Source organism: Exiguobacterium sp. s128 (genome assembly GCF_018618815.1).
In the GTDB taxonomy this organism is placed as follows: domain Bacteria; phylum Bacillota; class Bacilli; order Exiguobacteriales; family Exiguobacteriaceae; genus Exiguobacterium_A; species Exiguobacterium_A antarcticum.
This window is the reverse complement of the sequence record NZ_JACSMT010000001.1, coordinates 56,425-171,767: the sequence shown is the minus strand read 5'-3', so window position 1 is coordinate 171,767 and position 115,343 is coordinate 56,425. Positions and strand designations below refer to the sequence as shown.

Annotated in this window: 108 protein-coding genes, 1 tRNA gene, 1 other RNA gene and 3 other annotated features (1 of these 113 running past the window's edge); of the genes, 99 read left to right on the top strand and 11 right to left on the bottom strand. The window is 47.5% G+C overall.

Annotated elements, in window-relative coordinates; all coding sequences use genetic code 11:
- The 7 genes from KNQ13_RS00855 to trxA all read left to right on the top strand — a co-directional run.
- On the top strand, nt 1-37 hold the final stretch of the coding sequence (locus KNQ13_RS00855; RefSeq protein ID WP_014970957.1) for a DUF350 domain-containing protein. It extends 371 nt beyond the left edge of the window; 37 of the gene's 408 nt are visible here — the last part of the coding sequence; its start codon lies beyond the left edge, outside the window; its stop codon occupies nt 35-37.
- A gap of 185 nt (nt 38-222) precedes the next feature.
- On the top strand, nt 223-1,116 hold the full coding sequence (locus tag KNQ13_RS00850) for a YitT family protein (RefSeq protein WP_014970956.1): 894 nt from the start codon (nt 223-225) through the stop codon (nt 1,114-1,116).
- Nucleotides 1,117-1,291: 175 nt separating this feature from the next.
- On the top strand, nt 1,292-2,965 hold the full coding sequence (locus KNQ13_RS00845) for an AMP-binding protein (protein WP_014970955.1): 1,674 nt from the start codon (nt 1,292-1,294) through the stop codon (nt 2,963-2,965).
- Nucleotides 2,966-3,036: 71 nt separating this feature from the next.
- On the top strand, nt 3,037-3,615 hold the full coding sequence (locus tag KNQ13_RS00840) for a fatty acid metabolism transcriptional regulator FadR (RefSeq protein WP_026829979.1): 579 nt from the start codon (nt 3,037-3,039) through the stop codon (nt 3,613-3,615).
- A gap of 81 nt (nt 3,616-3,696) precedes the next feature.
- Nucleotides 3,697-4,470 (top strand): electron transfer flavoprotein subunit beta/FixA family protein, encoded by a 774-nt coding sequence (locus KNQ13_RS00835; protein WP_014970954.1) that lies wholly within the window; start codon nt 3,697-3,699, stop codon nt 4,468-4,470.
- 14 nt (nt 4,471-4,484) lie between these two features.
- A complete protein-coding gene (locus tag KNQ13_RS00830; RefSeq protein WP_014970953.1) occupies nt 4,485-5,447 on the top strand; it encodes an electron transfer flavoprotein subunit alpha/FixB family protein in 963 nt (320 codons plus the stop codon).
- A 3-nt stretch (nt 5,448-5,450) separates the two neighbouring features.
- Nucleotides 5,451-5,927, top strand: coding sequence for a thioredoxin (trxA, locus tag KNQ13_RS00825; RefSeq protein WP_256439754.1), 477 nt, complete (start codon nt 5,451-5,453; stop codon nt 5,925-5,927).
- 69 nt (nt 5,928-5,996) lie between these two features.
- On the opposite strand, the gene KNQ13_RS00820 is transcribed toward trxA, so the two are convergent.
- Together KNQ13_RS00820 and KNQ13_RS00815 are read right to left on the bottom strand one after the other, a co-directional pair.
- Nucleotides 5,997-6,374: a VOC family protein gene (locus KNQ13_RS00820; protein WP_026829978.1), complete on the bottom strand. Its 378-nt coding sequence runs from the start codon at nt 6,372-6,374 to the stop codon at nt 5,997-5,999.
- Between the two features lie 20 nt (nt 6,375-6,394).
- Nucleotides 6,395-7,717, bottom strand: coding sequence for a dihydrolipoyl dehydrogenase family protein (locus tag KNQ13_RS00815; protein WP_026829977.1), 1,323 nt, complete (start codon nt 7,715-7,717; stop codon nt 6,395-6,397).
- Between the two features lie 82 nt (nt 7,718-7,799).
- On the opposite strand from KNQ13_RS00815, the gene uvrC reads away from it, so the two are divergent.
- Nucleotides 7,800-9,584, top strand: a complete 1,785-nt coding sequence (uvrC, locus tag KNQ13_RS00810; RefSeq protein WP_026829976.1) for an excinuclease ABC subunit UvrC — start codon at nt 7,800-7,802, stop codon at nt 9,582-9,584.
- Nucleotides 9,585-9,717: 133 nt separating this feature from the next.
- On the opposite strand, the gene KNQ13_RS00805 is transcribed toward uvrC, so the two are convergent.
- Entirely contained in the window at nt 9,718-10,332 is a 615-nt protein-coding gene (locus KNQ13_RS00805; RefSeq protein ID WP_014970950.1) for a PH domain-containing protein, read from the bottom strand.
- 108 nt (nt 10,333-10,440) lie between these two features.
- Nucleotides 10,441-10,860 carry a YslB family protein gene (locus KNQ13_RS00800; protein ID WP_026829975.1) on the bottom strand — a complete coding sequence of 140 codons (420 nt, stop codon included), beginning with the start codon at nt 10,858-10,860 and terminating at the stop codon, nt 10,441-10,443.
- 224 nt (nt 10,861-11,084) lie between these two features.
- Between KNQ13_RS00800 and KNQ13_RS00795 the strand changes: the two genes are divergently transcribed.
- The 30 genes from KNQ13_RS00795 (at nt 11,085) to KNQ13_RS00650 (ending at nt 47,309) form a co-directional block, all read left to right on the top strand.
- A complete protein-coding gene (locus KNQ13_RS00795) occupies nt 11,085-11,702 on the top strand; it encodes a succinate dehydrogenase cytochrome b558 subunit (protein ID WP_026829974.1) in 618 nt (205 codons plus the stop codon).
- Nucleotides 11,703-11,721: 19 nt separating this feature from the next.
- Entirely contained in the window at nt 11,722-13,485 is a 1,764-nt protein-coding gene (gene sdhA, locus KNQ13_RS00790; protein ID WP_026829973.1) for a succinate dehydrogenase flavoprotein subunit, read from the top strand.
- On the top strand, nt 13,485-14,291 hold the full coding sequence (gene sdhB / locus KNQ13_RS00785) for a succinate dehydrogenase iron-sulfur subunit (protein ID WP_026829972.1): 807 nt from the start codon (nt 13,485-13,487) through the stop codon (nt 14,289-14,291). Before sdhA ends, sdhB begins: the two co-directional genes overlap by 1 nt.
- Nucleotides 14,292-14,359: 68 nt before the next feature.
- Nucleotides 14,360-14,815 carry an acyl-CoA thioesterase gene (locus tag KNQ13_RS00780; RefSeq protein WP_026829971.1) on the top strand — a complete coding sequence of 152 codons (456 nt, stop codon included), beginning with the start codon at nt 14,360-14,362 and terminating at the stop codon, nt 14,813-14,815.
- A gap of 65 nt (nt 14,816-14,880) precedes the next feature.
- On the top strand, nt 14,881-15,144 hold the full coding sequence (locus KNQ13_RS00775) for a phosphocarrier protein HPr (RefSeq protein ID WP_012371023.1): 264 nt from the start codon (nt 14,881-14,883) through the stop codon (nt 15,142-15,144).
- Nucleotides 15,145-15,228: 84 nt separating this feature from the next.
- On the top strand, nt 15,229-16,044 hold the full coding sequence (racE, locus tag KNQ13_RS00770; RefSeq protein ID WP_026829970.1) for a glutamate racemase: 816 nt from the start codon (nt 15,229-15,231) through the stop codon (nt 16,042-16,044).
- Nucleotides 16,035-16,787 (top strand): ribonuclease PH, encoded by a 753-nt coding sequence (gene rph, locus KNQ13_RS00765; protein WP_026829969.1) that lies wholly within the window; start codon nt 16,035-16,037, stop codon nt 16,785-16,787. Before racE ends, rph begins: the two co-directional genes overlap by 10 nt.
- On the top strand, nt 16,784-17,380 hold the full coding sequence (locus KNQ13_RS00760; RefSeq protein ID WP_026829968.1) for an XTP/dITP diphosphatase: 597 nt from the start codon (nt 16,784-16,786) through the stop codon (nt 17,378-17,380). Before rph ends, KNQ13_RS00760 begins: the two co-directional genes overlap by 4 nt.
- 6 nt (nt 17,381-17,386) lie before the next feature.
- A complete protein-coding gene (locus KNQ13_RS00755) occupies nt 17,387-17,893 on the top strand; it encodes a metallophosphoesterase family protein (protein ID WP_026829967.1) in 507 nt (168 codons plus the stop codon).
- Between the two features lie 67 nt (nt 17,894-17,960).
- Nucleotides 17,961-18,034 (top strand) — tRNA-Arg (locus KNQ13_RS00750).
- Between the two features lie 102 nt (nt 18,035-18,136).
- Nucleotides 18,137-18,661 carry a hypothetical protein gene (locus tag KNQ13_RS00745; protein WP_236630000.1) on the top strand — a complete coding sequence of 175 codons (525 nt, stop codon included), beginning with the start codon at nt 18,137-18,139 and terminating at the stop codon, nt 18,659-18,661.
- Nucleotides 18,662-18,681: 20 nt separating this feature from the next.
- Nucleotides 18,682-19,692: a hypothetical protein gene (locus KNQ13_RS00740; RefSeq protein ID WP_236624277.1), complete on the top strand. Its 1,011-nt coding sequence runs from the start codon at nt 18,682-18,684 to the stop codon at nt 19,690-19,692.
- A 109-nt stretch (nt 19,693-19,801) separates the two neighbouring features.
- Nucleotides 19,802-21,094 carry a trigger factor gene (tig, locus tag KNQ13_RS00735; protein WP_014970938.1) on the top strand — a complete coding sequence of 431 codons (1,293 nt, stop codon included), beginning with the start codon at nt 19,802-19,804 and terminating at the stop codon, nt 21,092-21,094.
- Between the two features lie 233 nt (nt 21,095-21,327).
- Complete coding sequence (gene clpX / locus KNQ13_RS00730; RefSeq protein WP_014970937.1) at nt 21,328-22,593, top strand: ATP-dependent protease ATP-binding subunit ClpX; 1,266 nt, start codon at nt 21,328-21,330, stop codon at nt 22,591-22,593.
- A 71-nt stretch (nt 22,594-22,664) separates the two neighbouring features.
- Nucleotides 22,665-24,974, top strand: coding sequence for an endopeptidase La (gene lon / locus KNQ13_RS00725; RefSeq protein ID WP_209547888.1), 2,310 nt, complete (start codon nt 22,665-22,667; stop codon nt 24,972-24,974).
- A gap of 1 nt (nt 24,975) precedes the next feature.
- The gene (yihA, locus tag KNQ13_RS00720) at nt 24,976-25,557 is read left to right on the top strand and encodes a ribosome biogenesis GTP-binding protein YihA/YsxC (protein WP_012371013.1); all 582 of its coding nucleotides are present in this window, start codon (nt 24,976-24,978) and stop codon (nt 25,555-25,557) included.
- 152 nt (nt 25,558-25,709) lie between these two features.
- Nucleotides 25,710-28,757, top strand: a complete 3,048-nt coding sequence (locus KNQ13_RS00715; RefSeq protein ID WP_236624276.1) for a hypothetical protein — start codon at nt 25,710-25,712, stop codon at nt 28,755-28,757.
- Nucleotides 28,758-29,510, top strand: coding sequence for a response regulator (locus KNQ13_RS00710; protein ID WP_026829962.1), 753 nt, complete (start codon nt 28,758-28,760; stop codon nt 29,508-29,510).
- A complete protein-coding gene (locus KNQ13_RS00705) occupies nt 29,507-30,529 on the top strand; it encodes a HEAT repeat domain-containing protein (protein WP_026829961.1) in 1,023 nt (340 codons plus the stop codon). Before KNQ13_RS00710 ends, KNQ13_RS00705 begins: the two co-directional genes overlap by 4 nt.
- Complete coding sequence (locus tag KNQ13_RS00700; RefSeq protein WP_014970933.1) at nt 30,516-31,964, top strand: glycosyltransferase family 2 protein; 1,449 nt, start codon at nt 30,516-30,518, stop codon at nt 31,962-31,964. The genes KNQ13_RS00705 and KNQ13_RS00700 overlap by 14 nt, the downstream gene beginning before the upstream one ends.
- A gap of 37 nt (nt 31,965-32,001) precedes the next feature.
- On the top strand, nt 32,002-33,150 hold the full coding sequence (locus tag KNQ13_RS00695) for an AI-2E family transporter (protein ID WP_014970932.1): 1,149 nt from the start codon (nt 32,002-32,004) through the stop codon (nt 33,148-33,150).
- A 203-nt stretch (nt 33,151-33,353) separates the two neighbouring features.
- Nucleotides 33,354-34,694 (top strand): glutamyl-tRNA reductase, encoded by a 1,341-nt coding sequence (gene hemA / locus KNQ13_RS00690; protein WP_014970931.1) that lies wholly within the window; start codon nt 33,354-33,356, stop codon nt 34,692-34,694.
- A gap of 82 nt (nt 34,695-34,776) precedes the next feature.
- Entirely contained in the window at nt 34,777-35,703 is a 927-nt protein-coding gene (gene hemC / locus KNQ13_RS00685) for a hydroxymethylbilane synthase (RefSeq protein ID WP_014970930.1), read from the top strand.
- On the top strand, nt 35,669-36,379 hold the full coding sequence (locus KNQ13_RS00680) for a uroporphyrinogen-III synthase (protein ID WP_261974115.1): 711 nt from the start codon (nt 35,669-35,671) through the stop codon (nt 36,377-36,379). Before hemC ends, KNQ13_RS00680 begins: the two co-directional genes overlap by 35 nt.
- Nucleotides 36,376-37,365 carry a porphobilinogen synthase gene (gene hemB, locus KNQ13_RS00675; RefSeq protein WP_014970928.1) on the top strand — a complete coding sequence of 330 codons (990 nt, stop codon included), beginning with the start codon at nt 36,376-36,378 and terminating at the stop codon, nt 37,363-37,365. Before KNQ13_RS00680 ends, hemB begins: the two co-directional genes overlap by 4 nt.
- Entirely contained in the window at nt 37,362-38,672 is a 1,311-nt protein-coding gene (hemL, locus tag KNQ13_RS00670; RefSeq protein WP_026829959.1) for a glutamate-1-semialdehyde 2,1-aminomutase, read from the top strand. The genes hemB and hemL overlap by 4 nt, the downstream gene beginning before the upstream one ends.
- A 334-nt stretch (nt 38,673-39,006) precedes the next feature.
- The gene (locus tag KNQ13_RS00665; protein ID WP_209547890.1) at nt 39,007-41,643 is read left to right on the top strand and encodes a valine--tRNA ligase; all 2,637 of its coding nucleotides are present in this window, start codon (nt 39,007-39,009) and stop codon (nt 41,641-41,643) included.
- Nucleotides 41,644-41,699: 56 nt separating this feature from the next.
- The gene (locus KNQ13_RS00660) at nt 41,700-42,950 is read left to right on the top strand and encodes a bifunctional folylpolyglutamate synthase/dihydrofolate synthase (protein ID WP_026829957.1); all 1,251 of its coding nucleotides are present in this window, start codon (nt 41,700-41,702) and stop codon (nt 42,948-42,950) included.
- 72 nt (nt 42,951-43,022) lie between these two features.
- Nucleotides 43,023-46,604 carry a DUF5057 domain-containing protein gene (locus KNQ13_RS00655; protein ID WP_026829956.1) on the top strand — a complete coding sequence of 1,194 codons (3,582 nt, stop codon included), beginning with the start codon at nt 43,023-43,025 and terminating at the stop codon, nt 46,602-46,604.
- 15 nt (nt 46,605-46,619) lie between these two features.
- Nucleotides 46,620-47,309, top strand: a complete 690-nt coding sequence (locus tag KNQ13_RS00650) for an ankyrin repeat domain-containing protein (RefSeq protein ID WP_014970923.1) — start codon at nt 46,620-46,622, stop codon at nt 47,307-47,309.
- A 47-nt stretch (nt 47,310-47,356) separates the two neighbouring features.
- On the opposite strand, the gene KNQ13_RS00645 is transcribed toward KNQ13_RS00650, so the two are convergent.
- Genes KNQ13_RS00645 through KNQ13_RS00635 form a run of 3 tightly spaced genes read right to left on the bottom strand, consistent with a single transcriptional unit; the run spans nt 47,357 to nt 50,035 of the window.
- On the bottom strand, nt 47,357-48,925 hold the full coding sequence (locus KNQ13_RS00645) for a type II secretion system protein (protein WP_014970922.1): 1,569 nt from the start codon (nt 48,923-48,925) through the stop codon (nt 47,357-47,359).
- Nucleotides 48,926-48,942: 17 nt separating this feature from the next.
- Nucleotides 48,943-49,548 carry a PilW family protein gene (locus KNQ13_RS00640; protein ID WP_026829955.1) on the bottom strand — a complete coding sequence of 202 codons (606 nt, stop codon included), beginning with the start codon at nt 49,546-49,548 and terminating at the stop codon, nt 48,943-48,945.
- Nucleotides 49,511-50,035 carry a prepilin-type N-terminal cleavage/methylation domain-containing protein gene (locus tag KNQ13_RS00635; RefSeq protein ID WP_014970920.1) on the bottom strand — a complete coding sequence of 175 codons (525 nt, stop codon included), beginning with the start codon at nt 50,033-50,035 and terminating at the stop codon, nt 49,511-49,513. The genes KNQ13_RS00640 and KNQ13_RS00635 overlap by 38 nt, the downstream gene beginning before the upstream one ends.
- A gap of 175 nt (nt 50,036-50,210) precedes the next feature.
- On the opposite strand from KNQ13_RS00635, the gene KNQ13_RS00630 reads away from it, so the two are divergent.
- The 23 genes from KNQ13_RS00630 (at nt 50,211) to KNQ13_RS00520 (ending at nt 70,967) form a co-directional block, all read left to right on the top strand.
- Nucleotides 50,211-51,590 (top strand): VanW family protein, encoded by a 1,380-nt coding sequence (locus KNQ13_RS00630; RefSeq protein WP_026829954.1) that lies wholly within the window; start codon nt 50,211-50,213, stop codon nt 51,588-51,590.
- 24 nt (nt 51,591-51,614) lie between these two features.
- The gene (locus KNQ13_RS00625) at nt 51,615-51,929 is read left to right on the top strand and encodes a hypothetical protein (RefSeq protein ID WP_014970918.1); all 315 of its coding nucleotides are present in this window, start codon (nt 51,615-51,617) and stop codon (nt 51,927-51,929) included.
- Between the two features lie 8 nt (nt 51,930-51,937).
- Nucleotides 51,938-53,602 (top strand): GspE/PulE family protein, encoded by a 1,665-nt coding sequence (locus KNQ13_RS00620; RefSeq protein WP_026829953.1) that lies wholly within the window; start codon nt 51,938-51,940, stop codon nt 53,600-53,602.
- Nucleotides 53,599-54,642, top strand: coding sequence for a type IV pilus twitching motility protein PilT (locus KNQ13_RS00615; RefSeq protein ID WP_014970916.1), 1,044 nt, complete (start codon nt 53,599-53,601; stop codon nt 54,640-54,642). Before KNQ13_RS00620 ends, KNQ13_RS00615 begins: the two co-directional genes overlap by 4 nt.
- Nucleotides 54,643-54,646: 4 nt before the next feature.
- Entirely contained in the window at nt 54,647-55,864 is a 1,218-nt protein-coding gene (locus tag KNQ13_RS00610; protein ID WP_209547891.1) for a type II secretion system F family protein, read from the top strand.
- 138 nt (nt 55,865-56,002) lie between these two features.
- A complete protein-coding gene (locus KNQ13_RS00605; protein WP_026829952.1) occupies nt 56,003-56,530 on the top strand; it encodes a type II secretion system protein in 528 nt (175 codons plus the stop codon).
- Nucleotides 56,531-56,586: 56 nt separating this feature from the next.
- Nucleotides 56,587-57,342, top strand: a complete 756-nt coding sequence (locus tag KNQ13_RS00600; RefSeq protein ID WP_026829951.1) for a prepilin peptidase — start codon at nt 56,587-56,589, stop codon at nt 57,340-57,342.
- A gap of 18 nt (nt 57,343-57,360) precedes the next feature.
- Complete coding sequence (locus KNQ13_RS00595; protein ID WP_209547892.1) at nt 57,361-59,103, top strand: fimbrial assembly protein; 1,743 nt, start codon at nt 57,361-57,363, stop codon at nt 59,101-59,103.
- Complete coding sequence (locus KNQ13_RS00590) at nt 59,100-59,825, top strand: hypothetical protein (protein ID WP_026829949.1); 726 nt, start codon at nt 59,100-59,102, stop codon at nt 59,823-59,825. Before KNQ13_RS00595 ends, KNQ13_RS00590 begins: the two co-directional genes overlap by 4 nt.
- Before the next feature lie 107 nt (nt 59,826-59,932).
- Nucleotides 59,933-60,511, top strand: coding sequence for a Maf family protein (locus KNQ13_RS00585; RefSeq protein ID WP_014970910.1), 579 nt, complete (start codon nt 59,933-59,935; stop codon nt 60,509-60,511).
- Between the two features lie 47 nt (nt 60,512-60,558).
- A complete protein-coding gene (gene radC / locus KNQ13_RS00580) occupies nt 60,559-61,191 on the top strand; it encodes a RadC family protein (RefSeq protein ID WP_193363389.1) in 633 nt (210 codons plus the stop codon).
- Nucleotides 61,192-61,352: 161 nt separating this feature from the next.
- Complete coding sequence (locus KNQ13_RS00575) at nt 61,353-62,387, top strand: rod shape-determining protein (protein ID WP_014970908.1); 1,035 nt, start codon at nt 61,353-61,355, stop codon at nt 62,385-62,387.
- A 14-nt stretch (nt 62,388-62,401) separates the two neighbouring features.
- Nucleotides 62,402-63,286 carry a rod shape-determining protein MreC gene (gene mreC, locus KNQ13_RS00570; protein WP_014970907.1) on the top strand — a complete coding sequence of 295 codons (885 nt, stop codon included), beginning with the start codon at nt 62,402-62,404 and terminating at the stop codon, nt 63,284-63,286.
- Nucleotides 63,279-63,782 carry a rod shape-determining protein MreD gene (gene mreD / locus KNQ13_RS00565; protein WP_014970906.1) on the top strand — a complete coding sequence of 168 codons (504 nt, stop codon included), beginning with the start codon at nt 63,279-63,281 and terminating at the stop codon, nt 63,780-63,782. The genes mreC and mreD overlap by 8 nt, the downstream gene beginning before the upstream one ends.
- A gap of 3 nt (nt 63,783-63,785) precedes the next feature.
- Entirely contained in the window at nt 63,786-64,460 is a 675-nt protein-coding gene (locus KNQ13_RS00560; protein ID WP_014970905.1) for a septum site-determining protein MinC, read from the top strand.
- 50 nt (nt 64,461-64,510) lie between these two features.
- A complete protein-coding gene (gene minD, locus KNQ13_RS00555) occupies nt 64,511-65,314 on the top strand; it encodes a septum site-determining protein MinD (RefSeq protein ID WP_026829947.1) in 804 nt (267 codons plus the stop codon).
- A 63-nt stretch (nt 65,315-65,377) separates the two neighbouring features.
- Entirely contained in the window at nt 65,378-66,718 is a 1,341-nt protein-coding gene (locus KNQ13_RS00550; RefSeq protein WP_026829946.1) for a ribonuclease E/G, read from the top strand.
- Between the two features lie 75 nt (nt 66,719-66,793).
- Nucleotides 66,794-66,863: a sequence feature (ribosomal protein L21 leader region), on the top strand.
- Between the two features lie 15 nt (nt 66,864-66,878).
- Complete coding sequence (gene rplU / locus KNQ13_RS00545) at nt 66,879-67,187, top strand: 50S ribosomal protein L21 (protein WP_012370978.1); 309 nt, start codon at nt 66,879-66,881, stop codon at nt 67,185-67,187.
- A gap of 3 nt (nt 67,188-67,190) precedes the next feature.
- Nucleotides 67,191-67,529 (top strand): ribosomal-processing cysteine protease Prp, encoded by a 339-nt coding sequence (locus KNQ13_RS00540; protein ID WP_026829945.1) that lies wholly within the window; start codon nt 67,191-67,193, stop codon nt 67,527-67,529.
- 14 nt (nt 67,530-67,543) lie between these two features.
- The gene (rpmA, locus tag KNQ13_RS00535) at nt 67,544-67,822 is read left to right on the top strand and encodes a 50S ribosomal protein L27 (RefSeq protein ID WP_012370976.1); all 279 of its coding nucleotides are present in this window, start codon (nt 67,544-67,546) and stop codon (nt 67,820-67,822) included.
- 116 nt (nt 67,823-67,938) lie between these two features.
- Nucleotides 67,939-68,322: a hypothetical protein gene (locus tag KNQ13_RS00530; protein WP_251027278.1), complete on the top strand. Its 384-nt coding sequence runs from the start codon at nt 67,939-67,941 to the stop codon at nt 68,320-68,322.
- Nucleotides 68,323-68,337: 15 nt separating this feature from the next.
- Nucleotides 68,338-69,633: a GTPase ObgE gene (obgE, locus tag KNQ13_RS00525; protein ID WP_014970900.1), complete on the top strand. Its 1,296-nt coding sequence runs from the start codon at nt 68,338-68,340 to the stop codon at nt 69,631-69,633.
- Nucleotides 69,634-69,683: 50 nt separating this feature from the next.
- The gene (locus KNQ13_RS00520; protein WP_014970899.1) at nt 69,684-70,967 is read left to right on the top strand and encodes a hemolysin family protein; all 1,284 of its coding nucleotides are present in this window, start codon (nt 69,684-69,686) and stop codon (nt 70,965-70,967) included.
- A gap of 87 nt (nt 70,968-71,054) precedes the next feature.
- Here KNQ13_RS00520 and KNQ13_RS00515 read toward each other — a convergent pair whose 3' ends face one another.
- On the bottom strand, nt 71,055-71,597 hold the full coding sequence (locus KNQ13_RS00515) for a transcription repressor NadR (RefSeq protein WP_209547893.1): 543 nt from the start codon (nt 71,595-71,597) through the stop codon (nt 71,055-71,057).
- A gap of 19 nt (nt 71,598-71,616) precedes the next feature.
- Nucleotides 71,617-72,708 carry a cysteine desulfurase family protein gene (locus KNQ13_RS00510; RefSeq protein ID WP_026829943.1) on the bottom strand — a complete coding sequence of 364 codons (1,092 nt, stop codon included), beginning with the start codon at nt 72,706-72,708 and terminating at the stop codon, nt 71,617-71,619.
- Nucleotides 72,709-72,804: 96 nt separating this feature from the next.
- On the opposite strand from KNQ13_RS00510, the gene KNQ13_RS00505 reads away from it, so the two are divergent.
- The 20 genes from KNQ13_RS00505 to KNQ13_RS00410 all read left to right on the top strand — a co-directional run bounded on the left by KNQ13_RS00505 (nt 72,805) and on the right by KNQ13_RS00410 (nt 95,140).
- A complete protein-coding gene (locus KNQ13_RS00505; RefSeq protein WP_026829942.1) occupies nt 72,805-74,232 on the top strand; it encodes an L-aspartate oxidase in 1,428 nt (475 codons plus the stop codon).
- The gene (gene nadC, locus KNQ13_RS00500) at nt 74,201-75,043 is read left to right on the top strand and encodes a carboxylating nicotinate-nucleotide diphosphorylase (protein ID WP_209547894.1); all 843 of its coding nucleotides are present in this window, start codon (nt 74,201-74,203) and stop codon (nt 75,041-75,043) included. The genes KNQ13_RS00505 and nadC overlap by 32 nt, the downstream gene beginning before the upstream one ends.
- Nucleotides 75,033-76,130: a quinolinate synthase NadA gene (gene nadA / locus KNQ13_RS00495; protein ID WP_026829940.1), complete on the top strand. Its 1,098-nt coding sequence runs from the start codon at nt 75,033-75,035 to the stop codon at nt 76,128-76,130. The genes nadC and nadA overlap by 11 nt, the downstream gene beginning before the upstream one ends.
- A 127-nt stretch (nt 76,131-76,257) precedes the next feature.
- Nucleotides 76,258-76,851 carry a Holliday junction branch migration protein RuvA gene (ruvA, locus tag KNQ13_RS00490; protein WP_012370967.1) on the top strand — a complete coding sequence of 198 codons (594 nt, stop codon included), beginning with the start codon at nt 76,258-76,260 and terminating at the stop codon, nt 76,849-76,851.
- Nucleotides 76,852-76,855: 4 nt separating this feature from the next.
- Nucleotides 76,856-77,851, top strand: coding sequence for a Holliday junction branch migration DNA helicase RuvB (ruvB, locus tag KNQ13_RS00485; RefSeq protein ID WP_014970894.1), 996 nt, complete (start codon nt 76,856-76,858; stop codon nt 77,849-77,851).
- A 2-nt stretch (nt 77,852-77,853) separates the two neighbouring features.
- Nucleotides 77,854-78,897 (top strand): tRNA preQ1(34) S-adenosylmethionine ribosyltransferase-isomerase QueA, encoded by a 1,044-nt coding sequence (gene queA / locus KNQ13_RS00480; RefSeq protein ID WP_209547895.1) that lies wholly within the window; start codon nt 77,854-77,856, stop codon nt 78,895-78,897.
- Nucleotides 78,894-80,039 carry a tRNA guanosine(34) transglycosylase Tgt gene (tgt, locus tag KNQ13_RS00475; protein WP_014970892.1) on the top strand — a complete coding sequence of 382 codons (1,146 nt, stop codon included), beginning with the start codon at nt 78,894-78,896 and terminating at the stop codon, nt 80,037-80,039. Before queA ends, tgt begins: the two co-directional genes overlap by 4 nt.
- A 71-nt stretch (nt 80,040-80,110) precedes the next feature.
- Nucleotides 80,111-80,401 carry a preprotein translocase subunit YajC gene (yajC, locus tag KNQ13_RS00470; protein ID WP_014970891.1) on the top strand — a complete coding sequence of 97 codons (291 nt, stop codon included), beginning with the start codon at nt 80,111-80,113 and terminating at the stop codon, nt 80,399-80,401.
- 153 nt (nt 80,402-80,554) lie between these two features.
- Nucleotides 80,555-81,859 (top strand): protein translocase subunit SecD, encoded by a 1,305-nt coding sequence (gene secD / locus KNQ13_RS16175; RefSeq protein WP_081809563.1) that lies wholly within the window; start codon nt 80,555-80,557, stop codon nt 81,857-81,859.
- Nucleotides 81,849-82,766: a protein translocase subunit SecF gene (gene secF / locus KNQ13_RS16170; RefSeq protein ID WP_014970889.1), complete on the top strand. Its 918-nt coding sequence runs from the start codon at nt 81,849-81,851 to the stop codon at nt 82,764-82,766. Before secD ends, secF begins: the two co-directional genes overlap by 11 nt.
- A gap of 70 nt (nt 82,767-82,836) precedes the next feature.
- Nucleotides 82,837-85,146 carry a single-stranded-DNA-specific exonuclease RecJ gene (gene recJ, locus KNQ13_RS00455; RefSeq protein ID WP_026829938.1) on the top strand — a complete coding sequence of 770 codons (2,310 nt, stop codon included), beginning with the start codon at nt 82,837-82,839 and terminating at the stop codon, nt 85,144-85,146.
- A complete protein-coding gene (locus KNQ13_RS00450) occupies nt 85,125-85,643 on the top strand; it encodes an adenine phosphoribosyltransferase (protein ID WP_014970887.1) in 519 nt (172 codons plus the stop codon). Before recJ ends, KNQ13_RS00450 begins: the two co-directional genes overlap by 22 nt.
- Before the next feature lie 141 nt (nt 85,644-85,784).
- A complete protein-coding gene (locus KNQ13_RS00445) occupies nt 85,785-87,983 on the top strand; it encodes a RelA/SpoT family protein (RefSeq protein ID WP_014970886.1) in 2,199 nt (732 codons plus the stop codon).
- Between the two features lie 13 nt (nt 87,984-87,996).
- The gene (dtd, locus tag KNQ13_RS00440; RefSeq protein WP_014970885.1) at nt 87,997-88,434 is read left to right on the top strand and encodes a D-aminoacyl-tRNA deacylase; all 438 of its coding nucleotides are present in this window, start codon (nt 87,997-87,999) and stop codon (nt 88,432-88,434) included.
- 56 nt (nt 88,435-88,490) lie between these two features.
- Nucleotides 88,491-88,714 (top strand) — a binding site (T-box leader).
- 40 nt (nt 88,715-88,754) lie between these two features.
- Nucleotides 88,755-90,035, top strand: a complete 1,281-nt coding sequence (gene hisS, locus KNQ13_RS00435) for a histidine--tRNA ligase (protein WP_014970884.1) — start codon at nt 88,755-88,757, stop codon at nt 90,033-90,035.
- Nucleotides 90,032-91,798 carry an aspartate--tRNA ligase gene (aspS, locus tag KNQ13_RS00430; RefSeq protein WP_014970883.1) on the top strand — a complete coding sequence of 589 codons (1,767 nt, stop codon included), beginning with the start codon at nt 90,032-90,034 and terminating at the stop codon, nt 91,796-91,798. The genes hisS and aspS overlap by 4 nt, the downstream gene beginning before the upstream one ends.
- Before the next feature lie 57 nt (nt 91,799-91,855).
- Nucleotides 91,856-92,443, top strand: a complete 588-nt coding sequence (locus KNQ13_RS00425) for a DNA-3-methyladenine glycosylase (protein ID WP_034773993.1) — start codon at nt 91,856-91,858, stop codon at nt 92,441-92,443.
- Between the two features lie 373 nt (nt 92,444-92,816).
- A complete protein-coding gene (locus KNQ13_RS00420) occupies nt 92,817-94,019 on the top strand; it encodes a DASH family cryptochrome (RefSeq protein ID WP_026829935.1) in 1,203 nt (400 codons plus the stop codon).
- Between the two features lie 67 nt (nt 94,020-94,086).
- Nucleotides 94,087-94,276, top strand: a non-coding RNA gene (gene ssrS, locus KNQ13_RS00415) — 6S RNA.
- 99 nt (nt 94,277-94,375) lie between these two features.
- Nucleotides 94,376-95,140: a tRNA threonylcarbamoyladenosine dehydratase gene (locus tag KNQ13_RS00410; RefSeq protein ID WP_014970879.1), complete on the top strand. Its 765-nt coding sequence runs from the start codon at nt 94,376-94,378 to the stop codon at nt 95,138-95,140.
- A gap of 40 nt (nt 95,141-95,180) precedes the next feature.
- Here KNQ13_RS00410 and KNQ13_RS00405 read toward each other — a convergent pair whose 3' ends face one another.
- Nucleotides 95,181-96,494 carry a replication-associated recombination protein A gene (locus KNQ13_RS00405; RefSeq protein WP_014970878.1) on the bottom strand — a complete coding sequence of 438 codons (1,314 nt, stop codon included), beginning with the start codon at nt 96,492-96,494 and terminating at the stop codon, nt 95,181-95,183.
- Between the two features lie 63 nt (nt 96,495-96,557).
- On the opposite strand from KNQ13_RS00405, the gene cymR reads away from it, so the two are divergent.
- The 4 genes from cymR to KNQ13_RS00385 are packed head-to-tail and all read left to right on the top strand — an operon-like array spanning nt 96,558 to nt 99,915.
- Nucleotides 96,558-96,965 (top strand): cysteine metabolism transcriptional regulator CymR, encoded by a 408-nt coding sequence (gene cymR / locus KNQ13_RS00400; protein WP_026829934.1) that lies wholly within the window; start codon nt 96,558-96,560, stop codon nt 96,963-96,965.
- A gap of 12 nt (nt 96,966-96,977) precedes the next feature.
- On the top strand, nt 96,978-98,108 hold the full coding sequence (locus tag KNQ13_RS00395) for a cysteine desulfurase family protein (RefSeq protein ID WP_026829933.1): 1,131 nt from the start codon (nt 96,978-96,980) through the stop codon (nt 98,106-98,108).
- Between the two features lie 12 nt (nt 98,109-98,120).
- Entirely contained in the window at nt 98,121-99,245 is a 1,125-nt protein-coding gene (gene mnmA / locus KNQ13_RS00390) for a tRNA 2-thiouridine(34) synthase MnmA (RefSeq protein WP_026829932.1), read from the top strand.
- Nucleotides 99,246-99,258: 13 nt separating this feature from the next.
- Complete coding sequence (locus tag KNQ13_RS00385) at nt 99,259-99,915, top strand: tetratricopeptide repeat protein (RefSeq protein WP_014970874.1); 657 nt, start codon at nt 99,259-99,261, stop codon at nt 99,913-99,915.
- Nucleotides 99,916-99,961: 46 nt separating this feature from the next.
- Here the strand turns inward: KNQ13_RS00385 and KNQ13_RS00380 are convergent, their stop codons facing one another.
- Nucleotides 99,962-100,510, bottom strand: coding sequence for a VOC family protein (locus tag KNQ13_RS00380; protein WP_026829931.1), 549 nt, complete (start codon nt 100,508-100,510; stop codon nt 99,962-99,964).
- 92 nt (nt 100,511-100,602) lie between these two features.
- On the opposite strand from KNQ13_RS00380, the gene recD2 reads away from it, so the two are divergent.
- The 14 genes from recD2 to KNQ13_RS00310 all read left to right on the top strand — a co-directional run bounded on the left by recD2 (nt 100,603) and on the right by KNQ13_RS00310 (nt 115,273).
- Nucleotides 100,603-102,849: an SF1B family DNA helicase RecD2 gene (gene recD2, locus KNQ13_RS00375; RefSeq protein WP_236624274.1), complete on the top strand. Its 2,247-nt coding sequence runs from the start codon at nt 100,603-100,605 to the stop codon at nt 102,847-102,849.
- 42 nt (nt 102,850-102,891) lie between these two features.
- Nucleotides 102,892-103,110 (top strand) — a binding site (T-box leader).
- A 62-nt stretch (nt 103,111-103,172) separates the two neighbouring features.
- Nucleotides 103,173-105,815: an alanine--tRNA ligase gene (gene alaS, locus KNQ13_RS00370; RefSeq protein ID WP_014970871.1), complete on the top strand. Its 2,643-nt coding sequence runs from the start codon at nt 103,173-103,175 to the stop codon at nt 105,813-105,815.
- Nucleotides 105,816-105,849: 34 nt separating this feature from the next.
- Nucleotides 105,850-106,119, top strand: a complete 270-nt coding sequence (locus tag KNQ13_RS00365) for an IreB family regulatory phosphoprotein (RefSeq protein ID WP_026829929.1) — start codon at nt 105,850-105,852, stop codon at nt 106,117-106,119.
- Nucleotides 106,116-106,538, top strand: a complete 423-nt coding sequence (ruvX, locus tag KNQ13_RS00360; protein WP_014970869.1) for a Holliday junction resolvase RuvX — start codon at nt 106,116-106,118, stop codon at nt 106,536-106,538. The genes KNQ13_RS00365 and ruvX overlap by 4 nt, the downstream gene beginning before the upstream one ends.
- Nucleotides 106,539-106,550: 12 nt before the next feature.
- A complete protein-coding gene (locus tag KNQ13_RS00355; protein ID WP_014970868.1) occupies nt 106,551-106,838 on the top strand; it encodes a DUF1292 domain-containing protein in 288 nt (95 codons plus the stop codon).
- Nucleotides 106,822-107,118 (top strand): DUF1292 domain-containing protein, encoded by a 297-nt coding sequence (locus KNQ13_RS00350; protein ID WP_236629918.1) that lies wholly within the window; start codon nt 106,822-106,824, stop codon nt 107,116-107,118. The genes KNQ13_RS00355 and KNQ13_RS00350 overlap by 17 nt, the downstream gene beginning before the upstream one ends.
- 80 nt (nt 107,119-107,198) lie before the next feature.
- A complete protein-coding gene (gene mltG / locus KNQ13_RS00345; RefSeq protein ID WP_014970866.1) occupies nt 107,199-108,347 on the top strand; it encodes an endolytic transglycosylase MltG in 1,149 nt (382 codons plus the stop codon).
- 72 nt (nt 108,348-108,419) lie between these two features.
- Nucleotides 108,420-109,061, top strand: coding sequence for an O-methyltransferase (locus tag KNQ13_RS00340; RefSeq protein WP_014970865.1), 642 nt, complete (start codon nt 108,420-108,422; stop codon nt 109,059-109,061).
- A gap of 20 nt (nt 109,062-109,081) precedes the next feature.
- Nucleotides 109,082-109,729: a uridine kinase gene (udk, locus tag KNQ13_RS00335; RefSeq protein ID WP_014970864.1), complete on the top strand. Its 648-nt coding sequence runs from the start codon at nt 109,082-109,084 to the stop codon at nt 109,727-109,729.
- Nucleotides 109,730-109,785: 56 nt separating this feature from the next.
- On the top strand, nt 109,786-110,259 hold the full coding sequence (gene greA / locus KNQ13_RS00330; RefSeq protein ID WP_014970863.1) for a transcription elongation factor GreA: 474 nt from the start codon (nt 109,786-109,788) through the stop codon (nt 110,257-110,259).
- Nucleotides 110,260-110,316: 57 nt separating this feature from the next.
- On the top strand, nt 110,317-111,024 hold the full coding sequence (mtnN, locus tag KNQ13_RS00325; RefSeq protein ID WP_026829928.1) for a 5'-methylthioadenosine/S-adenosylhomocysteine nucleosidase: 708 nt from the start codon (nt 110,317-110,319) through the stop codon (nt 111,022-111,024).
- 109 nt (nt 111,025-111,133) lie between these two features.
- Nucleotides 111,134-112,078, top strand: coding sequence for a beta-ketoacyl-ACP synthase III (locus KNQ13_RS00320; protein ID WP_026829927.1), 945 nt, complete (start codon nt 111,134-111,136; stop codon nt 112,076-112,078).
- 7 nt (nt 112,079-112,085) lie between these two features.
- Nucleotides 112,086-113,324, top strand: coding sequence for a beta-ketoacyl-ACP synthase II (fabF, locus tag KNQ13_RS00315; protein ID WP_026829926.1), 1,239 nt, complete (start codon nt 112,086-112,088; stop codon nt 113,322-113,324).
- A gap of 302 nt (nt 113,325-113,626) precedes the next feature.
- Entirely contained in the window at nt 113,627-115,273 is a 1,647-nt protein-coding gene (locus KNQ13_RS00310) for a peptide ABC transporter substrate-binding protein (RefSeq protein WP_026829925.1), read from the top strand.
- Nucleotides 115,274-115,343 lie beyond the last annotated feature (70 nt).

Here is a 115,343-nt window from a genome sequence, read left to right as displayed (position 1 = left end):
GATGTCTTATGTGATTGGTTCAGCGTTAGTGGGGTGAGCACGTGTTAGAACGATTAGCAAAAATCATGTTCGGTGTATCGATTGCCTTTTTAGTCGTTGGTATAATCTGGATATTCATGAATTAAAAGAACTGGCTGCGCCAAGTGATTATTCCGTACTGAGAACGATTCAGTGCGGAATTTTTATTGAGAAACAAGAATGGAACACGAAGGAGGAAACGACATGAACGTAAAAAAAACCAATACAAATGAAATACGGCGTCGTGCTTTTGAAGCGATGCAACTCATTTCCTGGAAAGATATTTTTTGGATCATCATCGGTTCGGCTATTTTAGCATTTGGCATCAACTACTTTACGATTCCGAATGACTTATCAGAAGGTGGACTCATCGGGATCACCGTCATCTTTTATTATCTCTATGGATGGAATACAGGTCTCGTCTCTCTGATTTCGAATGCGCTCCTATTCATTATCGGCTATCAGTTCTTAAGCCGGAAAACGATGCTCTATTCCGCCATCTCCGTTGCGACGACATCATTTGTCTTGTCGTCCACCGCGTCACTTGCGACGACGTCAGATAATCGATTGATTGGGACGATCTATGCCGGGATTTTGATTGGTCTTGGCATCGGGCTTGTCATTCGAGCAGGTGGTACGACCGGCGGCGGTGTCATCATCGCACGGTTGATGAACAAGTACTTGAACTTAGGCATTGCCGTATCGATGTTCATCATCGATGTCACAGTCGTCGGTGCTTCCGGATTCTTGTTTGGAGAAGAGACGATGCTTTATACGTTGATTGCGATCATCATCGGCTCTTATCTGATTGATCTTGTGAGCGAAGGACTAAATGTCCGCGAAGCCGTTACGATCATCAGCCACCGTCAAGAAGAGATTGCGACGATCCTGACGGAAACATTAGGGCGAAGTGCGACGGTCATTCATAGCCATGGTCACTTCACGAAACAAAAAAACGATATGTTGTATATGATCGTCGATAAACGCCAGCTGGCTCCGCTCAAACAAATCGTCGAGGCGGCAGATCCACGTGCCTTCGTCGTCATTCATAAAGTACGGGAAGTGATTGGTGAAGGATTCACATATCCATCACGTTAAGTGACCGATCAGGAAAACCATTGTCGTCATCACCGGCAGTGGTTTTTTTGTACTTGAATCAAACGACCTGAACTTGGAAAAAACTGAAAACTTTTTTGAATCAAGACTAGCCGCTACAGGCGGAATGCACGTATAATAAAAATGAATAGTAATTCAGTCACAAGGAGGGAATGGAATGGATTCAGTATGGCTAAAGGATTATCCAGAACAGGTACCTGCATCAATCGACTATCGTGAGGTGCCACTTTATCAAGCGTTAGAGGAGGCAGCTGACGATTTTCCAGAACGTCGTGCCCTTAGTTTTCTCGGTAAACGGATGACTTTTCAGGAAGTGCGACAAGAAGCACGTCGTTTTGCACACGTCTTACAGGAAGCTGGACTCGAAAAAGGAGATCGTGTTGGTTTGATGTTACCGAACTGTCCGCAGTATATGATCAGTTATTATGCTGTGTTGTACGCAGGCGGAACGGTCGTTCAAGTCAATCCGCTCTATACGGACCGGGAACTGGAACAAATTCTTGTCGACTCGGGTGCCAAGATTCTTGTGACACTGGATTTACTGTATCCAAAAGCATCACGCGTCAAAGCGGTGACTGCATTACAAACCGTTGTCACGACCAGTATTGCTGACTATCTTCCTTTCCCCAAAAATAAGCTGTATCCGATCAAATCCCGGAAAGACAACAATATCATCATCGATACGACGGGATCGATTCCTTTTTTATCGCATCGTGGACACGAATCCATCGAGCCGGTAGAAATCAATCCAAAAGAAGACATCGCAGTGTTACAATATACCGGTGGAACGACCGGAGCCCCAAAAGGAGTCATGTTGACACATTTTAATTTGAGTGCGAACGTCGAACAAATCAGCCGCTGGTTTTATAAATATTCGCGTGGTGATGGACGGAAATTATTGGCCGTTGTCCCTTATTTCCATGTCTACGGCATGACGTGTAATCTGAATTTCGGGATGTTTAATGCCTATGAACAAATCATCTTACCGAAATTTGATATTGAACAAGTCTTAAAGGCAATTGATAAAGAAAAACCAAACTTATTCCCAGGGGCACCGACGATGTATGTTGGACTCCTGAATCATCCGAAACTGAAAAAATATGACTTGTCGTCGATTGAAGCCTGTATCTCCGGATCAGCGCCGTTACCAGTCGAAGTGCAAGAAAAGTTTGAACAGGTGACGGGTGGACGAATTGTCGAAGGGTATGGATTATCAGAGACAAGTCCGGTCACACACACGAATTGCATTTGGGACAAACGTGTTCCCGGAACAGTTGGCATTCCTGTTCCGGATACGATTGCGAAAATCGTTCAAGGTGACGGTGAGACCGCGGCAGCACCTGGAGAGATTGGTGAAATTCTCGTTCGAGGTCCGCAAGTCATGAAAGGGTACTGGAAGCGTCCTGAAGATACGCAAGCCGTCTTACGTGACGGGTGGCTGCATACGGGCGATCTTGGTTATGTCGGAGAAGATCATTACTTCCGAATCGTCGACCGGAAAAAAGATTTAATCATCGCCTCTGGTTTCAACATCTATCCACGAGAAGTCGAAGAAATTCTATACGAACATCCAGCCGTCAAAGAAGCTGTTGTGATTGGAGTGCCGGACGCGTATCGAGGAGAGACGGTAAAAGCGTTTATCGTGCTCAAAGATGATGGTACAGTGACGGAAGAAGAACTCGATCAGTTTTGCCGGAAAAGTCTTGCTTCTTTCAAAGTTCCGAAACAGTATGAGTTCAGACAAGAACTCCCGAAAACGTTTGTCGGGAAAATTCTGCGCCGTGTCCTGATTGAAGAAGAACGGGCAAAACAGCTGGAAGAAAGCAGTTGACAGCTCAAAAAGACATGATAGAATAAATATGAATGAACCATCATTCATTTTATGTGTTAGGAGATAGCCTTATGAAAAGAACGATGTCTAAGAGTGATCGCATCATTGATGCTGCGGTGAAAGTCATCGCAAAAAATGGGTACCACGGTGCCAAGGTGACAGCGATTGCGAAAGAAGCAGGGGTAGCGGACGGAACGATTTATCTTTACTTTAAAAACAAGGAACATCTGTTGATATCATTGTTTCAAGCAAAGATGGGCAGTTTCATCGAATATTCGGAAGCGCAAATTGCGCATCACCAGTCGGCGACACAACAGTTAGCCGCACTGATTGAAGCACACCTCGAGCAACTATCGGTCGATTATGACTTAGCGGTCGTCACGCAAATTGAGTTACGGCAATCAAATCAGGAGATGCGCCACAATATCGCAACGGTCCTCAAACCTTACTTGCATTTGATTGATCGTGTCATCCGGAATGGGATGGAGTCGGGCGAATTTTCTCAGACACTCGACTATCGATTAGGGAGACAGATGGTATTTGGAACGATTGACGAAGTCGTGACAAGTTGGATGGCAAGTGGTTTTAAATATGACTTGCTCGAAACGCGTCACGGGATTCATCAGATGTTAATCAAAGGGCTGAGTTAAGCCCTTTTCATGACATTCTTTTTGTAAGCGGATACAAAAAATGATGGTGGTCTATAGAAGTCGATAGAGGGGGAACGAAAGATGGAAATCTATGTCTTATTAAAACGCACATTTGATACGGAAGAAGCAATTCAGCTCGAAAATGGTCAAATCGAAGAGGATGGGGCGGAATTTATCATCAATCCCTATGATGAGTATGCGGTAGAAGAAGCAATCCGTGTGCGCGATGCACATTCCGGAACAGTGACCGTCGTGACGGTCGGACCAGAAGATGCGGACAAAGAACTCCGGACGGCACTTGCGATGGGGGCAGATCAAGCAGTTCGCATCTCGATTGAGGATGACATCGAAGAAGCCGATCATTTTTCGATTTCAGAAGTTTTGGCCGGATATCTTAAAGAACAGACGGTTGACTTAATCATTGCGGGGAATGTAGCGGTTGACGGCGGAAGCGGACAAGTGGCGCCACGTGTCGCGGAGTTGCTTGATATTCCGTATGTCACGACCATCACGAAGCTTGAGTTAACCGGAACGGATGCTGTCGTCACACGGGACGCAGAAGGGGACACGGAAGTCATCAAAACGTCTTTACCGTTACTCGTAACGGCGCAACAAGGATTAAATGAACCACGTTATCCAAGTCTTCCGGGCATCATGAAAGCCAAAAAGAAACCACTCGAAGAACTCGAATTGTCTGATCTTGAGTTAGACGAAGAAGAGTTGGCACCACGTCTCGAAACGATTGAACGTTTTTTACCGCCGAACAAAGCAGCCGGTAAAATTCTTGAAGGCGATCTGTCGACGCAAGTCCAGGAACTCGCTTCACTATTACGTAACGAAGCAAAAGTTGTTTAAGGGGGAAACACGATATGTCAAAAGCACTTGTACTTGCAGAATCACGTGACGGTAATTTACGGAATGTTTCATTTGAAGCGATCGCGGCAGCAAACCTAGTAGCAGATGAAGTCGTTGTTGCTCTAATCGGACAAAACGTAGCGGCAGATGCAACGCAACTCGCGACGCGCGGTGCTCATCAGGTACTGGTCGTTGAAGACGAACGGTTACAGCACTACACGCCAGACGGTTACGGACAGGTTTTCCTGCAACTGATCGAACGGGTTTCACCTGACGTCATCGTCTTCGGACATACGTCGCTCGGAAAAGACCTTTCACCAAAAATCGCGGCGAAACTTCAAGCCGGGTTGATCAGTGATGTGACATCAATCGAAGGAACCGGGACGGACGCACAGTTCATCCGCCCGATTTATTCAGGAAAAGCATTTGAGAAAGTGAAAGTCACAGAAGGAAAAACCCTCTTTACGGTCCGTCCGAACAACATCGAGCCACTTGCTGAAGGAGCTTCGCAAGGGACGGTCGAGGCGGTGACGGTCGAACTGAAGGATTTACGGACAATCGTTTCAGAAGTGGTACGAAAAGCAACGGGTGGCGTCGACTTATCGGAAGCAAAAGTCATCGTTGCCGGTGGGCGAGGCGTCAAAAGTTCAGATGGATTTGCGCCATTACAAGAACTCGCAGACTTACTTGGCGGAGCAGTCGGAGCATCACGTGGTGCCTGTGACGCTGACTACTGTGATTACGCGTTGCAAATCGGTCAAACCGGTAAAGTCGTCACACCGGATCTTTATATTGCCTGTGGTATTTCTGGAGCGATTCAACATTTAGCCGGTATGTCGAATGCAAAAGTCATCGTCGCGATCAACAAGGATCCGGAAGCAAACATCTTCTCCGTTGCAGACTATGGAATCGTCGGTGACTTGTTCGATGTCGTTCCGTTATTGACAGCAGAGTTCAAAAAGATGCTTGTGCATTAAGAGATGAAAAAGGAAGCGAAGAGTAACTTCTTTGCTTCTTTTTTGTCCAATGATTTTGTCTTGAGCAGTTTCGTTTGTTGTCAGGTAGGGCTGTGCTATACTCAAGTCAGTAAAAAGATTGCTTTGACAGACAAGTCAAGACAATCTAAAAATAGGAGGTTATTTTCAATGGCAATCGTACACGCAACTAGCCAATCATTTAAAGAAGATACACAAGAAGGTCTCGTTCTCGTAGATTTCTGGGCAACATGGTGCGGCCCTTGCCGCATGCTCGCTCCAGTTCTCGAAGAGCTTGATGCCGATATGCAGAACGTAAAAATCGTTAAAGTTGATGTTGACGCTAACCCAGAAGTGGCTGGAGCTTTCCAAGTGCAAAGTATCCCAACACTCGTCTTATTCAAAGACGGTCAACCGGTCAACAAAACAATGGGCTTCATGCCAAAAGACGCATTAAAAGAATTCGTTGAAACATCTAGCTAATTCTGAAATCGATAGAACAAAGATGGCATTCCGTCAATTGGCGGAATGCCATCTTTTTGTCTCGTCGTCTTACGAAAGCGGAGAACAAAGTTCGATCAAATGACCATCGGGATCAAGCACATAGGCAACGGTTTGTCCCCACGGTTTTTCCGTCGGCGGCAAAATCGTTTCATGACCGGCAGCTCGGATCGTCTCGTACAAGGAAACGACATCATCGGTCACGAAACCAAGTTCAATCGATTGTTGCCCGGTTTTATCCGGTATCTCATAGGGAACCATGGAGCGAACGTCTTCTTTTGTATTAAAAGCAAGAATTGTCGGACCGGTCTCGAATTCCGTATAACTCCCATGTTCGGCTTTGATCGGAAGACCAAGCAGATCATGATAAAACAAGCGAGTTTTTACCGGATTTGTGATGTAAAGTATCGTATATCCATAATGCACCATATAGCTAGTCTCCTTTTCAATCAGTCTTCGAGTAGCGACGCGATGTCTGAGGCCGGGGTGGGATAAGCGAAACTCGTTTTCTGAAGAGCAGAGCTCGGAATCCGGTGCTGCATGGCAAATGAAAAATAATTAGCGAGTTCTGCCGCGTGGACACCAATGAAATGCGCGCCAAGAATTTGATCGTCTTCCCCGATTAAGACTTTTGCCCGTGCGAAGGGGTCTTTGATCCGCACATTCGTCTGCCAGCTGGATGTATCAATCAGCTTTCCCCGATAGCGAATGTTATGTTGCTGCAAGCTAGCTTCAGTCTGACCTACTTTTGCCAAATTTGGAGTAGTAAAGACGATACTCGGAACAGGGAGCAGTTCAAGTGTACGTGTGTTGCCTTCAAGCATGTTACAGGCAGCGAGACGTCCCTCGGTTCCGGCGAAAGGGGTCAAGGCAGGATTTCCGCTGACAGCGACGTCACCAGCGGCATAGATATGCGGCGCTGACGATTGTAAGTAATCATTGACCCGGATGCCTTTTTCTTCAAAAGTCACACCAGCTCGTTCTAGATGTAAATGATCGATGCTTGCCACACGACCGGTCGCGTTTAAGACGACGTCTGCCTCGATGTGTGTCCCGTTTGATAAGACGAGTGTCGTATCAGAATAAGAGACCACTTCTGTTTCACGAAGGATTTGAATGCCGAGGGCTTTCGTAGCCTCTAACAATACCGTGACGAGCTCCTGCTCAAATTGTTTGAGTGCGCTAGACCGTAACAGAATGGTGACTTCAGCACCCGCGATTCGAGCGAGATGCGCAAATTCAAAGGAAATATAACCACCACCGATACAGACGAGTCGACGTGGAACATCGCGTAATTCTAAAAATTCATTACTGTTTAAAAATCGTTCGCCACCCGGGATGGATAATTCACGGGGACGAAGACCGGTCGCAATCAAAAATTGCTCCGCCTCTAACTCGATATCCTCGACAAGGAGTTTCGTATTCGATAAGAAGCGGGGTTCACCATGGTAATAGTCAATTCCAAGATCGTCATACCGATTTCGCGTTTGTTCCGGAATCGCACGTGTATACTCATTTTTTCGTTCCATCAATTGGCGCCAGTCGATGGAAATCAAACCCTTTAGACCGTATCCGAGTAACCGTTCGACGGCATCTTTTGTTTCGCTGCCCGTCAATAGAATTTTTTTAGCATCGCAACCACGTTGTGAGCATGTGCCCCCAGGTGTGAAATTTTCAATAATCGCGACTCGGAGCCCTTTTTCAGCAAATTTATAAGCGGCCTGGTTTCCGGCTGCTCCTGTTCCTATTACAATGCAATCATATGTACGCATTTTTTATCCCCCATATGTCATAATCAATGTAAGATATTTACCCTATAACGTAAAACTAAAAACGGTGAAAGGAGACATTTTTGTGAGTCATCGAGAACATATTAAGGCGAAACTATCCCTTTTACCTGATGAACCAGGCTGTTATTTGCATAAAAACCAATTTGGCGAAGTCATTTATGTCGGAAAAGCGAAAAATTTAAAGAATCGTGTCCGGTCGTATTTCACGGGAGCGCATGACTTAAAAACAGAACGTCTCGTTGCAGATATCCGTGATTTTGAATACATCATCACCGGAAGCGAACTGGAAGCATTATTGCTTGAGATGACTTTGATTAAGAAACATGACCCGAAATATAACATCATGTTAAAGGATGATAAGTCCTATCCGTATTTAAAGATTACGAATGAGACGTACCCACGACTGATCACAACCCGGAAATTACGAAAAGACGGTGGGCATTACTTTGGTCCATATCCGAATGCGTATGCGGCAAATGAAACAAAACGTCTACTTGATCGGTTGTACCCCCTCCGTAAGTGTCAGCCGATGCCGAAAAAGATCTGTCTCTATTATCATATCGGTCAATGCCTAGGTCCGTGCGAAGTTCCGAATCTAGAAGAGGAACAAAAAGCGATCGTGTCCGAAATTCGCCGTTTCCTGTCTGGTGAAACAAAAGAACTGGTCCAGTCGCTTCAAGAAAAGATGAGTGGGGCAGCGGAAGCGATGGAATTTGAACGTGCCGGCGAATTACGTGACCAAATCCGAGCGATTGAGTCGATCATGAATAAACAGAACATGATTACAGCTGATTTGACGTCTCGAGATGTCTTTGGTATTTATGTCGACAAAGGTTGGATATGTGTCCAAGTCTTCTTCCTGCGTGGCGGAAAAATGATTGAACGTGACGTATCGCTGTTTCCGATTTACGGGACAGCCGCAGAAGAACTTGAAAGTTTCATCGTTCAGTTTTATGAAAAAAACATCAAACCGAGTGAAATCTATGTACCGCCACTCGTCAATCAGATGCTGTTGAAAGAAGCACTTGATTTACGTGTCCATGTTCCGGTGCGTGGTTCAAAACGGAAGCTGCTCGACTTAGCGACGAAAAATGCTGAGAATGCGATTGGAGAACGTTTCGAATTGATTGCCCGTGATGAAAAGAAAACCGTTCAGGCAGTTCAAGAATTAGCAGACGCGATTGATGTACATCCCTTATCACGAATCGAAATCATCGATAACGCTAATATCCAAGGGGCGGACGCTGTATCGGCGCTCGTCGTCTTTGAAGACGGGAAACCGCTCAAGAAAGAGTATCGGAAATTTAAGATCAAGACGGTCAAGGGACCAGACGATTATGAATCGATGCGAGAAATCGTCAGGCGGCGTTATCGTCGTTTGTTACTCGAAGGTGCCCGTCTACCGGATCTCGTCTTAATCGATGGTGGATTAGGTCAACTCAATGCCGCACTTGAAGTGATTCAAGATGAGCTTGGTTTATCCCTGCCCGTCGGTTCGTTGAAAAAAGATGATAAACACCGGACGAGTCAACTGCTGTTTGGGGAGGGAGGGCGGTTGATCGAACTGCATCCGCGTTCGAGTGCGTTTTATTTGCTGCAACGGATGCAAGACGAGGTCCACCGGTTTGCGATCACGTTCCACCGTTCGTTACGCTCGAAGGGAATGACCCGGTCACTGCTGGACGATATTCCCGGCGTCGGACCAAAACGACGCCAACAATTGATTCGTCATTTCGGTTCGATGCGTAGTTTGAAAAAAGCCAACATCGAACAGTTGACGGAAGCGGGATTACCTGTGAAGTTGGCAGAAACCGTTGCCGAGTACCTCAGTCAGACGAATGAAGAATGATGAAGAATAAACGTGGGGTCAGTCGGAAATCATAAATAATAAAAGAAACGTGTTGTTCATTTGCCTGAAGACAGCGAATGAACAACACGTATTTTTGTGAGAACTTCACCGGGTTACCGATTCGTTGACAACGTTAATTATTGATGTATTTTTCATAGTAGGAACCGAAATCTCTTTGATTCCATTGATAATAATGTCCTTGGAGCCAGTTGAACGACTCTTGCGACAGATCCTTAAACGTTTGTGGCACGTTCATGTCGCCTTGACGGAGACCACCAAGAATCGTGACGGAATGATTGAGTGAGCTGTTTGCGAACTCGAGCATCTTTTGTCCCTCGTATTGTTTTTCGGCAATGGCGAGAAGCGCTTTATAGAGATCCTTCACATGCTCGAGCTGTTTTTTATCGACATCGATCGAATAATGTTTTCCGCCAATCTCGAATTTGATTTCAACATCAAGGTCGACGGTCCCAGCCGTTTCGAACATGACATGACGAATCGGATAATGAGCATAGGGGTAACGATAGAGAACACGTTTTGAACTGACTGCACTTTCGCCATCGAGATGAACAAGCGCTAAATTCGTAAAACAGTATTCATCTGTTTTCGATTTGATTAAAAAATAAATTTTTTCACCGTCTTCGTGTAAGACGTAATCATCGGCGGCTGCCTTGTCAAAATCGTCAGGGTGAATCACTTGCCCAATATCACTGAATCCTGTTAAGTCGGCTGCTAGTTTCTTGAACATAAAAATTCCTCCTTTGATGAATGTAATCAATTACTGATACGGCAATCAAACGAAAAAGGTTTCACGTTTCAAGAATTCGCCGTCCGGATTCAAATTCCTGTTTTGATTTTAAAGTGATCCGTCAAGTGGATCTTTTGGATCAATCTCAATCGTGATGTGCACTTGATTCTTAATTGATTCCGCGTATCCTTCAGCTACACATCCGTTTATTTTTGAAAACTGTTCAGCTAAAAACCCGGCTTCTAGCTGAAAATAACCTACCGGACGTTCCGTTCGTATTGATTCAGGTGGTATTAAGATAAAGGTTAATGACGTTCCTTTTTGTTTTTTTAATTCCAACTGTCCCCAACCCGCCTCATGGAAAAACGGGGCAACTTCTTCAGCGCTAAAAACTGGGAATTCACGTGCCAGACGTTTTCCTGCCCAGTAGATGACATGGCGATAATCTGTTCCTAATAAGTCCGTCAACACATAGTCGCGAATCAACTCGATTCCGAATGTGGAAGAGGGGTGTGGTACCAAATCCATCATCAATCACTCCTATCTCTGAAACTATTATAGCGAGGTAATTCTTATGGGTCATTGTTTTCCTGAAAAAATTTGCAGTTATTTGCAGTTAAATGCAACAGCTCGGGTTGTCTTATAAAAAGGACAGGAGTAGAATAAGTGATGAAAAGACGAATTTCCTTATGAAAGCGCTTTTCTACCAAAATGCGCCAACGTTTGATTGGCAAACAAAAGGGGGGATTTGGATGGCGAATCATCGTGATTTCGTGGGGCGTAAAATACACTCACTGCTCGGCGTCATTCCAATCGGGTTATTTTTACTTTCTCATTTTACGACGAACTATTTCATCGTTCGTGGGGAGGAAGACTTTAATAAGGCTGCGGAAATCGTAGGGGGCGTTCCGTATCGGTTGTTCTTGGAAGTGTTTGTCATCTTCATTCCAATCATCCTGCACGGTGTCTACGGTGTTTACATCGCGTTTACGGGTTCCGCGAACACAGGTCGTTATACATACTTCCGGAACTGGATGTATGTGCTACAACGCTTTTCAGGAATCTTCCTCGTCGTGTTCATCACATGGCATGTCTGGGAGACACGGATTGCAGCAGCAATGGGGACGGCAGTCGATGCTAGCATGATGCAAAACATCGTCGATAACTGGTTCATGCTCGCCTTCTACATCGTCGGGATTTTAGCGACGACGTTCCACCTCGCGAACGGGCTCTGGACGTTCTGTATCACATGGGGAATCACGCAATCACCCGCTTCTCAAAAAGCGATGTCTTATGTGGCAGCCCTCGTATTCATCGGATTATCGTTTGTAGGCGTACGCTCGATCTTGACGTTTGCAGGCGTGTTGTAAGGAAAGGGGAACTAACAACATGGCGAATAAGAATCTTGTCATCATCGGTGGAGGACTCGCTGGTTTGATGGCTACGATAAAAGCAGCAGAACAAGGTGTGCCGGTCAAACTATTTTCACTTGTACCGGTCAAACGGTCACACTCCGTTTGTGCACAGGGCGGAATCAACGGTGCCGTCAACACGAAAGGGGAAGGCGATTCGCCTTACCAGCATCTTGATGATACGGTTTACGGCGGCGATTTCCTCGCGAACCAACCACCGGTCCAAAAGATGACGGAAGCAGCTCCGAAAATCATCCACATGTTTGACCGGATGGGCGTCATGTTTAACCGGACGCCGGAAGGGTTACTTGATTTCCGTCGTTTTGGAGGAACATTACATCACCGGACCGCATACGCCGGTGCAACGACAGGGCAACAGTTGTTGTATGCACTCGATGAACAGGTCCGTAAGTTTGAAGCGCAAGGTTTGGTAGAGAAGTATGAAGGATGGGAATTCCTTCGCGCAATCATCGATGAAGAAGGTATTTGTCGTGGTGCGGTTTGTCAGAATTTACGCTCGATGGAAATCGAAGCGTTTGCAGCTGACTCAGTAATCTTAGCAACAGGTGGTCCGGGTGTTATTTTTGGGAAATCAACGAACTCGGTCATCAACACGGGGCAGGCAGCGGCAGCCGTCTACCGTCAAGGTGCCATTTATGCGAACGGGGAGTTCATCCAGATTCACCCGACAGCGATTCCAGGGGACGATAAACTCCGTCTCATGAGCGAATCAGCTCGTGGTGAAGGTGGACGTGTCTGGACGTATAAAGACGGCAAGCCATGGTATTTCCTTGAAGAAAAATATCCGGCCTATGGAAATCTCGTACCACGTGATATCGCGACGCGTGAAATCTTTGACGTCTGTGTCAATCAGAAGCTCGGTGTCAACGGGGAAAACATGGTCTATCTCGACCTGTCGCACAAAGACGCAAAAGAACTCGACGTCAAGCTTGGCGGGATTCTTGAAATCTATGAAAAGTTCGTCGGTGATGATCCACGGAAAGTCCCGATGAAAATCTTCCCAGCCGTCCATTACTCAATGGGTGGATTATGGGTCGATTACGATCAAATGACGAACATTCCAGGATTATTTGCATCTGGAGAATGTGATTACTCGATGCACGGTGGGAACCGTCTCGGTGCGAACTCGTTGCTGTCTGCCGTATACGGTGGAATGGTCGCAGGTCCGGCAGCGATCGCCTACATGAATGATCTCGATAAGTCGGTGCACGACATGCCGGAAGAAGTCGTCGAAGCGCACAAAATTGCTGAAATCGACCGTTTCAATGACATCTTGGCGATGGAAGGTACGGAAAACGCGTATCAAATCCACCGCGAACTCGGAGAAGTCATGACGGATAACGTGACGGTCGTTCGTTACAACGATAAACTCGAGCAAACACTTGATAAAATCAAAGAGCTTCGTGAACGTTTCACGCGGATTTCAGCGACGGATACAGCGCGCTGGAGCAATCAAGGGGCTTCATTTATTCGTCAACTCGATCATATGCTGGATCTCGCGGAAGCGATTACGCTCGGAGCCTTAAAACGGGACGAGAGCCGTGGCGCTCATTACAAACCGGACTTCCCGGAACGTGATGACGAACGTTTCCTCAAAACAACGATGGCGCGTTATACGAACGGTCATCCGGAAATTTATTATGAAGAAGTCGAAACGTCACTGATTCCGCCACGTAAGCGTGACTACAGCAAGAAGTCGAAGAAAGAGGTGAAGGCATAATGGCGACACCACTCGAACAGAAAACGAATCAAAAACCGGTTCAGTTCATCGTCCAACGTCAAGATGGACCGGATGGGAAAGCATATGATGAAGCCTTTGAAGTGCCGTATCGTCCAAACATGAATGTCATCTCTGCACTGATGGAGATTCGTCGTAATCCGGTCAACGCAGCCGGTGAAAAAACGACGCCAATCAACTGGGACATGGGATGTCTCGAAGAAGTATGCGGCGCGTGCTCGATGGTCATCAACGGAACACCTCGTCAATCCTGTACGGCACTTGTCGACAAGCTCGAGCAACCGATTCGTCTTCAACCGATGCAGACGTTCCCAATCGTCCGTGACCTTCAAGTCGACCGTCAACGGATGTTTGATGCCTTGAAAAAAGTCAAAGCATGGGTCCCAATCGACGGTACGTATGATTTAGGTCCGGGACCACGGATGCCGGAAAACAAACGCCAATGGGCATACGAACTTTCGAAATGTATGACTTGTGGCGTCTGTCTCGAAGCATGTCCGAACGTCAATGATCGGTCGAACTTCATCGGACCGGCTGCACTCTCGCAAGTCCGTCTGTTCAATTCGCATCCAACAGGTGCGTTCCACAAAGAAGAGCGTCTTGAAGCTTTGATGGAAGACGGCGGAATCATGCAGTGCGGAAACGCACAAAACTGTGTTGAAGTGTGTCCGAAAGGGATTCCATTGACGACATCAATCGCAGCGATGAACCGTCAAACGACGTTGCACTCCTTCAAGAAATTCTTCGGCAGTGACGAAGGACGTACGGGAGAAGCAGTCAGTCGTTAATACGAAAACGTAAAATTAAAGAAGGGGCCTTGCTCCTTCTTTTTATATTTTTAGAGGAGGAAATTTCCGTGCGTGTACCTAGTTATATTCATGATCTCGATCAATGGTTAGAACAAATGAAACATGGCACGCGACTTGATGTTGCGGTCCGGTTTGCAGAAACGGATGCCTATGGACATATGAACAACCGTGTCCCGTTCGTCTACTTTGAGGATGTCCGAACGTTGATGCTTGAAGAAACCGGTTATTCGCTTTCAGACGACGGGATTGTCGTCGTTGCGGATGCCCAGTGTAATTACATCCGTCAAGTCTATCCACGGGCGCGTCTCGCCGTCTATGCTTACCCGGTTCAGGTCGGAACAGCCTCGTGTGATGTCCATTATGCCGCGTTCAGCGAACAGGATGAATTGATGTTCACCGGTCGGACCTCGATGGTGCAGATTGATCGTTCCGGGAATGCGTTTGCTTGGAATGAAGCGTATAAAAATTCCTTGCAGAATCGATTCGAATCCGTTATCATTTGATAATGAGTTCACATATTCGAAAACGACTCACTAGTACGTTATTAGTGGAGGGAGATTTCTTAATCATGGAAAAAACATTCAAAGTCATCGCGGATTCAGGCATTCATGCTCGTCCGGCAACACAACTCGTCAACACAGCTTCTAAATTCCAATCAGACATCAACTTGGAATACAACGGAAAGACTGTTAACCTCAAGTCGATCATGGGTGTTCTTTCACTCGGAATCGCAAAAGATTCAGACATCAAAATCGTTGCAAACGGTGACGATGCTTCTGAAGCAATCACGACTCTTTCAGATATGCTGACAAGCGAAGGTCTTGCTCAGTAATCCTTTATCGTACATTCTTGGACGCCGGTCTTGCACCGTCGTCCTTTTTTGTTACCATATGAGAGAGGAAGGTGAGGGGAAAACGTGAACAGATCAATTGGAGTATTAGATTCTGGGGTCGGTGGATTGACCGTGGCGCGGGAATTGATGCGTCAGCTTCCCCATGAACAAATCATATATGTCGGAGACACATTACGGTGTCCGTACGGTCCTCGACCAGAAGAAGAGATTCGCCAGTTTACATGGGAAATGATTGATTTCCTCGTAGCGCAAGATGTCAAACTGATCGTCATCGCCTGCAATACGGCAACGGCGGTCGTCTTAAAAGAAGCACGACAAAAGTTGTCGATTCCAATCATCGGCGTCATCGATCCGGGAGCGCGAGCAGCAGTTAAAGTCACACGGTCGAAACGAATCGGTGTCATCGGCACAAAAATGACGATTGAAAGTAACTCGTATGAAAAAGCCTTGCGTCACGTCGAAGGGCAGGTCGTCGTCGAATCACTGGCTTGTCCGCCATTCGTTCCACTCGTTGAGTCCTCACAGACAACCGGAGCGTATGTCGAGCGTGTCGTCGCCAATACATTAAAACCGTTGCTCGCCTATGACATGGATACGTTGATTTTAGGCTGTACCCATTATCCGCTACTGGCAGAAGTGATTGGACGAGTCATCGGACCGAATGTCCAATTGATTTCTTCTGGGGACGAGACGGCGCTTGAAGTCGGTGCCTTACTGGATTACAACGGAATCACAGCAGCACATGACACCGTCCCGGAACATGTCTACCATGCGACGGGAGATACACGGTCTTTTGAACGGATTGCGAGTGACTGGTTGAATCAACCGATTCAAGCCGAACGGTTAGTGTTAGGAACGGAGGAAGAAAAATGCGTTTAGATCAAAGAGCACAAGCAGACATGCGAACGATTCATTTTGAGACGGGTGTTAATAAACACGCAGAAGGATCCGTTCTGATTTCAGTCGGAGATACGCGTGTCTTATGTACAGCGACGGTCGAAGAAAAAGTTCCGCCTTTTTTACGCGGGAAACGTCAAGGATGGATTAATGCCGAATATGCGATGTTACCACGCGCGACGGCGCAACGGACCGGTCGAGAGTCGGTCCGAGGAAAACAAACCGGACGGACGATGGAGATTCAGCGTTTGATCAGTCGGGCGTTACGTTCTGTCGTCAATCTTGAAAAATTGGGTGAACGGACGATTTGGATTGACTGTGACGTGTTGCAGGCAGATGGCGGGACACGTACGGCTGCAATCACGGGTGGTTTTTTAGCACTCGTCTTAGCGGTGGATGGACTGATTCAAAGCGGGAAGTTAACGGATACACCAATCAAGGAAGGCATCGCGGCAGTTTCGGTCGGCAAAGTCGGGACGGATTTGTTGCTTGATCTTTGTTATGAAGAAGACGCTGCGGCAGATGTCGATTTGAATCTCGTCATGACCTCGTCGGGTAAGATCGTTGAATTACAAGCAACGGGCGAAGAAGCAACGTTTTCTCGAAAAGAAATGCTCGATATGCTCGAACTTGGGGAAAAGGGTATTGAAGAACTGCTCCATGCGGCTGAACAAGCTTTAGGAGCGTCCTGGTGGTACGTCGGAGAAGAGGTGGAGCACGGATGAAGATTATCGTCGCGACCAGAAATCCTGGTAAAGTAAACGAATTCAAGACGATGCTTGGACGGCTCGGCTATGAGGTCGAGTCCTTACTCGATTACGATTCGGCTCCTGAAACGGAAGAAACCGGCTCGACGTTTGAAGAGAATGCTGAACTGAAATCAATTGAGGCCGCGTCCTACTTCGGTCATGCTGTGCTTTCGGACGACTCTGGTCTTGAAGTCGATGCGTTAGACGGTGCACCCGGCGTCTATTCTGCACGTTTTGCAGGCGAAAACAAATCAGATGAGGCGAACAATGCCTTATTGTTAAAAAAATTAGCACACGTACCAGCAGAACAACGAACAGCTCGTTTTGTCTGTGCTTTGTCACTTGCAAAACCGTCGGGCGAAACCTTGACCGTTCGCGGGACGATGGAAGGGCAGATTGGATTTGAAGCGAAAGGGACAAACGGTTTTGGTTACGATCCGTTGTTCCTCATTCCGTCATTAAATCAGACGGCAGCCGAATTAACGAAAAGTGAAAAGGCGACCATCAGCCATCGTGGACAAGCATTGCGAAAACTTGAAGCGGCATTAACTACTTTTTTGGGAGAGTGATTTTAGATGAAAGCGTTAATCGTAAGTGACAGCCATGGTCTCGATCAGGAACTATTGACGATATTCAACCGCCACCAAGAAGCAGATGTTGCCTTTCATTGCGGTGATTCTCAGCTGACGGGAGATTCGGAATCGTTATATCCCTATCGCGTCGTCAAAGGAAATTGTGATTACGGAAACGATTTTTCAGATGAAGTAATCGAAGACTTAGGTGCTTACCGGGTCCTCTGTTTACATGGGCATCGTCAAGACGTCAAATACAGTTTGGATCAATTGGTCCATCATGCGGACCAAAAAGATGCGGCAATCGTATTATACGGACATTCGCATGTCGCTAAGGCAGAACAACGAGATGGGAAACTGTTCATCAATCCAGGTTCGATTCGGATGCCACGTCATCGTCCAGAAAAGACATACGCCTTACTGACACTGGATGGATCCGATTTTATCGTCGATTTTTACGATACGACAGGTGAACGGATCAATGCTTTACACTTTGACGGGACACTTTAAAAAATAGTTTTTACCAATGTGATTGACACGAAAGAATTGTTTTAGTATAGTTTATTCGTGTTGACACGTCCCAATAGCTCAGCTGGATAGAGCAACGCCCTTCTAAGGCGTCGGTCGGGGGTTCGAATCCCTCTTGGGACACTATAATTAAAATAGAGACTTCCCTTACGAGGGAGGTCTCTTTTTTTTAGGACTTTTATCATGTATAATTAAGGTATCATGAACTTGAAAGGGATGAAAGAGATGATGAAACGAATGAGTGGAATCCTGCTGCTGACAGTTGCGTTAGCTGGATGTAGTGAGGTTACAGATACAGTGGACAATGCGAAACAACAAGTGACGGATGTTAAAAATAGCGTGGATTACGCTAGTCAATTACAAGATATTGCCCAAGATACGTCAAAGGTGACATCCGAGTTATCTGCAAAGTTGGATCAAGCGGCAACTGAAGCGCGTGACTCCGCCAATCCGGAACAAGCCCTCGACCAGCAAATCGAACAGCTGAAAAATGACGGGACCGTCCAACAATTAAACGAAGAATTGAATCAAATCGATGAGCGACTTGCCGGCTTAGAAAGTCCGCCAGCAGAACTAAAGAATCTCAGTGAGAAATTAGAGCAATACGTCAACCAATCAGAAGATATCACACGCCTGTTAGAAGCCGACGTGTCGCTCGATACACTAAACAAGATGGGGATTGAACAAGCGGGTCAGCTACAAGAAGCGATTTCGAACTGGACATCGTTACTTGATCCGTTTACGAAGTAATCAACAAAGGTGGAATGATGATGCATCAATCACGTTGGATGGAACAGCCGTTGGCAATCGAACAAAAACGACTCGCCGCATTAAATCGTCAAGAGCTGGCAATCGAAGTAGGTCGGTTATCAGAATTGGCGTCAGAAGATGATGTGTTGTATCTCCTCTATACGATTCAGGAAGCCTATTTAGCGATGGAGGATGGCACCGAATCGTATTCGGCAGTCGTCGAACCGTATCTTCGGTTGGACGGTGTCGAGCAAGTCATGGCGATATTCATGTATGAAAGGGGAGAACGTTATTCGTTTGATCTTGCGCTGCGGACAGCTTCTCCTTACCTCCCTTATGGATTATCCTTGAAACTAGAAGAAGTGGCTCAGTTCCGGAAAAAAACATTACGTGCGAAACAACAAACGGATGACTCTGCCTATCTCCAGCTAGAAGGGAAACCGTCAGGGGACCTGACGGAAGAAGAGTGGATCGAACTGTATCGGCACGGTACGATCGTCGAACAAATGCGAGGGGTTGGGCAAACCTCTTTGGTGAACCATCCGTCATTGGCGAAGTATATAGCGAGTGACTATTTAACCGGTCGTGACGTACAGCATCAGAGTGTATTGGTCAGTCACTTGTTGCTCGGCCAAATTCCGAGAGACGAACGCTTGTATCCACTGTATGTTGAAAATGAAGCATTCGATATATGGATGGCGTTTGATCACGCCGAGCAACTTGAAGTTTATATGAAAACGCAGACGGATCAATTACAACGTTTTGCTGATGCAGCATTTGCTCTAGAACGGATGGATCCCTTTAAGGCGATTTTATTCATGAACTGGTATCAAATCCTCTTTCCTGACGAAAGGATCGATCGCAGTGAACCTCTCGACGACTGGCTTGACGCTATTGAAGAACTAGCCGAACTGGACTTCGTCTCGGAGATGCCACCAGGCGGTCTTGGGCAGCAGGCGCAAAAGATTTACCGGGCTGTCCATTTATTACTGCCGGAGGGAACGATGTATGAGCAGGCCTTACTTCAGTAATTCAAGGTAATTGCCTCGTTCAACAGTGGTAATCCTAAGAAAGATTGTGCTATAATGTGACTTGTTGTACACACATGTACGCTAATTGACATTTTTGGAGGGACTCAGCATGACTGCAAAATGGGAAAAACAATCAGGTAGCCTCGGCGTTCTCACGTATGAAGCGCCTGCTGAAGCATTTGATAAAGCGGTAGACCAAGCGTTCAAAAAAGTCGTCAAGACATTGAACACACCAGGTTTCCGTAAAGGAAAAATGCCACGCACAATGTTTAACAAAATGTACGGCGAAGAAGCACTTTACCAAGATGCACTTGATATCTTATATCAAGATACAATCGAAGGTGCAGTCGTCGAATCAGGAATCGAGCCAATCGCGCTTGATAACATCGACGTCGAAACACTCGAAAAAGGAAAACCAGTTGCGTTCAAAATCACATTCGTGATCGAGCCGGACGCTACACTTGGTGAGTACAAAGGTCTTGAGTACACAGCAGTCGAAACAGACGTTACAGACGAAGATGTCGATGCTGAACTCAAAACAATGCAAGAGCGTGGCGCAGAGCTCGTCGTTAAAGAAGAGGGCGCTATCGAAAATGGCGATACAGTCGTATTCGACTTCGCAGGTTTCGATGGGGAAAACCAATTCGACGGCGGTACTGCAGAAAACTACTCACTCGTCATCGGTTCTGGAAACTTCATTCCAGGATTTGAAGAGCAGATGGTTGGCCTAAAAACAGGCGAACAAAAAGACATCGACGTAACCTTCCCAGAAGAGTACCATGAAGCATCACTCGCTGGAAAACCAGTTACGTTCAAAGTAACGATTCATGAAGTCAAAGCTCAGGAACTTCCTGAATTGACAGATGAGTTCGCTAAAGAAATGGACGAAGAAGTTTCTTCTCTTGATGAGTTGAAAACAAAAATCCGCACACGTCTTGAAAACACACGCAAACAAGAAGCAGATGCTTCAATGCGTGATGAGTTGGTTGAAGAAGCGACGAAAAACGCGACAGTTGATCTTCCAGAAGTCATGGTTGAAAACGAAGTTGAGCGTATGGTCCAAGAATTCACACAACGCATTCAGTCACAAGGTATCGACCTCAACATGTACTTCCAGTTAACTGGAACGACTGAAGAAGCGATGCGTACTGAAATGAAAGAACAAGCAGAAGAACGTGTCAAAGCACGTCTCGTTCTGAAACAAATCGTTGCAGATGAAAAGATTGAAGTGACAGAAGAAGAAGCACAAGCTGAACTTCAGTCAATGTCTGAACTCTACAACATTCCTGCTGATCAACTTGAAACGATGCTTGCTCCACAAGGCGGACTCGATACACTTAAAGGTGATCTTCAATTCCGTAAAGCAATCGATGTTCTCGTTGACAACGCAAAAGCAAAATAAGCAAACCAACCGAACGAATCGACTTCAAGCCCAATTTCTGGTCTTGAAGTCGATTTTTTTGTACGATAGGTCAAACAAGGACAAAGAAAATTTTAAATTTCAAATCAAACTGTAAAACGCTCCTCCAAGATTTGAAAGAGTTTCCTTGTTCATGCTACAATCATAAATAGTAAAACGTGAGAATAGATGCGAAACAGATCTATACAACTTCCACGTTAAAGGGGTGGACCTTTATGTTTAAATTTAACGAAGAAAAAGGTCAGCTAAAATGTTCTTTCTGCGGAAAGACACAAGAACAAGTGCGCAAACTTGTTGCTGGACCTGGCGTTTACATTTGCGATGAATGTATCGAACTCTGTAACGAAATCGTCGAAGAAGAGCTTGGTACAGAAGAAGAAGTCGAACTAAAAAACGTACCGAAACCGCATGAAATCCGTGCGACTTTAAATGACTATGTCATCGGACAGGAAAAAGCGAAAAAATCATTATCTGTCGCGATGTATAATCATTATAAACGGATCAATGCAGGTGGCCGTGCGGATGACGTCGAGTTATCGAAATCGAACATCGTCATGATCGGACCGACTGGTAGTGGTAAAACACTCCTCGCACAAACGATGGCTCGTATTCTGAATGTTCCGTTCGCAATCGCGGATGCGACAAGTCTGACGGAAGCCGGATATGTTGGGGAAGATGTTGAGAACATTCTCTTAAAACTCATTCAAGCTGCTGATTATGATGTCGAAAAAGCAGAAAAAGGTATCATCTACATCGATGAAATCGATAAAATTGCCCGTAAATCTGAGAATCCGTCAATTACACGTGATGTCTCAGGTGAAGGGGTACAACAAGCCCTTCTGAAAATCTTAGAAGGTACAGTTGCAAGCGTTCCGCCACAAGGTGGCCGGAAACATCCGCATCAAGAATTCATTCAAATCGATACGACGAACATCTTGTTCATCGTTGGTGGTGCCTTTGACGGGATCGACCAATCGATTAAACGTCGTCTTGGTAAAAAGGTCATCGGATTCGGAAACGATTCTGAGAACCGTAACTTGACACAAAAAGAAATCCTTGCGGCTGCTTTACCGGAAGATTTACAGAAATTCGGATTGATTCCGGAGTTTATCGGGCGTTTACCAGTCATGGCGACACTCGAACCACTTGATGAGGATGCACTCGTCCAAATCTTAACAAAACCGAAAAATGCACTCGTCAAACAATACAAAAAAATGCTTCAACTGGATGATGTCGAACTCGACTTCACAGATGAAGCGTTGGTTGAAATCGCGAAACTCGCGATTAAACGGAAAACCGGTGCACGTGGTTTACGTTCAATCATCGAAGAAACGATGCTCGAAATCATGTTCGAAATACCGTCCCGTGAAGATATCGCGAAAGTCATCATCACAGCGGAAACGTTGACTGGAAAGCGCGGTCCGACGCTTGAGCTGAAAGATGGTACAATTGAACAAGGGAAAGAAAAAGAAACGGCGTAACACCGTGACAAATCGGCTCGGAGGCTACTTGTACGCCTTTCCGAGTCTTTTTGTTTAGGAGGAGATTTTTGATGAAGATAAAACAATATCCATTATTACCACTACGTGGCGTTGTCGCGTACCCCTTAATCGGATTGACGATTGATGTCGGGCGTCCTGTCTCACTAAAAGCATTGCTTGCGTCGAAAGAACATGAAATTGATTTGGTCGTCGTTACGCAGCGGGATCCGGAAGCAGAACCATCGGTGGATGGTCTGCACACGATTGGTACACTTGTTCAGATTGCAAAAATGAGTGAGCTCGGAAATGATACAGTGCGGGTCCGTGTCATTGGTAAGGAACGGGTCCGGATTGATCACGTGACGGAAACGGATGAAGGGTACCAGGCGAACATCGAACCGATTGAAAAGGCAGATATCAAAGGGGCGAAACAAGAAGCGCTCGTTCGTCTGATCAAAGAACAATTTGGTCAATTGGTGTCGCGGATCAAAGGTATCGGAACGGACGAACGCCGCCGTTTTGAAACGTATGAGCGCCTCGATTCGCTGACGGATTATATTGCCTCTAAATTACCGATTGATATTGCGAAAAAACAAGAATTTTTAGAAGAAAATGATCCGGTCGAACGTGGGGTCATGTTGCTCGACGTCATGAAACATGAATATGAAGTCGTCGAACTTGAACGCGAAATGCGGGAGCGGACGAAAAAGACGATTGAACAGTCGCAACGCGAGTATTATCTTCGGGAACAGCTGAAGACGATTCAGCAAGAACTCGGTGGAGAAGCAGTCTCGGCAGAAAGTGATGCTGTGAAATACAAAGAACAACTGGCGATGCTTGATCTGTCAGAAACGGCCGTCATCAACATCGAAAAAGAAATCAACCGACTGGCTGTCGTGCCGGCGACGAGTCCAGAGCATGGCGTCATTCGGAACTATCTCGAATGGTTCTTCTCGCTTCCTTGGAATGAAGCAACCGATGACTTCTTAAATGTCGAGGCGGCATCTGAGCAGCTAGACGAAGATCATTATGGATTAGAAAAAGTCAAAGAGCGGATTTTAGAATACTTGGCGGTACGACAGTTAACGGATTCGTTACGCGGACCGATTTTGTGTTTGGCAGGTCCTCCGGGAGTCGGTAAAACGTCACTTGCCCGCTCGATCGCAACAGCGCTCGAACGGAAATTCGTTCGTGTTTCACTTGGTGGAGTCCGGGATGAAGCGGAAATCCGCGGTCATCGGCGGACGTATATCGGAGCGATGCCTGGACGCATCATTCGTGGCCTAAAACAAGCGGGGACGAACAATCCCGTGTTCCTGCTCGATGAGATTGATAAGATGTCCAATGACTTCCGTGGAGACCCTTCTTCCGCGATGCTTGAAGTCCTTGATCCGGAACAAAACAACAGTTTTTCCGACCACTATATCGAAGAGCCGTTTGATTTATCAAACGTCTTGTTCATCGCGACAGCAAACGATGTCTCGAACATCCCGGGACCATTGCTTGACCGAATGGAACTGATTCAAATCGGTGGTTACACGGAACAAGAAAAAACAGAAATTGCGATTCGGCATTTGTTGTCCAAACAATTAAAGGAACATGGATTGAAAAAAAGCCAATTGACGGTCAAGCCGGATGCATTGGAAGAAGTCGTTCGCCGGTACACACGCGAAGCGGGTGTCCGGAGTTTGGAACGTGTCATCGGATCCCTCTGTCGTAAAGCTGCGAAACAAATCGCAATGGGTGAAAAGAAACGCGTCACTGTCACGAAACGTAATTTATCCGACTTTTTAGGCAAACCGATTTACCGTTACGGTCAAAGTGAACTAGAAGATACGATTGGCGCGGTGACCGGTTTAGCGTATACTGCATTTGGGGGCGACACGCTGACGATTGAAGTGAGCCTTGCTCCAGGTAAAGGGAAATTACAGTTAACGGGTAAACTAGGGGACGTCATGCAGGAATCGGCACAGACGGCATATAGTTTTGTTCGTGCCCATGCAGAAGAGTTTAAGATTGACCCGAATTTCTATGAGACACAAGACATCCATATTCATGTTCCGGAAGGCGCCGTCCCGAAAGATGGTCCTTCGGCGGGCATTACGATTGCGACTGCACTGATTTCTGCGTTGACGAAACGTCCGGTACGGCGAGACGTCGGGATGACCGGAGAGATTACGCTACGGGGTCGTGTCTTGCCGATTGGTGGTTTAAAAGAGAAGTCGTTAGCTGCTCACCGGGCTGGTCTGACAACGATCTTGATGCCCCAAGACAATACACGTGATATTGATGAAATTCCAGAAACGGTCCGGGATGGGATTCGATTCATTCCGGTCGCGACGATGGACCAAGTGCTCGAACATGCATTAAAAGGAGAGTAACATGAAAATTTATAAAGCAGATTTTATTACGAGTGGTGTCAATCCGGAGCATTATCCGGAACCACTCCTTCCTGAGGTAGCACTCGCAGGACGATCGAACGTCGGCAAGTCGTCGTTCATCAACAAGCTCGTCCAGCGAAAGGCACTCGCGCGTACATCATCTAAACCAGGAAAAACACAAACGTTGAATTTCTTTAACATCAATGATGAAGTCATGTTTGTTGATGTACCGGGTTATGGGTACGCGAAAGTTTCGAAAACAGAACGAGAAGCATGGGGCAAGATGATGGAAAAGTATTTCACGACTCGTGAAATCTTAAAGGGTGTTGTCTTACTCGTTGATATCCGCCATGAACCTTCGGCGGATGATGTCATCATGTATGACTTTTTGAAATACTATGATTTATCGGTCATCGTCGTGGCGACGAAACTCGACAAAATCAAACGTGGTCAACGTGACAAACAAATTGCAGCCATTAAACGCAAGTTGCAGTTTGATGGTCAAGATACGTTCATTCCTTTTTCATCGGAAACCGGCGAAGGTGTCGATGCAGCATGGGAAGCGATTTATCGTCATTTGTGATTGCACGTAAAAGAAGCCTGTCTCCTTGTGGAGCAGGTTTCTTTTTTTATCCAATATATTCCTTTCAGAAAAAACGGGTTCCATTATATGCGACAGCTTGAATTCAAGTTACAATAGAAAAAATGAATCACCTCAGGAAAGGGTGTGTACGGATGAAACGATACAAGTGGATTGCGTTATTAATCGGTCTTTTGATTCTGGTCCCAGTAGTTGTTTGGTTTTTGCAAAAAGAACGGACATTAAACATCGTCCTGTTTGATTATACTGTCGGTAACCAACAACGGGAGCATGCAGGAACGACCTGGTTGCTTAACCATCTCAAGATTCGTACGGATGACGGAGAGAATTATACATATACCGATTACATCAATCGGTATGACGGGACACAAGGGGAAAAGATGCTGAAGCGAGCAGCAGCGGCAGATCTATTATTGTTCACGGATACGTATGGCAAATCTTACGCGGTAGACGGCAAAACAGAACATCGTGGCGGATTGACGACTGAAGATGTGGCACTCGCAACAGATGCGATTTCACAGGGGAAACCCGTTGTCGCAGAATTCAACACAGCAGCTAGCCCGACACCAGCAGATCGCTCGAACGCCTTTCGTCAGTTGTTTGGAACGGCATGGACGGGCTGGATCGGTCGATTTTTCCCGGATTTGACGAAGTTACAAGGTTTGGATGAAACGGTCGTCAGTAAATTGAAGCTTCAGTCAAAAGACAAGACTTTTAAATTATCGGGTCCGGGTTACGTCTTCATCAATGATTCGACGGAAGAAGTCTTTTTTGTCAATGAAGATACTCCACTCCTTTATAAATGGGATAAAAACCAAGGGCAAGCAAAAGATGAAGTTCGTTATAACTATTGGTTTGAAGTATTAGAACTTGACGGAGGAGAACAGCAGGCTCATTTTTCATGGCAACCTTCGAAAAAAACGCAAGCGATGTTACGGGAACGGCAATTACCACTTGAATTTCCGGCTTACGTCAAACAAGGGAGTGGTCATTATTTTGCTGGGGATTACACCGATGTAGCAGACATTCCACGTTACTATCGATATGCCGGACTCGACTGGTTCCGCAAACAATTCATCTTGGACAGTGCAGACAGTGAATCGGCGTTCTTTTGGAAAATCTATACGCCAACGCTCAGTCGTATTTTAAAAGAGACTAAAATCTTGAAACAACAAGCTGTTCAAGTCAAACCGTTAGCGCAAACGAAAGTAAACGATCAGATGGTCCGGACACGGGCCCGTTCTGGACAAGATACACTTGAAATGTATCAAGATGGTAAGTGGAAGCCGTATTTCGTCAAAGGTGTGAACGTCGGATTAGGACGTCCGGGTGCCTTTCCGGGTGAACATGCCATCAGCCGAAATGAGTACGATCGTTGGCTGAGACAGATTGGTGAGATGGGGGTCAACACGATTCGGATTTATACGCTTCATCCACCCGCCTTTTACGATGCCTTAAAAGCCTATAATGAATCGGCGAAAGTACCAATTTATTTGATGCAAGGCATGTGGGTCGAAGAACAACCGTTCGAAGAATTAAAAAATGCCTTTGAACCCAAGTTCTTAAAGATGACAGACACGGAAGCAAAAAGGATGGTCGATGTGATTCATGGTAACGCTGTCGTCAAGGACGTGGTCGGACATGCTTCAGGAACGTATACATCGGATGTCTCACAATATGTCTCTGCCTTTGTTTTTGGTATCGAATGGTTACCGGAGGCAGTCATGGAGACGAACAAAAAAAATAAAGGACTTCGGTATGAAGGAAGTTACGTGACGACGACAAACGAAGCATCTCCATTTGAATCGTGGTTAGCGGGTCGGATGGATGTCGCGACACAACATGAGCTCGCCACGTACAAAACGACACGACCGATCGGTGCGACGAACTGGCCGACGACGGACCCACTCGCCCACCCGGAGGAAGTCGAGGAAGAACAAGACTTGGTTTCGATTGACTTCAATCATATCCAGGCAACTAAAAACTTTGCCGGTGGAGTGTTTGCTTCTTATCATATTTATCCATATTATCCATCATTCATCAAAGAAGAATTTGGTCGTCAGAGTGATACGGGATCAGAATCGTACAGCCGGTATCTAAAACGGATGAAAGACTATCATGATATGCCGATTCTTGTGTCGGAATTCGGGATTCCGAGTTCGCGTGGAAAAACACATCTGGGACCAAACGGATTTGACCAAGGGCATGTCAGTGAAGACAAGCAAGGGAAATTAGTCGCGCAACTCTATCAAGACATCGTCGACACGAAGATGGCGGGTGGACTGGTCTTCATTTGGCAAGATGAATGGTTCAAACGGACGTGGAACACGATGGATTATGATGATGCCGATACACGTCCACGTTGGTCAAATGTCCAAACGAGTGAACAACATTTCGGGATGCTTGGTTTTTTACGGGCAGATATCATGATTGATGGAAAAATGGAGGATTGGAAAGGCTATGCTCCAATCGCCGAAAACGACGGACAGGCAATCTATATGACGTCAGACGAAGCGTATCTCTATCTCCGAATCGATCGTAAAAAGGCTGAGCCGACTACGATTGCCTTGTCGACGAAACCGAATGATGGAAACCTTCAAGTAGGTAAGTTGATGCTAGAAGAAGGGGCAGAATATCGACTGACGATTGATCAACAAGCACGGCTTGATGTGGATGAACGGTACGATATTTTCCGGTATCACTATGGGTTGAAAAAAACATTTGAGATGGTGACCCCGCCATCGGATCAACAAAACAGTGGAAACTTTAATCCGATCTATCAGATGCTCGATTACGCGAGGCGTGATCCGGTCTCGAAAAAAATCATCAAGCCAGCCATTAAATGGGATACCGGCATCTTACATGAAGGACAACCAGATAGTATTTTGACGGATATTTCCGATCTCCAACAGTCACGGATTGAATTGCGGATTCCGTGGATGGTACTCAACATGCGGGATCCAAGCAAACATGAGATCATCGGCGATTTTTGGGAAGAGGGACTCGAAGCGAAGATGGTGACGGAAGGCATTGAAGTGACCGGTCAGATCGGATCCACCCGTATACCAGAAAAAGACCGAGGTTTTTACAATTGGTCCGAATGGACGAATCCGCAACAACGGGAAGAATTGAAACCCGTTTATCAGACGATGCGTAAAGCGTTTAAAGAAGGGGTGAAGTAAATGCGTCGCGAAGAGATGTGGAAACTGATTAATGCGTCAATGGAACCGATGGATGAAGAAACGAGCTCAACGCATGTCTCGTCCGAAGATGACGTCAACGTGTCGACGTCAGGTGTCGTGTTTATTCATACGATCGGACTGATGCCGGAAACGGTTAATGATCTGATTGAGGGCGGATATTGTACGCAAACGGATATTTCTTATGCGGATGTCGTTCTCGCCAGTCAACCGGTTGATGAAGAAAAGATTCCGGTTGTCTATCTCAATCCGAACCTCTCGGACCGTTCTTTCTATTTGCTTGAAAATGCACGGGAAGTCGTGCCAATAGATTTAACAAAAGACATTTTACTCGACCGGATTGTACGTTATAAACGGGTCCGGCGTGTCGTTGATGTAGCAATCGTGACGGACAACCCCCATCTGAAACGTCTACTTGAACGAGAATTAGCAAACCGTTTTGAAACGATTACCGTCTATGAACGAGCGGAAACATTTTTCGAGCAACACGTGGCGTCTCGTCCGTACCTACTTGTCTTCTCCTCAGCACTTCCTCGTGCCGACGGTCTGGAGTTGCTGTTACGTACCAAGTCCGAAAGTATTGTCCCGTTCCATGCCATCATGATTTCGATATACAATCGGGAACGCGATCATGTTCTGGCGATTGAACGTGGTGTGGATGGTATCATGACACTTCCGCTCAAAGTCGAGGAGTTCCGGGCTTGGGTCAACAAGCTTGAGGGGGTACGCGGATGAGGTGGGTTATATTTTTCATCGTCCTTTTAGTTATACTTCAAGTTGGAGCTTTGGTATATCTCGTTGTTCAAAAACGAAAACGAGTAAATCAAGAAGAGGCACGTCTCGCATGGCAACGTCAGTTTCAAGATCAACTTTATGATTTTGCGACAGGCGAACAAACGGAGATGCCACGAATCCTACCTGGAAACGAAGATTTAGTTGAATTAGAGCTGTTTGCTTTAACGAACTTAACGGCAACGCTTTCGCATCAGGAACGGATGTCTCAGTATGTCGAGGCGAAGTTATTACCTTATTATCAGAAGCAGATCCAGCATCGCCGCATTGATCGTCGCTTAAACGCCTACGAAGCGATTGCACAATTTCGGTTAAGACCGGTTGCGCAAGAACTTCACCAAAAGTTAAACAAAAAATTGGCGAAAGAAGAAAAAGATGTCATCGTCCGGACGTTAGTCTCGATTGCCCCGGACTTGGCAATCGAAGAAGCCAAGCAAACCAATGAAATCAGTTTTTTTGGTGCCGTCCTGGCAGTGGGACGAAGCAAGGATTTGTCGCTGTGGGTGAAAGAGTTTGACAGCCTGACAGAATCTTTTCAGATGGCGATTCTCCAACTGATTTATGATCGTGATGAGACGCAATACGTGGAGTTGGCACGTAGAAAAACGACAGAGGCGAACCCGGAAATTCGCAAGCGAGCGCTTCGCGCATTAACACGGATCGGACTTGAAGAAGATTGGCAACTGTATACCCCGTATTTAGAAGAGGAGACGAGTTGGGTGGAACAGATGTTAGCCCTGCGCTTTTTAGAAAACGTGGCACCTCAAGAAGCCCTCGTCTACATCTTACCGTTTGTCGGAAGTCGTTCCTGGTGGGTACGAACCGCTGCCTTTGACGCACTGCTTGCGTGTGGTGGTCTCGAACAATTGGCGCTTGTCGCCAAGGATCATCCGGATCGTTATGCCAAACAAAAAGCAACGGAACGGTTAGCAAAGGAGATGAAACAACATGTTGTCATCTGAAACGATTCAAAAAATCATTGATGTGTTATCGTGGACCGTTCTGATTTATATGATTCTCGTCATCCTGTTCTATTCGTCGCTGTATCTCATCTCGGCACAGATGGTCCGCAAACAGCGATTTCGGCGAAAGGAAAGTTCGTACCTTCCCTTGATGCGGTCGCTCTATACGCGACCCGTCAGTGTCCTGGTTCCGGCCTATAATGAAGAATACACGATCGTCACGAGTGTCCAGGCGTTACTTGCACTCGATTATCCGGAACATGAAGTCATCGTCATCAACGATGGGTCAAGTGACGGGACGATGGATGAGTTGTTTAAGACCTATGAATTAGAAAAGGAATTACGTTTTCCGCGGATCCTAATTGGGTCACAGCCAATCAAAAACGTCTATCGCTCCCGAATCGATGCCCGTCTGATCGTCATCGATAAGGAAAACGGAGGAAAGGCGGATGCGTTGAATGCCGGAATCGATTACTCGAGTTATCCGTATTTTTGTTCGCTTGATGCCGACTCGATTCTTGAGCGGGATGCATTACTGAAAGTCATGAAGCCGATTGTTGAGTCCGATGAAGACGTCATCGCGACGTGTGGCTCGATTTTTCTGGTCAACGGCTGCACGATTGAAGGAGGCGAAATCGTCGAAATCCGGACGCCGAAACAACGGATCGTCTTGATGCAGATGATTGAATATTTCCGGGCCTTTTTGTTTGGACGGCTTGGATTAAGTCGCTTCAATTTATTATTGATCGTGTCCGGTGCATTTGGTTTATTCCAAAAATCGATTGTCGTTCAAGCTGGTGGATATAAAGAAGGACTCGTCGGAGAAGACATGGAGCTTGTCGTCCGTCTGCACCGGTACATGAAAGAAAATGAGATCAACAAACGAATTGAATATGTCCCGTCACCAGTCTGTTGGACGCAGGCACCGGACACGATGGAAGTCCTTCGTTCTCAACGGACACGTTGGCACCGTGGACTTGCCGAGACCTTATGGACGCATAAACGAATGATTGGTAATCCGCGATATGGATTTGTTGGTAGTGTTTCGATGTTATACTTCTTTTTGATTGAATTGCTTGGTCCGATCGTCGAACTGATTGGTTACTTCATCATCCCGCTCAATCTGCTTGTCGGCACACTCAACTTTGAGTTTGGAATCGTCTTGTTATCCGTTGCCTTGTTATATGGTTCCTTATTATCAGCAGGAGCTGTTTTACTTGAAGAATGGACGATGCACCGGTTTAAGAACGTCAAAGAACTGATTCGGTTATATCTGTGGTCGTTGACGGAATCGTTTTGGTACCGCCCGATCCTTGTCTTCTTTAAACTTGGTGGATTAATTCAGTTCATGACGGGACGGGGACAATGGGGTAAAATGGAACGACAACGATTGGATGAAGTCGTCTCAGAAAAAACAGACGAAAAAACGGGATGAGACAGATCAAAAGATGAAAATTGTAGGAGGACTGTTCGTGGATTTACTTCGTAACAAATGGTTTAAAGCATTGCTTTGGATTCTGACTATTTTTCTAGTGATTTGGGTCGGAACAAAAATCTCATTTTTATTCCAACCGATTAAAGTCATGCTCGCCTTGATTTTCCCGCCGTTAATCATCGCCGGAATTTTTTATTACTTTACGCTTGGCATCGTCGACATGCTTCAAAAGCGCGTTAAAAAACGGGGGCTCGCCGTTTTGATCGTCCTACTTGGGTTTCTTGGCGTCATCACGATTGTGGTCGCCTCACTCGGACCGATTCTCGTCGAGCAAGTTACGGATTTTGTGACAAGCATTCCGAATCTAGTCGTCGAACTTCGGGACCAGACACTGAATCTACGGGATCAATTGATGAACAATCGTTTCATCTCGAACTGGGTCCATGAGAATACCGATTTATTTGATAAATGGACGAATGAAGCGACGTCTTACATCGGCACATTGTTCAAATCGGTCTCGACGTCTGTCGGAACGATTTTTGGCGTCATCTCCTCAACCGTTCTGATCATCGTTCTTGTTCCGTTCATCCTTGTCTATATGTTGCTGGATGGCTACAAATTTCCGGATTCCATCGTCAAGCTATTACCAAAAAATTATGAGACCGAAACACGAAAAATTCTTCATGATATGCACATCACGGTTAAACATTATGTGAATGGTCAAGTCATCGTCTCGTTATGTGTCGGACTGATGTCGCTGATCGGATTTTTCATCGCTGATATTCAATATGCGTTGTTGCTTGCCCTGTTCTGTACGGTCACGAACATCATTCCGTATCTTGGACCATATATTGGTGCTGTTCCGGCCGTCATCGTCGGATTCATCGATGATCCGATCAAAGCGCTGTATGCGCTCGTCACGATTGTCGTCGCGCAACAGATTGAATCGAATCTGATTTCTCCGTACGTTCAAGGGAAAACCTTGAAAGTTCATCCGTTGACAATCATCATCGTCCTGCTCGTTGCCGGAAAAATCGCCGGAATCATCGGTGTCATTCTAGCCGTGCCGACGTATGCCGTCACCAAAGTCGTTGTCCAAAACATCGCCCGGATTTATCAGCTGCGGCAACAGAAATTTGATTTACAGACCGACGAATCCTCTATCATCATCGATTCGAAAAAATAGAAAAAGGAAGCCCTCTGTTGATACGAAAAGCAGAGGGTTTGTGCTTTGTCACGGAGAGGGATATGGTAAGAAGATAAGTTTTCACAACTTCGACTCATTTTAGTTTATAAATTGATTGGAATCTTTTTTATAATGGTTATAATGTAGAGTAGAGAACGAAAGATAGATGAAAATGAAATCTTTGGACGTAAGGGGTAGAGCGCATGCATATCGTAGTTGTCGGTTTAAATAATAAGACGGCGCCTGTATCAATCCGCGAACAAGTCTCATTTGGGGAACATGAGATGAAAGGGGCGGTCGTTGCGCTACGTGACGAAAAAAGCATTTTCGAAAGCGTCATCGTCTCGACGTGCAATCGGACGGAATTATATGTCGTCACGGATCAACCGCATACAGGTCGTTATTATACAAAACGTTTTCTTGCGAACTGGTTTGGGTTGACGATGGAAGAGTTGGAACCGTATCTGTTCATTCATGAAGGTTTCGACGCCATGAAACACCTGTTCCGAGTAACGAGTGGTCTGGATTCAATGATCGTCGGTGAAACACAGATTCTGGGTCAAGTAAAAACAAGTTTCTTTACGGCGCAAAAACTCGAAACGACAGGAACGGTCTTCAACAAATTGTTTAAAGAAGCCGTCACGCTTGCGAAACGAGCGCACGCTGAAACAGGAATCGGAGAAAATGCGGTGTCGGTCAGTGCAGCTGCCGTGACGTTAGCAGAACAGTTACTTGGTTCACTTGAAGATAAGTCGATTGTCGTCATCGGTGCAGGTGAGACCGGTGAGTTGACGACCCTCAATCTATACGAGGCCGGGGCACGTGATATCACTGTGTTTAACCGGACACTCGCAAAAGCCGAAGAAGTGGCGAATCGTTTCGAAGGATCAGCACATTCAATTAATGAAATGCAATGCGGTCTGCTTCGGGCTGACATCGTTATTTCTTCAACCGGAGCGAAGCGGGCAATCATCAAACGTGAAGATATTGCTGCTGCACAATTGTTCCGGAGTGATCGTCCATTCTTGTTGATTGATATCGCGGTACCACGTGACATCGAGCCGACAGCAGGTGACCTGCCTGGTGTTCATTTGTATGACGTCGATGATTTAACATCAATCGTCCAACAAAACATGGCAGAGCGGATGAAAGAGGCAGCAAAAATCGAACGACGGATTGAAGCAGCAATCGCAGAATTCGAAGGCTGGCTCACAACGCTTGGTGTCGTCCCGATCATCACGGAACTACGTGATCAGTCGCTCAAAATCCAACAAGAGACGATGCAAAGCTTGGAGCGGAAGTTGCCCAACATGACGAACCGTGAAAAAACCGTCATCGGAAAACACATGAAGTCGATCATCAATCAATTGCTTCGGGAACCATTGTCGTACATCAAAGATGCAGCGGCAAAACCGGATGCCGAGCAACGGATTGCGCAATTCATGGATACGTTTGCCTTAGACGAGGAGTTATTTGACGGAGCGGCGGAAGAAGCCGTTTTACAAGAAGAAACGCCAGTCGAACGGAAAGCTGTGAACCGATGAACATAAAGCGAATTGTGTTACAATAGAAAAGCATGGGGCGGACTTGTGCCGCCCCTTTATTATTGTACAGGGGGATTTCAGCATGCGAAAAATCATAGTAGGTTCACGTAGTTCGAAACTCGCGATGACACAAACGAAATGGGTCATCGAGCAACTGAAACAAGCGGGTGCACCATACGAATTCGAAATCAAGAACATCATCACGAAGGGTGACCGCATCCTTGACGTGACATTGTCTAAAGTCGGTGGTAAAGGATTGTTCGTCAAAGAGATCGAACAACAGATGATCGACGAAGAAATCGATTTTGCCGTCCACAGCATGAAGGATCTCCCGTCGGAGTTACCGGCAGGCTTGATCATCGGCGCAACACCGGCACGTGTCGACGCACGAGATGCGTTGATTACAACGACGGGCGGTGGACTCGCATCACTTCCTGAAGGAGCAATCGTCGGGACAAGCAGTCTGCGACGTGGTTCTCAGTTATTGAAGTTACGTCCGGATTTGAAGATCGAATCAATCCGTGGAAATATCGATACGCGTCTTGAGAAATTAAAGACGGGACCGTTTGACGGTATCTTATTAGCGGCCGCCGGATTACAGCGTATGGGCTGGTCGGACGAAATCGTCTCCGAGTACATCTCAACCGATGATATGATTCCGGCTGTCGGACAAGGGATTTTAGCGATTGAATGCCGGGAGCAGGATCAAGAAGTGCGCGATTTACTGAATCTGATTCATGATCAGATGACGGAAAAAGTAGCATTTGCGGAACGCTCATTCCTGTCTGCGATCGAAGGCAGTTGTCACGTGCCGGTCGGTGGATTTGCGACAATCAACGAGGACTTATCGACGACCCTTGTCGGATTCCTTGGTTCAGTCGACGGGCAACAAATTTTGCTTGAGCGGGAAACGTCACTTGATCCGATGCAACTCGGTCAAATCGTCGCCACGCGTCTGCTTGATGCGGGTGGTCGTGAGATTCTTGCTTCCTTGCCGGATGACTTCTAAGCAACTTGTCTTGACGGGAAGCCGAGGGCCAACTGCTGAACAAGTGGATCGATTACAGGCAGAAAACATCGACGTCATCCATCATCCGGTCATCGAGACGATTCCGGTTGCCTTTCAGTTACCACCACACCTGGATTGGTTAATCGTGACAAGTCCGACCGGAGTCGAACGAATTACGTCACACCTGGATCAACTGCAGCAGACGAAAATTGCGGTCGTAGGGTCTAAGACGGCAGCTGCTTTAATAAAGAGTGGACGTACACCTGACTTTGTCCCGTCGGCCTTCACGGGAGACGTCTTAGTGGAAGAATTATGTCCATTCCTTAGGTCGGGACAACGAATTTGTTTTGCCCGAGGGAATCGGGCACGCCAAGAGCCACTCGAACACTTAAGAAAACAAGTCGAAGTTGATGTGCTGGAGGTCGTCACGTATGAAACGAAGTTACGGGCGATGCCACCTGAGCTTCTCCGACATGCTACGTATATTGGGTTACAAAGTCCTTCAGCTGTCGAAGCACTGGCACCACTTCGTAAGCAGACAGAAGCGATCTATGTGACGATCGGACCGATCACGGAGCAAGCTGCTCACCGATTCGGATTGACACCACGACTCGTCGCGCAGACGTTTACGCTCGACGGGCTGATTGACTGTATTTTAGAGGAGGAACTGTTATGAATACATTAGAATTCGCACGCCATCGCCGGTTACGCAATACGGCGTCATTGCGCTCACTTGTCCGGGAAAATCATCTGCATAAATCCGATTTGATTTACCCGTTGTTTATCGCTGAAGGTGAAAACATCAAACGAGAAGTCAGTTCGATGCCTGGTGTGTTTAACTTGTCACTCGACCACCTGGAAACAGAAATCAAGGAAGTCGTTTCACTGGGTATTGAATCCGTCATCTTGTTTGGCGTTCCGCACGACCATCTAAAAGACGAGCAGGGGACAGGCGCTTTTCATGATCATGGGATCGTCCAAGAAGCGACACGCCTCGTCAAAAAGATTGCTCCGCAATTGACGGTCATCGCAGATACTTGTTTATGTGAATACACATCAACCGGGCACTGTGGGATTGTCACGGACGGTACGGTCGATAACGATGCGTCATTGCCGCTTCATGTCCAAACAGCCGTCTCGCAAGCACGTGCCGGTGCAGATGTCATCGCACCGTCGTCGATGATGGACGGATTCGTCGCCGCGATTCGTCAAGGACTGGACGAGAATGGGTTTAGCCACATCCCGGTCATGAGTTATGGTGTCAAGTATGCTTCTGCTTATTATGGACCGTTCCGCGATGCAGCAAATTCTGCACCGGGGGAAGGGGACCGGAAAGGTTATCAAATGGATCCTGCGAACCGCCGGGAAGCATTCCGTGAGGCCACATCTGATGTCGAGCAAGGCGCAGACTTCATGATCGTCAAACCAGCACTGGCCTTCATGGATATCATCCGTGATGTCCGGGAGCGGATTGAGCTACCGATTGTCGCCTATAACGTTTCCGGTGAATATGCAATGGTCAAAGCCGCTGCGTTAAACGGTTGGATTGATGAAGAACGGATCGTCATGGAAACGATGCTTGGTTTTAAACGCGCTGGTGCGGATCTCATCATTACGTATTTCGCAAAAGACATCTGTCGTTACTTGGAGGGAACAACATGAGCTTGATTAATCAAAACTCAAAATCAAAGGCGGCGTTTGAACGCGCCTTGCCACTGATGCCAGGCGGCGTCAACAGTCCGGTCCGTGCCTACAAATCAGTTGGTATGACACCGATTTTTGCAGAACGCGCACAAGGTTCAAGACTGTACGATATCGATGGGAAGGAATACATCGATTACGTCTTGTCGTGGGGACCAATGATTCTTGGACATGCCGATCCAATCGTGACGGCAGCGATCCAGGAACAGGCGACACGTGGTTGGAGTTATGGTACGCCAACTGAAATCGAATCGGCGATGGCAGAAGTCGTCATCAGCCGTGTCCCATCGGTCGAAGTCGTCCGGATGGTCAACTCGGGGACAGAAGCGACGATGGCGGCGCTGCGTCTGGCACGGGGGTATACGGGAAAAACAAAGATCTTGAAGTTTGAAGGCTGTTACCACGGGCACGGAGATTCATTGTTGATCAAGGCAGGTTCAGGCGTCGCGACGCTTGGACTTCCCGACTCACCAGGTGTTCCGGCACAAATTGCTAGCATGACGTTGACGGTTCCATATAATGATATGGATGCGGTCCGGATTGCTTTTGAAAAACATGGAGATGATATCGCTGGAGTCATCGTGGAACCGGCAGCGGGCAACATGGGCTTTGTCCCGCCGCAGCCTGGTTTCCTCGAAGGACTGCGAGACATCACGGAACAGTACGGTACCCTGTTGATTTTTGATGAAGTCATGACCGGTTTCCGTGTCGGCTTCCACTGTGCCCAAGGGTACTTCGGTGTCACACCGGATATTACGTGTCTTGGTAAAGTCATCGGCGGCGGAATGCCAGTCGGTGCTTACGGCGGACGTCGTGACATCATGGAACAGATTGCGCCGCAAGGTCCGATCTACCAGGCCGGTACGTTATCCGGGAACCCACTCGCGATGACAGCCGGTCTTGCGACATTGACACAACTCAAACCGGAACATTATGAAGAGTTTGACCGGAAAGCAGGGCGTCTCGCAGCAGGATATGAGCAGGCGGCCGCCAAATACAACATTCCGTTGACGACGAACCGGGCAGGTGCGATGTTCGGAGTCTTCTTCACGGATCAACCGGTGACGAACTTCGAGCAAGCGAAATCATCCAATCTCGAGATGTTCCGTTCGTATTATCAAAAAATGGCGGCACGCGGCATCTTCTTGCCACCGTCACAATTTGAAGGTCTTTTCTTGTCGACAGTCCATACGGATGAGGACATTGATCAGACGATTGCAGCAGTCGAGCTGACGTTCAAGGAACTGAAGCTTGAATTTAACCGTTAAGCAGTTCTTGACGAGTCACTGACGTCTCGGATAAAATAAGGAAAGAATAATTTGGAAACAGCGTTGACGGGAAGAGTAGTCAATCAACGGACTGTAGGAGAGAACACATCCATTGGCTGAGAGATGTGACAGGACGTCCTGACGAAGGTCACCCCACGAGCTGGTCTCGTAAGCAAAAGCAAGCGAGATCCGGATTGCCGCACGTTACGCGGTCTAGAGGGCACTCTGTTTTTAGAGTGAACTAAGGTGGTACCGCGGAAGAGCAACGGCTTCTTTCGTCCTTAGATGAGGACGAAAGAAGCCGTTTTTATTATGGATTAAAGGAGCGATTTAGATGCAGGAATTATCAATGCCAACGAAATATGATCCGCAGGCGACAGAAGAAAAATGGTACGACTTTTGGATGAAAGGTGAATATTTCAAAGCCGATCAAGATCCGGAAAAAGCACCGTACACGATTGTCATCCCCCCACCAAACGTCACCGGGAAATTGCACCTCGGTCACGCCTGGGATACGACACTCCAAGATATGTTGACGCGAATGAAACGGATGCAAGGGTTTGACGTCTTGTACCTGCCGGGGATGGACCACGCGGGAATCGCGACACAAGCGAAAGTCGAACAAAAGCTTCGGGCAGAGGGGAAATCACGTCTCGAGATGGGACGCGAAAAATTCCTTGAGCAATCGTGGGCCTGGAAAGAAGAATATGCGTCGACGATCCGCGAACAATGGTCGAAGCTTGGTCTAGGACTCGATTACTCACGCGAACGGTTCACACTCGATGAAGGTTTGTCGGAAGCAGTACAAGAAGTATTCGTTAAGTTATACGAAAAAGGTCTGATCTATCGCGGCGAATATATCGTCAACTGGGACCCGGCGACGAAAACAGCAATTTCCGACATCGAAGTCATCTATAAAGACATCGAAGGGGCGTTTTATCACTTCAGTTATCCGTTGACGGATGGATCCGGTCACGTCGAACTGGCGACGACACGTCCGGAGACGATGCTTGGGGATACGGCGATTGCCGTCAATCCGAAGGACGAACGATATGCACACCTGGTCGGTAAAACGATCACGTTGCCAATCGTCGGACGGGAAATTCCGATTGTTGCCGATGAGTACGTCGATATGGAGTTTGGGACAGGGGTCGTTAAAATCACACCAGCACACGATCCAAATGACTTTGAAGTCGGGAACCGTCATGAATTACCACGTGTCCTCGTCATGAACGAAGACGGAACGATGAACGAAAACGCGGGTAAATACGAAGGTCTGGACCGATTCGAATGTCGCAAGCAGATCGTCGAAGATCTGAAAGAGTCAGGTGTTTTGATTAAGGTCGAACCGCATCTGCATTCCGTCGGTCACTCTGAGCGGTCGGATGCCATCGTCGAACCTTACTTGTCGCTCCAATGGTTCGTCAAAATGGAACCACTCGCAGAAAAAGCACTGCAAGAGCAACAAGGCGAAGACAAAATCAACTTCATTCCACAACGTTTTGAAAACACATATGTCCGCTGGATGGAAAACATCCGGGACTGGTGTGTCAGCCGTCAACTCTGGTGGGGTCACCGGATTCCGGCTTGGTACCATAAAGAAACAGGCGAAGTATACGTCGGCAAGGAAGCACCGGCTGACATCGGAAACTGGGAACAGGATAATGATGTCCTCGACACATGGTTCTCTTCTGCGCTCTGGCCGTTCTCGACGATGGGCTGGCCGAACGAAGGGTCTGCTGATTATCAGAAGTACTTCCCGACGTCGACACTCGTCACAGGTTACGACATCATCGCCTTCTGGGTCTCACGAATGATCTTCCAATCGTATGAATTCACAGGCGAACGTCCATTCAACGATGTCTTGATTCATGGGTTGATTCGCGACTCGGAAGGACGGAAGATGTCGAAATCACTAGGGAACGGGATTGATCCGATGGATGTCATTGAAAAATATGGCGCCGATTCGCTCCGCTGGTTCTTGACGACAGGCTCGACGCCGGGGAATGATTTACGTTTCTACTGGGAAAAAATCGAGGCGACATGGAATTTCTCGAATAAATTATGGAACGCCAGCCGTTTTGCGTTGATGAACATGGATGGATTGACGTACGAACAAATCGATTTGACCGGTGAAAAATCACTGGCCGATCAATGGATCCTGACGCGTCTGAACACGACGATTGACGATGTGACGCGCTTATCGGATAAATATGAGTTCGGTGAAGCCGGTCGTGTCCTCTATCACTTCATCTGGGAAGATTTCTGTAACTGGTACATCGAGATGGCGAAGTTACCGTTAAACGGTGAGGACGAAGCAGCGAAGCTGACGACACGTTCGATTCTTGCGTATACGCTCGATCAAATCATGCGTCTGATGCATCCGTTCATGCCGTTCATCACAGAAGAAATTTGGCAACACTTACCGCATGAAGGCGAAACCGTCACACGTGCCGCTTGGCCGACACGGAACGATGCACTCGACTTCCCGAAAGCTGTTCCGGCATTCGAAGCCGTTCAGAACGTCATCCGTTCAGTCCGGAACATCCGGGCAGAGGTCAACGCACCGATGTCGAAACAAATTCAGTTGATGATCTCAACGAGTGACGATCAAGTCCAGCATGATTTAGAAACAAATCTGTCGTACTTGAAAAAGTTCACGAATGCGTCGGAGTTGCTCGTCGAACGGAATATGACAGCACCGGAAAAAGCGATGAGTGCGATCGTGACGGGAGCCGAATTGTTCATTCCGCTAGCTGACTTGATCAACATCGAAGAAGAAATCGCCCGTCTGAACAAAGAACTCGTCAAATATACAAAAGAAGTCGAACGGGTCGAGAAAAAACTCAACAACCCTGGCTTCGTCGGGAAAGCACCGGCACACGTCATTGAAGAAGAACAAGCAAAAGCACAAGACTATAAAGAAAAACGGGCGGCAGTCGAAGTCCGGATCAGCGAACTCGCAAAATAATCTTAACAGTGGCTCAAGTTTTCTTGAGTCACTTTTTTTGAAGGAGTGAATCAAACGTGAGAACACGGGAAGATGTGCTCGAATGGTTATCGGCATTACTGGCATTTGGTATTAAACCGGGACTGAGCAGAATGCAAGCCTTGTTAACAGAATTACAGATTGATCCCGATACGATTCCGACAGTTCATGTCGCGGGCACAAACGGGAAAGGATCGACGGTCGCCTTCTTACGCGAGATGGGAGTGGCGGAAGGACTTCAGGTCGGGACGTTTACTTCCCCCTATATTATTCAATTCGAAGAACGAATCATGTTAAACGGCGTCCCGATCAGTGAAGCGGATCTTGTCAAAGCCGCCATCGCCGTGCAAGCAGCGATCATAAACTTAGAGCCGACGATTGGGACTGTAACAGAATTCGAAGCGTTGACGGCACTTGCCTTTTATCATTTTGATCGGATTCGTCCTGATTTCGTGATTTATGAAGTTGGACTCGGTGGTTTGTACGATTCGACGAATGTCCTGAAACAACCGAAAGCGGCCATTATCACGTCAATCGGACATGATCATCAAGCAATTCTCGGAGATACGCTCCAAGAGATTGCGTTACAGAAGTTTGGCATCATCAAACAAGGAACGAACGTCATTGCGGGTAAACTGCAAGAAGAATTGACGGTGCCGTTGATGGCCTATTGTGGCGATCGACAAGCGACTTTAACGTGGAGCCAGGAAGTGATTCGTGACTACCAGTTGAATGCGACGGGGACGTGGGCGACCTATGAAGGGATTCCCGAGACACGACTCGGGCTTGAAGGTGTTCATCAAGTCCACAATGCGGCGAACGCCGTCATCTGTGCGAAACAACTGGGCTGGTCGAAGACGGCGATCCGGCGTGGGCTACGTAATGCGACACATCCAGGGCGGTTTGAAATCATCTCGCGTCGACCACGGATTGTCTTGGATGGTGCCCATAATCCGGAAGGTGTCACGGCACTCGTCGAGCGATTGAAGGAAGAAACGAAGCCGGTCATCGTGTTGTGTTCGATCTTGCGGGATAAAGACCGGGAAGCAATGCTCAACCAGTTGCGGGAAGTGACACCAGACATCTATGAGACGACGTTTGATTTTCCACGGGCGCGGACGTTAGAAGAACTAACCGCGGACGGGGCAAATGTGATAGAACTCGAACATTTTTTCAAACAGGTGGATACAGCGGATCACACGCTGGCCGTCACGGGATCGCTCTATTTCATCAGTACGGTCCGCGCATTACTAAAGGAGCAGTCTTTTACAAAAAAGGGGAAACAGTAAAAGTCCTTGTATACTAAAGGTGGGGTAATATAGTCCTAGATTTTATGATCTTATGACGAGGAGACGATTGAAATGAAGCGTTGGGTACGTCTGTTTTTAGTCAGTCTATTGATCTTTACCAGTATTACGTATATACAACCACCACATACAAAAGCTGCAACTGGAGAGAAGTTTAGGATTCTGGAAGTGCGGGATGCCTGGTCGGCGACGAACCGGATTGATCCGAGTACAGTAGTGAATTCGATGTTGACGGGTCTTGACAAAAATCAGTTCGAGATCAAGATGATGACAGTCAAAGAATTGAATGCATCGCGTTTTCCTTTAGACGGTGCATTTGATGCGATTGTGTTTGATCCGTCTGCCTTTTCAGGAACAGACCGCTATTCGATGACAATCTCGGATACGAAAAAAAATCATAATACGAATAAAATCGAAAATGATATTACAAAGCTGAAGGCGAATGAAATCTATGGTGCTTATATCCAAAAAGGATTACCGGTCTTTTTACATCAGGATGTTTTGGCGCAGACGTCAAGTAATTTTAATGCAGTCTTTAAAGGTATCCCTACGTATACCGATATGACGGCGGTCATAACAAAATTGAAGGTACAAAAAATCATTCGTCCCCGTCTCGAACGTGTCTCTGTTCAGCAACAGGGAACGGCATTGACCGGAGTTGATAAAGCGACAACAGCTGTTCCGAACGTACCAATTGATTTCACGTATACGACGAGCGTGGACAATACGAATCAGCTCGCACAATTGTATATTGATTTTGACAGCAACGATCAATTTGAAGAGTCAGAAAAAGTCGATGAGAAACCGGCAGGGAAAACCGGCACGCTAAGCTATAACTTTGACGCGCCAAGTTACACCGGTCCGCGGAACTGGATGATTCGTGTATCAAGCAGTGACGGTTTGACCGATTATAAAACCGGCAGCTTTTTGATGAAGGATCAGGTCGCGGAAGCGAAGATCCTTCAAGTGACGCGAACGGGTACGACTGGATCGATCAATGGATTCATGAATACGGGAACGTTACTGAAGCAAGATGGTTTTTATGACTTTAACGTCGAAGTCATCACAGCAGATGTATTCAATAAAACGTATCCGTCTAAAAATTTAAATACGGCGTACGATATGCTGATCTTCGGGTTCCAAGATTCGTATGGAGCGGCATCGCTGAGCGATGATGCCTCAAATGCAATCCTTGGGTTTACGAACACGGGGCAAGGATTGATGTTGTCTCATGATACGATTTTCCGCCCGAGTCAATCGGCAAGCCCTGAACTGTTTTGGGAAAAGAAGTTTGCTGGACTGGCGGGGCAAAAAAACTTTACGAATATGGGATACGGTGCGCCTCGAACGTCAGGGCAAGCGGTTAAACAAAATGAGGGTGTCATGACTTCATATCCGTTTACATTAGGAAACGATGTCAAAATCGCAACGACGCATAATCAATATTTTGGACTTGATCTTGAACAACCAGATTTAATCCCGTGGTACAACATTCGTGAAAATAGTGTTGCCGATTCCAACCAGTCAGCTGGACGAACAATTGGTGACGCCCGAAATCATTATTATATGTATACAAAAGGGAATGTCACGTATTCTGGTGCAGGGCATACTACGACATTCAACCAACAACAAGAAAAAGAATTGTTCTCGAATACGATGTATCGTGCCTTCATTGGAGCGAATCACAAACCGCTCCTTAAAAATATCTTGCCGGACAGCCAAGCAAGTTATTTAGACAATGAACCGCTGACGATTTCGTATAAAGTCAATGATTATGATTTACGTGACCGACAACTGAAGACCCGAATCTATATTGATGATGAAAAGGTATATGAGAACGATAAATTAAAGAATAATTCATTTGTCAGTGAAACGTTTAATGGAAAACTGGCAGGAAAAACATCTGCGAAAATTCGAATCGAGGCAGAAGACCAGCGTGGTGCTAAAACGGTGGAAGAGCGGACGATCCAAGTCGTCCAACCGTCTGCATCCTCTCCCTTCACATTATCCCGTTCGATTGATCCCGCGACGATCCCGCAAGGAGAAACGGCAGATATCACGTATACGATTCGAACAAGCCCGATGTCTCAAAAAGATGCCATCGGAAACAATGGGTATATCATGGGTCAATTCTCTGTCACGATGGAAGATATCCTGTTTAGCGAAAACTTCCCGACAAATGTCGAGGTCGTCTCAACGACTGGACTCGGTAACGTGAAGATTGTGAATCAAACATTAACGGGTGATGTTCCGGATATCGAATACGACGAAGCCATCGCAGGTGTTCAAAAAGGACTCTGGATCGCAAAACCGTCCGAGTTGACCTTTACTGTAAAAGTCCGGGCGAAGGATGCGGCTGGGGTTCACGTGTTTGATAAAAAAGATAATACGATGAGTTCGACGAAAACCGTTTATCGTGACAAGAAAAATGGGGTCGATAAATCAAAATCAGTTGTAAACGACACACAAGCTTTCCCGACACTCGGGTATGCTTTATCGACACGATATGCGACGGAGGCAAAAATTCCAGCGGTTCGGATCGATATCAATACTCCTTCGTATAAAGTATTACCGGAAATCAGCCCAGCTGGTAGTCAATACGGAACGTTAAGATGGTCGATTGAAGATTCGAATATAGCTTCGATTAATCAAGAAGGGATCATCATCCCGAAAAAAATCGGCACGACGGATATTAAATTGATCGTTCCGGTCGCAAACGGACGTGAGTTGGTGACGACCTCGAAGCTGACAGTGAATGACGTGTTTGGTGGATTGATTGTCCGCGATGTACCAAGCGTTTTGTATGTCGGTCAGACGAAGTCGATGACCGGTGACGCCATCATGTTATCGGGAACCGATGCTCCGATCAAATGGATCGTTACAAATGATACACTGGCGCAGGCAAAAGGACTTGATCAGGAATCGTTAACATTGACAGGACTCAAACCTGGCATAATGACGGTCAAAGCCGTTGTTCCAGCGTCAACTGGAACGGCGACGTATTTAGCACAATCTCAAGTCTATACGATTGAAGTCAAGGTACCGGAACTGTCTGTCAGCCCAAGTAATCTTGAACTATGGGCCGGGACGACACAAAACGTGACTGCATCGTTCGCGCCAGACATTCGTTTGCCGTATGTCCTCTCAAAAGTCAGTGATGCGATTGAATTGATAGAGACCAATACAGGATATACCGTCAAAGGAATCAAAGGCACACCGGCGGGACCAGTAGATGCGCTGTTACAGTTAAAAGATTTCCCGGATACACGCGCCATTACGAAAATTAACGTGCGGGAAAACCCAGTGACCTTGACGGCAAACGATTTGACGATGACGTTACAGGATGATCAAAAACGTCCACTCCTCAACTGGTTACCCATCACGACAACAGAACGTTTCTATCGTTTGGAAGTTTTACAAGGGAAAGAATACGTCAAGACGGATGCGACCGCTCAGACCTTAAAAGCACTTCGACCAGGCGTCGCACGAATTAAAGTCACGGCATTAAAAGAAAATAAAGACATCTTTGAAGTAATCAAAGAAGGAACGACGGAGAAACAGCCGTTGACGACGACGTTTAAAGTGACGATTTCATCTGAAGGATCGACAGGAGAAAGTGATACCGATGTGTATTAAAAAGGAGCAAGCGACGTGACACGAAAAAAAATCATGATCGTCGTTCTCCTGTTCTTGATTGGAATCGGAGCAACGACGTATCTGTTAGTCGATTATCGAAATCAACAAACGTTTGAAGACAGCCTAACGTCCAAAAGTCCAAAAGTATTGGAACAAGCCGTCGAAGACGTCAGTTTGTCGACGAAAGATCGTAATCGATACATTCGACAGTTTCAAGAGTCACTCGAATACGATAAAGCACTTGTTTTGCTAAATCGGGCAAGTGCTAAAAATCAACAAAATTGGTTTTATGTCGCTCAGTTCGCGCCAACCGATATCGTCAAACAATGGTTAGGGGCAGGGGCTTCAACAAAACAAGTGAATGCGAACAAACAAAATGTCCTACATGTCGCAACGAGCATCAATCGTTCTGTTGATGCCTATGCGTTACTCGTCAAACAAGCTTCCAAAAGTCAGTTGAATCAACTGGATCGATTTGGTCATACACCGCTTTATTATGCGACAGTCGACCAAAATCAAGAAGCAATCGAGCTGCTCCTTGCGGCGGGTGCTGAACCGGACAAGGGAACCGATCCACCGATTTATGAGACGGTTAAACAAAACCGGACAGACTTGTATCAATTGTTAGAAATAAGTGGGGCATCAGTGAGTCAAAAACAAGTAAAGAAATTAGCAACAGCCTATGGAGCACAATCATTTCAGTAACCAAAAACACGACACCCTCATGTTCAAGGATGTCGTGTTTTTGTATGTCATGGAAGTCGTTTTGGTGTTTCGACATAGAGCTGGACGGCACGGCTGAGTGGTAGCATCGCCGTTGGATTTTGAAGCACACTGGCATCATAGGTCAAACGAAGCCGTGACTTTTCCGCATCTGCTGCCTGTTTCGTTTTCATTAAGGTTTCGAGTGCACGAACGTCTTGCGGGAAACTGTTTTCCGGTAAATCGAGTGTACCCCGGTACGCATTGACTTCAAGACTGCCTTTTGTGAAAATGCCACCTTGCAGATTCATCGTCGAACCGACGGAATAAATCCGATTCAGTTTTGTATCATCACTGTATAAAAAAGCACTCATGTCAGGTTTTGTAGTCTGTGGTGTTGAAAATTTATTGACCCGGTTAATCGTCAGACTCCCCTTACTGAGTAAAATCAACGTGTTTTGACTGGTCGAACTCGTAATGCCTTGGATATTCGCATCGTCAAGACGACTTGTCCCGGTTGAAAACATCGTCGTCGCAAAACTGACATTGCCCCGAATCAATAAATTACCAAGGACGATGATGGGACGTTTGATTTCGAGAGGCTGATCAATCGGATTGAGCGAAGAAATCGTCAAGTTGCCATCGATGATGAGCGGTTCAGTCGATGCTTTGACGATGTCGTCCGTAATCGTCACCGTATTGTTTTCTGTCGGAGCAGGTCGAATCAGTTGTTTATCCGTGCTGAGTTCATTTAAAAATGGTCCTGTCAAAATCGCTTGTTCGATGGGTTGAGTGCGTAAATACGTTGCTACTGTCGCAAGTGGTGTCGTACTCGGAATGTCTAAAAAATCGTTTAAGGCAAACTCGAAATCAAATGGAACTAATGATTCTTTGGTAGCAATCAAATCAGTTTTGACTGTCGGATCAAACACCGAGCTGTCACACGTGATGAAGTCACGACAAGTTAGTAACGGCTGATCCTTTGGTTGAAACACTTTAACCTGACCATCAATATAGGACCGGGCATTTTTATCAGTGTAGGTACCTGTTGCGCCATTATAAATGAAATTTGGACTTGCTGAGACTTGCAACGGATTACGTGAGAAGACATTTCCCTGAATGCGTGGCGCGCCATTTAGAATCACCTGGTTATCGGAACCTAAAATGTAATAAAGAAAACTGGGAATCGCCGATAGGTAGACACGTTGGGAATACGTTTTTCGGACGGTCGGTTGGTCACCTTTTGTTTCTTCCACTTGGGCGGTCAAATCAAATGCCTTGACCCGGACATTCGAGGCGGCTTCATTTAATTCAACGGTGACATTGGGGGCTGACGTTGCCAGTGGTAAAATGATTCGATTTTTCGGATCGGCAAACAGTTCCTTGGAAGAACTGGACGGATTAATGCCGTCGGTCGTCGCGACGATTTGCTGCAAGGCGGCGATTGCTTGGTTCAATTCACTTTGTGTCGCTGATTCGACTTCGATGTTCGTCCCACGAATTTCTGTCAGTCGTGTGGATTGAAGACTGATTCCAATCGTCGCGACTGCCAGCACGGATAGAACGGTCAGTGTGACCAATACAAATAATAAGGTATAACCTTCTTCGGATTTTCGCATAAGTCATCCTTTCTGCCTTAGAAGCCAATCGTACTCGTAAGTGTCTGTGTTTCTTCTTGATCGTTGGACTGAATGGTCAACGTGATCGTTAAGATACCGTGGACCACATAGACACCGGGGTAATCCCCTGTCGTAATCGTGACCGTTTCCGGACGTGACAGGGTAAACGCTTTTTGCATGCTCGTCTGCTCATTGATGATTTCGACTGGACTGTTATAAATCAAGGTCGTTTGTTCTGTTTGTTTATCGTCGAATTTATATGTAACAGGCTCGACCACATCTTCTTGATTCGCGTTATACGGGACGAAGCCAGCCGACCGTTCAAGTAAGCCGGTTGTTTGACTGAGACTTGGCAACGTTTTTTTGTAGAATGCGAGTTTGTTTGCTTGGTCGATCCGGATGGCATCAAACCCTGTGATTTCATTTAATATCAAACCAACCGAGCTGTCTGCTTCGCTCCGCAATTCACTGATGATACCGGTTGCTTGAAAACTTTTTGTCCCGGAGATGAATACCGTCAAAATGACGGCACTGAAAATAGCAGCAATGACGATGGCGACAAGCAGCTCGACGAGCGAAAATCCATCATTTCGTTGAGGGAAAACTTTGATTAAGCGTCGCATTGGTGATCGATCCTTTCAAAGACGTAATCGGCTCCGGTTGTCCGTCCGGATAGACATAAATATACAGATCAAGCAGATTTGGATCGTTTTCACCATTAATCTTATGAGGCGTGACACTGAACTTCACATCGAACGGTAGATTATTTATTTCAGCATCGTTGAAGATTGAGTCGCAAATAGCCGATACACCACATGACGGCGTGTTCGGCGTCGGTATTTCAAAAGTACCATTCTGATAAATCGTTTGTTGTGCTTGTTCCTTCAAATCATCAAAAACAAACGGGCCGGATTCTGTCTCGATGGCTTCTCGCTCGATGTAGGAGGCGGCATTCTTCGCTAAGTAATTGGCAAACGTCAATTCGGTACTATCCCGTGACGCTGCAAGGGACTGTGAAAAGATACTGATTAAAGATACGGAAATAATCGATAAAATCGTAATGCTGACTAACACTTCAATTAACGAAAACCCATCTTGCTTGTCTTGCATGGACTCACCTCGTGTCTGAATCAATAGGATGTCTGAACTAGAAAATGAAAAACGGTATGTATTCACACATGAAGAAAGTATTTGTCAGGTAGGACTTATGTTTCATCATAATATTCATTATAATGGAAATACTAGACACCTGAAATGGTTATTTCATACGGAAAGGAAACAGATGATGATAAATTTAAAACGTTTTGCTGTACATACGTTGTTGTTAGTCGCCTTAATTGCCTTAATCTATGTTCCTTCGTTTGCCTTGATTTCCTTTACCGGAAAAGCAACAGTCGCTGAAAACTTTTCGGAGACGGCCCGAATCGGTTCTGTACCGGTCAGTGGTTTGACACGTAAAGAAGCAAAACCGAAAGTCCAAGAAGCGGTTACCTCTTGGTCGAAAAAAACACCGTTGACGGTCGGGACGGGGGAAGAGACGTTACCGATCCCAACCGAGCTAGTGACGTTTAAGATTGAGGACTCGATTAAAGCAGCGTCCTTAAAAAAGGGCGGCGCGTTGCAAGTGATCGTCGATGAAGCGGCGACGGAAGCTTATTTAGCCACACAACCGATTACATATACAGACGAGCAAATCAAGACATTCAAGACCTGGTTAATCAAAACAAGTGAAAAACTTGAGGAAAGTAATTTTGATCCGGCAGAGACGGCAGCGGCCATCGATCCGGCAGGAGAAGTCGTCTCAAGTGTCACGTTCATGACCCGCTCAGCAGCGGAAGAACAAATGATTGATGCGATGGCGCAAGTTGATATCAAGGCTGGACAATTGATGAATGTCAAGACGTATGGGATGGACCCTGTCGCCGCGTCGTACATCGGAAGTAAACTGTACGAATTGTTTGCGAAAACACCATTTGAGATCGTCGAACGGATGCCACATGCCCAACTGCCGGACGATCTGACACTAGGGTACGACGTCAAGATTGATGATAAAACGGATTTTGCTGTCCGGAACACACAAGCCGTCAACTACCAAGTCATCGCAACGAAAAATGGCAGTGATGTCACACTTGAACTACGTGGGACACCATTCAAAGAGACGGTCACTGCTGTGCTCGAAGCAGAAAAAATGATTCCGTACCGCACGATTACCCGGTATTCGGCGACGTTATCTGCTGGAACGAGCAGTGATACCCAATCAGGCGCCGAAGGGAAATCGATTGAATTGTATCGCGTTACGAAATCCAATCAAGGAGAAGTCAAACAGTTGCTGGCACTCGACTTTTACTCGGCAACGCCAGCCATCGTCACGAAGAGTAGCCAAGAAGAATTACCGCCTGTCGTGACACCGCCACCGGCTGACGATCCCGTCGACGATTCGACGGATAGTACGACGGAAGAGGACACGACACCAAATTCCGATGGGATGACAGATGATTCAACGGATGGAACAACAAACGATGGAACAACGAATGATGGGACAACGACACCAGACACGCCAACGACGCCGGATCAACCGACGGCACCGGATACACCAGACGCGCCGACGACCGGGGACCCGGCGTCACCAGTCGAAGATGATTCGACGGAAGGCGCTGTTGGTTGATACTAGAAGAAAAGAGGGATGGCTATGAATTGGACGGATCTAGCGATTGAGCTGGGTATCATCATTGGTCTCGCAACAATCATTTGTGGGTTGATGTTTGCGATTCAAATTCCGTTTGTCGCGACGACATTGACGAAAGTAATTTTGTCATTAACCGCGTTGCTATTAGTGGTTGCGCTTTATTTATTAGTGAAGTTCGACTGGATGACGAATCCGTTTGTCATCGCAGGATATGTGATGACGATTTTAATCGTCACAGCGATTACGAGTGCCGTTGATGAAAAAAAACAGCAGTTGACGCCACTTGACGAAGAAGAAACATGGCATGCGGAAGGATGACGACGTAAATGGCAATGAAACGAAAACGGTTAGGTGAAATGCTGTTAGAAGAAAGTGTCGTGACGGAAGCGCAGATCGAGGAAGCGTTATCCGTCAAGCGGACGACGGAAAAACTAGGAGACACGTTATTACGACTCGGCCACTTAACGGAACAACAATTGATTGAAGCGTTGCACCATCAACTTAAGATTCCCGTCATCCAACTGTATAACTACCCGGTCGATGTCGCCGTGACGAAACTGATTTCAAAAGAACTCGCTCAACGGCATACGCTTGTCCCGGTTTACCGTGAGGGGAACCGCCTGTTCATCGCGATGGCAGACCCGATGGACTTGATTGCCATCGATGATTTACGTCTTCAGACAGGGTTAATGATCGAAGTAGGGCTTGCGACACGCGACGAAATTCGCCGGACGATCTTAAAGTATTATGACATTGATTCTTCATTACGGGAATTGCTCGAGTCGGATGAGATGATGATTTCGGATACATCACGCGATACGGTGACCCGTGAAGATGCTCCGATCATCCGTTTGGTCAATCAAATGCTGGAGAACGGTATTTCACAACGGGCATCGGATATCCATATGGATCCACAAGAAACATCCCTATCGATCCGGATTCGGATTGATGGTGAATTACGGACGGAAAACAACTATCCGAAACAGATCCAAAATATTTTGACGACCCGGATCAAAGTCATGAGTGAGCTTGATATTACGGAATCCCGGTTACCCCAGGATGGACGGATTAAGTTTCTGTATAACGGCGTCGCGTATGACTTCCGGGTGTCGACGTTACCAACCGTCTACGGCGAAAAAGTCGTCATTCGGATTCTTGATAGTTCGAACTCCAACATCTCGATTGCAAAAATCGGATTCAGCGAACGAAACGAACACCAATTTCGTGAGATGCTGAAGCGACCGAACGGTATCATTTTGATCACGGGACCAACCGGGTCCGGAAAGTCGTCGACGTTGTATGCGGCCTTAAATGAACTAAATGACGAGACACGGAACATCATCACCGTCGAAGATCCAGTCGAGTATCAAGTCGATGGCATCAATCAGGTGCAGGTCAACTCGAAAATCGGTCTGACATTTGCAAGTGGGCTCCGTTCGATCTTACGGCAGGATCCAAACGTCGTCATGGTCGGGGAGATTCGTGACATCGAGACAGCGGAGATTTCGATCCGGGCCTCACTAACCGGTCACCTCGTCCTGTCGACGCTACACACGAACTCTGCCGTCAGTTCGATCACTCGATTGATCGACATGGGGGTAGAACCGTTCCTGGTCGCCGCATCCGTCACGGGACTGATTGCCCAACGTCTTGTCCGCCGGGTGTGCCGCGATTGTGGCGAAGTCCAACCGTTATCGAAACGGGAAGAAGAATTATTTGCCCAAGAAGGGATTTCAGCGACAACCGTCATGCGGGGACGCGGCTGTTCATCGTGTAATATGACGGGTTACCGGGGACGTCTGGCGATTCAGGAAGTCGTCATGGTGGATGAAAGCTTACGGCGGATGATCATGAACCAGTCAACGGAGAGTGAAATCACGATGTATGTAAGATCACAAGGACAACGTTTATTGTTGGCTGATGGATTAGCCAAAGTCGCACAAGGAATCACGACGACGGAAGAAATCCTCCGGACGGTGATTTCCGAATGAGTACGATGGAACGTGCCCAAATTGAAGATATCTTACGATCGTCGAAAGAAAAAGAAGCATCTGACGTTCATCTGACGGCGGGGTCACCGCCGGTCTTTCGGATTAACGGAACGCTGACACCGTTCGGAACAGACAAAATGAAACCGATCATCATCGAAGGATTCGTTCGCTCCCTTATTACCGAGGAAATGTTTCTGCAGTTAAAACAGGATCGGGACATTGATTTTTCATTTGGGGTGACGGGAGTAGCGCGGTATCGTGTTAATTGTTTTTATCAGCGCGGCGCCTTGTCGATGGCGTTTCGGACGATTCCGACCGAAGTCCCGACGCTTGAACAATTAGCGTTACCACCGGTCTTAAAACGTTTTCTGACGAAACCACATGGCTTGATTCTCGTGACAGGTCCGACGGGCTCCGGGAAATCGACGACACTGGCCGCGATGATCAATGAAATCAACCAGACGATGTATAAACGCATCATCACGCTCGAAGATCCGATTGAGTATTTACATAGCCACCAGAAAAGTCTGATTGACCAACGGGAAATCGGCATCGATGCGCCGCGTTTTGCGACCGGCTTACGATCTGCCCTCCGGCAAGATCCGGATGTCATTTTACTTGGTGAGATGCGTGACCTCGAGACGATTTCGACCGCGGTCACGGCAGCCGAGACCGGCCACTTGGTGTTTGCGACCGTCCATACGTCGACGGCGGCCTCGACCGTCAGTCGAATCATCGATGTGTTCCCGTCGGAGCAGCAAGATCAAATTCGGGCGCAACTGGCAAATGTCTTAGCCGGCGTCGTGTCGCAACGTTTGATGCCGCGAACAGACGGCACGGGACGTGTTGCCGCACTGGAAATCATGGTCGAAACACCTGCTGTCTCGAACTTGATTCGGACCGGGAAAGAGTATCAGCTTCAATCCGTCTTACAAACGGGAAAACAGTACGGAATGCAGACGATGCAGATGGCATTACAAGACTTAGTAAGTCGTGGCTTGATCCCAGCATCTGCCGCGACACCTTACATATCGGGGTGAATCCATGACAGTCTTCAAATACGAAGGTCGAACGATGACCGGCAAACGAAAAAAAGGCAAGATTACGGCCTTGACGAAGCGAGAAGCGGCGGAGCGGTTGCGGACGGATCAGATTGCCGTGACGTTACTCGAGAAACAAGAGTCAAAAGGATTAAATACAGAGATTACATTTTTAACGGCAAAACCCAAAATCGAACATCTGGTCATGTATGCCCGCCAGTTCGCAACACTCGTCCGGTCCGGCGTCTCGATCGTCAAAGCGACGGAGATTCTACGCAAACAGACCGACTCGAAACCACTCGAACGGGCACTTGTCGAAGTCGAGGATGACTTACGCAGCGGTGTCCAGTTTTCGCAAGCAATCGAAAAACATCCACGTGTCTTTGATACGTTTTTCGTCAGTATGGCCATGGCAGGGGAGGCAAGCGGTAACTTGGAGGAAGCACTCGATAATATCGTCACCCAACTTCAGAAGCAATACGAAATCAAACGGAAGGTCATCTCGGCCTTGATTTATCCGGCGGTCGTTTCGGTCGTCGCAATCGGTGTCGTCGTCTTCTTGATGCTGAATGTCGTCCCGACGTTTGCTTCGATTTTTGATCAGCTTGGCAGTGAACTTCCCCTGATTACCAAAATCGTCGTCGCCGTATCTGACTTTTTTGTCGCTTACTGGTGGGTGTTGTTACTGATTGCCTTTGGCCTGCTTGGGTTGCTGTACTTCAACTTGAAGAACGAACGCCAACGCGTCATCTTTGATCGTTTGTTACTGATGATTCCGGTATTTGGTCCATTGATTCAAAAGTCACAGATTGCGCTCATGACGCGTGGACTGGCCGTTTTACTCAATGCCTCGGTTCCGATTCTTACGTCACTCGACATCACGGAACGGATCGTGACGAACCGGGTCATCCGAAAGGGGATTGCTGCAGCGAACGAAGCGATGTCGCGTGGTATCCCGATGCATGAACCGTTAGCGAAAAACAAGTACTTTCCACCCCTCGTGACACAGATGATTGCGATTGGGGAAGAGTCAGGACGACTCGACTCGATGCTGACCGAAGTCGCTGACTTTTATGAGACGGAAGTGGAAACGACGACCGACCGCCTGAAGTCGATCATCGAACCGTTACTGATCGTCGTTCTGGCCGTCATCGTCGGTGGCATCGTCATCGCCGTCGTCGTGCCGATGTTCAAGATTTACTCCGACATCCAAGCAAGTTGACAACTGTCAAAACATTTACCTGTTGTAGAAAAAATACATTTTCTACAAAAAATATGGTGCTACTATAATAGTATTCATCTGGACAGTATGACCTATACGCCAGAAACAGTAAAAAAGTACTAGGGAGGAATAATAAACATGTTAGAACGCCTAAAAGAGATCTGGTTAGATGCTAAACAAATGCGTGACGAGCGCGGCTTGACTTTGATCGAGTTACTCGTTGTTGTCGTTATCTTAGGAATCATCGCAGCAATCGCTGTCGTCGCAATCGGCGGATTGATCGAGAACTCACGTAAGGATGCGGTTGTATCCGATGCGAAACAATTGGTTGCAGCGGCAAAATTGTATACATCGTCTAATCCTGTTCAACCTGGAGAAGTAGTGAAGCTCGGAATCAAAGAAGATAAGAAAAATATTACTCCATCAACAGCAACGACTAAAGGAACTGCAGCAGCTCCACGAGTCGATACTTTGGAAAAATACATCGATGAAATGAAAGATTCATTGAATTCTGATGCAGCCTACAAAGATTCATTTGTTGTTGTGACAGAAGAAAATGGAACTTATGAATATAAAGTTACTTTAACAAGTGATTCAACGGATTATGACTATTTTGAAGGTGTAGATCCAGGAGCACTAAAGCGTTCTGCAATCAAAGAAAAGTAATATCCACCCCCATCTCGGGGGTTTTTTTCTGAACTTTTTTAAGGAGGGAACGCACGATGACTATCGTTTTCACCGTTTACTTTTTTCTGATTGGAATGCTTGTGACCTCATTTACGAACGTCGTCGGCTTACGGGTACCGGTCGGGGAATCAATCGTCCGTCCGCGGTCCCATTGTCCGAACTGTGGTCATGTCCTCGGACCGCTTGAACTGACACCTGTCGTCGGTTATGTCGTGCTGGGCGGGAAATGCCGGACGTGCCAGTTACCGATTTCGATCAAGTATCCGGCGCTTGAATTGCTTGGCGGCATCCTGTATGCCTATGCCTTTTATCAATTCGGCTGGTCGATGCAATTTGTCCTGTCGATTCTGTTGACGAGTCTGCTCAGCATCCTCGTCATGTCCGATCTTGCCTACATGCTGATTCCGAATAAAATCTTATTATTCTTTTTACCGATTAGTCTGATTGTTCGCTACCTTTCTCCCCTTGAGAACTGGTATAATCCAATTATTGGCGGATTCGTCGGATTCTTTCTATTGTTCGTGATCTTTCTTGCCTCACGTCAAGGAATGGGGGCAGGCGACGTCAAGCTGTTTGGGATCCTCGGGATTTTTTTAGGTCCACTCTACGTCGTCATCGCGTTGTTCGTCTCCGCTTTTGTCGGTTCGATCATCGGACTGACGTTGCTTGGCTTAAAACGAGTCGAACGGAAACAACCGATCCCGTTTGTCCCGTCGATTGCAATCGGCACGTTACTGACATATTACTTTGCGGACGATTGGATAAAGCTTTATCTCGATCTGTTCCTCTAGGAAAGGAAGAATCTACATATGGCGCAAGCTAGGCGCAGAGGTACATATATCTACTTTAATTTTACAGATGTCGGGATTTTCGGAGCGGTCGTCAAAAAAGGTGTCATCAAACGCCGTGCTGTCGTCTCGCTTCCACCCGGTACACTCCAAGGAGGCTGGCTTCAACCGGAAGCTTCGTTCGATCTGATTTTTGAAAGTCTGCTTGCGAAACTAAAAGTCCCACGTGGCTCGCAAGCCGTCTTAGCAATGGACGGTTCGCTTGTCCTCGCCCGGAAACTCGAAATTCCGGAGACGGTCGAGACAAATCAGATCCGCGGGTACTTGTTCATGGAACTTGGACACAGTATCGTCCTGCCGTTTGAAGAACCGTACTTTGATTACACGCTTCTTGAAGAAAACGGAAAACGGGAAATCATGTTATACGCGGCACCAAACGAAGCATTAAAGCAATATATGGAGTTGTTTAAACAAAAACGTCTTCGTTTAGTGGCAGCAGAACCGCAGCCGCTCGCAACGTTTTTTGGTCTCGATTCCTTGTATGAAGTCGAAGCCGACAGCAATCTATTAATTTGGAACGTTAACGCGACAAACCACCAGTTGATCATCATCGAGGACAAAGTCCCACGACTAATTCGTTCCGTCGATACCTTTGTCGCAAATGCCTGGGACGTCGATGTCATTGATGACCGATTGCACTACCGGTATAAATCGGATGATGCAAACGTCGAATTCATTTTAGAAGAGATGTTACTGGAATTTTCACGGGTCCTTGATTTTTACCGTTTTTCATTAGCTCGCGACGGTCGGGAAATCAGCCGGGTCATGTTGACGGGAGACTTCCCGTTTCAAGAGGAACTGGTTCGACGATTTGAAGCGAACTTTGATGTTCGTCTCGAACAAGTCCCGGAGGTGCTGGATGTCGTCAGTCAACCGATTCCGAAATCCTACTTACCACTCGTTGGGTTGGCGACGATCCATAAAGACCGGATCAATTTGTTGCCGGACAGTGATGTCGCTCCAAAGTTCCCGTTAGTCGCTTCCCTGATTCTGCTAGTCTTTGGTGGGATGATTGGGGGATATCTCTACTGGCAGACCGATCAGTTCGCGGACCGAATTGAAACAGCGAACAACCAGATTCAAATCGTTCGCACGTTGCAATCGGAGTCCGCACAATCGGCTAAACAAGAAGTCGCGCAGCTGAAAGAAACGGTCGAGGGGCTTGAGGCGACGCCTCGTCCTGCCGTTCCGGCACTCGAACGGATTACGCGTTACTTACCGGAACGCGGTTATATCTTACAGTTTGCGTATGGCGCCGATCACCTTGTGACGATGAATGCCCAGTTTGAAACACTGGATGAATTAAATGGGTTTTATCGCCAATTGTTGACCGATACCGCTTTTACCGGGATTACATTGACGAGCGTCACGACAAAAACGATGAACGAAGAAGCAGAAGTCGTGACGTCGACGACGGTTGATCCGACGACAGGGGAAGAAGTGCCGACGACGACCATCACCCCATCGGATGAAACCGAGACGGAAGAGCCGCGGTATATCGGACAATTTGGTCTGACGATCGTCCCGGCAGAAGTCATCAAAGGGGAAACGAATCAAGCCGATCCGGACGCTCCAAAAGAAGATGGGACAACCGATTCGACGACGGATCCGGAAGCGAATCCGACGGAAGAAGTCGATCCGGCAACGGAGCCGGAACCGGGTGAAGTCGTTTCGACTGAAGTAGAGGAGGTGGAAGAAAATTGAAACGATATAGTAGTTTCATTCTTCTGGCCTTGACGGTTCTATTGATCGTCGGTGGACTTGCTTATTTTGGATATACGACCTATACGACGTATCAAGAACTGAACCAAACGGAAGCCACACTCGAACGGGAACAGATGGCACTTGAAGCCGCTAAAGCGAACGAGCAGAAAGTCGATGTTGCGGAATCAAGTTTCTTGCAAAAACAAGTGCCTGTCTTACCGGCAAACGATGATGTCATCGATGCGATCAATGCAGCGAGTCAGATTGCCGGTGTCAAGGTTCAGGCAATCACGTTTGGAACGGCGGGAGCCGAGACACCAGCGTCTCCAGTTCAATCGACACCAGTCGTCGATGGTGCGATGGCGACGGAGTCCGAGGCGGAAGCCGCGCAGACGGCAGAGCCGGTCGCGAAGACAAGTGCGACGGCGTTACCAGCATCCTTGACGGTCGAAGCTCCCTCGTATCTGGAACTGATGGCCTTCCTCAAGCAGATCGAACGGACGGACCGGATCACGATTTTACGACAGATTCAACTGACGGGACCGGATGAGCCCGGTCCAGGCAGCCAAACGATTGTCCTGGAAGACGAGATGATGTCCTTTACGGTCGAAATTGAAAGTTATTACCGTCCGGACCTAAAACAATTGATTCCGGATAAGCAGACACCCTTACAGGAAACGACGCCCAAATCGGATCCGTTTGTCGATGTCACAGGTAACTAAACAGTAGACAAGTGTTTTTCCGACTCGGAGAAGCACTTGTTTTTCGTTATACTAAAAGATAATGCCAGTAAGACTGGTCGAAAAAGAATGAAAAGAGCGTGATACTGATGATAACGCAACACCAATTGATTCTGGCTTCGGCGTCGCCTAGACGAACGGAACTGTTACGACAAATCGGCATCCCGCATACCGTACGACCTGCCAACGTACTCGAAGAAGCCCCTTATCCGATGTCGTCTGAGGACTACGTGATGTATCTGTCACAAAAAAAGGCGAGGGCCGTCGCACGACCTGGAGAAATCGTCTTAGCCGCCGATACGGTCGTTGCGCTCGATCATCGGATTCTTGAAAAACCGGTTGACCGGGCAGCGGCGCTCGAGATGCTGCGGCTGTTATCCGGGCGGACGCATGAAGTCGTGACCGGTGTGACCCTCTTGACGGACGAGCGGGAAGAGACGTTTACCGTGACGACGACGGTCCGCTTCTGTCCACTCCCGGAAAGCTGGATGTTATCGTATGTCGCGACTGACGAACCGTACGATAAGGCCGGAGGATACGGCATTCAAGGTACAGGCGGTCTATTTGTCGAAGCGATTGACGGTGATTATTATAATGTCGTTGGATTGCCGATCAATCCGATCAGCCGTCGCCTTGAAACGTTTGGAATCAAACCGATGTTCGCGTAATTCCTCGTACAGAAAGGTCGGATGCAGTGATTGAATGGCCAAAGGATATGATTCAGTTAAAAGGTTTGGCACAGGCGACGACAGTGGAGTTGCTGGCATGCCTCGTTCGGAGCGGGACACGGAATCGGGGACCACTCGAAATCGCAGAAGAGTTACTTGAGATTTACCCTTCGTTGATTGAACTCGAAGCAGCGGGCGTCGGTGGACTTGAGAAGGCGCCGGGCGTCGGAAAAGCAAAAGCCTTACAAATCATGGCGGGACTGGAACTCGGTCGTCGACTCGTCACGGAACCGAAGTGGGTGCGACCGGTCGTCCGTTCACCGGAGGATGCCGCTGAACTGTTGATGGAAGAGATGCGGCTATACCAGCAAGAACACTTCATCTGCCTGTATCTGAACACGAAAAACGAAGTCATCTCGAAAAAAACGCTGTTCATCGGAGGGTTGAATACGTCGATTGTTCATCCGCGTGATATATTCCGGGAAGCGATTCGTTGCTCGGCAGCAAGCTTCATTGCCGTCCATAATCATCCGTCGGGTGATCCGACACCGAGTCGGGAAGATATCGAGGTGTCAGAGCGGATGGTCGAGGCCGGAAGACTGATCGGAATCAGCTGCATCGATCACCTCGTCATTGGTCATGGACAATTTATTAGTATGAAACAGCGGGGATTTATGTAAGAATAACGTCTGAGGGGGAAGGAGACTTCCCGACCTTAGGCGTTTTTTCTTTTTCATCAATTCATGAACTGTAAACAAGCTGTAACGTTTTAACGCTTTCCAAGGAAGGCTTTTCCGTTATAATTAGTGAAGTGTATTCTCAGAGAGGGGTTTTTTGAATAATGTTTGGATCATTTAGCCGTGAAATCGGCATTGACTTAGGTACGGCAAACACGCTTGTGTATGTGAAGGGGCAAGGTATCGTCGTGCGCGAACCTTCCGTTGTCGCATTCCGTACGGATACAGGAAAGATTGAAGCGGTAGGTAATGCAGCAAAAAACATGATTGGACGGACACCGGGGAACGTGACGGCACGACGCCCGATGAAAGATGGGGTTATCGCCGATTATGAAACAACGGCTACGATGATCAAATACTTCATGGATCAAGCAACGAAGAAAAAAGGATTATTTTCGTCAAAAACAAACGTCATGATTTGTGTACCAAGCGGCATCACATCAGTCGAAAAACGTGCGGTCGAAGACGCAGCGAAACTGGCTGGAGCACGTGAAGCGTATACGATTGAAGAACCGTTTGCAGCCGCAATCGGAGCCGGTCTTCCGGTCTCTGAACCAACGGGCTCGATGGTCGTCGATATCGGTGGCGGAACAACGGAAGTCGCTGTCATCTCACTCGGTGGGATCGTGACAAGCCAATCGATTCGTGTTGGTGGAGACGAGATGGACGAGTCCATCATTCGTTACATCAAATCGAAGTACAACTTGATGATTGGTGAGCGGACAGCTGAAACGTTGAAGATGACGATTGGTTATGCGCGGATTGATGAAGAGTCAGAAAACGAAACGATGGACATTCGTGGACGTGACCTCGTGACAGGACTTCCGAAACAGATCGAAGTCACGAGTGCAGAAATTTGCGACGCCTTATCGGATACGGTCGATGCCATTTTAGCCGGTGTCAAACATACACTCGAACAGACACCACCAGAACTTTCAGCAGATGTCATGGATCGTGGGATCGTCTTGACAGGTGGCGGCGCGCTCCTCAAAAACTTGGATGCGGTCATTGAAGATGAAACACGCATTTTGACACTCGTTGCAGAAAATGCACTCGATTGTGTGGCGATTGGTACAGGAAAATCACTGGAGATGATGAATGTATTGCGTTCGAAATCAGGCATCTCACAAAAAAGATAAGGACGGGATGAGCGATGAAGCGATTTTTAAATAATCGAAAACTGCTCATCACACTCCTTAGTTTTCTCCTTTTGGTGATCTTAATCGGGATTTCGCTGCAAGGGCGTAACCAAACCCACTGGTATCAAAGTTTTGTCCGCGATACGGTTGGGGTGGGACAACGTCTTTTTGCGACACCGATTGGCTGGATTGATGATACGGTCACTTCGGTTAAAGAAGTGCGAGATGTGTATAAGGAAAATGAGTATTTAAAATCACGACTGGGTGATTATGCGGGAAACTCCGTCAAAGTCCGCGACTTGGAACGTGAGAACAATGAATTAAAAGACATGTTGAAGTTAAAAGGATCGATTCGTGATTACACTTTACTACCAGCAGAAATGATTGGTCGGACGTCGTCTGAATGGCAACGCTTCGTGACGGTCAATATCGGAAAAGAACAAGGTGTCAAAACCAATATGGCAGTCGTGACAGCAGATGGTCTGATTGGTCGTGTCATCCAGACGAGTGCCTATACGTCACTCGTTCAATTGTTATCCGATACAAGCCGGACGAACAATGTTTCGGCCGTTGCGGACGATACGAAGGGGAAAGGGGTTTTCGGGACGATCGAAGGATTTGATGAAGAAACGAATCTCTTGAAGTTCACGAAGATACCAAACGATGCCAAACTGAAAAAAGGGCAAACCGTCACGACATCCGGTCTTGGTGGCAAGTATCCAAGCGGTATCGTCGTCGGGAAGATCGAGCAAGTGAAATCGGATCAATACGGTGCTTCGAAAATCGCATACGTCAAGCCGGCAGCAGACTTCGAACAGTTTGGTCACGTTTTCGTGATCCAACGAGAAGCGAAGGAACCTTTCGCTGAGACCGACAAGGGAGGGGACACTAGTGAATAACATCAAGTTGTTTTTCGCCGTGTTCCTTCTTTTTATCTTGGAAGGGACACTCTTTGCGGGTCCGCTTGGGGATGGTTCGCCGTATGTCATCCACGTCACGTTGATCGCCTTGATGTTTTTAGGACGTTACGGAAAAATCGAACAGGCGCTTGGGTTCGGTCTGTTGTTTGGACTGTTGTATGATTTCGTCTACTCGGATATCATCGGAATTTATTTATTTGCGTTATCTGCCATTCCGCTTTTTAGTAGCTTCGTGCTAAAATATGTAAAGGAGAACGTATTAACGATCATCGTCACCTTTACGTTCAGCGCCATTTTGTTTGAACTGGATATTTATTTCTTCACGGCTTCGGTCGTAGGTGTCGACGTTCCCTTTAAGGAGCTGGCGACGCAAATCATTCCAAGGAGTCTCATTGCCCAGTTGGTTGGGATCATCGTCTTGTATTATCCGATGACGCGACTGGTGCAATCCACATTTGATGAGAAAAGAGGATGAGTCATGATTGAGCGTAAGCGTTATGTAACGATGAAAGGTCATCGTGGTGGCCTCGCCGTCTATGTAAATGAAAGGTGCAGTGTGGATGAATTTCTTGACGATTTAGAATTGACGCTTGCCGACAAATCCGTCGAGAACGGACGCGCCGTGCCGATTACCTTCTTCTTCGGTCGACGTTATGTCGACGAAGGCGTTGTGACGGCTGTCGAGTCCATCGTCGCGCGTCATGATTCATTTTCGTTTAACGGCTACGACAGTGAGTGTCTGACGAAGGATGAAGCGAAAGCGCTCTACGGCGAACGAACGTTTCATTACTTTGGCGGCACGGCCCGCAGTGGGCATGTCGTAGACGTCGAAGGGTCGATTGTCGTCATCGGCGACATCAATCCCGGGGCCGTCGTGCATGCGACGGGCAGTATTTATTGTCTCGGCGCATTGCGGGGAACCGTTCATGCAGGGAAGGGTGGGAATCAGCAAGCTGTGATTGCCGCAAGTATCTTGCAACCCAAATGGATTTCGATTTCCGACTTCGTCTACGAAGATCCGGATGATGCGCCGTTAAAGGCATTAGAAATGGGTTGTGCTTTTGTAGGAGACACAGGGGTTGAATTTTCCCGTCTTCAAACCGTCCCGCTTGCGCGGATGGATCAGTTTGCGATTGATAGTGAAAGAGGGTGACAGATATGGAACAAGTGAAAGAACAGGTACATAGAGATGCGAAAACGCATGTGGGGCGTGCCATCGTCGTCACATCTGGTAAAGGTGGAGTCGGGAAAACGACGACAACCGCAAACATCGGTACAGCACTTGCGCTGATGGGCCATTCGGTTTGTCTCGTCGATACGGATATCGGTCTTCGGAATCTGGATATCGTACTTGGACTCGACAACCGAAGTATCTACAACATTGTTGATGTCGTGACCGGGCAATGTAAACTGCATCAAGCCCTCGTTCGTGATAAACGTTTTGAAGAAATGTACCTGTTACCTGCTGCCCAGTCTAAGGATAAATCATCCGTCACACCGGAACAGGTAAAAGCCATCATTGATACGTTAAAACTGGACTACGAATTTGTTTTGATTGACTGCCCGGCCGGGATTGAACAAGGGTTCATGAACGCGATTGCCGGTGCAGACGAAGCGGTCATCGTCACGACGCCAGAAAAAGCGGCGGTCCAAGACGCAGACCGGATCATCGGGATGCTCGAACGTTCGGAACGTAAGATCGTGCCGAAACTTGTCGTCAACCGTGTCCGTTCGCATATGATGGCATCGGGTGATATGCTCGATATCGATGAAATCATGCGTATCTTGTCGATTGATCTGCTCGGATTGATTGTCGATGATGAGGAAGTCATCGCGGCGTCGCACCGAGGTGTCCCTGTGACGATGAATCCGGATAACCGGGCCGGTCTCGGTTACCGGAACATCACGCGACGGATTCTGGGGGAGTCGGTCCCTCTGCTCGATATCATGGAACAACCACAAAAAGGATTTTTCGTGAAGCTGAAAAAAATGCTTGGCATGAAATAAGATGGGGAAAAATAGACTAGAAGGGTTTTATGCTTCTAGTCTATTTTTCATGGAGGAATGAAGATGAAATGGATTAGTGAACAGACCCCGTCCTTGGAACGGGTGGCATTAGTAGAAGGCGGTCGGGTCATCGAATACCACGAACGGATGCGGGATGAGATTCGTGTCGGGACGTTGCTCCATGCAAAGGTCGACCGATTGCATCCGACGCTTGAGGCGGCATTTTTGATTGCGACGGATGGCACGCCACTGTATTTGCCGATCAACGAAACACTGGAGACGCTACGCCGTTATCCGGACGTTCCGACCATAGGACAAGCCGTCCAAGTCGGGCAGACGTTGCTCGTACAGGTCGTCAAGGAAGGGGCAACACCGAAACAGCATAAAGTCACACAAAATATTACGTATGGCGGACGTTTCCTTGTCTATTTCCCGTATGGTCGCCGTGTCCGCTTCAGCCGGAAGCTTGATCTTGTTGTCCAGCAACAACTCGCGAAGAGGATTACACTGGAAGCAGCAGAAGGGCTATTGTACCGGACGGAGGCGGCACAGGCCGAAGCCACGGTACTGATTGCGGAACTCAACCAGTTACGTGCACGCCATCAGCACATGTTGCGACAGACGACGTTAGAACAAGATGAATCGTTGGTCATTCAAGAAGCGAAACGCCTGAGTCATGTCGAAGAAGCCCTGGTGACACATCGACTTGATAAAGAACGACTCGAACAGATGGGCTTACGGGTTGAACGACCCGTCGTGAAAGGGCGCCTACCCGCAATGGAGCAAGTGGACCGGACGATCGAAAAAGCGCTCGATAAGGTCGTCTGGTTAGACGGTGGGGCATACTTGTTGATTGAGGAAGTCGAGACGATGACCGTCATCGATGTCAACAGCGGCAAAATGATTTCCGTCAAGGAACAAAAACGGACCTTTGATCAAATCAATGAAGCAGCAGCCGTCGAAATCATGCGCCAACTCCGTTTACGTAATATTAGCGGAATGATTGCCGTTGATTTTTTACGTGGCTCGAGCAAAGGGCAGACACGGGTGACGCAACTCTTGAAGGAACGGGCCGCACACGAATCGAAACAGGTTGAAATTTATGGTTTTACGAAGATGGGCTTGTGTGAACTGACACGGCAACGTCACGGGAAGTCATTACTCGAACGGTCACTCGATCAGGGACAACCGTCTCGGATCGCGATTCATCGGCAACTCGAACCTCGTTTAAAAGAAATCGCCACGTATGCCGAAGCCGCTGTCGTCCGGGCACCCCTTGCTTCGCTCAGTCCATTGTTACTTGAAGAAAGTCCACTCGAACTGATTCTTGTAGAAGGTGAAACGGGAATTTTATTTACGGGAACAAAAGTCGACTGTGACGACTTTGTTAAAAGACAACAATAATTCGGGTAGAACGTTATTGACAATCTGCCTCATCGTTTGGTATTCTGAATAACGTTAGTTCGTTTGGAAGCACCCAAATGACTACAACCGCACAGACCGGGTCTTAAAGCATCCGCTGCCCGTGATGGCGAGTCTGAGTTCCTAAGAGGAGGTGCACGTAATGTACGCAATTATTAAAACTGGTGGTAAACAAGTTAAAGTCGAAGCTGGCCAAGAGATCTACGTTGAGAAATTAAACGCAGACGTCGACAGCACAGTAGAATTCGGCGAAGTCTTGATCCTTGGTGGTGACGATGTTAAAGTCGGCGCTCCACTCGTAGAAGGTGCGAAGGTCGTAGCAACGGTCATCAAACACGCTCGCGCGAAAAAGATCACTGTCTTCAAAATGAAAGCTAAAAAGAACTACCGTCGTAAGCAAGGTCACCGTCAACCTTACACGAAGGTCCGCATCGAGAAAATCGAAGCGTAAGCCATGATACGTGTCAAGATTCGACGAGATGAAGCGGAGTTAATCCGTTCCATCGAAGTGACAGGACATGCCGAGTTCGCTGAGCCTGGTTTGGATTTAGTCTGTGCCGGCACATCAAGTGTGATTTTCGGGGCATACAATGCCATCGAATCACTGCTCGGGCAGGTCCTGCTCCTTGAAATGGCAGAACAACAAGAAGGTGGCTACTTTTATGTAGAACCGTATGCTGACTTAGCACCGGATGTCAGTGAACGCACCCAATTGTTACTCGAAGCGACATTGGTCCAACTCGGAACCATCGCTGAAAGTTACGGTGAGTTTATCCAACTTGAACAAATATAGGAGGTGGATTCCACATGTTGAAACTTAATCTTCAGTTCTTCGCATCGAAAAAAGGGGTAGGTTCGACAAAGAACGGTCGTGACTCGCAATCGAAACGCCTTGGGGCGAAACGTGCAGACGGTCAAACTGTTTCTGCTGGTTCAATCCTCTACCGCCAACGCGGTACGAAGATTCACCCAGGTATGAACGTCGGACGTGGTGGCGATGATACACTTTTCGCAACTGCAACTGGTGTCGTTCGTTTCGAACGTCTCGGACGCGACAAAAAACAAGTCAGCGTTTACCCAGCATAAGTGATCGATGAAGCAGACTCTAGCCACTTTCAGGGGTTAGGGTCTGTTTTTTTTAGGAGGGAACGACTGATGAAGGATGAGCAGGTACTGGATCTTTTGAAGTCACTTCGTCACGAATGGTTGAATCGATTTGTTCAGTCTACCGGGAACAAGCGTCACGAGAAGGGCGACTTTCCTTGATTGGATTACCGAAAACGGCGCTCACACTGCAACGAGCAGATTGGACAGGCCTAACTGTCGAATATGATGTAATCGAAAGACCAAAGCAGTTGGATGATACACGTCTTGCGACGATTGTAGAAGCTGCGATTGACATGATAGAAGTGGGAAATGGAGAAGTATCCGTGACCTTTCATGAGGGCGTGACCATCGAGATCTATCGGGATCTACTAGATATGTCGCGCCTTAAAGATCTAGTGACGCCGATGGAGATCGAGTCACAGACGGAACATGAGTGTGTGATTGAAATCGAAAGTCTTCCTGTAGAGGAAGAACAGTAATAGGAGGGATCTGACATGTTTGTCGATCAGGTAAATATTTATGTAAAAGCAGGAGATGGAGGACGCGGGCAAGTTGCGTTCCGTCGCGAAAAGTACGTTCCAGATGGTGGTCCAGCTGGAGGAGATGGTGGGCATGGTGCTCACGTCGTTCTCGAAGTAGATGAAGGACTCCGGACGTTGATGGATTTCCGTTACAAACGACATTTCAAAGCGGTTCAAGGTGAAAACGGGATGTCAAAAGGGATGCACGGTCGTAAGGCTGACCATCTCGTCGTTAAAGTACCACCGGGCACGGTCGTCTACGATGATGATACGGATGCAGTCATTGCCGACCTCGTCCATCACGGACAACAAGCCATCGTTGCCAAAGGTGGACGCGGTGGACGTGGGAACTCACGTTTTGCGACTCCAGCGAACCCGGCTCCGGAACATGCGGAAAACGGTGAACCAGGTCAAGAAAAGTATTTGAAGCTCGAATTGAAAATGCTCGCAGATGTCGGACTGGTCGGGTTCCCAAGTGTCGGGAAATCGACGATGTTATCGATCGTCTCAGCAGCCCGTCCGAAAATCGGTGCGTATCACTTCACGACGATTACACCGAATATCGGTGTGGTCGAAACAGAAGATAGCCGCAGTTTCATCATGGCCGATCTACCCGGTCTGATTGAAGGCGCAAGCGAAGGTGTTGGTCTTGGTCACCAGTTCTTACGTCACGTCGAACGGACAAAAGTCATCGTCCACGTCATCGATATGAGTGGAATGGAAGGACGTGATCCGGTTGATGATTACAACATCATCAACAAAGAGCTTTCGGATTACAACCTTCGTCTGACGGAGCGTCCGCAAGTCGTCGTCGCAAACAAGATGGATATGCCGGATGCCGAAGAAAATCTTGAAGCCTTTAAAGAAGCCTTCCCGGATTTAGAAGTTTTTGCGATTTCTGCTGCGACACGTCAAGGATTACGGGATCTCTTATTCCGGATTGCTGACCTCGTTGATGCGACACCTGAATTTGGTCTGGAAGAACTTGAAGAAAAAACAGCGACACCACGTGTTGTCTATGGTTATGAAGCACCTGAAGCTGGATTTACGGTTTCAAAAGATGAAGATGATTGCTTCGTCATCAAAGGACCGCGGATCGAGAAATTGTTTACGATGACGAACTTCATGCGTGAAGAATCGATCAAACGTTTCGCGCGGACATTACGTCAAATGGGTGTCGATGAAGAATTACGTAAGATGGGTGCGATTGATGGAGACGTCGTTCGAATCCGTGACTTCGAATTCGAATTCATCGAGTCATCATTCTAAGGTTAACGCATCTGAACAAGTTCATTTGAGAAATGGAGTGTGAGAGCATCGTGGACCCACTTCCCGCGATTCAGTTCATCTGGTTCTTCGTCTTACTAGTCATTTCAGCATTCTTTTCGTCTTCTGAAACAGCGTTATCTAGTGCGAATCGGTTACGAATCCTGCATCAGTCGGAAGAGGGTAGCCATCGTGCGACACAAGCGCTCCGGCTGTTGCAACGTTACGAAGAGACGTTGACGGCCATCTTGATCGGGAATACACTGTCTAACCTTGGTGTAGCGATGATCGGTGGCTGGTTAGCGTTATCGTTATCAGCTGATTTGTTGGTACAAATCAGTATCGTCTTCTTGACGTTTCTGTTCATTTTGTTGTTTGGTGAGTTGATCCCTAAATCCTATGCGCGGGAACATGCGGAAACGTATGTATTTTGGATTAGTAGTCCGTTGCATCTATGTTTAGTCTTCTTTAAACCGATCATCTTTTTATTCCTCAAGTTACGGCAAGCAGCGTTGGTACTGATCGGGGCAAATCCGAAAGGACCTCTTGTCACGGAACAGGAACTTCGTGCCCTCGTCGATATCAGTCAGGAAGAAGGCATCATGGATGAAGCGAGTGCGGAAATCGTTCATCGAGCCGTCGACTTTAAGAATGTCACGGTCGAAGAAGCATTGACACCGCGAACGGATATTCAAGCGATTGACATCGATGACAGTTTTGATGACATTTTACGTGAAGTCCAAAAAGGTGGATTCTCGCGGTTACCGGTCTATAAAGATTCGATTGATCATATCATCGGTGTCTTATCGGAACGTGACTTTTTGCGAGAATTCGTCAAACATGGACGCGTTGAGATTCGAGAATTGATTCGACCGGTCTCGTTTGTCGTCCCGCAAACGCATATCATCGATCTGTTACCAGAGCTAAAGGTCAAACAATCCCATATGGCGGTCGTGCTTGATGAATTTGGTGGGACGGCAGGGTTGATCACGCTCGAGGACATTTTAGAAGAACTAGTCGGTGAGATTTGGGATGAACACGACGAGTCACTGGAATATACCAAACAAGTGAGTCCGAACCGTTATGAATGTCTAGCCGAATATGACATTGAAGATTTTTGTCATCAGTTCGGACTGGAGATGCCAGACACGGAAGCCCAATCACTTGGTGGGTGGATCATGGAGAACGTCGGTCACATTCCGGAAGCTGGAACCCAGATGGTTTATGGACAAGTCAGCTTCACTGTCCTTCACGTCGAAAACCGGCGTGTCCGGACGATTTTGGCGACTTTTCCAAATGATGCACCAGGCACTGAATCGATAGATGAACACATATGATGCACTCCCAAAAGGTCCATTCCGTTTTTTCGACGGAATGGACCTTTTTGATGTGGCACTTATCTGATGAGAGTGGTTGCGTCCAGCTTAGGCATCCAGTTCTGAGACGAGAATACCTAGACGATAAAGTGCTTCAATGGCCGCTTCGAGTGCTGCTTCACTATCGGCTTCAAGCGTATGGAGATGGACACCATCGGTCAAACTAGACAAAGGTGTTGCTTGTGTCTCTTCTAATTGTTCGATCAAAGCCCGAACATCACGTCGGCTCTTCAGCATCAATTCTCCTGTCAAAAATCCATAAACCGGATGTTCGACGATGACATCACGGATGATGACACCTTCATCCACGATCGCATCACATTCTGCCTTCAGCTGATCAATACCATGACGGCACACGACTTTTCTGATGTGGCGTGAGGCGTCGAGCTCTGGATCATTCAACAAATAGCCGCGTGCGGTCGCGACGACAGGATATCCTTTTGCCTTTAATAAGGATAGATCCTGGACGATGACTTGGCGGCTGACACCTGCCTGCTTGGCAAGTTTAGTTCCAGTGACCGGTCGTTCGCTCTCCTGAATCATTTGTAATAATTCTTGCCGGCGTTCTTCCCCGGATTGTCTTCTTTCCATGACGACTCCTACCTTTCCATTAATCTGAGTCCTCTAGAGAACAAAGGACATCGATACATCGCTTCACTTCTTCATCGGTCGTCATTCGACCAAAACTCAGGCGGATTAAGCCATGCGCAGCCGTATCATCAAAACCGATCGCTCGTAAGGTCGCGTTTGGTCCGTTTTCGCCTGCGCGACAAGCACTTCCCGCCGAGACGGCAATCCCAGCGCGGTTCAGGGCGAGAAGGACGAATTGACCATCCCGTTGTTTCGTGTGGATGGCACAGATCGAGTCGAGTTGTTGAGGCGATTCAATGATTTGATACTGAGAAGAAGGAAGTCTTTTTTTTAGCATACCACGAAATCTTTTGCTCGATGTCTGGATCTGCTGATTTTCCTCTCGGTAGCGGCTGCAGGCCATCAGGAAAGCTGCAATCCCCGGGACATCAACCGTTCCTGGACGAATCCCGTATTCATGATGGGCTTCATAGTAGGGACTGAACAAGGGGCGACGCAGATAGACAGCACCCAGTCCTTTTGGTCCGTACACTTTATGACTGCTGATCGTATAGGCATCGACATCTGTCAAGTGGACCGGTTGTTTCAAAAATCCTTGAATACCATCGCAATGAAACAAAAGACCACGTTGACGGCAAAAAGCAGCGATGTCTGCGATCGGAAAGATGAATCCGGTCTCTGAATTGACATGCTGGATCGAGACGACACCGACCTCTTCCGTGCATGCTTCCTTGAATTGAACCCAATCAAACTCACCTGTCGCTTGTAAGCTGATGGTAACCGTTTTAGTCGCCAATCGTTTTAAGGGCAAGGTCACGGAATCGTGTTCTGACATAAGTGTCAAGACAGTTGTCTTTTTACTTTGCCGCAATAAATGACTTAACGCAATGTAATTGGCTTCCGAACCACTCCCTGTAAAAATAATGGTTCCTTCCGTCAACTGTAACCATGTCATCAATTGAGTACGTGCTTGGTCGAGCAGTTGGAGGGCGGCATCTCCCGCGTCATGAAGCGAGGAACTGTTGCCATACGCCCGTTCTGCTGCTTGTCGATACTGTTGTAGCGCATCCGGGTGCATCGCTGTTGTGGCGGCATGATCCAAATAAATCATAAGTTATCGTATCCTTTCATCTTGTCACTCAGCTAAAAATATGCCAAACTTATTGTCAAGTCAATAGTAAAGACAAATAATAGGGGTGTAAATCAAATGTCATTACATAAAAAGATAGAAGTAGATGTTTTGATTATCGGTACAGGACTAGCGGCAGTTTCCGTTGCACTCCATCTCCCATCCGAAATGAACGTCTTGCTCGTTTCAAAAGGGAAACGGACAGAAACAAATTCCATGCGGGCACAGGGAGGGATCGCTTCCGCATATTTAGAGCGTGACCACTCCAGTCATCAAGCAGATACGATACAAGCCGCAAAGGGACGGACAGACGAAGAAACGATCGCCTTCATCACGGCAGCGGGACGACAGGTCATTCAAGAGTTGGAAGCGTTTGGTGTTACGTTTGACCGTCAAGCAACAGGCGCCTATGCCTTAGGTCAAGAAGGAGCACATACGATACCGCGTATTTTCCATAGTGGGGGGGACCGGACAGGTGAACGGATGATGACGCAACTGCTCCGTCAACTCCCGCATCCAATCATCGAAGATACCGTAATCACAGAACTGATGACCGTCAAGCAACAAGTTGTCGGAGCGCGAGGATATCAAGGGGAGACACCACTCCTCATCTCAGCCCGGGCCGTCGTCTTAGCAACGGGCGGAATCGGAGGATTGTTCACGGCGTCAACAAATGAGCCGTGTCTGACGGGTGACGGTTTGGCGCTCGCCGCTCACGTCGGAGCGCGGTTATCAGATTTAGGTTATATCCAACATCATCCGACTGTGCTGCTTCATGACGGTGTCAGTCACGGTTTGATCACAGAAGCATTACGGGGTGCCGGAGCCTACTTGATGACGGCAGACGGGCGACGCGTAATGGCGGATCATCCGCAAGGCGATTTAGCCGCGCGGGACGAAGTCGCATCGATGATTACGGCAACACGGTGCAAGGAACCTGTTTATCTGAATACGACAGCAGTCGAACGACTGGAAACACGATTCCCGACATTTGTTGAAAAATGTGAAATGTTGAACATACGTCCGGAGTTAGTCGAAGTGACGACCGGTGTGCATTTTATAATGGGAGGAATCGAGACGGATCAAGCCGGACGAACGACGGTCTCTGGTCTGTACGCGGTTGGGGAGACCGCTTCGATTGGACTGCACGGAAAAAACCGGTTGGCGTCGAATTCACTACTGGAATGTTTTGTGATGGGAAAAGAATTAGCGTTACAGCTTCAGCTGCCTTATCGGAGACCATTACCTGAACCAACCGACATATCCGGTATAGACGTGATGACCGATCCGTCATTGACGGATGTCTTACGTGTCAATCTCGAACTAACTGGACTCGAACAGACGCTTCGAACCTATAAAAAGCAGCGCTCTGAACCGGGAAGGGGACGAGAGGCAGAGTTGAATCGACTCAAACACACCACCGCCCGACTTTTACTGGAAGGCGCAATTGAACGATTAAAAGGAGAGCAACAGGATGAACAGATGGCATCTGCAACAACAGCTTAAAGATTTTTTGATCGAGGACATCGGTCATCAGGACGTGACGAGTGAAGTTTGTCTGACCGGCATGGAGCAGGGCGTCGGACGGTTCATTGCTAAGGAATCAGGGATATTTTGTGGGGAGGACGTCTTGATCGAATTGGCGCGACTACTTGCCGTCGAACATGAAACGATCGTGACAGACGGACAAGCGATTGTTCGCGGACAGGTGTTAGCGAACTGGTCGGGACAATTACGCTCGATTTTGACGGGTGAACGGGTGGCATTGAATCTCATTCAACGGACGTCAGGCATTGCGACGTTGACGCAGCAAGCAGTCAGCCAGGCGGCCGGAAGAGTTCGGATTACAGATACACGAAAGACGACACCGGGATTACGAATGCTTGAGAAACATGCGGTCCGGATCGGAGGCGGCTTTAACCACCGCGGGCGGCTCGATGATGCTGTCATGATCAAAGATAATCACATCACCGTCGCCGGTTCGATCACGGCGGCCGTCGAACGGGCAAAACAACAGGTCGGTCATACGACACCGATCGAAGTCGAAGTCGAGACCGGTGAAGAAGTTAAAGAAGCTGTCGCAGCAGGGGTCGATATCATCATGCTCGATAATCGATCGCCGGAGGAAATCAAGACGTTCCGGAAATGGATTCCGAAACAGATCACAGTGGAGTTATCAGGTGGAATCACGCTTGATACATTACCGGCGTATTGTGATACCGGGGCAGATTACATCTCACTCGGCGCATTGATGCACTCGGCACCTGCATTAGACATCAGTATGAAAATCGTAGGAGGAAAAAAAGATGAACGTTGATTTATTTACTCACCAGGGAATTCCACGAACATACTTGGAGAAAACAGACGAAGAATTAGTGTCGTTGATTGAAAGTGTCAAAAGCCGGATGGGAACCCGACTATTTTTACCGGCTCATCATTATCAAAAAGATGAGGTCGTTCAGTTCGCGGATGCGACCGGAGATTCGCTTCAACTGGCACAACTCGCGAAAAAGATGACAGAAGCGGAATACACCGTGTTTTGCGGGGTCCATTTCATGGCAGAGACAGCAGACATGCTGACTGAAGCAAGTCACACGGTCGTTTTACCCGACATGCGGGCAGGTTGTTCGATGGCGGATATGGCGAATGGATTTCAAACAGAACGGGCTTACGAAATCCTCAGTGACCGGCTCGGTCAATCGATTCTTCCGTTGACCTATGTCAACTCGACCGCGGAAATCAAGGCATTTGTCGGTCGTCATGGCGGAGCGACCGTCACCTCGTCCAATGCGGTCCAAATGGTCGAATGGGCACTTGCTGAGCGTGATATCCTCTTTTTCCTGCCCGATCAACATTTAGGACGGAATACGGCGCATGCCTTGGGTGTTCCGTTAGAGCAGATGGCTGTTTGGGATCCGATAGCGGACGAACTGCTGTTTGATGGAGTGGATGCCGATATCCGCGTCGTATTGTGGAAAGGGCATTGTTCCGTCCATGAAAAATTCACCGTCGGACAGATTGATCAGTTCCGGCGGACGGAACCGGATCGAACGATCCTTGTCCACCCGGAATGTTCATTTGAAGTCGTTGATGCGTCTGACTTGAATGGATCGACAGCCTATATCATCGATCAGATAAAACGGGCGCAACCGGGAACGAAATGGGCGATCGGGACCGAAATGAATCTTGTGCAACGACTGGCATACGACCACCCCGAACTGGATATCGTTTCCTTGAATCCGTTCATGTGTCCGTGTCTGACGATGAACCGGATTGATTTACCGCACCTCGCCTGGTCATTGGAGCAAATCGAAGCCGGCCATCCGGTGAATGTCATCACCGTCGATGCTGACACGACCCGTTATGCGGTCCTTGCGCTCGAACGGATGCTCGAACGTTCATGAACACATCCGATCCTCTACTATCTGGCAACGGATGGTAGAGTTTTTTTGTGGAATTACGTTTTGAAGAGCTTCCGCGTTATATGCTACAATAACACGAGAGTTTGTTAATGGATGGGAGCGTTCTAAAGTGATAGAATTCGTACGCGGCGAAGTCGCTTATGTCTGTGCAGAATTCGTGACGATCGAGGTCGGGGGGATTGGCTACAAAATCGTAGCACCGAACCCGTTTTTTTATCGGACCGGAGACGAACAGGTTATCGTATATACGTATCATTATGTCAGAGAAGACCAAGAAGTATTATTCGGATTCCGTTCACGACGCGAACGAGCACTGTTCACGAAATTACTTGGTGTGACCGGGATTGGTCCAAAAGGGTCGCTCGCGATCGTCGCATCGGGTGATGTCGACGCGCTGGTCGAAGCAATCGAACAAGAAAAAGAAAGTTATCTCATTAAATTCCCGGGTGTCGGGAAAAAGACGGCGAAACAAATGACGCTCGATTTAAAAGGGAAGCTGGCCGAACTGGCCCCTGATTATATTCCGAGTGAAGGATTGTTCGCTCAAGGAAATGCCGAACTAAATGAAGCATGTGAAGCCTTGACGGCACTTGGTTACAGTGAACGGGAAGTCGAAAAAGTGAAAAAAGCGCTTCAAGGTGAAGTGCTGTCGACCGACCAATACGTGAAGCGGGCGCTGCAGTTGTTATTGAATGTGAGGTGAGAACATGGAAGAACGGATTTTGTCAGAATCCGCCCACGCGGAAGATCAGGAAGAGTGGAGTTTACGTCCTCAGACACTTGAACAATACATCGGTCAAGAAAAAGCCAAAGGCAATCTGAGTGTCTTTATCCAAGCGGCAAAAATCCGTCAAGAAACACTGGATCATGTGCTTCTGTATGGTCCACCCGGACTCGGGAAGACGACACTTGCAACAATCATCGCCAATGAAATGGGTGTCGGAATCAAGACGACGGCCGGACCGGCAATCGAACGACCTGGAGACTTAGCAGCAATCCTTTCCTCGCTCGAGCCGGGGGATGTCCTGTTCATCGACGAGATTCACCGGTTAAGTCGTTCCATCGAGGAAATCTTGTACCCGGCGATGGAAGACTATTGTCTTGATATCGTCATTGGTCAAGGGGAACTGGCCCGAAGTGTCCGAATCGATTTGCCGCCCTTTACACTGGTCGGAGCGACGACACGGGCGGGTATGTTATCGGCACCACTCCGGGATCGGTTTGGTGTGACGCTGAAACTCGAGTATTATACGATGCCGGAACTTTCAGCCATCGTCACGCGGACGTCCCGTTTGTTTGGGTTTGAAGCAGACCGGATGGCAGCGGAAGCGATTGCCCTTCGTTCACGTGGTACGCCGCGTGTCGCCAATCGACTGTTACGACGCGTTCGGGACTTTGCCCAAGTCGCCCATCAAACGGCGATTGACGCAACGCTTGCGACGAGTGCCCTCGATCGATTACACGTCGATGCCTTAGGTCTTGATGACGTCGATCACCGGTTGTTACGTTCGCTTGCAGAACGGTTTGCAGGGGGACCGGTCGGGCTCGAGACGATTGCGGCGACGATCGGAGAAGATGCCCAGACGATTGAAGATGTCTATGAACCTTATTTGCTTCAACAAGGCTTTTTACAACGGACACCACGTGGTCGTGTCTTAACGCCGTTTGCACGGCAACATTTAGGATTGAAAGAAGGAAATTAAAGATGGATGTAAATTTATTTGATTTTCATTTACCAGAAGAACAGATTGCCCAAGTCCCGTTACTTGATCGGACGAGTTCGAAGTTGATGGTCGTCAATCGGGAAACGGGAGCGCTCCGTCATGAAACGTTCCATGACATCGTGTCGTATTTCAATGCCGGAGATACACTGGTCATCAATGATACAAAAGTCTTGCCGGCCCGGTTGTTTGGGGTCAAGGAAGAGACCGGCGGGAAGATTGAACTCCTGTTACTCAAGCAGACGAGTGAGGATGTCTGGGAAACGCTCGCTAAACCAGCGAAGCGGGTTAAACCGGGAACGAAGCTGTCCTTTGGAGACGGGTTACTCCAAGCGGAATGTCTCGAAGCACTTGAAGATGGTGGACGGATTCTGAAGTTTTCCTACACAGGTATCTTTTATGAAGTACTCGATCAACTTGGTACGATGCCGTTACCCCCCTATATCCATGAACAGTTGGAAGATCAAGACCGTTATCAGACCGTTTACGCCCGAGAACGAGGGAGTGCGGCAGCACCGACGGCAGGACTCCACTTCGCACCGGAATTGTTGAAAGCCTTGACGGATAAAGGTGTGCACCTCGCACCGTTGACGTTACACGTCGGGCTCGGCACGTTCCGACCGGTTTCCGTCGATGATGTCGACAGCCATAAGATGCACAGTGAATACTACGAATTACCGGAGTCATCCGCTCAGATTTTACGAGAAACCCGGAAAAATGGTGGACGAATCATTGCCGTCGGGACGACATCGACCCGAACGCTCGAGACGGTCATCCGGGACCACGGTGACTTCGTCGAAGCGTCTGGTTGGACGGATATCTTCATCTATCCGGGTCAAGAAATCAAAGGGATTGACGGATTGATCACGAATTTCCATTTACCGAAGTCGACGTTAATCATGCTCGTGTCTGCCTTATCGACACGTGAACACATTTTACATGCCTATGAAGAAGCCGTTGCGCAAGGATACCGATTCTTTAGTTTCGGAGACGCGATGTTCTTAACGAGAGAGGAATTAAACCGATGACAAAACACGCAGTAACCTACGAACATATCAAGACCTGTAAACAATCCGGTGCGCGGTTAGGAATCGTCCATACGCCGCACGGTAGTTTCGAGACACCTGTCTTCATGCCGGTCGGGACACAAGCGACGGTCAAGACGATGGCACCGGAGCAAATCAAGGACATGAACGCGAACATCATCCTGTCGAACACGTACCATTTATGGGTCCGTCCTGGACATGATGTCATCAAGGAAGCCGGCGGACTGCACAAATTCATGAACTGGGATGGAGCGATCTTAACCGATTCCGGTGGTTTCCAAGTCTTCTCACTTGCTGACTTACGTAACATCACAGAAGAAGGTGTCCATTTCCGGAATCACTTGAACGGTGACAAGTTGTTCTTATCACCGGAAAAAGCGATGGAAATTCAAAATGCGTTGGGTTCCGATATCATGATGGCATTTGACGAGTGTCCACCGTTCCCGGCATCACACGAATACATGAAAGCTTCCGTCGAACGGACAAGCCGTTGGGCAGAACGTTGCCTCGCTGCGCACGAACGTCCACAAGATCAAGCGTTATTCGGCATCATCCAAGGGGGCGAATACGAGGATTTGCGTCGTCAAAGCGCACGTGACCTGGCGTCACTTGATTTCCCGGGATATGCCGTCGGAGGTTTGTCGGTTGGAGAGCCAAAGGATGTCATGTACCGTGCACTTGATTTTACGACACCGCTCATGCCGGAAGACAAACCCCGTTACTTGATGGGGGTCGGCTCGCCGGATGCGTTGATCGAAGGCGCGATTCGCGGGATCGATATGTTCGACTGCGTCTTGCCGACTCGGATCGCGCGTAACGGAACGTTGATGACGTCAAGCGGACGTCTCGTCGTCCGCAATGCCAAATATGCCCGCGATTTCCGTCCGCTCGATGAAAAATGTGATTGCTATGCATGTAAGAATTATTCGCGTGCTTACATTCACCATTTGATCCGTGCGCAGGAAACGTTTGGGTTGCACCTCTGTTCGACACATAATCTTCACTTCCTCGTCAAGTTGATGGAAGGCGTTCGTCAAGCGATTCGTGAAGACCGTCTGCTTGATTTTAAAGATGAATTTTTTGAAGAATATGGCTATAATTTACCGAATGCGAAGAATTTCTGATAAACGGTCTGACAAATCCATTCTTTTTACGGTATAATGAACGTGATTTGAATGAAAAGGAGCTGACTCAGATGCAACAATTATTGACATTCCTCCCGATGATCTTGATCTTCGTGGTGTTTTATTTCTTGTTGATTCGTCCACAGAACAAACGCCAGAAGCAAGTGCGTGAGATGCAAACCCAGTTATCACGCGGTGACTCGATCGTCACGATCGGTGGCCTTCATGGGGTTGTACAAAAAGTTGATGAGACAACGGTCACATTGAAATCAGGCAACGCACAATTGACGTTTAACCGAAGTGCGGTCGCAGAAGTTACGAAAAAATCAACGACTGTCATGGACGACGAAATCGTCGAATAAGGCTCGAAACAGACGCTTTCCGAATCCGGGAGCGTCTTTTCTGTTTTTATATGAGAAAAACGATTGCTATCATTACCAATTCTTATGTAAGCTAGGATAGGATAAGAAAGTTGTCTGAAAATATACTGGGATAGAGAGAAAGGACAATGTAGCATGATTAAGAAGGGAAAACTGGCCTCGTTTTTTATCATCGTTGCCGCGCTGCTCATATTGATCGGTACGACATCGACTTGGCTTTTAAAGGACACGAAGTTGGGTCTTGATTTAAAAGGTGGATTTGAAGTGCTGTATGAAGTACAACCGCTCAAAGAAGGCGACGTCATCGATGCGAACGCGATGAGCGCGACCTTGACGGCCATCGAAAACCGAGTCAACGTCCTTGGTGTCTCGGAACCGGACATCCGGATTGAAGGAGACAACCGGATTCGGGTCCAGTTAGCCGGTGTCAAGAATCAGAGTGAAGCACGTCAGATTTTATCATCGACGGCTGAATTATCCTTCCGGGACATCAACGACAAAGTGTTACTGGATGGATCGGATTTGAAGGCAAAAGGAGCAAAAGTCGGATATGATCCGCAAACAAACGCGCCGCTTGTCGAATTGACGATGAAGTCAAAAGAAAAGTTTTATGAAGTGACACAAAACGTATCAAAAATGCAACCGCCGGGCAACCGCCTTGTCATCTGGCTGGATTATGAAAAAGGCGATACTTACGAAAAAGAGATTCAAAAAGAAAATTCGAAAATCGTCTCTGATGCCTCGGTGCAACAACCGATCAACTCGGATAAAGCCATCATCTCAGGTGGTGATATCACAGCAGAATACGGCAAACAATTATCATCGATTCTAAATGCTGGAGCTCTTCCGGTTAAGCTCGATGAAATCTATTCGACGTCTGTCTCGGCTGCTTTTGGTCAGGATGCCCTCGATCAGACATTGTTTGCTTCGATGATCGGTGTGGCAGCTGTCTTCTTGTTCATGTTGCTGTTTTACCGGGTGTCTGGTTTCGTATCGATCATCACGTTATTGTTCTATATCTATCTCGTCATGATCTTCTTTAACGGAATCAATGCCGTACTGACGTTACCAGGGATCGCAGCCCTCGTGCTAGGTGTCGGGATGGCGGTTGATGCCAACATCATCACGGCCGAACGGATTAAAGATGAATTACGTAGTGGGAAATCGGTCTTGTCGGCCTTTAAAGCCGGAAATCGTCGTTCGTTCGGCACGATTCTTGATGCCAACTTGACGACGTTGATTTCAGCAGGTGTGTTGTATTACTTCGGTACGAGTACGGTCAAAGGGTTTGCGATCATGCTGATGGTCTCGATTGCCGTTACGTTCGTCACGAATGTCTTCATCTCACGTTACCTGATGCAACTTCTCGTCAGTAGCCGATGGTTTGATAAGAAAAAAACCTGGTTTGGCGTAAAGGAGAGTGAAATTCGTGAACTTTAATCCAACGAAACTTGATTATGTAAAACACCGGAAAATCTATTTTACAATCACGATTACCTTGGTGCTGATTTCTGTACTATTACTGGCTTTTCGAGGGTTGAACCTTGGGATTGACTTCACAGAAGGAACACGAGTCGAGATTGCCTCAACAGACACGATTAAAGAAGCTGATGTACGGGCAGTCATTGAGGATGCTGGGATCGATCCGGCTGAAATCAATGGTGTTCAATTTGCACAAGGTGGAACACTCGCCAACGTAACGTTTGTTGGTGAATTCAGCCAGGAACAGATTTCAAAAATGAAACAAGTCATTGAAGCAGAGTATGGCAAAGAACCGAGTATCTCGACGGTATCGGCACAAGTCGGTCAGGAGATCGCCCGAAATGCGATTTACGCCGTCTTGCTCGCCTCACTCGGAATCGTCATCTACGTATCGTTCCGTTTTCAGCCGCTTTACGGGATTGCGACGGTCCTTGCGTTGCTCCATGATGCCTTGATGATCATTGCGTTCTTCTCGCTTTTACAGATCGAAGTCAACCTTTACTTCATCGCTGCCGTCTTGACGATCATCGGGTATTCGGTCAATGATACGATCGTCACGTTCGACCGCGTGCGAGAAAATCTGGGACTTGCCGAAAAAGGTGGACGTCAAGTCACGTATCCGGAGCTCGCGCAAATCGTCAACGAATCGATTCAACAAACGATCATTCGCTCCATCAATACCGTCATTACCGTCATCATGACGGCCGCTGCACTGTATATCTTCGGCAGTGAAGCCATCCGCGGATTCAGTCTGGCCTTACTGGTTGGTCTGATCATGGGAATGTATTCTTCGATTTTCATTGCGGCCCAATTGTGGCTCGTCATGAAAGGTCGGACATTAAAATCATCGAAACAAGCATCATGAATGAGATCCGCGTTAGCTATCGCTAACGCGGGTTTTGTTTTATAATGATGAAGTTGATTGGAGGGGTTAGATGTATCATTCGAAGAAAACATGGATCGATAAAGAAGTCGATTCACTCAAAATAAACGAGTTGGCAGAACAAGTGGCAGTCTCGCGACAAGTCGCACATCTGCTCGTGCAACGTGGGTTTGAGACGGCAGAACAGGCGAAAGCGTTTTTAGAAGCAGACCAGATGGATTTTCATGATCCGTTCCTGTTTCAAGACATGAATAAAGTCGTCGCCCGGATTCAACAGGCTGCTGACGAAGGTGAAATGATTTTAATTTATGGCGATTATGACGTCGATGGTGTCAGTTCAGCTGCGATTCTTTGGCATGCGTTAGTCGAAATCGGAGCGATGGCGGAATGTTATATCCCGAACCGTTTTACGGAAGGGTATGGACCAAACGAAGCAGCGTTCCGTTGGGCAGCAGAAGAAGGATTTGGTTTAGTCATCACCGTCGACTGTGGTATTTCTGGAATCGACGAAGCAAAAGTCTTACAAGACTTAGGTGTCGATTTAATCATTACCGATCACCACGAAGCAAAAGACGTCTTACCGGATGCCTTTGCCATGATTCATCCTGGGGTCGATACGAACTATCCGTATTCGAAGTTAGCCGGTGCCGGTGTCGCCTTTAAAGTCGCCCATGCCCTGCTCGGTCGGGTACCGGAGGAACTGCTTGATTTAGCCGTTCTTGGGACGATCGCCGATTTAGTCCCGTTAGTTGGTGAAAACCGGTTACTCGCAGCAAAAGGAATCGAAGCCTTGAACGCAAGCGAACGTCCCGGAATCTTAGCGTTACGGAAAGTGTGCAGCTTAGTGGAAGACGAGTTGACGGAAGAATCGGTTGGTTTTGCCTTTGGTCCACGGATCAATGCGGCAGGTCGTCTCGATTCCGCGATGCCGGCGCTTGAGATGTTGCTGGCGGAAACGATCGAAGAAGCCAGTATCCTCGCAGAACAACTGGATCAACAAAACAAACAACGGCAAGACATCGTCAAGAACATCGCGGAAGAGGCGATTGATTTAGTCGAACGTCATTATTTATCCGATCGTGTATTAGTCGTCGACTCAAATCAGTGGAATCCCGGTGTCGTCGGAATCGTTGCCTCACGGCTCGTCGAGAAGTATCATCGTCCGGTCATTCTTTTGTGCCATGATGCGGAAAAAGGAACGGCAAAAGGTTCAGGTCGATCGATTGCTGCGTTTGATCTGTTTGCTGAATTGACACGATGTGAAGACATCTTGCCACACTTCGGCGGACATCCTGCTGCAGCAGGCATGACTTTATCGTCAGAGGATGTCTCCGTCTTACGGGAACGGTTGAATGCGCAAGCCGCCGGCTTACCGGACAAGGCGTTCATCGCGACGACGGAAATCGATTTACGTCTCAACGTCTCAGAGATCTCGATTGGATTGATCGAAGAAATGGGACGACTGGCCCCATTTGGTATGGGCAATCCTTCGCCGCGTGTCGTCGTCGAAGGGGCGAACATCCGGGATTTAAAGCGGATCGGTCGTGATTTGACACACTTGAAAGTCCTCGTGACAGATGGGAAAACGGAACTCGATGGAATCGGGTTTGGGTTTGGGGACGCGGTCGATGAGATTTCGTCACTCGCAGACGTCTCCTTGATGGGGAGCTTAAACATCAATGAGTGGAACGGGTTCCGGAAACCACAGTTGATGATTCAAGATTTAGCCGTCGTTGATTATCAATTGTTTGATTACCGTGGCGGTAAAAAACCGTTAACGGACGTGTTTGAGTTACCAGAAGACATGACGACGTTAGTTGCCTTCTCGAAAGACACACAAACGAAGTATGCCGAACGTCCCTTGAACGGTCCGATCAAAGCCAATATCGTCTTTTTAGACTTGCCGGAAGAAGAGTCAGCCTTTTTGCCCTACTTGAAAGAGGCGGAGCGTGTGTATTGCGCGTTTAAGGACGAAGGATACTATTTCGAGACGATTCCTTCACGGGAAGAGTTTAAACAGTACTTCAATTATTTTGCCAAATGTCCACGAGATGAACTGCGAATCGGCCTCGTCCGTTTGTCGAAATCCCGAAAATGGTCGAAACGTTCAATTAACTTTATGCATTCAGTGTTTTCGGAACTGGATTTTCTTGTTACAATGGAGGACGGGCTGCCGGGTGTGAACCCGAATGCTGAAAAACGAGATCTGACGGAAGCCGCGACGTACAAGCGTCATGAGGAACGTCAGCGTCTTGAGCAACAATACATTTATTCGTCACTCGCTCAGTTGAAAGAGCGTTTTGATACTTTGGTAGAAGCGGCGAAGCAGGAGGAAATGACATGGAGTTCAAACAGCATATAAAAGAGGTCGAAAACTGGCCGAAAGAAGGAATTAGTTTCAAAGATATCACATCACTGATGCAGAATGGTCCTGCCTACAAACAATCGGTCGACGCCTTGATCGATTATGCGCGTAAACAAGATGCTGACGTCATTGCCGGTCCGGAAGCACGTGGATTCGTCGTAGGTTGTCCAGCCGCTTACGCGATGGAAATCGGTTTCGTACCGGTTCGTAAAGAAGGGAAACTACCGCGTGAGACAGTTCGTGTCGAGTATGGTCTCGAGTACGGAAAAGATGTCTTGACGATGCATCACGATGCGATCCAACCCGGACAACGCGTCGTCATTCTAGACGATTTACTTGCGACAGGTGGAACGATCGAAGCGACAATCAAAATGATTGAACAGCTTGGCGGAACAGTTGCCGGAATCGGATTCTTGATTGAACTCGATGGGTTAGGCGGACGTGAAAAATTAGAAGGATACGATATCTTGTCCTTGATTCGTTACGCAGATTAATACGTAGTAGATATCCTCTCGGCTGTAGTCGGGGGGGTATTTCTTTTTATTTTGACATATTATCAAAATTTCACGATAATAGAAGATATATATATTAGGGATTCAGCGTAATCAATCCCGGGGACTGGGTGAGGATAAGGGATGACAAATAAACAAATCGTAAATGTAGAAGACCTTCTCGCTCGATGTGCGGAGTACATGACCGAGGCAGAAGTCAAGGATATCGAACGTGCCTATCAATTCGCAAAAGACGAGCATGAAGGACAATTTCGTCGATCGGGTGAACCTTACATCATTCACCCCGTTCAAGTAGCGGGGATACTAGTGGATATCGGACTGGATGCGACGACGATCGTTGCCGCTCTTCTTCATGATGTCGTCGAGGATACTGACATTACGCTGGAGGAACTAACGGAACGTTTTGGAGCAGACGTGACGATGCTCGTTGATGGTGTGACGAAACTCGGTAAAATCAAATACAAATCCAAACGGGAAGAATTAGCTGAAAACCACCGGAAGATGTTCATTGCGATGGCAGAAGATATCCGTGTGATCTTGATTAAGCTAGCCGACCGTTTGCACAATATGCGGACGTTACAACATATGGTGAAAGAAAAACAAGTCCAAAAAGCAGAAGAAACACTCGAAATCTTTGCGCCGCTTGCGCATCGACTCGGGATATCGACGATTAAATGGGAACTCGAAGATATCAGTCTTCGTTACATCAATCCGCAACAATACTACCGGATCGTCTCGATGATGAAACAAAAACGGACGGAACGGGAAGCACTGGTCACATCCGTGATTGATGAAGTTAACGAAGTACTCGAAGAAGTTGAGATTGCAGCGGATGTGGATGGCCGCCCGAAACACATCTATTCGATTTATAATAAAATGCAAAATTCAAAAAAAGAATTCAGCGAAATTTATGATTTGATGGCCGTCCGGATCATCGTCGACTCGATCAAAGATTGTTACGCGGTGCTCGGAATCATTCATACACAATATAAACCGATGCCGGGACGTTTCAAGGACTATATCGCCATGCCTAAACCGAACATGTACCAGTCACTGCATACGACGGTCATCGGGCCAAAGGGTGAACCGCTTGAAGTGCAAATTCGGACACGCGATATGCATTTCATCGCCGAGTACGGAATTGCCGCACACTGGGCTTACAAAGAAGGCAAGGAACAGGAAGCAAAATCCGGTTTTGAAGATAAAATCGCTCATTTCCGTGAAATTTTAGAGCTTCAAAAAGATACAGCCGATGCAGAGGAATTCATGGAATCTGTCAAAGTCGATTTCTTTAGCGACATGTTGTATGTCTTCACACCAAAGGGTGATGTCATCGAATTACCTAAAGGATCGGTGCCGATTGATTATGCGTACCGGATTCATACGGAAATCGGACACCGGACGATCGGAGCGAAAGTCAACGGACGGATGGTACCGATTGACTATAAACTGAAAACCGGTGACATCATTGAAATCGTCACATCAAAACACAGTTACGGACCAAGCAAGGATTGGCTGAAGATTTGTGTCTCAAGTCAAGCGAAAAATAAGATTCGTCAATGGTTCAAGCGCCAACAACGGGAAGAAAACGTCTCCAAAGGCCGCGAGCTGATTGAGGCAGAAGTGAAGAAGCTTGGTTTTGAACCGAAGGATGTCATCAACGACAAGACACTTGAAGACGTGACACGGAAGTTCAACTTCGGTCAAGAGGAAGATATGTATGCCGCGGTTGGTTATCATGGATTGACAGCCGCTCAAGTCGCGCATAAATTGACGGAAAAATTGCGCAAGGATAAAGAATCAAAAAACCTTGAACTCAACGATGCCATCAGTGGGATGAAGACGTTCGACCGACCGAAAAAACAAAATCCGGAAGGGGTTCGTGTCAAAGGAATCGACAATATGTTGGTTCGGATGAGCCGGTGCTGTAATCCGGTACCGGGAGACGATATCGTCGGCTATATCACACGCGGACGTGGTGTCTCGATCCACCGGGCGGATTGTCTGAATGTCATTCACGAACAAAATCCGGAACGATTGCTGGAAGTCGAATGGGAACATGAGGGCAAGACGGTCAAGAGTTATAATGTCGAAATTGAGATTTCTGGATTTGACCGAGCGGGTCTCTTAAATGACGTCCTTCAATCCGTCTCGGCGATGAATACGAATATCGTTGCCGTAAGTGGTAAAGGGGACGACAGCAAACAAGCGAAGATTTCAATGACGATTGCGATTGACAACGTCAACCACTTGCAGAAAGTGGTCGACCGGATTAAACAGATATCAGACGTGTATGCCGTACATCGCGTCATGATGACATAAGGAGCGGATAGGAATGCGAGTCGTATTACAACGGGTCAAAGAAGCAAGCGTGACGGTCGATGGATCGATTACCGGTCAAATCGATCAAGGATTTCTTTTACTCGTCGGGGTCACGCATGAAGATACGCTAGAACAAGTCAATTGGTTGGCGGATAAAATTGCGGGATTACGTGTATTCGAGGACGAGGAAGAACGGATGAACCGATCGCTTCAGGATGTCGACGGAAGTATTTTATCCGTTTCCCAGTTTACGTTATACGGAGATGTTAAAAAAGGGCGACGCCCAGCATTTACGGAAGCCGCAAAACCGGATCACGCGAACGAACTGTACGAAGCATTTAATGACCGTTTGCGTAAGCAGGGACTGACGGTCGAAACGGGACAGTTCGGAGCGATGATGGATGTGGCACTCGTCAATGATGGTCCGGTCACCTTGATTTTAGAAAAGTGACCAAAGTCTTGACAGGATCTTTCGAACGAGGCAATATAGGGGATAACAGAACGATATTAGAACCGATGATGAAGAAGAGTAGTTTAGAGCTCGGCTGCGTAGAGAGTCACCCCTTGGCTGGAAGGGTGATCAGGCGAACTAGATGAAAGACCCTTCTGAGGTATTTTCCTGAAACAGTAGAGTAGGGAAAATCGTAAGCAGGCGTTAACTGCACCGAGTGGCTGAATTAGATTCAGCAACCAGGGTGGTACCACGGGATCTTCAAGTTCTCGTCCCTTTGCGGACGAGGACTTTTTTTGTATTCAAAAGGAGGAATTAGGATGAAATTACCACGCGGAACGTTTGATGTGCTTCCGGGTACGGTCGAGCGTTGGCAGTATATTGAAAACCAGTTACGGGAGATCAGTAAACGTTATAACTACAAGGAAATCCGAACACCAATCTTCGAAGAAACAGAACTGTTTAAACGGGGTGTCGGGGAGACGACGGACATCGTCCAGAAAGAAATGTTCATGCTTGAAAAACGTGGAAAAGAACAGTTTACGCTTCGTCCGGAAGGGACGGCTGCCGTTGTCCGATCGTTCGTGACGAATAAACTGTACGGTTCACCGAATCAGCCGGTCAAGTTATTTTATATCGGACCGATGTTCCGGTATGAACGTCCCCAAGCGGGTCGCTTCCGTCAACTGCACCAATACGGCGTCGAAGCGCTAGGCAGTGAAGAACCGGCAATCGATGCAGAAGTCATCAGTCTTGCGATGAGCATCTATCGGTCATTCGGCTTAAAGAAATTAAAGCTTGTCATCAATTCACTCGGTGACAGTGAAAGTCGAGCGGCGCACCGGGAAGCGCTTGTCAATCACTTCAAGCCCGTTGCGCATGAGTTGTGTCAGGACTGCCAGAATCGTCTCGAAGCCAATCCACTGCGTGTCCTTGATTGTAAGGTCGATCGCAATCACCCGAGCATGGCGACGGCACCATCGATTCTTGACTTCTTGAACCCGGCATCAAAAGACTATTTTGATCAAGTCTTGCTTCATCTGGATGCGTTAGGCATCGAGTACGTCATTGATCCGACGCTCGTTCGTGGTCTTGACTATTACAACCACACGTCGTTTGAAATCATGTCGGAAGCAGAAGGTTTCGGGGCGATCACGACACTTTGTGGCGGCGGTCGCTACAACGGACTTGTCGAACAGATTGGTGGACCGGCGACACCGGGAATCGGTTTTGGTATTGGAATCGAACGTTTGTTGATGGCGCTTGAAAACGAAGCGGTCTTACCGGAAATCGATGAGTCGATTGATGTCTTCATCGTGGCGCAAGGGAACGATGAAGTCGAAAAAACGGCAACCCGTTTGCTGCAATTGATGCGTCTAGAAGGACTCGTCGCGGATCGTGATTACCTCGGACGGAAGTTTAAAGGACAATTCAAAGCAGCAGACCGCATGAAAGCACGCTTTACCGTCATCCTCGGAGACGAAGAAGTCGAGCGTGGTGCAGCGGCGCTAAAAGATATGTCGACCGGTGAACAGATTGATGTCCCACTGTCAGCAGTTGCCGACACGATTGTTGCGAAATTAAAGGAGGAAGTACAATGATCGGACGTACACATATGAACGGAACAGTAACAGAAGAAACAATTGGGCAAGCAGTTCAGTTAAAAGGATGGGTTCAAAAACGCCGTGACTTAGGTGGATTGATTTTCCTCGACTTACGCGACCGGACAGGGATCGTCCAAGTCGTCTTCCAACCGGAAAACGAACAGGCACACCGCTTAGCGGAAACGATTCGTTCAGAATACGTGCTCGATATTAAAGGAACCGTCATCAAACGTGAAAATCCGAATCCGAACATTCCAACGGGACAAGTTGAAGTCGTCGCGGATGAAGTCATCATCTTGAACGCTTCGAAAATGACGCCGTTCCCGATCAGTGAAGAAGCGGAACAAACATCCGAGGATCTTCGTCTGAAGTACCGTTATTTGGACTTACGTCGCCCGTCGCTGCAAGAAACATTCCGCCTGCGTTCGAAAGCTTCGAACATCATGCGAAACTTCCTCGACGAACAAGACTTCCTTGAAGTCGAAACACCAATCTTGACGAAGTCGACACCGGAAGGCGCACGCGATTACCTCGTTCCAAGTCGTGTCCATCCCGGCGAATTCTATGCTTTGCCACAATCACCGCAATTGTTTAAACAATTGTTGATGGTGTCTGGTTTTGAGCGGTACTTCCAAATCGCCCGTTGTTTCCGTGACGAAGATTTACGAGCAGACCGCCAACCGGAATTCACACAGGTCGATATCGAAACAAGCTTCATGGATGTCGAAGACTTGTACGCGATGATGGAAGCGATGATGACACGTGTCATGAAAGAAACACTCGGAAAAGACATCACGACACCGTTCCCACGGATGCCTCATGTAGAAGCGATGAGCCGCTTTGGTTCAGATAAGCCGGATACACGTTTTGGTCTTGAGTTGATTGATGTCGCGGAAGCGGTCACAGGAGCCGGTTTTAAAGTCTTTGATATGGCGCTTGAAGCAGGGGGCGAAGTCAAGGCCTTAAACGTCAAAGGTGCAGCAGATCAGTTTTCACGTAAAGATATTGATAAATTACAAGAATTCACGGCTATCTACGGCGCAAAAGGTCTTGCGTGGGTCAAAGTGACAGCAGAAGGTCTGAACGGGCCAATCGCGAAGTTCTTTGATGAAGCAGCGACGGCACGTCTTGTTGACGCAACGGCTGCTGAAGCCGGTGACTTACTTGTCTTCGTGGCGGCAAAAGCTTCGATTGTTGCCGACAGCCTCGGTGCACTTCGCCAAAAACTTGGAAAAGAACTTGGATTGATTGATGAGACTGTCTTCAATTTCCTTTGGGTGACGGATTTCCCACTCGTGACATTTGAAGAAGCAGATGGTCGTTTTTATGCGAACCACCATCCGTTCACGATGCCACGCCGGGAAGATCTCGATAAACTGGAGACGGACCCAGGCAGCGTCCTTGCCGTTGCGTATGACCTCGTCTTGAACGGGTATGAGTTAGGTGGAGGATCACAACGGATTTACGAACGGGATATTCAAGAGCGGATGTTTAAATTGCTTGGATTCACGGAAGAAGAAGCGAACGAACAGTTCGGATTCTTGATGGAAGCGTTCGAATACGGAACGCCGCCGCATGCGGGGATTGCGTTAGGTCTTGACCGTCTCATCATGTTACTCGCGGGACGAACGAATTTACGGGATACGATTGCTTTCCCGAAAACGGCGTCGGCGAGTGACTTGTTGACAGCAGCACCAAGTCCGGTCTCGGATGCACAATTAAACGAATTGTCGATCCGGACGGCAGTCAAACAATCATAAACAACACAGATTTCCTTCTGGTCAGAGGGAAATCTGTTTTTTTTAGGAGGAATGAAGATGGAAAGGTCTTTTTTTGAACGATCACCGGTCGATGTCGCGCCGGAATTACTCGGAAGTCTTCTGACGGTTGGTGCAGTCACGATGCGGATTGTGGAGGTTGAAGCCTATCTTGGACCATACGATCAAGCGGCCCATTCCTACAGCGGACGCCCAACGAAGCGGACGGCACCGATGTTTGGACCGGCCGGTCACATCTATGTGTATTTCACTTATGGCATGCACCATTGTCTGAACATCGTCTGTGGGGAGAGTGGTCAAGGATATGCGGTCTTACTGCGCGGCGCGGAGATTATCAGCGGGCATGACCTCATCGCAACTCGTCGGTTTGCGAAACCGTATGCGACATTGACAAAAACGGAACAAAAAAATCTCGTCAATGGACCGGCGAAGTTGTGCCAAGCCTTCGGGTTGACGACGGCTGACTCCGCTGTGGATGTATATACGGATTCTCGTTTTCAAATCGAGGCAGGCCCTGCAGGAACGATCGTGCAGACGACTCGAATCGGGATTCCGAACGCCGGCGAGGCAACGGCATACCCTTGGCGTTTTTACGAAGAGGGGAGCAGTGGAGTGAGCAAAAAATGAAAAACACGGAGGAAATATGTGAAGTCCATCGGAATGGAGATAAAGCAAAAGAAAGCTAGACATCAAAAAACACGCTTCTCTTTATAAGGGAAGCGTGTTTTAAGGGATGCATTATTTTGGTGTATTGATTGATTTTTTAGCTTGTTGTTTTTTATAGAATTTGTAGACGATCGGTCCGACCGTCGTAGCGAGCGTGATTAATGTCTTTAATTTCCCTTTTTTAGCTGCCATGAAATGATTCACTCCTTACGTAAGTTGTACTAATTATATTCCACTAAAGCAAAAAAACAAAACCTTTTCCGCACATTGATTCTTTGCGTAAGAGCGGAAGACTGAGATAGTACGAGTAGAAAAGAAAAAAGGAGCTGATGAAATGGCGGGAATCGTATGGTATCGAAATGATTTACGGGTCGATGATCATGAAGCATTGTCGCGTGCCTGTAGCGAACAACAGACGGTCCGAGCACTTTTCATTCAACGTGAGACAGAGACGAGAGGTCACCAACACGTGACATTTGAACGGGAGACGCTCCAATCCTTACGGGATCATTTAGGGCAACTTGGAATCGAACTGACGATTTTGCGAGGGGGGTCGATGGAACAACTCTCGCGGTTCATTGAACCGGAGGATGTCCTCTATTTTCACAGGATGACTGGTTTTTACGAAGAATGTCTGGAACAGGAGGTTCTGCGACAGTTTACAGCCTGTATGTATGAGACACAAACGTTACATCTTCGGGAAGACATCGGTAGTGATGAACTGAAACGAGTCTTTACGGCATTTCGAAAAAGAGTCGAAGAGTCCGGTCGATTCGCGGAACCGATCGATGCACCGGGAGAAGTCCGGTATGTTGAACCGCAAGAGGTGAGAGCTATGGATCATCCGCATACGTCATTTCCGTTTGCAGGCGGTGAAGCGGCAGGGCGTGCTCGTTTGACCGAGTACCTGGAACGACCTGTCTTTACTTATAAAGAGACACGGAACGGCTTTGATCGCGATGATTCCTCCAAATTATCGGCTTGGCTTGCGAACGGTTCGCTTTCGCCACGGCGTGTCATGGCAGAGTTACAACGAACTGAACGTCTGCATGGGGCGAACGAATCGACTTATTGGTTATACTTCGAATTGTTGTGGCGTGACTTTTTCCACTTGACGATGCGGGAGACGGGACATCGGCTCTTTCGGTCCAATGGCTTGCGAGATGGTCATCTGACATGGAAAACGGATCAATCGGCGGTCGATGCCTGGATGGCGGGACGGACCGGTCAACCATTCGTGGATGCCTTCATGCGTGAAATTCGAGAAACGGGATGGATGTCGAACCGTGGACGCCAGATTACGGCGAGTTATTTGATTCACGATCTGAAACAAGATTGGCGGATCGGGGCGCGTTATTTTGAACAGCAGTTGATTGACCACGATGTCGCTTCCAATTATGGGAACTGGGCCTACATTGCAGGGGTCGGAAACGCGACACGTACACCACGATTCAACCCGGAATTCCAACAACAAAAATACGATCCGACAGGGGCATTCATCCGGCGTTGGATGTCAAGTGAAACGACTGAAAAATGATCAAATTTTAAGAGCCGGAACCAGTTGCATTTCGATAATGGGAATGCTATATTAAATGCAACAGATGGGGTTCCTGAGATGTACGAGAGCCGCCTTTTATCTTTGAGCCACTCTTTTTTGATAGGGAGTCTGACGTTCCAACTAGTAGTACATGCCTCGTAACACAGCAGGAGGACGTACGAATAGGAGTCGGATAAGACACCCACCTGCACAGCAGGTTCAAAAATAAGGTATCGACACGGCACTTCGGGTCCCATCGTTTATTTTTTAAAAAGTGATTCATCTATACGTCGCATGACGTTTTTTTTTATGATATAATTCCGAGTAAAACAGTATGAGTATTGTGAGGTTATGAGATGTTACATCAATTTTCGCGTAATGAATTAGCAATCGGTAAGACTGGACTTGACGCATTGGCATCCAAGTCTGTCGCAATTTTAGGGATTGGCGGCGTCGGTTCGTTTTCGGCGGAAGCCCTTGCCCGTAGTGGTGTTGGACGTTTGATCCTCGTCGATAAAGATGACATCGACATCACGAACGTCAACCGCCAGATTCATGCTCTACTCCCGACGGTCGGACAGCCGAAGGTCGATGCGATGGCCGATCGGTTGATGCAAATCAATCCCGACCTCGAGATCGTTCGTTTAAAGATGTTTTACAATGAAGAAACATATGAAGCTTTTTTCGCTGAAAATCCGGATTTTGTCATCGATGCGTCGGATACGGTTTCCTTTAAGATTCATTTGATCAAAGAGTGTAAGCGACGTCAGATTCCGATCATCTCGAGTATGGGGATGGCGAATAAGATGGATCCGACTCGAATCAAGATCGTTGACATCAAGGATACGAGTTATGACCCGCTCGCGAAAGTCATCCGGACACGATTACGTAAAGAGGGAATCCATAAAGGTGTACCTGTCGTGTTCTCTGACGAACCACCTGTCAAAATCATCGAAGAAGTGCGGCAAGTCGTTGGAAATGACGAAGCTGTCATCCGGAAAGCGAAGATGCCACCAAGCTCGAATGCCTTTGTCCCATCCGTAGGGGGATTGATTGCGGCGAGTTATGTCATCAATGAAATCGTTCGGGAAGCAGGCGTCATCATCGAACGTGTCCGTTAAAAAAGCGACCTGAGGAGGTCGCTTTTTCTGATACGTACGTTTACGGTTGTTTTTTCCAAAAATCGAGTCGGGCCTGCACTTGTTTTTCAAAACCACGTGGACTAGGGGTATAGAAGACAGGTTTCGTTCGTGCCAGATTTTCGGGCCAGTAGTTTTGTTTGACATAAGCATGTGGAAACTGATGTGGATATTGATACTCGACCCCGTTACCTAACGCTGCAGCACCAGCATGATGCGCATCGCGTAAATGTGGGGGGACCGGACCGCCATCGGAACGTCGGACCAGTTCGAGTGCTTTGTCGATTGCCGTGATGACGGCGTTTGATTTCGGAGCAGTCGCTAAATAGAGGACCGTTTCCGCAAGTGGAATGCGTGCTTCCGGAAAACCGATGTATTCACAAGCCCGGGCACAGGCATCGACGAGCAACAAGGCTTGTGGGTCTGATAAACCGATATCTTCGGCAGCATGGACATACAGGCGCCGGACGATGAAGCGAGGGCTTTCCCCAGCTTCGATCATGACAGCGAGCCAGTATAAGGCGGCGTCTGGATCCGAGCCACGAATCGACTTGATGAAGGCAGAGATGACATCGTAATGACGATCACCATCCTTATCGTATTTTAATGCTTTTTGTTGGATCGATTCTTCGGCAACCGCGAGGTCAATCGTGATTTCCCCATCGATTTCCGGTGTCGTCAAGACGGCGAGTTCTAGTGCATTCAGTAAAGCCCGGTAATCCCCGTCCGATAATTTGACGTAATGGTCGACGGCGTCATCGGTGATCGTGATCGGATATTTTCCGAGCCCGCGTTCTTGATCTTGTAATGTACGTCGTAACACGATCCGTAAATCGTCGGTCGTCGGTGTTTCAAACCGGAAAACGGTTGCTCGAGACAACAAAGCCGCATTGACTTCAAAACTTGGATTTTCCGTCGTTGCACCAATCAGCGTGATTGTACCGGCTTCAAGGGCTGGCAATAATGCATCTTGTTGCATCTTATTAAACCGATGAATTTCATCTAAAAATAGGATCGTTTTTTGTTGGTCAAACTGGAGTCGCGATTCGGCCGCCTTCAGGACTTCGCGCAGTTGATCCAGTTTTGCCGTGACGGCATTTAATTGTTCAAACGCTGACTTCGTATAACTGGAGATGACTCGGGCAAGCGTCGTTTTGCCGGTCCCGGGTGGTCCGTAGAAAATGACGGTCCCAAGCCGGTCGGCAAGGATCGCCCGACGTAACAAGGTAGATTCTCCGATTAAGTGACGTTGTCCAACGATTTCGTCCAAGGATTGAGGACGCATCCGATTGGCGAGCGGACCAGCAGGAGAGTGGGATTCAAATAGATTAGCCATAGGTAGCGTTCCTTCTTTCGACTTTTAGCTACTACTATACTAGAAAGGATGTTTTTTCGCATGATGAAAATCTCGACAAAAGGCCGATACGGTCTGACAATCATGATTGCTCTCGCTAAAGGAGGCGAGTTAAAGCCATTATCCTTAAAGAAAATTGCTCAAAGTTATGAGTTGTCGGAACACTATTTAGAACAGTTGATTGCGCCGCTTCGTAACGGCGGTCTCGTCAAGAGCGTTCGTGGGGCATATGGTGGATACAAATTAGGGCGTCCGGCAGACGAGATTACGGCAGGCGACATCATTCGTTTGCTCGAAGGACCACTCGTCGTCGTCGAAGGTGACAACTGTGACGAAGTGACGAAACGGAAGTTATGGGATAAAATCCAACGTGCCGTCGATCAAGTACTGGATACGACGACGTTAAAAGATTTAGCCGAAGAAGACGATACAGGATACATGTTTTATATATGAGAGGTGACAACAATGATATATTTTGATCATGCGGCGACGACGCCGATGCGTCCGGAAGTATTGGAAAAAATGACGCCATACATGTTAGAGCAGTTTGGCAATCCGTCGAGCGTCCATGCGTTCGGAAGATCAGGACGTGCTGCGATCGATGCTGCCCGACGGACGATCGCAACAGAATTAAACGCTAACCCAACGGAAGTGATCTTTACAAGCGGGGGAACGGAAGCGGATAACTACGCCATCATCGGATCCGCGATGCAGTACCAGGTCAAGGGGCGTCATGTCATTACGACACGTTTCGAGCACCATGCGGTCCTTCACGCATTCGAAGAACTCGAAAAACGTGGGTTTGAAGTGACCTATCTCGATGTACCTGCGTCCGGCGTCGTATCGGAATCCGCATTACGTGCTGCTGTTCGGACCGATACGATTTTAGTATCGATCATGTTTGGCAACAACGAAGTCGGAACGATTCAGCCGATTGCGGCATGTGGTCGATTCTTACAGGAACAACAGATTTTGTTTCATACGGACGCCGTCCAGGTTTTTGCGAAGCGGGAGATTGATGTCGAAACGATGGGGATTGACCTGTTATCGGCTTCGAGTCACAAAATCAACGGACCAAAAGGTGTCGGCTTACTGTATGTCCGCTCTGGTCTCAAGCTGGAAGCACAGTCTTTTGGTGGCGAGCAGGAACGCAAGCGCCGTGCCGGGACCGAAAACGTCGCCGGAATCGTTGGTTTTGCGGAAGCTGTCCGGTTGACGGCCGAGGAACGGGAGCAACAAACGAACCATTATCGTCAGCTACGGACGATGTTACTCGCGCGGCTCGAAGCGTCAACGATCGACTTTGAAATCAATGGAGCGGAAGGATTGGCGCAAGTCATCAACCTGTATTTCCCCCATGTCGAGATTGAACCGTTTTTGATCATGCTCGATATGCGGGGAATTGCCGTCTCGAGCGGAAGTGCCTGTACGGCAGGATCGATTGAACCGTCCCATGTCCTTTCAGCGATGTACGGTGAAAATCCGCGGACGAAACAGTCTGTTCGGATCAGCTTCGGATTAGGGAATGATTTAGCACAAGTCGAACTACTCGCACAAGGACTGATAGATATCGTAAAATCGTTTCAGAACAACTAAGAGGTGAAGAAAATGAACACACGCGCAAAAGCACCGAGCGAAACAACGGTCGTCGTCGGAATGTCCGGCGGTGTCGATTCTTCGGTCACGGCTTATTTATTAAAACAACAAGGGTACAACGTCATCGGAATCTTCATGAAGAACTGGGACGATACAGATGAAAACGGATTTTGTACGGCGACAGAAGATTATGAAGATGTCATCGCTGTTGCGAACCAAATCGGGATTCCGTATTATGCGGTCAATTTCGAAAAAGAGTACTGGGATAAAGTCTTTACGTATTTCCTAGACGAATACAAACTCGGACGGACGCCAAACCCGGACGTCATGTGTAACAAAGAAATCAAGTTCAAGGCGTTCCTTGATCACGCGATGCGTCTTGGCGCTGATTTCGTTGCGACGGGACACTATGCCCGTGCCGTCTACGAAGATGGGGAACATAAAATGCTTCGTGGCGTCGATACGAACAAGGATCAAACGTATTTCTTGAACCAACTGTCACAAGATCAAATTGCAAAAGCGATGTTCCCGATCGGACATATGGAAAAATCAGAAGTCCGGAAAATTGCGGAAGAAGCGAACCTCGCGACAGCGAAGAAAAAAGATTCGACCGGTATCTGCTTCATCGGGGAACGAAACTTCAAACAATTCCTCAGTCAGTATTTACCGGCCCAACCGGGTGAAATGCGGACGCTGGACGGGAAATCGATGGGACGTCACGATGGTCTGATGTATTATACGATGGGACAACGGCATGGTCTTGGCATCGGTGGAGATGGTGAACCGTGGTTCGTCGTCGGAAAAAACCTGGCGGACAACATCTTATTCGTCGAACAAGGTTTCCACAATGAATTGTTGTATTCAGAAGGTTTGTATGCATCTGACATCAGTTGGACGGCATCGATGCCGGCTGGAACAGAATTCCGATGTACGGCGAAATTCCGTTATCGTCAGACGGATACGGCAGTCACGGTACGTGTGCTTGAAAACGGTCGTCTTGACGTCGCATTTGACGAGCGTCAACGTGCGATCACACCTGGACAAGCGGTCGTCTTTTATGATGGTGACATCTGTCTGGGTGGTGCGACGATCGATGAAGCATACAAAGCAGGGGAACGCTTAGCATATCTTGCCTAAAGGAGAGAACTATATGAACTATAATGAAGTAGGTTTTAGACATCTGGAGTCCGGTAACTATGAATTGGCTGCCCAGGCCTTTAACGATGCAATCGAAGCACAACCAAACGATCCGACGGCCTATGTCAATCTGGGCACATTACTCCAATCGATGGATGATGCAGACCGCGCTCTTCGGTTTTATGAAAAGGCATTGACGATCGATTCGACGTTTGCCAGTGCCCATTATGCAAAAGGGGCCTTGTTTTTCGCGGCAGATCAACTCGTCGAAGCGGAAGAATCGTTACGACTTGCGTTATTGCATGGACTAGACGATGCCGATTTACACTTCATGCTCGGACTGACGTACCAAAAGTTAGGTGATCCGATTCGAGGAATTCCCCGTCTGAAACAGGCAACGGAATTGAACGGCGTTGATGTCGAAATCGCCTTCCAGTACGGATTGGCGCTCGCCCAAAACGAACAGATCGAAGAAGCAGCAGAAATCTTCGAGCAGGTGCTATTGCTGGAAGAGACGCATACGGATGCACGTTACAATTATGCGATTGCACTCGCCTTCTTAGGAGAGCAAGAAGCGTGTTATACCGAACTTGAAACCGTCCTTGCGTATCAACCGAATCATACGTTGGCACAAGATGCGAAAACGAAGATGGATGCGTTATTAAAATAAGAAAACTCGCCGTTCCCGATGATAATCGGAAAAACGGCGAGTTTTTTTAGTGCCCGACTTCTCGGATGACACGTAACGAAGGGCCAGAAAAATTTTCGTACGCTTCGTCCATGTTTTTGGTGTACAATTCGATGACGTTCTGTTCGGTATCTTTGAAATAAGCAGAATACTCTTTGTCGTTTGAGGTTTCTTGTTCGTCCCACTCGCGAATCTTGACGGCAATCGAAGCTGTACGTAAAAATTCGAGTGCCTCGTCAAATTTGTCTTTTTCGACATAAAAGGCGCAGTGGACATGCATGCCCCCTTCATCATATAGACTGTCCCATTCCGTGACGGGAAGTCGTTTGACTGTCCGCTCTTCCATCGTGAAGTCACGTTTGAGCCAAAGACCAAGGCGGGTGTTCCCACCGATGTAGAGCCAAGTCGCCCAGACACCGTCAGTTTTGGCTTGCTCCTGACTGGGTTCAGCATCCTCTGGCGCCCACTGTTCGACGATTGGAATCCCAAGTGTTTTATTCCAAAAGGCGACAGCACGTTCCATATCCTCAACTTCTAATACTAATTCACATAATCCGGCAATCGGCAAACGTCCCATTATCCGTTCCTCCTATCAAAAATTAATTCAAGGTACGTTTCCCTCATTTAAAATCGACTAAACGAATGCTATGATAATGGCAGAGAACTGGAGTGAAGAAAGTAGGTGGAGCGATGGAGCACCCCCATCATGTAGTAGGTCGAGTCAAACGTGTGCTGTTTTCCTCCGAAGAAGAGGCCCATTCGATCGTTTTGATCACAATCAAAGAAAAAAACTTTGAATTAAAAGAAACAGAACTGGTCGTCACGGGAACAGGCGTCGGGATTGAACTGGGTGGAACGTATCAAGCGTTTGGACGGTTGATCGACCATCCCCGATTCGGCAAACAATTAAAAGCAGAGCTGATTCGCCGGTCGGTCCCGATGACGAAACACGCGGCAGTCCGTTTTTTGACAAATGGTTCGTTTACCGGCATTGGTCCGAAAACAGCGAAAAATATCGTCGACGCCTTAGGTGAGGACGCGATTGATGTCATCCTAAAAGACGGCAAGGCACTGGACCGGGTGCCGGGTCTCAAACAAAAACAGGCCGATGTGATTTTTAGCCGACTGGCCACGTTGTATGGGGTCGATCAATTGATGCTCTTTTTAGCCCCGTTTGACGTCACCCCAAAACTAGCGGCGAAGATTTATGCCGCTTACGAAGGAGACGCGATGGCACGAATTCGTGAAAATCCGTATTCCTTGATGTATGAAGTCAGTGGAATCGGGTTTAAGACAGCGGATCAGATTGCCTCGCATCTTGGTCTCGTCGGTTTACATCCGGAACGGGTCGCAGCTTCCATCATGCATATTCTAGAGCAAGAGGCAGCGGAAGGTCATGCCTTCGCGACGGTCGAATCCTTGTTGCAGCGGGCACCCCGTCTACTAGGGGAAGACCCGGGCGAACGGCTCGAACAAGCCATCGAATTATTATTGACGGAAGATAAGGTCAAACTCGAAGAGGGTTGTTTGTACTTACCGACGATTTTTTACGCCGAAGTCCGGGCCGCAAAGGAGTTGGCCCGCGTCATGGCGAATGGCTCGGAACAAGAAGTCGATGTCGCAACAATCTTGTCGGCGATTGGTCAACTGGAGGAACGTTTCGGAATGGAATATGCCGTCCAACAGCGCGAGGCGATCGAACTCGCGGTTAAAGCCCCGTTGATGGTGTTGACAGGTGGTCCGGGTACCGGAAAGACGACAGTCATCAAAGGAATCCTGCACGCGTTACAGGAGATTCATGACTGGCCACTTGAAAAAAGCCAGGTCAAATCAGGTGAGGTCTATCCGTATGTCCTCGTCGCGCCGACCGGACGAGCGGCGAAACGTCTGTCCGAGGCGACGGACGTTCCGGCGATGACGATCCACCGTCTCTTGAAATATGATGGAACGAACTTTCAATTAAACGAAGATCAACCGATCACAGGAAAGGTGTTGATCATCGATGAATCATCGATGATCGATATTTATCTGTTATCAAGTTTATTACGGGCTGTGCCAAACGGGATGAAGATTCTATTTGTCGGGGACCGCGATCAGTTACCATCGGTCGGACCTGGACAAGTCTTGGCGGATTTGATGGATACGGACGGGATTCCGGTCGTCCGGTTAAATGTCGTCCATCGGCAAGCCGAGGATTCGTCGATCCTTCGTCTGGCCCATGATTTAAAAAATCGGGTGACGTCAGCCGACCTGCTTGCCCCCTTATCGGATCGTCGTTTTTATTCGCTGGCGCCACAAGAGTCGTTACGCGGCATCGCGGCATTCGCAGAAAAAGCGCTTGCGAAAGGCTACTCGAAGTTCGATGTCCAAATTTTAGCGCCGACCTACCGGGGACAAGTCGGGATTGACGAACTGAACATCGTCCTCCAACAAGTCTATAATCCGGAAGCGCCAAAGAAACGGGAAGTCAAACAGGGGACACGGATTTACCGGAGCGGTGATAAGATTCTCCAGCTCGTCAATAATGCGGAAGAAAACGTCTATAACGGAGATATCGGCGAAATCGTCAATATCTTTTTTGCGAAAGAAAACGTCGATAAGGTCGATAAGATCATCGCTCGTTTTGATCAGACGGAAGTCGAATACAACCGGAGTGACTGGGATCAGTTCACACATGCCTATGCGATTACGATCCATAAAGCGCAAGGGTCGGAATTTCCAATCGTCTTGATGCCTGTTTTCTTCACAGGTGCCTTCAAACATTCTCGGAATCTGATTTATACGGCTGTGACCCGTGCGAAAGCGAGTTTATTGTTGTTTGGTGATCCACGCGCCTTTTACAAAGCGTCGCAGGAGGAAGAACCACGTCGACGGACCCGGCTGATTGAACGGCTGGGCGGGATGACAAAGACTTGACTGGATGCGTCAGATAGGTAATAATCACGGTAGATGAATGGACGCAAAACGTTGATGGAAGTTAAGTAAGACGAATTGTTCATGTACCAGAGAGAGATGGGATTGCTGCAACCATCTCCATGACGATTCGTCCGAAGCTCCTTCCGGAGTCGAGTGCAAACACTTGCGGGTAATCTCCGTTATTGGATTTTTCGAGGTGAAGAGAGGAACTGTCTTTACGAACGAGGGTGGTACCACGAGAGCGATGCTTTCGTCCCTTTTCAGGGATGAATGTATCGTTTTTTTGCGTTCAGGACAAACTAATCAATTCGGGGGTATTTTCGATGAAACCATTAAAACCATTGACAGGTGCACAAATCCGTCAGATGTATCTCGATTTTTTCCAATCAAAAGGACATGCAATCGAGCCAAGCGCGTCGCTCGTCCCGATTGAAGATCCAACATTACTTTGGATCAACTCAGGTGTCGCGACCTTAAAAAAATATTTTGATGGACGTGTCATTCCAGAGAATCCACGAATCGTCAATGCTCAAAAATCGATTCGGACGAATGATATCGAAAACGTCGGAAAAACAGCCCGTCACCATACGTTTTTCGAGATGCTCGGAAACTTTTCTGTCGGCGATTATTTCCGGGAAGATGCCATCAAATGGGGCTGGGAACTGTTGACGAGTGACGACTGGTACGGACTCGATCCGGAACGTCTTTCCGTGACGATTCATCCGGAAGACGATGCTGCTCGTCAGATTTGGCTCGAACTGGGTGTACCAGCTGAACGCATCATTCCGCTAGAAGATAACTTCTGGGAAATCGGAGAAGGTCCATCCGGTCCGAATACGGAGATTTTCTTTGACCGTGGACCGGCATTTGGCGACGATCCAAACGATTCCGAATTGTATCCGGGTGGCGAAAACGAACGGTACCTTGAAATTTGGAACATCGTCTTCAGTCAGTACAACCATGACGGACATGGCAACTATACAGAATTACCACGGAAAAACATCGATACAGGGATGGGACTCGAACGGATGGCAAGCGTCATGCAGGATGTGCCAACAAACTTCGATACGGACTTGTTCATGCCGATCATCCACAAAACAGAAGCACTCAGTGGGAAAACGTATCGGGAAGATGCGAAACTCGATGTTGCGTTTAAAGTCATCGCCGACCACATCCGGACAGTAGCCTTCGCGATTGGAGATGGGGCATTGCCTTCAAATGAAGGACGTGGTTATGTCTTACGCCGTTTGCTGCGTCGTGCCGTCCGTTATGCGAAGATGCTTGGCATCGAACGTCCGTTCATGCATGAACTCGTTGATACGGTCGGGAGTGTCATGGTGGACTTCTATCCACAAGTACCGGAGAAAGCAGACTTCATCAAACGTGTCATCAAAAACGAAGAAGAGCGGTTCCATGAGACGTTACATGATGGTCTGGCCATCTTGAATACAGTGGCACAAACGGCTAAAAGTAATGGCGAACATACAATCAGTGGCGAAGATGCATTCCGTCTGTATGATACGTATGGTTTCCCGCTCGAGCTGACGGTCGAATACGCAGAAGATCACCAGATGTCGGTAGATGAAGAAGGTTTCAAACGGGCGATGGATGAACAACGGAAGCGTGCCCGTGCTGCCCGTGAAGATGGTGGTTCGATGCAGCAACAATCGGAAGTCCTCGCGACGTTAACCGTTCCGAGCCAATTCATTGGTTATACGGACCTTGAGACGGATGCGAAAATCATTGCGTTGCTGCATGATGGAGAGCGAGTGACAGAAGTCGCTGCAGGAGAAGAAGCACAACTCTTATTAGATATCACACCGTTTTATGCGGAGAGTGGTGGAGAAGTCGCGGATACAGGAACCATCGTCGGTGCAGACTTTGTACTGGATGTCAAAGATGTTCAAAAAGCACCAAATGGACAAAACTTGCATACGGTCGTCGTCCGGACGGGGATTGCGTTGGCTGATGCGACGGTCCGGGCAACGGTCGAAGCCTCATCACGTCAAGCAATCACAAAAAACCACACAGCGACACACTTGTTGCATAAAGCCTTGAAGGATACGCTTGGTACACATGTTAATCAAGCGGGTTCGCTTGTATCAGCGGAACGTCTTCGTTTTGATTTCTCGCATTTTGGTGCAGTGACGGCAGAAGAATTAACGACGATCGAACAAGATGTCAACCAAGCCATCTGGGCATCACTCGCTGTTGAAATCGAAGAGATGAATATTGCTGATGCCAAAGCAAAAGGTGCAATGGCGTTGTTTGGCGAAAAATATGGTGAAACAGTCCGTGTCGTTTCGGCGGGAACGTATTCGATCGAATTATGTGGTGGAATTCATGTCAAGAATACAGCAGAAATTGGTCTGTTCAAGATTGTTTCTGAGTCCGGTATCGGTGCTGGGACACGACGGATCGAAGCGGTCACAGGTGCAGGTGCGTATCACGTCATGAACGGTCACTTGCAGACACTCGAGCAGGCGGCACGTGTGTTGAAAACGAAAACAGCGGAAGTGCCAGGACGGATCGAAGCGCTCCAACTCCAACTTCGTGAAACGGAACGCACAAACGAATCATTACAAGCGAAGTTGTCGAACATCGAAGCGGCGTCACTCAAAGACGATGTTGAACAAATCAATGGCGTCCAAGTCCTTGCTAAACAAGTCGACGTCCAAGACATGGACGCTCTCCGTGGCATGATGGACGAACTAAAAGGTAGCCTTGGTTCAGCAATCATCGTTCTTGGAAGTGCCCAAGGCGATAAGGTCAATCTCGTTGCGAGTGTCTCAAAAGACTTGATCGATCAGGGATATCACGCAGGTAAACTGATCAAGGAAGTCGCAACACGTTGCGGCGGTGGCGGTGGCGGCCGTCCGGATATGGCACAGGCGGGCGGAAAAGATCCTGCAAAATTGAACGAAGCGCTTGCGTTTACTTCACATTACGTGCAATCACTGGCATAATAGAGAAGTAGTGTAAATGAAAGAGGTGATTAACGTGAGTCAGATGGATCAAACGATGAAATTTAATTTCCCAGAAGACGATAGTAAAGCAGCGACACGTGAAGTGTTGTTGACGGTCTATCATGCTTTAGAAGAAAAAGGCTATCATCCGATCAACCAGATCGTCGGATATCTTCTTTCCGGGGATCCTGCTTACATTCCTCGTCATAACGATGCACGTAATATGATCCGAAAGATTGAACGTGATGAACTACTAGAAGAACTCGTGAAATCTTATTTATCGGAGAGTGGAGACAAAAAATGAAGCGTGCGATCGGGCTTGATGTCGGTTCAAAGACGATTGGTGTTGCGGTAAGTGATTTGATGGGCTGGACGGCACAAGGTATCGAGACCATCAAATGGACGGAGCCGGACTATCCTGTCGCCTTTAAACGGCTCGAGGCAATTATTAAGGAGTACGGTGTCGAAATCATCGTCATCGGACATCCTAAAAACATGAATGGGTCGATTGGACCGCGAGCAGAGGCCAGTGAAGCGTTTGCGCGTGAAATCGAGGCGCATACTGGTCTTGCGAGCGTCCTCGTCGACGAAAGACTGACGACGATGCAGGCAGAACGTATGCTGATTGATGCAGATGTCAGTCGGAAAAAACGGAAACTCGTCATCGATAAGATGGCGGCAGTCATGATCCTGCAATCTTATTTGGATCGGGCAAATCGATAAGGAGGAAATGAGATGTCGGAAGAAAAACGGCAGTATCTCTTTCCTGATGAAGACGGTGGCGAACATCTTTTCGAAGAGTGGTACCGTTATGTCAGTGAACGAACCGGTAAAACGTATCTATTTCTTGAAATGATCGGTCACCCGGAAGAAGGTGCAGATGATTTAATCATCTGTGAAATCGACGAGTTTGGTGAAGGCGAAGACGACTTTGAGCTGAGCCTGATTGATGAAAACGATGAGCAGACTTGGGATGAACTCGAGACTGCATTAAAGGAGCGGATGAATGATGCAACAGAATGAACCAACACGGTACGTAATTCCTGATGGCGAAGGTAATGATTTTGAGTTTGCGGAACGTTTACGTTATGAAAGTCCACGTTCGAACAAAACATACATTTTCCTCGAACCAATCGGTGCGGATTATGATGAAGCAGAAGAAGTCGACATCTTTGTCTATGAACTAGACGAATATGGTGATGGAGATAACGATTTTAATCTTGTTCCGATCGCAGAAGACGATGCAGAAACATGGGATGAGATTGAAGAAGTATTCAATACATTAGAAGACGAGCTTGACTAAACCGACTCGTGCATAAGGTGATGTCGTGAGAGCAATGCTCTTTCGATGTCACCTTGTTTTAAGAGAAGAAGGAGGAACCAATGGAGAATGAATGGAAGAAAAATGCTGAAAAAGAACAGAAGCGCCGCCGGACATCGCGCCGGATTACGCTGATCATCCTTTCAGTGTTGTTCACGATTTTCTTAGTAGCAGGAGCAGCCATCTATATCTTTTTAAAGAGTTCACTTGAACCGGTCAACGAAGCAGCGACGAAGTCCGTCAAAGTCGAAATTCCGCTTGGCGCTGGAACAAGTACGATTTCAAGTCTTCTCAAAGAAAAGGATTTAATCGCTAACGAAACGATTTTCCGTTATTACGTCCGCTACAAGAATGAATCGTCATTCCAAGCAGGGACGTATACCTTGACACAAGCGATGACACCAGACGAAATCATCAATGAGTTGAAGACCGGAACAATCATGAAAGCAGCGGATGTCAAAGTAACGATTCCTGAAGGGATCACGATGGACCGACAAATTGCCATCATCGCAAAAGCGACGGGCTTTAAGGCAGATTCGATTCAAAAATCCTTGACGGATGAGGCGTATATCAAAAGTTTGATTGAAAAGTATCCGATGTTGACGGATGAAGTGACGAAAGAAGGGGTCCTCTACTCACTAGAAGGATACCTATTCCCAGCGACATATGAGTTCGACAAAGGAAAGAGTATCAATCAAATCGCAGAAACGATGTTAGACCAGATGGAAAAGATTTATGATGCGAATGCGGATGCGATCAAGAAATCGGGTATGACCTTCCATGAAGTGTTGAGTCTCGGATCAATGGTCGAGCGGGAAGCAGCGACGCCAGACGATCGTCGCGAGATTGCCGGTGTCTTCACGAATCGTCTCAACGACGGAATGAAACTCCAATCGGATCCAACGGTCTGGTACGGTACGGGAGAAAATACAGCACTGACGACGTTAAAAGATCTCGAAAACAATTCGAAATACAATACGTACAAATACGAAGGTATTCCGATTGGTCCGATTTCGACCGTCAGCGAAGATTCTATCCTCGCCGTCCTTAGTCCAAACCAGACAAAATATGTCTACTTCTTCGCACGACCACCAAGTGATAAAAATCCACGTGGTCAAATCCTCTACGAAGAAACATACGAGGAGCACCAACGAAATGTTGTCAAGTATAAACCTGAATGGGTTGAATACGAAGCAAGTAAAGAGCAGTGAACAAGGGGTTGATCGGGGACGGTATGTTCGTTCCCGGTCAACCTGTTTATGCGCAGAAGGAGTGAATTTTGAATGAATGATTTTACAGCGTATGTCGAAGGAATGATCCGGCAACGTGATCCGTTGTTGCAGGAAATGGAAACATACGCGAAAGAACACCATATTCCGATCATCGAACTGACCGGTTCAGAAGTGTTGTTATCGTTGCTGACGCTGCAGCAGCCAACACGCATTCTCGAACTCGGAACGGCGATCGGCTATAGTGCAATCCGGATGGCTCGTGCCTTACCGGACGCCCGCATCACGACGGTGGAACGAAATGCCAAACGATATGCCGAAGCGAAAATGTTCATTGAACGGTCGGATGTCGCAGATCGGATTGACATCGTTTTTGCCGATGCAGTAGAATTAGCCGAAACACTTGATCAGGAGTTTGATGCCGTATTCATCGATGCGGCCAAAGGACAGTATAAAAAATTCTTTAACGGTTATGGGCGACTAGTGCCAATAGGCGGAGTTTTATACACGGATAATCTGTTTTTGCATGGTGACGTACTCGAAACGGATCCAAAAACCTTTGACCGGAGAAGGCGGCGTCTGGTTCGTCTTGTCAAAGAGTTTACGGCATGGATGATGGAGCAAGATCAATATGATACGACGATTTTCCCACTCGGAGACGGTGTATCCGTCAGTCGGAAAGTGAAGTCGGAATGAATGATGGAGGTACGAATTCAATGCAAAAACCGGTTGTAATTGGTGTGGCTGGAGGAACAGGTTCAGGAAAGACGACGGTCGCACGTTCGCTTGTCGAAGCATTTCCAAGTGAATCCATCGTCATGATTGAGCAAGACGCTTACTATAAGGACCAAAGTGAGTTATCCATGGAAGAACGCTATCAAACGAACTATGATCATCCATTTGCCTTCGATAATGATTTGTTGATTGAACATATCAAGGAATTGCGCGAAAACCAGGCAGTCGAAAAACCGGTCTACGATTATGTCGCACATACACGAGCGGAAGAAACGATTACACTCGACCCGCGTGACGTCATCATCGTCGAAGGGATTTTAGCGCTTGAAGATGAACGTTTACGGGAATTGATGGATATTAAAGTTTTCGTCGACACGGATGCGGATGTTCGGATCCTCCGTCGTATGCAACGTGATATGAATGAGCGGGGCCGTTCGATCGACTCGGTCGTCGAACAGTATACGAAAGTCGTTCGTCCGATGCATCTTCAGTTTTGTGAACCGACAAAACGGTATGCGGATATCATCGTTCCTGAAGGCGGAGAAAATCACGTGGCAATCGATTTACTCGTCACGAAGATCCGGGCGATTCTGGATTACCGGTCGGCACTTGACGAAAGAGGATATTGATTCCAAAAAAGATGTGAATATACTATACTAGTGGAATAAAAAGGAGCGTGACAAAAATGGCAGAAAAACAGTATTATATGACGCTTGAAGGTAAAGCAAATATTGAAAGTGAATTAAACGAACTGAAGTCAGTCCGCCGAAAAGAAGTTGTCGAAAACATTAAGATTGCTCGTTCATTTGGTGACTTGTCGGAAAACGCGGAATATGATTCAGCGAAAGAAGAACAAGCGATGGTTGAAGGACGGATTGCTCAGTTGGAAGAGATGTTACGGAACGTCGCGATCATCTCAGAAGATGAAAAGGATATTTCTGTCGTTGGTATCGGAACGACGGTTACCTTCTTGATTCTCGAAGATGATGAAGAAGAAACGTACACGATCGTCGGGAGTGCGGAAGCAGATCCATTCACTGGTAAAATCTCAAACGAATCACCTATCGCCAAAAGTTTATTTGGTCACAGCGTAGGTGAAAAAGTATCCGTTCAAGCACCAGGTGGAGACTTTGCTGTCAAAATCACATCGATTAAATAAATAAGAACTGACAGGAGCCGGAGCAATCCGGTTTTCTGTTTGACTGGGGGAATAAATATGCCAATCGCAATCATCGGTGCGATGGAAGAAGAAGTCAACTTACTTCGTAATGAATTATCGGAACGAAAAGATACGGTGATCGCCAATTATCATTTTTATGAGGGATTACTGAACAGTGTACCTGTCGTCATCTTGAAGTCCGGTATTGGAAAAGTCAATGCAGCGATCGGGACGACACTATTGCTCGATCATTTCAAGCCGAGTGCCGTCATCAACACAGGATCAGCAGGCGGATTCAGAGCAGGTCTGAAAGTCGGCGATGTCGTCGTCTCGACAGAAGTCCGTCATCATGACGTTGATGTGACAGCATTTGGTTATGAGTACGGACAAGTACCAGGGATGCCTGCTGCCTACACGGCAGACCCAAAACTCATCGCGACGGCAGAAGCCGTCATCGAACGGATGGAAGCGATTCGTGTCGTACATGGTTTGATCGTGACGGGAGATTCCTTCATTCATGATACAGAACGTTCGAATGCCATCAAAACGAACTTTCCGGATGTCGCGGCAGTTGAGATGGAAGCCGCACCCATTGCGCAAGTCTGTCATCAATTCAATGTACCGTTCGTCGTGACACGTTCGATTTCGGACAGTGCCGATGAAGAAGCGTCATTATCGTTTGATGAATTTTTAGAGATTGCGTCGATCAATTCGGCGAAAATGGTCATGGAAGTCGTCCGGACGTTAACAGATTCGGAACAATAAGCGTTACCGAAAAGAAGGTTCCCTGGAAACTGGGCCTTCTTTTCTCTTTGACAAAATCAGATTAACGCTTTATATTAGTACCAGATACTAATTTTAAAGGAGCAACCATATGAATATTGGAATTGTAGGACTCGGGACCTCGTTACCCGAACGTCGCATCACCAATGATGACTTAGCGGCAACGCTTGATACAAGTGATGAATGGATCCGGACACGAACAGGAATCGGAGCACGACATATCGCGGATGAAACGACAGATGTAACGGATCTTGCAACGGAAGCGGCTCAGAAAGCATTGGCAGATGCGAACTTGACGGCAGATGACATCGGATTGATCGTAGTCGGAACGGCAACGGGACGTGCGTTTCCTTCGACGGCCTGTATCGTCCAAGACCGAATCGGTGCGTTAGGCGCAACAGCCTTTGATATCAGCGCGGCTTGCAGCGGATTTATTTTTGCATTACAAACGGCAGCGAGTATGATGGCGGCGACAACGTCAAAATACGCCCTCGTCATCGGAGCAGAAAAGATGTCGAGTATCGTCGACTGGTCAGACCGATCGACCGCGATTCTGTTCGGGGATGGGGCCGGAGCAGTTGTACTCGGTCCGACAGAACAACAGGGCTTAAATGCCTTTGAGCTTGGAACAGATGGTCGAGGGGCACATCTTCTCTTTAAAGAGTTAGATGGTCCAATTGAAATGAATGGTCGGGAAGTTTTTAAGTTTGCGGTACGGAAATTACCGGACATCGTCGAAAAAGTCATTCATAAAGCAAACGGATCACTCGCAGAACTCGATTTGTTGATTCCGCATCAAGCGAACTTACGGATTATCGATGCGGCACGTGAACGGTTAGGGATTGAGGAACAGAAAGTCATCGTGACGATTGATGAACATGCCAATACATCTGCTGCATCGATTCCATTGGCATTGGAAGAAGCGCGTCGACAAGGACGGCTTCAACCAGGGACGACACTCGTCCTGGCTGGATTTGGTGCTGGATTGACCTGGGGAGCAGCTTATATTACTTGGACTAAAGGGGAGAACACATAAAATGATGATGATGAGAAAACGTGTAGTAGTAACCGGTATGGGCGCATTAACACCAATTGGAAATGATGTCGAGACATTTTGGCAGGCATTAAAAGCAGGAGAAAATGGGATTCGTCCAATGGAACGGTTGGATATCGATGAATACCCAACAAAAGTGACGGGTGAATTACAGGGGTTTGAGATTACGGAATTCATCGAAGCGAAAGAGGCGCGCAAGATGGATCGGTTTGTCCATTATTCGCTTGTTGCGAGTATGGAAGCCGTCAAGGATGCAGGTCTTGACGTCAGAGCAAATGCAGAACGGATCGGTGTCTGGATCGGATCTGGAATTGGCGGAGTCGAGACGATTGAAAAACAGGCAAAGATTTATTTTGAACGCGGGCATCGTCGTGTCAGCCCGTTCTTCATTCCGATGATGATTCCGAACATGGCAAGCGGACAAGTCTCGATTTATACAGGAGCAAAAGGCCCGAATAACTGTTCGGTCACAGCCTGTGCTTCAGGAACAAATGCGATTGGGGAAGCATTACGTGTCATCGAGCGGGGAGATGCGGATGTGATGATTGCCGGTGGAGCGGAAGCACCGATCACAAATCTATCGTTTGCTGGTTTTTGCGCCAATAAAGCGATGTCGACGAATCATGATCCGAATACAGCCAGCCGTCCCTTCGATGAAGGACGTGACGGGTTCGTCATGGGCGAAGGGGCTGGAATCTTAGTTCTTGAAGAATATGAGCATGCGATGGCTCGTGGAGCAACGATTTATGCAGAAGTCAGTGGATACGGTTTGACGGCAGATGCTTACCATATCACGGCACCAGACCCGGATGGTGACGGAGGAGCGCGCGCAATGGCGATGGCGATTCAAGATGCCGGTATCGAACCGCTGGCCGTTCAGTACATCAATGCGCACGGCACGAGTACACCGATGAATGACGTGCTTGAAACAAAGGCGATTCATACGGTATTTGGAGAACATGCTAAAAAACTAGCAATCAATTCGACAAAATCGATGATTGGTCACTTGCTTGGTGCAGCTGGTGGTGTTGAAGCGATTGCGGCGATTAAATCACTTCAAGAGCAAACCGTCCATCCGACGATTCACCTGGAACAACCAAGTGAAGGTTGTGATCTTGATTACGTACGTGAAGGAAGCCGGGCATGGGAACTTGAATATGCCCTCAGTAACTCGTTGGGATTTGGTGGACATAATGCTTCACTCGTCTTCAAACGGTATCATGCATAAGATCAAAAAAGCGATTTTAACGGTTCAGTCGACCGTTAAAATCGCTTTTTTTTAGTTATTTTTTTAATCAAACAGGGGTATGAAATCTTTAAAAAAATACAAAATAAAAATGAACTACCAGCTGTTTTTGATGTCGCTTTGAAAAAATATTTAGAAAAATCGGATAAAAGCTTTGCAAAATTATCAGAACATTGTAAACTATTTGTAACGAAGGGTTTTGTTCGAATAGAAATAACGACTTTTTTTTTCGTTCAAAAACCTCAGATTGCTAGCTTTGGAAATTTTAGGGGGGTCATCGTATCATGAAAAAGAAAAGTTTTGCTCTGGCTACATCTGTAGCTCTCGTTTCAAGCGCGTTCCTCGCAGCTTGTTCGACGACGGATTCAAATGACACATCATCGGGCGATAAGAGTTCGGACAAGAAATCAAGTGAGCAGACGCTAAACTTGATCGAAAGTGCTGATATTCCGACACTTAACCCAACAACTTCTACGGATGCCGTGTCGTTCAATGTCTTGAACAACACGATGGAAGGTCTTTATCGTTTGGATGACAAGCAACAACCAACACCAGGTATTGCAGAAAGTCATACGGTTTCAGACGATAAGTTGACGTACACATTCAAGCTACGTGATGCAAAATGGTCGGATGGTACACCAATCACTGCTAAAGATTTCGAATTTGCGTGGAAAGAAGTTCTGAACCCAGAAAACGCTTCTCAATATGCATACGTCTTCTACAACATCGATGGTGCTGAAGAATACAACACGAAAAAAGGCGAGCGTGATGCAGTTGGCGTCAAAGCTGTCGACGATAAAACATTCGAAGTGAAATTGAAAGCACCAGCTGACTACTTCCTTGGTTTAACTGGATTCGGTCCATTCATGCCGAAATCAGAAGAACTTTCGAAAAAAATCGGCAAGGACTTCGGTTCAACTGCAGATAAATCACTTTACAACGGACCATTCAAGTTAACAGAGTGGACACGCGAACAAGGCTGGAAAATGGTCAAAAACGATAACTACTGGGATAAAGACAACGTCAAGTTGAACACAATTAACGTCAAAGTCGTTAAAGAAACATCAACTGCCGTTAACCTTTACGAAAAAGGTGACATCGACCGTGCTGGTCTTTCATCAGAGTTCGTTGCTCAGTATCAAGATAACGAAGAGTTCAAGACTAAAGGCGAGTCAACAATCTTCTACCTTTACTTGAACACGAAAGTCAAAGCATTAAACAACGAAAAAATCCGTCGTGCCATCGACATGGGTTACAACAAAAAAGGGATCACGGACGTCATCTTGGCGAACGGTTCAATCCCTGCCAACTTCTTAGTACCAAAAGACTTCGCGAAGGATGCTGACGGAAAAGACTTCCGTGAAAAGTACCCGACATTCAATGAGTACAATGCAGACGAAGCGAAAAAACTATGGGAAGAGGGCTTAAAAGAAATCGGTCAAAAATCGGTTGAACTCGAGCTTCTTAACTACGATAGTGATGACGCGAAGAAAATCGGTGAGTTCTTGAAAGGTGAGCTTGAGAAAAACCTTCCAGGCATGAAAGTCACGATCAAGCAACAACCGTTCAAAAACAAGCTGGATCTCGAAAACAAAGGCGACTTTGAATTCTCATTCGCCGGCTGGGGTCCTGACTACCAAGATCCAATGACGTTCCTCGATCTCTTCTTGACTGACGGACCATACAACCGTGGTAAGTGGTCGGATAAAGAGTACGACAAACTCATCAACGATGCGAAAACACAAACAGATGCAACAAAACGTTGGTCTGAGCTTCAAGAAGCAGAGAAAATCCTTCTTGATTCTGCAGCCATCTCGCCTGTGTATCAGCGTGGACGTGCATTCATGGTTAAACCATATGTCAAAGGAGTTGTCGAACATAACTTCGGCGCAGACTTCTCGTACAAATGGGCTTCAATCGAAGGAAAATAAGAGTGTTAAGCGTTCCCGTCAATGGGAACGCTTTTTTTGTTGAGCAAATCAAAAAAACTCTCTTCTTGGA

Bases quoted from the DNA above. Each gene is read 5' to 3' on its own strand.
- trxA (WP_256439754.1), top strand. From the start codon at position 5,451: ATGAAAAAGGAAGCGAAGAGTAACTTCTTTGCTTCTTTTTTGTCCAAT.
- KNQ13_RS00585 (WP_014970910.1), top strand. From the start codon at position 59,933: ATGATAACGCAACACCAATTGATTCTGGCTTCGGCGTCGCCTAGACGA.
- KNQ13_RS00530 (WP_251027278.1), top strand. From the start codon at position 67,939: ATGGTTGAATCGATTTGTTCAGTCTACCGGGAACAAGCGTCACGAGAA.
- KNQ13_RS00830 (WP_014970953.1), top strand. From the start codon at position 4,485: ATGTCAAAAGCACTTGTACTTGCAGAATCACGTGACGGTAATTTACGG.
- KNQ13_RS00410 (WP_014970879.1), top strand. From the start codon at position 94,376: ATGTTACATCAATTTTCGCGTAATGAATTAGCAATCGGTAAGACTGGA.
- KNQ13_RS00620 (WP_026829953.1), top strand. From the start codon at position 51,938: ATGGCAATGAAACGAAAACGGTTAGGTGAAATGCTGTTAGAAGAAAGT.
- KNQ13_RS00775 (WP_012371023.1), top strand. From the start codon at position 14,881: ATGGAAAAAACATTCAAAGTCATCGCGGATTCAGGCATTCATGCTCGT.
- KNQ13_RS00310 (WP_026829925.1), top strand. From the start codon at position 113,627: ATGAAAAAGAAAAGTTTTGCTCTGGCTACATCTGTAGCTCTCGTTTCA.
- KNQ13_RS00380 (WP_026829931.1), bottom strand. From the start codon at position 100,510: ATGGGACGTTTGCCGATTGCCGGATTATGTGAATTAGTATTAGAAGTT.
- greA (WP_014970863.1), top strand. From the start codon at position 109,786: ATGGCAGAAAAACAGTATTATATGACGCTTGAAGGTAAAGCAAATATT.
- KNQ13_RS00845 (WP_014970955.1), top strand. From the start codon at position 1,292: ATGGATTCAGTATGGCTAAAGGATTATCCAGAACAGGTACCTGCATCA.
- KNQ13_RS00840 (WP_026829979.1), top strand. From the start codon at position 3,037: ATGAAAAGAACGATGTCTAAGAGTGATCGCATCATTGATGCTGCGGTG.
- KNQ13_RS00850 (WP_014970956.1), top strand. From the start codon at position 223: ATGAACGTAAAAAAAACCAATACAAATGAAATACGGCGTCGTGCTTTT.
- fabF (WP_026829926.1), top strand. From the start codon at position 112,086: ATGATGAGAAAACGTGTAGTAGTAACCGGTATGGGCGCATTAACACCA.
- KNQ13_RS00355 (WP_014970868.1), top strand. From the start codon at position 106,551: ATGTCGGAAGAAAAACGGCAGTATCTCTTTCCTGATGAAGACGGTGGC.
- nadC (WP_209547894.1), top strand. From the start codon at position 74,201: ATGAACAGATGGCATCTGCAACAACAGCTTAAAGATTTTTTGATCGAG.
- KNQ13_RS00655 (WP_026829956.1), top strand. From the start codon at position 43,023: ATGAAGCGTTGGGTACGTCTGTTTTTAGTCAGTCTATTGATCTTTACC.
- KNQ13_RS00640 (WP_026829955.1), bottom strand. From the start codon at position 49,548: ATGCGACGCTTAATCAAAGTTTTCCCTCAACGAAATGATGGATTTTCG.
- tgt (WP_014970892.1), top strand. From the start codon at position 78,894: ATGACAAAACACGCAGTAACCTACGAACATATCAAGACCTGTAAACAA.
- KNQ13_RS00820 (WP_026829978.1), bottom strand. From the start codon at position 6,374: ATGGTGCATTATGGATATACGATACTTTACATCACAAATCCGGTAAAA.
- KNQ13_RS00600 (WP_026829951.1), top strand. From the start codon at position 56,587: ATGACTATCGTTTTCACCGTTTACTTTTTTCTGATTGGAATGCTTGTG.
- sdhA (WP_026829973.1), top strand. From the start codon at position 11,722: ATGGCGAATAAGAATCTTGTCATCATCGGTGGAGGACTCGCTGGTTTG.
- KNQ13_RS00700 (WP_014970933.1), top strand. From the start codon at position 30,516: ATGTTGTCATCTGAAACGATTCAAAAAATCATTGATGTGTTATCGTGG.
- ruvB (WP_014970894.1), top strand. From the start codon at position 76,856: ATGGAAGAACGGATTTTGTCAGAATCCGCCCACGCGGAAGATCAGGAA.
- KNQ13_RS00715 (WP_236624276.1), top strand. From the start codon at position 25,710: ATGAAACGATACAAGTGGATTGCGTTATTAATCGGTCTTTTGATTCTG.
- KNQ13_RS00550 (WP_026829946.1), top strand. From the start codon at position 65,378: ATGAAATGGATTAGTGAACAGACCCCGTCCTTGGAACGGGTGGCATTA.
- clpX (WP_014970937.1), top strand. From the start codon at position 21,328: ATGTTTAAATTTAACGAAGAAAAAGGTCAGCTAAAATGTTCTTTCTGC.
- ruvX (WP_014970869.1), top strand. From the start codon at position 106,116: ATGAAGCGTGCGATCGGGCTTGATGTCGGTTCAAAGACGATTGGTGTT.
- KNQ13_RS00405 (WP_014970878.1), bottom strand. From the start codon at position 96,494: ATGGCTAATCTATTTGAATCCCACTCTCCTGCTGGTCCGCTCGCCAAT.
- KNQ13_RS00645 (WP_014970922.1), bottom strand. From the start codon at position 48,925: ATGCGAAAATCCGAAGAAGGTTATACCTTATTATTTGTATTGGTCACA.
- mtnN (WP_026829928.1), top strand. From the start codon at position 110,317: ATGCCAATCGCAATCATCGGTGCGATGGAAGAAGAAGTCAACTTACTT.
- KNQ13_RS00395 (WP_026829933.1), top strand. From the start codon at position 96,978: ATGATATATTTTGATCATGCGGCGACGACGCCGATGCGTCCGGAAGTA.
- KNQ13_RS00595 (WP_209547892.1), top strand. From the start codon at position 57,361: ATGGCGCAAGCTAGGCGCAGAGGTACATATATCTACTTTAATTTTACA.
- KNQ13_RS00575 (WP_014970908.1), top strand. From the start codon at position 61,353: ATGTTTGGATCATTTAGCCGTGAAATCGGCATTGACTTAGGTACGGCA.
- alaS (WP_014970871.1), top strand. From the start codon at position 103,173: ATGAAACCATTAAAACCATTGACAGGTGCACAAATCCGTCAGATGTAT.
- queA (WP_209547895.1), top strand. From the start codon at position 77,854: ATGGATGTAAATTTATTTGATTTTCATTTACCAGAAGAACAGATTGCC.
- KNQ13_RS00615 (WP_014970916.1), top strand. From the start codon at position 53,599: ATGAGTACGATGGAACGTGCCCAAATTGAAGATATCTTACGATCGTCG.
- KNQ13_RS00420 (WP_026829935.1), top strand. From the start codon at position 92,817: ATGGCGGGAATCGTATGGTATCGAAATGATTTACGGGTCGATGATCAT.
- KNQ13_RS00340 (WP_014970865.1), top strand. From the start codon at position 108,420: ATGAATGATTTTACAGCGTATGTCGAAGGAATGATCCGGCAACGTGAT.
- KNQ13_RS00710 (WP_026829962.1), top strand. From the start codon at position 28,758: ATGCGTCGCGAAGAGATGTGGAAACTGATTAATGCGTCAATGGAACCG.
- KNQ13_RS00705 (WP_026829961.1), top strand. From the start codon at position 29,507: ATGAGGTGGGTTATATTTTTCATCGTCCTTTTAGTTATACTTCAAGTT.
- hisS (WP_014970884.1), top strand. From the start codon at position 88,755: ATGAAATTACCACGCGGAACGTTTGATGTGCTTCCGGGTACGGTCGAG.
- KNQ13_RS00450 (WP_014970887.1), top strand. From the start codon at position 85,125: ATGGAGTTCAAACAGCATATAAAAGAGGTCGAAAACTGGCCGAAAGAA.
- KNQ13_RS00815 (WP_026829977.1), bottom strand. From the start codon at position 7,717: ATGCGTACATATGATTGCATTGTAATAGGAACAGGAGCAGCCGGAAAC.
- KNQ13_RS00605 (WP_026829952.1), top strand. From the start codon at position 56,003: ATGTTAGAACGCCTAAAAGAGATCTGGTTAGATGCTAAACAAATGCGT.
- rplU (WP_012370978.1), top strand. From the start codon at position 66,879: ATGTACGCAATTATTAAAACTGGTGGTAAACAAGTTAAAGTCGAAGCT.
- lon (WP_209547888.1), top strand. From the start codon at position 22,665: ATGAAGATAAAACAATATCCATTATTACCACTACGTGGCGTTGTCGCG.
- KNQ13_RS00805 (WP_014970950.1), bottom strand. From the start codon at position 10,332: ATGTTCAAGAAACTAGCAGCCGACTTAACAGGATTCAGTGATATTGGG.
- recJ (WP_026829938.1), top strand. From the start codon at position 82,837: ATGTATCATTCGAAGAAAACATGGATCGATAAAGAAGTCGATTCACTC.
- KNQ13_RS00800 (WP_026829975.1), bottom strand. From the start codon at position 10,860: ATGGATTTGGTACCACACCCCTCTTCCACATTCGGAATCGAGTTGATT.
- KNQ13_RS00540 (WP_026829945.1), top strand. From the start codon at position 67,191: ATGATACGTGTCAAGATTCGACGAGATGAAGCGGAGTTAATCCGTTCC.
- hemB (WP_014970928.1), top strand. From the start codon at position 36,376: ATGAATACATTAGAATTCGCACGCCATCGCCGGTTACGCAATACGGCG.
- mltG (WP_014970866.1), top strand. From the start codon at position 107,199: ATGGAGAATGAATGGAAGAAAAATGCTGAAAAAGAACAGAAGCGCCGC.
- aspS (WP_014970883.1), top strand. From the start codon at position 90,032: ATGATCGGACGTACACATATGAACGGAACAGTAACAGAAGAAACAATT.
- mnmA (WP_026829932.1), top strand. From the start codon at position 98,121: ATGAACACACGCGCAAAAGCACCGAGCGAAACAACGGTCGTCGTCGGA.
- yajC (WP_014970891.1), top strand. From the start codon at position 80,111: ATGCAACAATTATTGACATTCCTCCCGATGATCTTGATCTTCGTGGTG.
- obgE (WP_014970900.1), top strand. From the start codon at position 68,338: ATGTTTGTCGATCAGGTAAATATTTATGTAAAAGCAGGAGATGGAGGA.
- KNQ13_RS00510 (WP_026829943.1), bottom strand. From the start codon at position 72,708: ATGATTTATTTGGATCATGCCGCCACAACAGCGATGCACCCGGATGCG.
- dtd (WP_014970885.1), top strand. From the start codon at position 87,997: ATGCGAGTCGTATTACAACGGGTCAAAGAAGCAAGCGTGACGGTCGAT.
- KNQ13_RS00745 (WP_236630000.1), top strand. From the start codon at position 18,137: ATGATGAAACGAATGAGTGGAATCCTGCTGCTGACAGTTGCGTTAGCT.
- KNQ13_RS00635 (WP_014970920.1), bottom strand. From the start codon at position 50,035: ATGCAAGACAAGCAAGATGGGTTTTCGTTAATTGAAGTGTTAGTCAGC.
- rph (WP_026829969.1), top strand. From the start codon at position 16,035: ATGCGTTTAGATCAAAGAGCACAAGCAGACATGCGAACGATTCATTTT.
- mreC (WP_014970907.1), top strand. From the start codon at position 62,402: ATGAAGCGATTTTTAAATAATCGAAAACTGCTCATCACACTCCTTAGT.
- nadA (WP_026829940.1), top strand. From the start codon at position 75,033: ATGAACGTTGATTTATTTACTCACCAGGGAATTCCACGAACATACTTG.
- KNQ13_RS00560 (WP_014970905.1), top strand. From the start codon at position 63,786: ATGATTGAGCGTAAGCGTTATGTAACGATGAAAGGTCATCGTGGTGGC.
- cymR (WP_026829934.1), top strand. From the start codon at position 96,558: ATGAAAATCTCGACAAAAGGCCGATACGGTCTGACAATCATGATTGCT.
- KNQ13_RS00515 (WP_209547893.1), bottom strand. From the start codon at position 71,597: ATGGAAAGAAGACAATCCGGGGAAGAACGCCGGCAAGAATTATTACAA.
- tig (WP_014970938.1), top strand. From the start codon at position 19,802: ATGACTGCAAAATGGGAAAAACAATCAGGTAGCCTCGGCGTTCTCACG.
- KNQ13_RS00505 (WP_026829942.1), top strand. From the start codon at position 72,805: ATGTCATTACATAAAAAGATAGAAGTAGATGTTTTGATTATCGGTACA.
- KNQ13_RS00610 (WP_209547891.1), top strand. From the start codon at position 54,647: ATGACAGTCTTCAAATACGAAGGTCGAACGATGACCGGCAAACGAAAA.
- hemC (WP_014970930.1), top strand. From the start codon at position 34,777: ATGCGAAAAATCATAGTAGGTTCACGTAGTTCGAAACTCGCGATGACA.
- KNQ13_RS00740 (WP_236624277.1), top strand. From the start codon at position 18,682: ATGCATCAATCACGTTGGATGGAACAGCCGTTGGCAATCGAACAAAAA.
- KNQ13_RS00755 (WP_026829967.1), top strand. From the start codon at position 17,387: ATGAAAGCGTTAATCGTAAGTGACAGCCATGGTCTCGATCAGGAACTA.
- rpmA (WP_012370976.1), top strand. From the start codon at position 67,544: ATGTTGAAACTTAATCTTCAGTTCTTCGCATCGAAAAAAGGGGTAGGT.
- KNQ13_RS00425 (WP_034773993.1), top strand. From the start codon at position 91,856: ATGGAAAGGTCTTTTTTTGAACGATCACCGGTCGATGTCGCGCCGGAA.
- KNQ13_RS00760 (WP_026829968.1), top strand. From the start codon at position 16,784: ATGAAGATTATCGTCGCGACCAGAAATCCTGGTAAAGTAAACGAATTC.
- KNQ13_RS00665 (WP_209547890.1), top strand. From the start codon at position 39,007: ATGCAGGAATTATCAATGCCAACGAAATATGATCCGCAGGCGACAGAA.
- hemL (WP_026829959.1), top strand. From the start codon at position 37,362: ATGAGCTTGATTAATCAAAACTCAAAATCAAAGGCGGCGTTTGAACGC.
- yihA (WP_012371013.1), top strand. From the start codon at position 24,976: ATGAAAATTTATAAAGCAGATTTTATTACGAGTGGTGTCAATCCGGAG.
- KNQ13_RS00795 (WP_026829974.1), top strand. From the start codon at position 11,085: ATGGCGAATCATCGTGATTTCGTGGGGCGTAAAATACACTCACTGCTC.
- udk (WP_014970864.1), top strand. From the start codon at position 109,082: ATGCAAAAACCGGTTGTAATTGGTGTGGCTGGAGGAACAGGTTCAGGA.
- KNQ13_RS00350 (WP_236629918.1), top strand. From the start codon at position 106,822: ATGATGCAACAGAATGAACCAACACGGTACGTAATTCCTGATGGCGAA.
- secD (WP_081809563.1), top strand. From the start codon at position 80,555: ATGATTAAGAAGGGAAAACTGGCCTCGTTTTTTATCATCGTTGCCGCG.
- KNQ13_RS00835 (WP_014970954.1), top strand. From the start codon at position 3,697: ATGGAAATCTATGTCTTATTAAAACGCACATTTGATACGGAAGAAGCA.
- KNQ13_RS00320 (WP_026829927.1), top strand. From the start codon at position 111,134: ATGAATATTGGAATTGTAGGACTCGGGACCTCGTTACCCGAACGTCGC.
- KNQ13_RS00630 (WP_026829954.1), top strand. From the start codon at position 50,211: ATGATAAATTTAAAACGTTTTGCTGTACATACGTTGTTGTTAGTCGCC.
- KNQ13_RS00385 (WP_014970874.1), top strand. From the start codon at position 99,259: ATGAACTATAATGAAGTAGGTTTTAGACATCTGGAGTCCGGTAACTAT.
- KNQ13_RS00625 (WP_014970918.1), top strand. From the start codon at position 51,615: ATGAATTGGACGGATCTAGCGATTGAGCTGGGTATCATCATTGGTCTC.
- radC (WP_193363389.1), top strand. From the start codon at position 60,559: ATGATTCAGTTAAAAGGTTTGGCACAGGCGACGACAGTGGAGTTGCTG.
- sdhB (WP_026829972.1), top strand. From the start codon at position 13,485: ATGGCGACACCACTCGAACAGAAAACGAATCAAAAACCGGTTCAGTTC.
- KNQ13_RS00445 (WP_014970886.1), top strand. From the start codon at position 85,785: ATGACAAATAAACAAATCGTAAATGTAGAAGACCTTCTCGCTCGATGT.
- hemA (WP_014970931.1), top strand. From the start codon at position 33,354: ATGCATATCGTAGTTGTCGGTTTAAATAATAAGACGGCGCCTGTATCA.